The sequence below is a fragment of the Gordonia sp. ABSL11-1 genome (genome assembly GCF_030315685.1).
Taxonomy (GTDB): domain Bacteria; phylum Actinomycetota; class Actinomycetes; order Mycobacteriales; family Mycobacteriaceae; genus Gordonia.
Window position 1 is genome coordinate 1 of the sequence record NZ_JASXSI010000003.1, and the last position, 115,343, is coordinate 115,343.

Genomic DNA, 115,343 nt, shown 5'->3' on the forward strand with positions numbered 1-115,343 from the left:
TCACATCAACTCGAACCTGCTGAAACCAGCCTATCGAACACATGTACGAAGCGCAAGGAAATCTCAGAACTTCTTTCACGAAGGCCGGCCGGCGGTCAGACGCTCCTCACGCGTAGGTCCCGAAATCCGCGGTGACACCGAGGCGCGCCAGGAACTCGGTGCGATCGAAGCCTGTGGCAGCGACGTCAGCAGCCACCACTCTGCCTGCATTGCTGAGGGATTCGTGTGATTCCCAGGTCACGGCGGTCACCACGTTGTAGGCGCTGTCGCCGTCGACGAGGGTGATGACGTCGTTGCGGATGATGCCGGGCTGGCGCCCGAGGACCTCGTGGATGTGACGGATCCGGGAAAGGAACTCGTCCATCGCAGGTGTCGGAACGGAGAACTTGTCGATGCGGTGCAGGGGTGTCGTCATGCACATACTGTCGTACTTCAAGGTCACTTGAGGTCAAGCCGACGCACGCGATGCCGAATCGCGGACCCGGTCGATCGGCCCTTCGCGGCCTGCCTCCGCCGGCGCTCTTCTCGTCCTCAGGGGTCGAGAAACACGGGCCCATGCCATTCCCTGGCTGCATGGCACATGGTCATCATCGCGGCAGTGGTCGTTCTGCTGATCAGCGGGATCATCAGTGTTTGGCGTGACCTGCGCCGACTACGGCCGGGGGTCTATCTCGGTGCCGCAGTCGTCCTTGTCGTACTGCTCGTCATCGTCCTCGTGGTGGGGGTCGATGCGATCGACGTCGTGCTCGAGGACTCGTCCACCGACACCGAGGAGAACCTCACATACTCCGCGCGGCTTCTGGCCGAGCGGGGGATCCGCGGTCCGGTCGCGGTCGTCACCAGCGACTACCAGGCCTTCCGTGCCGCAACACTCATGCGTAACGCGGGAATCGACGGATTCAGCACCGGCGCCCACACAGCGTCCCACTTCTTCCCCAACGCGCAGAATCGCGAGTTCATCGCTATTCTGCGAGAACATCTCTGGCTCGATGTCGGCATCGTGGTCGTCCCCGTGGTGCCGTGGATCGCGGGATTGATCCAAGCCCTCTGAGAGGTCGACGGACGTCGCACGACCGCAGTCGTGGACCGACCCGGACGCGGCAGGGGAGGCATCGCGTCCGGGCCGGGGCCTGGCCGCGGGGATCAGCTGTCGTGGATGATCACACCGCGGATGTTCTTGCCGTCACGCAGATCCTGGTATCCCTCGTTGACCTGGTCGAGGGTGTAGGTCTGGGTGATCAGCTCGTCGAGCTTCAGCTGACCGGCATCGTAGAGACGCAGCAGTTTGACGATGTCGTACTGCGGGTTGGCGGAGCCGAACAGGCTGCCCTTGATGGTCTTCTGGTTCAGCGTCAGATCAGTACCGGACACCTGAACGGTGAGCTTGGTGGGATCGGCGAGGCCGGTGATGACCACGGTGCCGCCCTTGCCGATGACCGCCGTGGCGTTGGCGACGACCTCCGCGTCGACGGTGCCGACGAGGATGAGTGCCTGGTCGGCGCCCTGGCCCCAGGTCAGTTCGTTGACCTTCTCAGCCGCCGCCGCTGCGTCGGAGAACGCATGTGTCGCACCGAACTTGATCGCGGTGTCGCGTTTGAGCGCGACCGGGTCGACCACCACGACGTGCTTGGCGCCCGCGGACACGGCGCCCTGCACGGCGTTGATGCCGAGACCGCCGATGCCGTAGATGACGACGGTGTCGCCGGCCCGCACGCCGCCGGCATAGACGGAGGTGCCCCACCCCGACGGCACGCCGCAGCCCACCAGCACCGCTTTCTCCAGCGGGAGCCACTCGTCGACCTTGACCACCGAGTGCTGGGAGATGGTCGCGCGCTCGGCGAAGGTGCCCAGCATGCACATCGCGCCGAAATCATCGCTGCCGGAATGGAAGCGGAACGATCCGTCGGGCATCGACCCTTCCAGGATGGTCGCTCCCATGTCGCACAGGTTCTGTCGTCCGGTCGAGCAGTAGCGACACGTACCGCAGTTCGGGATGAAGCTGCACACGACGTGGTCGCCGGGCTTGACCTTGGTGACGCCGGGCCCGACCGCCTCGATGACTCCGGAACCCTCGTGTCCGCCGACGATGGGATAGCGCGGCGGCAGGTCGCCATCGGTGAGGTGCAGGTCCGAGTGACACAGGCCGGCAGCCGTGTACTTGATCAGGACCTCCCCGTCGCGGGGCTCGTCGAGGTCGAGTTCGACGAGTTCGAACGGCTTCCCGGGACCGGTGAGGACTGCGGCCTTGGTGGTGAGAGACATGAATTGTGCTCCTGGATCGAGTGAGGGGTGGGGATCAGAGGGAGATGTTGACGGCCTTGGTCTGGGTGTAGAGGTCGATCGCCGACGACCCGAGCTCGCGGCCCCAGCCCGACTGCTTGTAGCCACCGAACGGCATCGCGGTGTCGAAGCCGTTGTACTGGTTGACCCACACGGAACCGGCCTTGATCTGTCGTGCGGTCTTGTGCGCCTTGGACAGGTCCTGGGTCCAGATGCCGGCGGCGAGTCCGTAGATGGAATCGTTGGCGGCCGCGGCGACCCCGGTGTCGGCGTCGAAGGGCAGCGCCGCGACCACCGGCCCGAAGATCTCCTCCTGGACGATGGAGAAGCTCGGGTCGACGTCGACGAACACGGTCGGCTCGATGAAGAAACCCTCATCGCCCCAACGCTTTCCGCCGGTCAGCGCTCGCGCGCCGTCGGCCAGGCCTGCGGCGAGGTAGCCGGACACACGATCGAACTGCTCCTGGCTGACGAGTGGTCCCAGCTCGGTCGTCGGATCGAGACCGGGGCCGATCTTCGCCTGCGACGCAGCCTCGGCGACCGCAGCGGTGAAGTCGTCGAAGATGGGCCGCTCGACGAACAGACGCGTGCCGGCCACACAGCACTGGCCGTGATTGAACATCCACGCCGCCACCGATCCGGCGACCGCCTTCTCGAAGTCGGCGTCGGCGAAGACGATGTTCGGGCTCTTGCCGCCGAGTTCCAGCGACACCTTCTTCAGATTGCCCTTCGCCGCCTCCACGATCTTCTTGCCGACCTCGGTGGAACCCGTGAACGCGATCTTGTCGACGTCGTCATGGGCGGCCAAAGCGGCACCCGCCTCGCCGTATCCGGTGACGATGTTGACCACGCCGGGCGGGAACCCGGCTTCCTGGAAGATCTCGCCGAGCAGCAATGCCGTCAGTGGGGTCTGCTCGGCCGGCTTCAGGATCACCGTGTTCCCGGCCGCGAGGGCGGGGGCGAGCTTGAACGCAGCCATCAGGAGGGGGAAGTTCCACGGGACGATGAGCCCGCACACGCCGACCGGTTCGCGCAGCGTGTAGGCGTGGAACTCGCCGCCGGGCACGAAGGGCATCGACACGTCGACGGTCGAGCCGGTGATCTTCGTGGCCAGTCCGGCGTTGTAGCGGAAGATGTCCGCCGACCAGTTGGTGTCGACCGCGGCGGCGATGGTCGCCGCCTTGCCGTTGTCGAGAGCCTCGAGCTGACCGAACTCCGCCGCACGTTCGGTCAGCAGGTCGCCGACCTTCCACAGCAGACGCTCGCGTTCATTGGGCTTCATCCGCGACCACGGGCCGTCGTCGAAGGCCTGCCTCGCCGCACGGACCGCGCGATCGATGTCGGCGGCCTCTCCGTGGGCGACCGAGGTGATGGGCCGGGCGGTCGCGGGATCGATGGTCTCGAATGTGCGGCCCGACGCGGACCACACCCACTCCCCGCCGATGAGCATCGGGCGGTCGCCGGAAATGAAGTCGCGGACCTTCTCGTGCAGGTCAGTGGCGACGGCGGTCATGAAAACCTCCTGGTCAGGTGAAGATCGGAAGTGATCTGGGTCATAGGTGTGACCTGCTTCATTTCTGCCACCCATCGACCGTGTCGCTCTGTCCAGAAACTGGACAGTGCGCTGTACACCCGCGCCGCACCGCCGTGACCCGGGGAAGTACCGTCTCCTCACCCAGGCCTCTCGCCCGACCGATCGCGCCCCCCGGGTTGCGGGCCGCCAGACATGGCGCCGGTCCGCTGAACGCCTCCGACGCGATCTCGAGCGATCCGGTGACCGTCGGACCGGACGCCACCGTCACGGATCTCTGCCGAGTTGTTCGATCAGCACGGCTTCAGGTCGCCTGCCGGTGGTGACGCGAGACGGGCGCTACCTCGGATCGTGTCGACTGAACCGGATCCGCGGATCTCCGGCCGTCAGACCCCGAGCGCGCGCATCCGCGCGTACAGCGTGGTGCGGCTGATGCCGAGTTCGCGGGCGGCGTGCACCTTGTTGCCCTGGGCCCGGTCGAGGGCCTCGACGATCGCCGTCCGTTCGGCCTGTTCGCGGCCCGACAGATGTGCGGCGCGACTCGTCGTGCGATACGCGGGCGGGAGGTCGGCGGGCTCGATGACACGCGCTGCCCGCATCCGGCAGGCGGCGGTGGCCTGCCGCAGGACGGACCCGAGTTCGGAGAAGTTGCCCGGCCAGTCCTGGCACAGCAACGCGTCGGTGGCCCCACCGGACAGCGTCATCGTCGGGTCGATGTCGGTGAGTGCCCCGGCCGCAAGTGCGCCGAGCTCGGACACGCGGTGGCGCAGGGGCGGAAGGTCCACCCGCCTCGCACATCGGGCCAGCAGCGCGGCGACACCTGCGGCCGCCTGCTCACGTGGGCCGCTCACGACGATCAGCGGCGTGGCCGCCGAGCTGAGGGTCGCGACCCGTCCGAGCAGGGCGATCGATCGGTCGTCGAGCAGGTCGGCGCCGTCGATGACCAGCGGGGCGCGGACCTCGCGGGCCCGGGCGACCGACCCGGGGATGTCGGGTTCCCGCCCGGCGATCAAGTCGTCGGCGACGTCGACGACGACCGGAGCGTCTGCGCCGACGTCGGCGGCAAGTTCGAGTGCCCGGGTGGTGCGTCCCGTGCCGGGCTCGCCGGACACCGCCACACTGACCGCTGACGGCGCACCGACCGCGGTGGGGCGCGGGGGCGGGGCAACGACCGGACGGAAGCGGAACAGCGCCGCGCCACGCACGCCGGCGACAGGCTCGACGGCCACCTCGACCTCGGCCCCGGACACCAGGTTCAGTGGCAGCGCCGTCTCGCGCAGCCGGGGATCGGTCGCGACGATCCGCAGCGCGCCGATGTCGGTGGGGGAGAGCAACTCTGCGGCCAGTGCATTGGTCAGTTGCAGGTCGTCGCCGATCGCGGCGACCGCGAGATCGCGGCGTGGCGCGGCGCGTTGGAAGGCGTCGAGCACCCGCCGCTGATGCGCCCGGGAACGATCGAGGAGTCGGTCGGCGATGTCGGCGACGATGCCGTTCACGAACGGCACCGCCAACGGATTCACGCGATCGGCGATCTCGGACATGCAGATGATGCCGGCCAGCCTGCGGGTCGCGGGATGGATGATCGGCTGCCCGAAACAACTGATCGACTTGAACTGCTCGAGATAGTGCTCGCTGCTGTTCACGACGACACCGCCACGGATCTCCGCGGGCGTCCCGAGAGCGGTGGTGCCCACGACGTCCTCCGCGAATGGGGCACCCGGCGATGCGCCGACCTCGTCGAGGGTCCGCTCGACCGCGGAACCGAACGCCACCCGCGTCACCATGCGGCACTCGTGGTCGACGAGGAGCAGGGACACGTCGGTGTCGGCGAGGCGGACGGCCGCATCGTCGAGGACCGGTCGCGCCGCGTCGAGCAGGGGATCGGCGGAGGCGATGTCGGCGAGCGCGGCGGGGGTCGCGTCGTCGGGACGGACGCCGGACAGCGCGGAGCGCCGCCAGGAGTGCTCGATGACCGAGCGTCTCGGTGTCTGGTCAGAGGTGAAGGCTACGGTGTCTATGCCACCAACGTGACACACATCACCGGCTGAGGGAAGTCTGCTCGCCGATGACGACGGTGCCGCGTGCGGTTTCCGCCGCCGACTACGGTTGACGGCATGCGCGTCGCGACCTGGAACGTGAACTCGGTCAAGCAGCGGATCCCGCGATTGCTGCCGTGGCTCGACGATCGTGCACCCGACGTGGTCTGCCTGCAGGAGACCAAGCTGTCCGACGACGCCTTCCACGATGTGCTCGGCGCGGATCTCGCTGAGCGCGGCTACGAGATCGCCCATGTGGGACAAGGGCAGTGGAACGGGGTCGCCCTGCTCTCGCGGGTCGGACTCGTCGACGTGCATCGCGGGTTCGACGACGCACCCGGCTTTCCCGAACCGGACTCGCCCGCCGAGGCGCGTGCGGTGTCCGCGGTCTGCGGCGGCGTGCGAATCCATTCCCTGTACGTGCCGAACGGGCGGGTGCCGGACTCGGATCACTATGCGTACAAGCTGAATTGGCTGGCCCGATTGCGGGACACCGTCGCGGCCGGGACGGGCGACGACGCTGCGGACAACACGATGCTGTGCGGCGACATGAACATCGCACCCGCCGACGCGGACGTCTTCGACCCCGCCGCCTATGAGGGACACACGCACGTGACGCCGCCGGAACGGGATGCGCTGACGGGACTGCAGTCCCTCGGGCTGCACGACGTCGTGCGGGACCGGTGGCCCGACGATCGCGTGTTCAGCTACTGGGACTATCGCGCCGGCATGTTCCACAGGGACCTCGGGATGCGGATCGACCTGGTGCTCGCGGGAGGCGCGGTCGCCGATCGGGTGACGGCCGCATGGATCGACCGTCAGGCGCGCAAGGGCAGCAAACCGAGCGACCATGCGCCGGTCGTCGTCGACCTCGACGCCGCTCCCGACGGCGACATCGGACCGGTCGTGCCGCCGCCGTCGAACCCGGCCAGGCGCGGGACGTCGAAGGTGAAGCTCCCGCAGTCGACCGAGTGACCGGATAGGGGTCAGAACTCCCCACGGCACTCTCCACGGCACTCCCCACGGCGGCTGCACGAATCCGGGGTCGGCGTCGGCGTGCGGGTTCTTGAATGGACGGTATGGGTCTGATCGGGCGCGTGCACGTCGGGATCATGCGTTTCGCCGAACGCACTGTCGTGGCGCGCCGTCGGGGTGATGTCGGCGACACCTATCGCAACCTCCGAATCGGCATGGTGATCCTGATCCTGATGCTCGCGTTCGCGGTGATCGTCGAATCGGCCCGGTCGAAGGACATCCTGCCGTCGATCCGCGACTATCACGACACCTCGGTGCGGGCGGTCTTCATCGCGACGGTGTGTGCGATGGGCGTCATGCTCATGGCCTACAAGGGTCGCTCCGAGATCGAGGACGTGCTGCTGAACCATGTCGGGCCTTCTCGCGTTCTTCGTGGCGTTCCTGCCCACCGAAACCCCTGAACGCCACGTGTATCCGCCGCGCGACTGGGTCATCCTCAACACGTGGACCGCCCGTGTTCGGCGGCGTGAGTGCCGTTCTCATCTGGTCGCTGATCAGCCGGATCGGCCGGTTCGCGACATCACGACGGATGACCCTCGCCGGCTACGTCGCCCGTGGTCTCGGGCTCTGCGCGGTGATCGTCGTCGTCGCCGAGCAGCTCTGGTGGGAGGACGCATTCGGAATCACGCTGCACGTCGCCGCCGTCTCGACGTTCGGGTTCCTGACGTTGGTCGTCGGCGTCAACGGGTTCGCCGCGGTGGTCCGGGACGCCCCACGCCGATACGCGACGGCGTACTTCCTGATCGCCACCGGCATGTTCGTGACGGTCGTCGTCGCCGGCGTGGCATCCGTCTGTGGCTGGGGTGAGGGCGTGAACCTCGTGTTCTGGGTCGAATGGGTTCTGCTGGCGGCATTCCTCGCGTTCTGGCTCGTCCAGACCGCGCAACTGTGGGATGAGGAGGCCGAACTCAAGTCGGCGGTCGACGGTGGTCCCTGATTCAGATGTCTCGGATGACCGGGAACAATGCGGCCGATCCCGCGGTTGACCTACCCGGGTGATCACTGTGTGTTCACCCTCGCGACGGTTCCGGTAAATGTGGGCGAACCGTTTTTTGACCTGTGCAAACTCGATCGGTAGAGTGGATCGCCGGTGCCCGGCACATGCTGGGCCAGTCCGCATGCCCGGCAACCGGTACCACGTGGACTGACAGGCGAGACCGTCGTCGAGTGTATGACACGCCCGACCTCGGGGTAGCGATAAATGTACTGACCAGCGCAAACGTGCTGGTGGGGCGAGTTGTGGAAGCAACGAGATCGGCGACGGTCCTCGGTGCTTGCCCGGAGCGCAAACCTCAACACGACAACTGCACCACCGCCGCCCGCGCCGCACGGCGCCCGGCGAACCCTGCCGACAAAGGAAGAACCACCTAGTGCCAACGATCAATCAGCTGGTCCGCAAGGGCCGTCACGACAAGGCTGCCAAGACCAAGACCGCGGCCCTCAAGGGGAGCCCGCAGCGTCGTGGCGTGTGCACCCGCGTCTACACCACCACCCCGAAGAAGCCGAACTCCGCGCTGCGCAAGGTCGCCCGTGTGCGCCTGACCAGCTCCGTCGAGGTCACCGCTTACATCCCGGGTGAGGGTCACAACCTGCAGGAGCACTCGATGGTGCTCGTCCGCGGTGGTCGTGTGAAGGACCTCCCCGGTGTGCGTTACAAGGTCATCCGCGGCTCGCTCGACACCCAGGGTGTCAAGGACCGCAAGCAGGCCCGCAGCCGTTACGGCGCGAAGAAGGGGAACTGATAAGTCATGCCACGTAAAGGACCCGCACCCAAGCGCCCCCTGATCAACGACCCGGTCTACGGTTCGCCGCTGGTCACCCAGCTCGTGAACAAGATCCTGCTCGACGGCAAGAAGTCGACCGCCGAGCGCATCGTCTACGGCGCCCTCGAGCAGGCTCGCGACAAGACCGGCACCGATCCGGTCGTCACCCTCAAGCGCGCCCTGGACAACGTGAAGCCGACCCTCGAGGTCAAGAGCCGCCGCGTCGGTGGCGCCACGTACCAGGTCCCGATCGAGGTCAAGCCGGGCCGCGCCAACACCTTGGCGCTGCGCTGGCTCGTCACGTTCAGCCGTCAGCGTCGCGAGAAGACCATGGTCGAGCGTCTGGCCAACGAGCTGCTCGACGCCTCCAACGGTCTCGGTGCTTCGGTCAAGCGTCGTGAGGACACCCACAAGATGGCCGAGGCCAACCGGGCGTTCGCGCACTACCGCTGGTAACCCGAAGCTCGCTTCGGGTTGCGCCGAAGGCGCTACTTCGGAGAGATCAGCCTTTAGTCAGTATCAATTCCCGTAGGGAATGAAGGGAAACCAAGTGGCACAGGAAGTGCTCAGCGACCTGAAAAAGGTTCGCAACATCGGCATCATGGCCCACATCGATGCCGGTAAGACCACCGCTACCGAGCGAATCCTCTTCTACACCGGTGTGAACTACAAGATCGGTGAGACCCACGACGGTGCCTCGACCACCGACTGGATGGAGCAGGAGAAGGAGCGGGGTATCACCATCACCTCCGCCGCCGTCACCTGTTTCTGGAACAAGAACCAGATCAACATCATCGACACCCCGGGCCACGTCGACTTCACCGTCGAGGTGGAGCGCAGCCTGCGCGTGCTCGACGGTGCGGTTGCGGTGTTCGACGGCAAGGAAGGCGTCGAGCCCCAGTCCGAGCAGGTGTGGCGTCAGGCCGAGAAGTACGACGTCCCGCGTATCTGCTTCGTCAACAAGATGGACAAGCTGGGTGCGGACTTCTTCTTCACCGTGAAGACCATCGAGGACCGCCTCGGCGCGAGGCCGTTGGTCCTGCAGCTCCCGATCGGTGCCGAGGACAACTTCGACGGCGTCGTCGACCTGATCGAGCAGAAGGCGATCACGTGGCGCGGCACCGTCGAGATCGGCGCCGAGCCGACGATCGAGGAGATCCCCGCCGATCTGGCCGATCAGGCCGCCGAGTACCGCGAGAAGCTGCTCGAGACGGTGGCCGAGACCGACGAGGCCCTGCTGGAGAAGTACTTCGGTGGCGAGGAACTCACCGTCGACGAGATCAAGGGTGCGGTCCGCAAGCTCACCATCGCTCGCGAGTACTACCCGGTGATCTGTGGTTCGGCCTTCAAGAACAAGGGTGTCCAGCCGATGCTGGACGCGATCATCGACTACCTCCCGTCGCCGCTCGACGTCCCCTCGGTCGAGGGCCACGCCGTCGGCAACGAGGAGGAGGTGCTGTCGCGCAAGCCGTCGGCCGACGAGCCGTTCTCAGCGCTCGCGTTCAAGATCGCCGCTCACCCGTTCTTCGGCAAGCTGACCTTCGTGCGCGTGTACTCGGGTCACATCACTGCGGGTACGCAGGTGCTCAACGCGACCAAGGGCAAGAAGGAGCGCATCGGGAAGCTCTTCCAGATGCACGCCAACAAGGAGATGCCCGTCGAGGACGCGACCGCGGGTCACATCTACGCCATGATCGGTCTGAAGGACACCACCACGGGCGACACCCTGTGTGATTCAAGCTCGCCGATCGTGCTCGAGTCGATGAGCTTCCCGGACCCGGTCATCAACGTCTCGATCGAGCCGAAGACGAAGTCTGACCAGGAGAAGCTGGGGACCGCGATCCAGAAGCTCGCCGAAGAGGATCCGACCTTCTCGGTGCAGCTCGACGACGAGACCGGCCAGACCGTCATCGGCGGTATGGGCGAGCTCCACCTCGACATCCTGGTCGACCGCATGAAGCGGGAGTTCAAGGTCGAGGCCAACGTCGGCAAGCCGCAGGTGGCCTACCGCGAGACGATCCGCAAGACCGTCGACAAGCACGAGTTCACCCACAAGAAGCAGACGGGTGGATCGGGGCAGTTCGCCAAGGTCATCATCAAGCTCGAACCGTTGGTCGACGCCGAGGACGGCGCCACCTACGAGTTCGACAACGCGGTCACCGGTGGTCGTGTCCCGCGCGAGTACATCCCGTCCGTGGATGCCGGCGCGCAGGATGCGATGCAGTACGGTGTCCTCGCCGGTTATCCGCTGGTCAACTTGAAGGTCACTCTGCTCGACGGTCAGTACCATGACGTCGACTCGTCGGAGATGGCGTTCAAGATCGCCGGTTCGCAGGCCCTCAAGGAAGCTGCGAGGATGGCGAGCCCGGTGATCCTGGAACCGATCATGGCCGTCGAGGTCACGACGCCCGAGGATTACATGGGTGACGTGATCGGCGACCTGAACTCCCGCCGTGGCCAGATCCAGGCCATGGAGGAGCGCAGCGGTGCTCGTGTCGTCAAGGCGCAGGTTCCGCTGTCGGAGATGTTCGGCTACATCGGAGACCTTCGGTCGAAGACCCAGGGCCGAGCAAACTACTCCATGGTGTTCGACTCGTACGCCGAGGTTCCGGCGAACGTGTCGAAGGAGATCATCGCCAAGGCCACCGGCGAGTAATACTCGCCCACGGCACTGGCGTGCGCCCCTTTCTCGCAAGGATCGGGACCGCGACAACGTAAGTATTCGACAACCCTGCTGGGATCCACTCGGCAGAGCAACAACAGTCCAGGAGGACAATCAAGTGGCGAAGGCGAAGTTCGAGCGGACCAAGCCGCACGTGAACATCGGCACCATCGGTCACGTCGACCACGGCAAGACCACGCTGACCGCGGCCATCACCAAGGTGCTGCACGACAAGTACCCGGATCTCAACCAGAGCTTTGCGTTCGATCAGATCGACAAGGCCCCGGAAGAGAAGGCTCGTGGCATCACGATCAACATCTCGCACGTGGAGTACGAGACCGACAAGCGCCACTACGCGCACGTCGACGCCCCGGGTCACGCTGACTACATCAAGAACATGATCACCGGTGCTGCTCAGATGGACGGTGCGATCCTCGTGGTCGCCGCCACCGACGGCCCGATGCCGCAGACCCGTGAGCACGTGCTGCTGGCCCGCCAGGTCGGTGTGCCCTACATCCTGGTCGCCCTGAACAAGGCCGACATGGTCGACGACGACGAGATCATCGAGCTCGTCGAGATGGAGGTCCGCGAACTGCTGGCCGCCCAGGAGTTCGACGAGGAGGCCCCGGTCGTCAAGGTCTCGGCGCTCAAGGCTCTCGAGGGCGACCCCGAGTGGACCAAGTCCGTCGAGGAGCTCATGGCTGCTGTCGACGAGTCGATCCCGGACCCGGTCCGTGAGACCGACAAGCCGTTCCTCATGCCCGTCGAGGATGTCTTCACCATCACCGGCCGCGGCACCGTGGTCACCGGTCGTGTGGAGCGCGGCGAGGTCAACGTGAACGAGGAAGTCGAGATCGTCGGCATCCGCGAGAAGAGCAGCAAGACCACCGTCACCGGTATCGAGATGTTCCACAAGCTGCTCGATTCGGCACAGGCGGGCGACAACGCCGGTCTGCTGCTGCGCGGCCTCAAGCGTGAGGACGTCGAGCGCGGTCAGGTCATCGTGAAGCCGGGCACCACGACTCCGCACACGGAGTTCGAGGGCCAGGCCTACATCCTGAGCAAGGACGAGGGTGGACGCCACACCCCGTTCTTCAACAACTACCGTCCGCAGTTCTACTTCCGTACCACGGACGTGACCGGCGTCGTGACCCTCCCCGAGGGCACCGAGATGGTCATGCCGGGCGACAACACCGAGATGAGTGTCAAGCTCATCCAGCCGGTCGCCATGGACGAGGGCCTGCGTTTCGCCATCCGCGAGGGTGGCCGCACCGTCGGTGCGGGTCGAGTCACCAAGATCAACAAGTGACATCCTCACCTGCTTGATCTGACTCACTGAGTCGACAAAGGCACCCGGTCACGAGAGTGGCCGGGTGCGTTTGTCTGTCGGTGCCTTTGTCTGTCGGGTGCTTGTCTGTTGGGAGTCACCCGCGTCGATCACGGCGATGGACTGGCTCGACATGGTCTTCTTGGCAGGCAGCGCCTTCTGGAGGGTCACGAACAGATTCGGCAGCGAGCCCGTGTAATTGACGACGCGGAACTGAGCGTGCGTCTTCGTCTTCTTGGGATCGTTGATGCGCAACCGGATGTTGGTGCTCGTCCAGTTCGTGAAGCTCGTCGCGGGATTTCTTGATCGCCTTCAGGTCGGCCACGGTGTCGGGATTCGCCTGCGCGAGGTGGATGTGGAGCTGGTCCTGGCCGCGCGCAGTCGCGGAGTTCACACCAAGGGCGATCGGCTTGGCAGGGTTCTTGGCAACTCGCTGGGTGGCCTGGAACCATGCGGCAGACCCACAGGTTCAGCTGAGATCCGTTCCACAGGTAGGAGCACTCGATGCCCATTGATGCGGTTGGTGCGCAGCAGGAGATCGTCGTTGACACCTTTGCTGTCACCGCCTTTGCGGACCGCGTAGAACTTGGGATGTGCCGGGCTGGGCTGATACTGCGGACCCGGTTTGATCACGTCGATGTTCGTTCCGACCTTGCCGGGGGCGGTGTCCGTCACCTGGCCCCACAGACAGTGGCAGTCCGGTGACCCCGTTCGAGGACGTGCGGGTGCCGTTGTTCAGTCGGGACAGATGGATGTGGAGTCGGTTCAGCTTGCGGGTCCGCTTCGAGTTGATCACGACGACAATGGTCTCCTCGGGAATCTTCAGGATGCTCGTGGCCGCGGGTCCACGAGTACTTCCACAGGTTCAGCATGTCCGGCTGCCAGATCGTCTGGCACTGCTCGATCCCCGAGATGCGACGGGTGGGCAGCAGGAGCTGATCGAACGGAGATTTCGGCTGATCGCCGCCGTGTCGGATCGCGTAGTACTGATCGAACTGGGACGTCGGCTGGGGTTGTGGCCTGACCACGTCGTCATTGGTGCCCAAGTTCGCCGGCTTGGCATCCTTGACGGCCTGCCAGAGGAAGTCCTGCGAGTTCACACTCCCGCAGCCCGGAGGTGGCGGCGGGGGAGTGCCGCTGCCCAGACCCGACGACCCACCTGCACATCGAGTGTGCCACCGGGCGAGGCGATCGGCGCGCAGAACGCGACGGAGCGGAGGCGGCAGGCCGCCCGGTGCGCACTATCATCTGCAGGACATGACGATGTTCGGTGAGGCCGGTACGGGACCTCGCGTGCCGGGGACGGTCACCTCGTTCCTCAAGATCTTCGGGTTCGTGATGCTGTGCGGCATCGTCGGTCCGATCTTTCTGGTCGCCTACTTCCTCATCGATGAACCGGGCACCGGGTGGATGTTGTGGACCGGGTTGGGCGTCACCCTCCTCGACGTCGTCATCGCCCTGTTCATTGCGCGACTGAGCATCGGCGGGCAACAGAGGACTGCGCGACTGCGCACGACGGGCCGGATGGCGATCGCCGAGATCCGAGGCGTCGAGCAGACGAATGTCCAGATCAACGATCAGCCCCTGATGAAGCTGGATCTCCACATCCACGGCGACGGCATATCGTCCTTCGAAACGCAGAAACGCACCGTCGTCCCGATCTTCCAGCAGCCGATGCTGCATCGCCGAGTTCTTGCCGTGCTGGTCGACCCGGCCACGAACGAGTTCGAGATCGATTGGCAGGCAACGGCTCTGCTGACGGGATCGGTGCCGGCGCGGTTCACGTCGAGCGAGGACGGCCGTACCTATGACATGACGGGTCGAACCGAACCGCTGATCCGGATACTCGAGATCCTGCGACAACACGATGTGAGCACATCCGGTTCGATCGACCTCCGCAGCAACCCTCACGCTCGACAGGCGGTCATGGAGATCGTGCGAGCGTATGCCGGCCGGGACGGTAGGTGGATCGCGGAGTCATCGCCGGCGGGTGGATCGGTGGCCGCGACCGATCTGTTGTCGACGGACTCGCGACGCCCGGTCGGCGAACGGCTCGGAGATCTCGAGGGTCTGCGCAGCACGGGGCAGATCACCCACGCGGAGTATGCCGCCGCGCGACAGCGGATCCTGGATTCGATCTGAGAGTATCGTCGTCGCCCCATGGGCCACACTGGTCACATCAGCCACTTTGGTAACGCAACGATTGCAAAGTGTCGCTGCTGTGGTCACAGCTGTGGCGCCGCGCCCACCAGGCGAAATATGTTGCTGCGGTGCCAGTTCTCACCACCCGCAGGCGGTTCGCCATCATGCGGCGACGTCTCGTTGTCCTGCTGCTCGCGTTGTCGACGGCGCTGGGGGTGGGGGTGGTGACCGCCGGGACCGCGAACGCCGCGTCGTTCGGGCGCTTCTACGTCTCCGGATGCGGCATGCCGACGACGCCGGTGGACATGTGGACGCGCTGGGGGAACTACAAGACGGTCATCGCACTGGACGGACTGCGCGCGACCGATGACATGAGTGGTTGGCGCCATGAGACGCGCATCCAGCGGATCGCGGACTCCGGCGTGAACGTCGTGGAACCCGTCGGCGGGCTCGCCAGCTTCTACACCGACTGGAACGCCGCCAGCCCGGGCAACAAGATCAAGTACCGGTATCGCTGGACGTGCCGGCTGAACACGATCATCAACGAACTCGACGCGCGTGGTCTGGCCGCCGGACCCCGCGAGAAGTACGCGCTGATGGGGATCTCCATGGGCGGCAACGCCGCGATGATCTACGGCGCCTATCACCGCAAGAGGATCTCGCACATCTTCTCGATGTCGGGCTTCCTGAACCCGTCCGCGCCGACGATGCGCGAAGCTGTCCGCCTGGCCCTCATCGACGCGGGCATGGCAGCCGGTGTCGGGCCGTTCAATGCCGACAGCATGTGGGGTCTGCCGTGGGACAGGCGGTGGGTGAACAACGATGCGGTGGTCCAACTCCCGCGGATGCGGGGGATGCACATCCGTGTCGGCGCCGCCTCCGGGGTCTGGGGGCGGTACAACACCGATGCCGTCGGTTCGATCAAGGGCACACCGCTCGAGGTGTTCTCGCTGGCACAGACCCGCACCTTCGAGGTGGCCGCGGCGATCTCCGGAATCCGCATCACGACCGACTATCCGGCCGTCGGTACACACCAGTGGGGCTACTGGCAGGACATGGTCTTCGCCGCGAAGCGCGGCGGCTGGTTCCGCGACTGACCCGCCCCGCTGACAGCACCGTCGGTTGCGCTGACGGCAGCCTCGCCGTCAGCGACGGCACCCGGAACGCCGCCGACCACACCGCTCGTTACCCTCGACGGCATGCGTGTGCTGCACCGACCGACGGCCGACGGGGACCTCGCCCTGGCCGTGCGGGTTTCCGGTGCCGATCGCGGCCGGCCGCCGGTACTCCTGGTCCACGGCATGGCCGGCGACCACAGCACCTGGCGGGCCTTCGCCGCAGCGCTGCGCCGTGACGATCGGACCGTTGTCGCCGTCGACCTCCGCGGCCACGGTCGCAGTGGGCACGCCGCCGACTATCGGCTCGACGACTTCCGCGACGACCTGCGCTTCGTGCTCGAGGACCTCGGCATCGACGTCGCCGATGTCGTCGCGCATTCGCTGGGCGCGCACGCGGTGTTGCGAATGGCGATGGAGGTCCCGGACCGGATCGGTCGCCTCGTGCTGGAGGAGATACCGCCGATGCCCCGTGATCAACGCGATCTCGCCGAGGGCATCGTCGTCGCCGCATCCCTCGGCGAGCGTGTCCGCGGACTCGGTTGGGCCGTGCGCAATCCAGTGCCGCTGATCCGGTTCGACCGACGCGTCCCGGCCGACGTGTCACCTCAGTTCGAGGTCGCCGACCCGCACTGGTGGACGCGCCTGGGCGCGGTTGCCTCGCCGACGCTGGTCATCTCCGGCGGTCGACGGAGTTTCCTTCCGCCGCAGCACCTTCGCTCGCTGAGCGATGCACTGCCCGACGGCCGCTTCATCGAGATCCCGACCGGGCACAGTGTGCACCGCGACCGCGCCGCCGACTTCGGTGCGACGGTGACGGGATTCCTTGACGCGGGCTAGACCGGCCGGTCCTCGGCCTCACGCCGGTTGGCACGGACGACGTGCCCGGGGTCGGCTCACACGAGTCGTCGACAGCCCGCGCAAGCGATGCGCACCTGGGGCGGCGGAGTCGGCCCGCGTCGAGCGAAATGTTCCCGCCCGATGGAACCGGTCCGCCCGGCCCTGCGTCCAATGATCATGACACCCCGAGACATCGCACCACCCACCGTCCTGTCCGAGTGGCTCGCCGCCGGCGACCGCGCTGCCGAACTCCTCGCCGACACGGTCGGCGTCGACCGTCCCTGGTGGTCGGAACGCCTTGCCGACCACCGACTTCCCGGCGTCCTGTGCGGTGAGACCATCTGCAGAACCGACCTCTTCGGGCTGGCGGATGCCGCACTCACATCGCCCGACGACGCGATCAACCTGCTGTGGAACACCGTCGCCTTCTGCCACGGTCGTCGGCCGGGCGAGAACACGCGGCGCATGGTCGCCGTCGCCACCGACCGCACCCGCATCGGCGGTCTCCTCCAGGAGGCGGCGCAGGCGAGTCGGGAGGATCCGGCCACCGCTTTCGAGCTGCTCAAACCCGAGCGCGGCGGCAACACGATCGACCGTCTCGGTCCCACCGGCTTCACCTGGTTCCTGTACTTCGCGGGCGGAGGCGCGCCCGAGCATCCGAGCCAGGTGCTCGACAGCAAGATCGCGCGCACCATCCGGCGGGCCGGGTGGAAGCGATTCCCGGCGAGCGCGTGGACCGCCGACGACTATGCGGGGTTCGCCGAGCTCGTCGCCCGGTGGCGGACGGAGATCGGGGCCGACCGCAACGACGTCGTCGTGCGCGGTCTGTTCTCGGTGTCCCCGCCCGCCGACGCGGACTATCCCTGGCAGACGTGGCATCGCGAGACGTGGACGAACGACGATTGGGTCAACGGGCCGCTGTCGGCCGACGACCTACGGCAGATCTATCACTGGATGGCTCTGATCGCCGACGCCTACCCGATGTCGACCGCGTCGTCCGACTTCGCGCGGATCGGGAGGACGATCAAGAGTGTGCTCGGCGAAGACGTGGGCGCACCCCGACTTCGCGAGCCCGGCGCGGCGGTGCGCGACGACTCCTATGGCGGGTACTACGACCGCCCCGGCGGCCGGTACCGCAACGTGGGATGACGCACGGCCGGATGATGTGCGGTCAGGCCGCGGGCTTGTTGTACAGCGGGCGGGGATCGACACCGATCTCGCGCCACGCCTGGTAGGCCCACGGTACATACAGCCACTTGAGCGGCAGCCTGTTGAACACCGGGTTGAGCGCCCGCATGATCGCGGCGAAACGCTGAAAACGCTTCTCCCGCTTGTCGTCCCATTCGAGTCCGCACACGTCGCGCATTTGCTGCGGTACGGTTCCGACGACGACGGTGCGGGTGAAGGCGTTCAGCGGAGCGGACAACACCTTCCACACCGGGGCGGGAATCTTCTTGGGCCGTGGGAGGCCCTGCCGGATGTAGCCGGTCGCGTACACCACGGTCTTGTGGGGGACGAAGCGGTCGAGCATGTCGTCCCAGTACTCGACGAACTCGTCGTAGGTCTGCGGCTGACTGCGCGCACTCACCCCGTACAGCTCGTACCAGATCTTGCTCTCCTCGAAGATCTGGACCTTCTCGGCGTGACTGAGGCGCCGGATGAAGGTGTCGGTGATGAACAGGACCTGATCGACGAATGTGGCGTGCGCCCAATAGAACAGCTCCGGGTTGAGCGCGTGATAGCGCGAGCCGTCGCCGATCGTGCCCTTGATGTCGCGGTGGAAGTCACGGACCGTGCGCCCCCACCTCTGGGGCTCGGTGCTGTAGACGGTCTTCATCACCGGCGGGCCGGTGCGCCGGGCGCGGCCGAGAAAGTCATCGAAGATGACCGAGTGGTCGAGCACGGCCTGGCCCAGCTGCTCGATGCAGTTCTCGGTCCCGGCGAGCCGCTGGAACCCGAGGATGCCGCGACTGTCCCCGTAGAACTTCCAGATGAGGGAATCGGCGCCGAGGCGGGGCGAGGGCAGCGCGGTGTCGGCGTCGTCGGCCACGATGAGCGGCTCGGCCTCACGGATCGCATGCTCGTAGTCCTGGTTGACTGACATGTGAGGAGAGTAGCCCACGTTGGAACGAAGTGGAAGATTTGTTTCAACGGTGATCGAGGGAGAGGTGGTCGAGGTGGCCGAAGGACTTCCGCCGGTGGCCGAGCTGCTCGAGTCGGCGGCGGTGGTGCGGCTCTCGATGCGCACGCGCTTTCGCGGGCTCGCGGTCCGGGAGACGATGATCTTCCGCGGGCCAGCCGGGTGGGCCGAGTTCGGGCCGTTCGTCGAATACGCGGACGACGAGGCCGCGACCTGGCTGGCAGCCGGCATCGAGGCGGCCTACCTGGGTGCGCCGGCCGCGTTGAGGGGCGAGGTCCCGGTGAACGCGACCGTGCCGGCGGTGGGGGCGGAGGAGGTTGCCGGAATCCTTGCGCGGTACCCGGGCGCGACCACCGCGAAGGTGAAGGTCGCCGAACCCGGACAGACGCTCGACGACGACGTTGCGCGAGTCGCGGCCGCCCGGTCGACGGTGCCGCGCGTCCGGATCGACGCGAACGGCGGGTGGACGGTGGCCGAGGCCATCCGGTCCATCCGTGCGATCGGCGACGTCGAGTACGCCGAACAGCCTTGTGCCACAGTCGAGGAACTCGCCGAGGTGCGTCGCGCCGTCGACGTGCCGATCGCTGCCGACGAGTCGATACGCAAGGCCGATGATCCCCACCGGGTCGTCGCCGCCGAGGCCGCAGACGTCGCGATCATCAAGGTCGCACCACTCGGCGGCATGCGCTCGACGCTCGAACTCGCGGACACGATCGGACTGCCGGTCGTGGTCTCGTCGGCGCTGGACTCCGCCGTCGGGATCGCCGCCGGTGTGGCCGCGGCGGCAGCGCTGCCCGTGCTCGGCCACGCGTGCGGTCTGGGTACCGGGGCGCTGTTCACCGCCGATGTGACCGACGGGTTCGTGCCGGTCGACGGGGTCGTCACCCCTCGATGGTTCGGACCGGCCGACATCGACGCCCGCCGAGTGCCCGTCGCGGAGCCGGACCGGGACCGATGGTGGCGAGAGCGCCTGCATCGATGCCACGCGGTTCTCGCCGCCCGCGGCTCAACGCCGGCGTGGGCCGGGCACCCGGGCTAGAAACATTTTCATGAATCTGTTCCAATAGGGGTGCGACCCGCGTCACAGTGCTGGCGACGGCGTCCATGAGGTTCGAGTCCGGTCGATGGTGTTTCGGTGAGGAGAGTCCCCATGACAACGGTGTTCGCGAAGGCCCCGGCCGAGAGTGGTCTGCTCGAGGTCCCGTGCGCCGAGCGCAACGGCATCCTCGAGATGATGGCGATGCGGCGCGACCCGTTCGCGTTCGGCGACGAGCGGCTCGCCCGGTTCGGCAAGGTGTCCGGTCTCAACGCTCTCGGCGTGCAGATGGTGATCGCGTCGGGACCGCGCGCCGCCGATGAGATCCTGATGAACCGCGACAAGGCATTCGCCAATGGTCCGGCGTGGAGCTACTTCATCGGGCCATTCTTCAACCGCGGCATCATGCTGCTCGACTTCGACGAACACCGGCATCACCGCCACATCCTGCAGCAGGCGTTCACGCCGTCGGCGCTCAAGGGCTACATGCAGGAGATGCAGCCGATGATCGCAGAGCGGGTCGCCGCTCTGCCGACCGGCAACGTGCGGATGTTCGAGGAGTTCAAGGCGTTGACCCTCGACGTCGCCCTCGAGGTCTTCCTGGGCGTGGAACTGCCGAAGACGGAGGCGGACCGGATCAACAAAGCCTTCATCGACACGGTGCGTGCGGGAGTCGCCTACGTGCGCAAGCCCGTTCCGGGTGGTCGTTGGTGGAAGGGGTTGCGGTCACGCAAGGTGCTCGAGGAGTTCTTCCACGAGAACATCCCGGCGAAACGTGCGCGTGAGACCCCGGATCTCTTCTCGGTTCTGTGTCACGCCGAGAGCGACGAAGGTCATTCGTTCACCGACGAGGATGTCGTCAACCACATGATCTTCGTGCTCATGGCGGCCCACGACACGTCGACGATCACCATGACGCAGATGGCCTACCGGATGGCGAGGGCGCCGGAGTGGCAGCAGCGTGCGTATGAGCAGTCGATGGAACTCAGTCCCGAACTCGGGTACGACGACCTCGGGAAGCTGACCGTCATCGACCAGGTGATGAAGGAGTCGTTGCGGATGTGCCCGCCCGTCCCGGCTCAACCGCGCATGGCCGTCAAGGACACCTCGGTGCAGGGCTACTTCGTGCCGAAGGGGAGCTTCGTGTCGGTGCCTCAGCTGACCAATCATCGCGACCCCGAGTTCTACACGAACCCGGACATGTTCGATCCGGAACGGTTCTCGAAGGAGCGCGCCGAGGACAAAGGTCATCGCATGGCGTGGATGCCGTTCGGCGGCGGAGTGCACAAATGCATCGGGCTGTATTTTGGCCAGATGGAGATCAAGACGATCCTGCACCACCTGGTGCGTGACTATGAATGGTCGGTGCCCGACAGCTACGAGATCCCGATGGACTACAGCTCGCTGCCGGTCCCGAAGGACAGACTGCCTGTCCGACTGCACCGCCGATGACCTCCACCCGAGCGCCGCGCAAGACGCGCAACACGTCGAGCCCGGAAGACCAGGAGCAGGCCATCCTCGCCGCCGCCGGTGCGGAGTTCACCGAGGTCGGGGTACGGCGAGCCAACATGGACGAGGTCGCATCCGCGGCCGGCGTGAGCCGGAGCACGCTCTACCGGCGCTTCCCGAACAAGGAGGCGTTGCTGTTGGCGGTCGCCAACGACCTCTACGAACACGGCATGCACCGGCTTGAGCACGCCGTCGTCGGGCTCGGGCCGGCCGAGGCGGTCGTCGAGGCGTTCGCCGAGGGTGCGGTGATGATCTCCGAGGACCCGCTGATGCGCCGACTCGTGCTCACCGACTCCGAGATGCGCGGGATCACCTCGGCGGTGACCGCGCTCTTCATCGACATGGTCACCGACCGGGTGGCCGCCACCTTGCGCGACGCCGGTGCCACCATGCCCGACGAGGATCTCCACCAGGCCGTGGAACTCCATGTGCGACTCGTGATCTCCTATCTCGAGATTCCGACCACGGAGGAACGTCAGCAACCCGACGCGGTCCGAGCGCTGGCGGCCAAGTATCTGGCGCCGATGATCTGGTGACCTGGTGACGGCAGACCGCCGCACTTCTGCCACTGCTCTCGCCGTCGCCCACGAGCCGTCCTGCCCGACCAATGAAGGAATCACATGTCACTAAGCAACCGTCTGCGCCGCACCCCCGACCGTTCCGGCCTCCGAGCGGCGTTGCGCGGCAAGGTCATCGCGATCACCGGCGGTGCCCGAGGGATCGGATTCGAGACGGCGACGCAGCTGTTCGATGCCGGGGCGGTCGTCGTGCTCGGCGACATCGACGACGAGGCGGTGGGCAAGGCCGGCGCGGACCTCGGTATCGAGGGCTTCGGGGTCGACGTGACCGATCGGCAGTCGTTCGACGCGTTCCTCACAAAGGTGGAGGACACCCTCGGGCCGATCGACGTGCTGATCAACAACGCGGGAATCATGCCCGTCGGCGACTTCCTGTCCTACGACGACGCGCTGATCCGGCGCACCTACGACATCGACGTGATCGGCGTGATCACCGGAACGCAGCTCGCGGCACGCCGGATGGTGCGGCGCGGTCACGGGCAGGTCGTCAACATCGCGTCGGTCGCCGGTCGTCTGCCCACACCCGGCCTCACCATCTACAACGGTGCGAAGGCCGCCGTGATCGAGTTCTCCGAGGCGCTCGACGCCGAACTCGAGCCCACCGGTGTACGGGTCAGCACCGTCCTGCCCACGTTCACCCGCACCGGACTCATCTCCGGTCTGCACACCAACAGCATGGTCCGGGCGATCGAACCCGAGGAGGTCGCCGCCCAGGTCGTCTCCATCATCGCGCGTCCGCGCGTCCGCGTGACCGCACCGCGATCCATGGCGTGGACCCACGCGAACGCGCTGTTCCCGCAGCGGATGAAACGCGCATCACGACGGATGGCGAAGCTGGACAGCATGTTCCTCGACTACGACCACGACCAGCGCTCCGCCTACTCGCGGCGGATCGGTGCCGAGTGATCCCGCTGACCGAAACGGTGCCGGCGTCAGATCGGGTGATGGCGGTCGCCTGATTGCCGCGGACTGAATGCCACGGACCGATGGCCATCGGAGTGTGCCCTGCGATACCGTGCACCGGTCGAGAAGGAGGGGACCGATGCCTGACCGTGCGGTGCTCGACGACGAGCGCACAGCGCGTCGAGATCTGCGTCGTGCCGCCGACGATCTCCTGACCGCCGAGGTCGCGGCCGGTGTCCGACGCCGGTCGCGGGCGGTGTCGGTGCTGGTCGTCCTGGCGGTCGCGGCAGTGCTCGCGGCAACGGTGTGTGTCGTCTACTGGTTCCGGGCGACCGGCGCGTACACCGACGACGACTACGAGCGTGCGGCCACGGCCAGGGTGTCGGTTCTGCTGAGCCCTGATCATCGACGGCCCGATCAGGTCCGACGCATTCTCGACGGTGCGACGGGTGAGTTCCACGACCAGTTCGCCCAATCCGCGGACGGCTACACGAAGTTCGTGGACACGCAGGGAACCGTCGGACAGGGCACTGTCGACGGTGTCGGGGTGTCCGCGCGGTCGGGAGACAAGGCGACGGTGCTCGTCGCCGCAACGGTGCTGTTCACATCCGAGAAGCCGGGCGCAGAGGGATCGGGCGCAGAGGGATCGGGCGCAGAGGGATCGGGCGCAGAGGGATCGGGCGCAGAGAGATCGGGCACAGAGAGATCGGGCACAGAGAGATCGGGCACAGAGGGATCGGGCGCAGAGGGGCAGAGCGCCAGGCAGTTTCGGCTCCGGGTCCTGCTGGAACCCGATGACGGACAGCTGAAGATCGGGGCGGTGCAGTACCTGCCATGAGCGCGTCCCGGAAGCAGACCTCGACATCCGGCCAGGATCGTCCCGACTCGGAACCCGCCGACTCTGACTCCACGCTGTCGTATTCTGCGCTGTCGGATCCTGCGCCGTCGGATCCTGCGCCGTCGGATCTCAGGCCGTCGGGCCGGATCATCTCGGTCCGTGCTGCTGCTGCGATCACCGTCGTCGCCACGGTTGTGGTCGTGGTGTCTGTGATCGGGGTCGTGTGTCAGTGGCGCACGGCGACAACCGATGCCGCCGTCGAGCGCACCCGTGACGAACTCCGTCGGGAGGCCGGAGCGATCGTGGCGCAGGTCTTCTCGGTGGACGCCGCGCGGTGGCGGGCCGACCGGGAGCGCGCCCGCGGTCTCGTGGGTGGAGAGCTCGCAGCACGGTATGCCACGGAACTGACCCGACCGCCGGCCGACGGTGCGCGCGCGGTCGTGTGGACGCCCGAGGCTGTCGGGATCGTCGACGCCGCACCGGATCACGGAGACACTCTGATTCGGGCGAGGGTCGTCGTCACCCCCGTGTCGCCGGCGCCGGAATCCCCACCGTCGGCCGACGACACCGAACATCGCACGGTCACCGCACGATTCGCCCGCGTCGACGACCGGTGGGTGCTGACCCGGGTGGAGGTGCTCACGTGAACACGAGAGGTGGCGTGAGCGATGCCGTCACCGACGAGGCGTTGCAGTCGGCACGCCGGCGGCACGACGAGGCGACGAGGCGGGCCCGCTCGGCACGGATCGCCGCCGCGGAACCGTTGCGGGCTCGGGCTCGGCAGCGGAGCCGCCGGTTCCGACTGGCCGGAATCGGGATGATCGCCGTCGTGATCGCACTGATCGGCCTGATGACAGCGCTCGCCGTCCACAATCGATCGGCGGCTCAGCGCTCGGATGCCGCCACGGCAGCACTCGACGCGTCGCGGAGCGCGATCACCACATTGCTGACCGCGGATCCCGTCGACGGTCGCGGCTACGTCGAGCGGGCACTCGCGGTCAGCACGGGTCCGCAGCGCGACAGGCTCACGGCCGCACGGGATGCCCTCGCTGCGGAGGTCGCGGCGCAGGACCGCCCGAGCAGCGGGGAGGTGCTGTCGGCCGGACTCATCACCGATCCGGAGTCCGACGACGTCGGGGCGCAGGCGCGGGTGCTCGTGGTCGCCGAGGCGACCGATCCACAACTGGTCGATGGTGACACCGGGAGGGTGACCGTCGAGGTGACGATGACCCGCGAAACCAACGGATGGCTGATCAGTTCGGCGGGTCCGGCGTGAGCGCGACCCCGCGGTCGCCGGCGCGACTCACCACCCGCGGCCGTCGACGGGTCACGATCGCCGTGGGTGTCATCGTCGTCGCGCTCGTCGTCTCAATGATCGGGATCGTCGCCGTGTTCCGATCCCGATCGGTGCCGGACGACGGGCAGCGCGCCGCCGTCCTGTCGGCGACCACGTCGGCGGTGACGGCACTGATGACCTTCGGCCCTGACCTCGACCGCGCCGGCCGCGACGAGGTGCAGGCCCGCCTCACCGGTCCGTTGCTCGCCGATTACCGCAGCAGGGGACCGGATGTGGTGCTGCCGGGCGCGGTGGCCGCCGGCGCGACGATGTCGGTACGTGTCGTCGGTGCAGCGGTCAATGCGTACGCCGACGACCAGTCCCAGGTCCTGGTGTTCGCCGATCAGGCGATCCGTCTTCCGGGCGCCGTTGCGACCGCGGGAGCGGGCGATCCCGACGGCAACGGTGAACGTGCCCCTACCGCACGGTGGGCCACTATGCGTAATGTCGAGGGGAATTGGCGCCTCGCCGACCTGCAACCGGTCGGCGACGTCACTCGATGAGCAGGCGCACGTCGCACCGCTCGCACCGGTCACCAGGCCGGGAACCGCGCGCAGTGGGAGGTCCGGCGCGACGGACGGATGTCGTCACGGAGGAACACGATGAGTGGATCAGACGCGGGTGTGGTGATCGTGGGAGCAGGACTCGGTGGTATCCGGGTCGCGGAGAGTCTGCGGGCCAACAACTACGACGGCCAGATCACCCTGATCGGCGCGGAATCCCACCCACCATACGACCGTCCGCCGCTGTCGAAGTCGGTGTTGCTGGGTAAGGACGACCGTGTCGACCTCAAGCCCGCGGAGTTCTTCGACGAGTCGTCGATCGGGCTGCGGGTCGGCGAGCGGGTGAGTGCCATCTCGCCGGACGATCACACCGTCACGGTCGAGAAACTCGACGATCCGGCGTCCAGCGAGACCGTCGGCTACGACACACTGATCCTCGCCACGGGACTGAGCCCGCGGACCCTGCCGGGCGCCGACGGTGTGTCGGGAATCCACGTCCTGCGCTCGATCGACGACGCGCTGGCCTTGCGCGGTGAGATCGACGACGCGTCGACCGCGGTCATTGTCGGCGCGGGGTTCATCGGTTGTGAGGTGGCGGCCAGTCTCAATCAGCGCGGGGTCACGGTCACTCTCGTCGAACCCGCGCCCACACCGCTCGCCGCCGCGCTCGGCACCGAGGTCGGCGCCCTTGTGACCCGACTGCATCAGGCCAACGGTGTCGACGTGCGCACCGGCGTCGGCGTGGAGGAGATCCTGACCGACGTGTCGCAGGAACCGGCATCGCCGGCTGATACGGGAACGCAGGCGACGAAGGTACGCGGCGTACGGCTTGCCGACGGATCCGAGGTGACCGCCGACATCGTGGTCGTCGGGATCGGCTCCATCCCGGTGGTCGACTATCTCGACGGCTCCGGAATCGAGCTCGCCCCACGCGAATCCGGCGGCGGTATCGCCTGCGACGAGAACGGCGCGACGTCGGCGCCGGACATCTATGCGCTCGGCGATGTGGCGAACTGGCGGCTCGAATCGGGAAAGACACGGCGCGTCGAGCACTGGACCCACACGGTCGAGCAGGCGACCGTCGTCGCTCATCGCATCGCGAAGACCGACGCGATGATCCCCGCCACGCCCGCCTACTTCTGGAGTGATCAGTACAACCTGAAGATCCAGGTGCTGGGCCGGCCGGAATCCACCGACCAGTTGCACCTCGTCGACGACGACGGCACCAAGTTCCTCGGCTACTACAGCCGGGACGGCATCCTGACCGGCGTCGTCGGTGCCGGGAAGGTGGGCGCGGTGATGAGGACCCGACCCAAGTTGCTGACCCCGACGCCGATCGCGGACGTCCTCGGCTGACCCGCGACGATGTCGCTGGCGGACCAGATCGTCGCGGAGACAGCGCAACTCGCCGATCCAGAGCGCGCGGCCGGCTCGGCGCGGTTCTTCAAGACCGGCCCAGGGCAATACGGCGAGGGCGACTCCTTCATCGGCGTGACGGTGCCGCAGCTGCGGAAGGTCGCCAAGCGCTTCCGTGATGTCGACCCGGCCACCATCGACACCCTCCTGGCGTCACCGATCCACGAACACCGGCTGATCGCTCTGTTTCTGCTGCGTGCCGAGTTCGACCGCGCGTCGGGCGACGCGGCCGCCGGGTGGGTCGACCGCTACCGTGACGCGATCGACCGGGGATGCGTCGACAACTGGGATCTGGTCGATGCATCGGCCGATTCCGTCCTGGGACGTTGGCTGGTCGACCAGGGCGACCATAGACCGCTGGTCGAACTCGCCGCGGACCAACGACTCTGGCATCGCCGGGTCGGGATCGTCGGGACCTTCGCGTTCCTCAAGAAAGGGGACCCGGATGCGACACTGGACGTCGTCCCGGTGGTGATCGCGGATCGCCGTGATCTCATCCAGAAGGCGACGGGATGGATGCTCCGAGAACTCGGCAAACGCGTGGACCGCGACCTGCTGACCGGATTCCTGGCCGTCAACGCGGCCCAGATGGGCCGTACCGCACTGAGTTACGCGATCGAGCACCTCGACGCCGACGAGCGTGCGCACTACCGATCACTGCGCTGAACCCTGTGTGCTGAACCCTGTGCCCTGAACCCCCGAGCCGGGGCGTGCGCCCAGAGCCGGCGTGCCCGACCTCTACTTGGCCGGGGTCCCGCGGAACACCTTGACCGCTGCCCAGATCATGGGAAACTGCAGCGGCAGTCGGCCGATGGCGACGGCACGCAGGGCGGGCGGCTTGTCCTTCCAGAGCCGGACCATGTTGATGTTGGCGGGGTAGACCGCGATGAAGAGCGCGGCGGCCAGCGCTGCGGCGGGCTTGCGCGTCCGTGGGGACAGCAGGCCTGCGCCGATGGCGACCTCGGCGACACCCGATGCGTAGGTGAGGGTACGAGGATCGGCGGGGATCTCCTCGGGAATGATCTCGTCGAACGGCTTGGGTGCCACGAAATGCAGTGTGCCGATGGTCAACAGCATGCCCGCGAGGGAACGTGCCAGTCGGTCGGGGGTCATGGGGTGCCCTTCGTCGTGTGAACCGGCTCGTAATGTGTCAGAACTCGACCCGGAGTGAATCCGATGTGGGATGCGCCTGACAGCCGAGGATGTAGCCGTCGGCGATGTCCTCGGGATCGAGCGCCCCCGTGTTCTCCATCTCGACCGTACCCTCTGTCAGGGTGCAGGCACAGGAACCACATTCGCCTTCTTGGCACGAGTACGGGGCATCGAGACCGGCCGCGAGCATGATGTCGATCAGTGAACGCTTCCGCGGCCATTTGAGGCTGTGGGTCTCGCCGTCGAGATCGACCTCCACCGTCGCGGACTCGGCGTCCTCATCCTCGGTGACCTCGTCGAGTTCGACGTCGGCGAAGGGATCGCCGGACAGCGAGTTGTAGACCTCGGTGTGGACGTTGTGGTGCGGAAAGCCCGCTCCGGCAAGGCCTTTGTGGACGGCATCCATGAACGGCCCGGGTCCGCAGAGGTACGCGGTGTGGTCGGCGACGGCGCGGAACGTGGTCGCGAGCACCTGGTCGTTCGGCAGACCCTGCAGTGATTCCAGCCAGTGGATCACGGTCAGCCGATCAGCATGGGCCTGCTGGAGCTCGCGCAGTTCGTCGGCGAAGATCACGTCGTCGACGCCGCGGTTGGCGTAGAAGAACGTGATCGGCTCGGACCCGGAGTGCAGCGCCGCCTTGAGGATCGACATCACCGGTGTGACGCCGCTGCCCGCGGCGATCAGCAGCAGCTTGGTGTCGAGCTCCTTCGGGGTGAACACGCCCGAGGGGGGCAGCACCTCGATCTGTGTGCCCTTGGTGAGGTTGTCGCAGACCCAGTTGGAGCCGTAGCCGTCGGCGGTGCGTTTGACGGTCACCTTCGGCCGGGAGTCGGTGCGGGGTGAGGACGCCAGCGAGTAGCATCGCGCGACCGAGCCGGTCTGCTCGCTCGGTATCCGCAGCGTCAGGAACTGCCCGGGCTTGTAGTCGGTGAAGGATTCCCGGTGGACTTCGGGGACCTCGAACACGACCGACCGGGCATCCGCGGTCTCGTCGATGACCTCGGCCACCGTCAGGATCACGCTGCGCGAGCCATGCGGGGTCAGCTCGGTCATCTCGCCACCTCTCGATGATCGTCGTCGCACCCGATGCCTTCGCGTTGTGGCTGCTCAGAGCGACAATTAGAACACGTTCTACCTAGTCTACTCACAAGGTGCGCCGATCATGACAGCGCGTCCACTCCCTGCGCAAGAGTACGGCTGCCGGCGACGATCAGGGCCTGGAGGTCGGTGCCCGGATGGGTCAGCCACTGGTCGTAGGCGGCGAGGGCGGTGCCCAGGCACAACCAGGCGACCGTCTGGGGGAGGTGGCCGTTCTCGGTGAGGCCGAGTCGGTGGGCGCAGAACTCGGCGATGACCTGCCGCCACTCGGCATACATGAGCATCGAATGCGCTTGGAGCGCAGGCACGCCCAGGAGGAGTGACATCCGACGGCGATGTCCGGGGAGCTCGCTCTCCGGCACCTCGTTGAAGGAGATCAGCGCCTGCTGAAGGGCGTCGGCCATCGGCAGATCCGCCGGGATGTCGGCCAGCAGGGTGCGCATCTCGGCCAGGTGGGAGTCGAAATCACCCCAGGCGATGGCGTTCTTGGACGGGTAGTAGCGGAACAGGGTCCGGCGGGCGATCCCGACGGCGTCCGCGACGTCGTCGACGCTGGTCTCCTCGAATCCCCGGGAGGTGAACAGATCGATCGCCACTGCGCTGATCTCGGCGCGCGAGGTGACCGGCCGTCGTCCCGGTTGGGCCGAGCGTGGGGGGGCGGGTCTCGCGCCGGGTGTGCTCATCGTCACCTGTCCATTTGATCAGTTTTCCGCCAGGGGTGGTTTTGATGCACCGAGTGCCATTATAGTGTCAGGTGATCCGCATCACTACCGTCAGAAAATGGAGGTTGGATCATGGCAGATCAGTCAGCCACGTCGCAGGACACCGAACTCGTGGGCGAGTCGCTCGTCGAAGAGGTGTCGATCGACGGGATGTGCGGGGTCTACTGATGTCGACCCCGGCATCGACTCCGGTCTCCGGCGGTCGCTCTGCGGCCGCCGGGGCCCGGCCCTCGCCCAGTGACCTCAACCGTTTCTCGCTCGACGATGCCTGGACGCTCAACCCGAAGGTGGCGTTGCGTCCGGAGCCGTTCGGCGCGCTCCTGTATCACTTCGGTACGCGCAAGTTGTCGTTCCTCAAGAACCTGACCGTCGTCGGGATCGTGCGCTCGCTGGCCGATCACGCGACCGCCGAGGACGCGCTGATCGACGCCGGGATCGGCGAGGCCGACCGCCCGCTGTACGTGCAGGCCCTCGGTGCGCTCGCCGACTCGGGCATGATCGTCCGCCGCCGCGCCGCCTGACCGCTTCTCGACGCCCCTTTTCGACTCGACGCCCAGAGGATTCTTCTCGATGACCACACTCGAAATGCCGCCTACCACAACCGCTCTCGTCGGATCGGAACCGCCCGGTGTGCCGCCCGCTGCTGCGCAGACCCCGAAGGTCGGTCGCCTCGTCGATCAGTTCGAGAAGGGACTGGACGCGCCGATCTGCCTGACCTGGGAGCTGACGTATGCCTGCAATCTGGCGTGTGTGCACTGCCTGTCGTCGTCGGGTAAGCGTGATCCCCGCGAGTTGTCGACCGAGCAGTGCAAGGCGATCATCGATGAGCTGCAGCGGATGCAGGTCTTCTACGTCAACATCGGCGGCGGCGAACCGACGGTCCGCTCCGATTTCTGGGAGCTGGTCGACTACGCGACCAGCCATCAGGTGGGGGTGAAATTCTCCACCAACGGGTTGCGTATCGACAAGGAGGTCGCCGCCCGACTGGCCGCCTCGGACTATGTGGACGTGCAGATCTCGCTCGACGGTGCCACCGCCGAGGTCAATGACGCCGTGCGCGGGCCGGGATCCTTCGACATGGCGGTGCGAGCGTTGGAGAACCTGCACGAGGCGGGTTTCGCCGACGCCAAGATCAGTGTCGTGATGACCCGGCAGAACGTGGATCAGCTCGACGAGTTCAAGGCACTGGCCGATCGCTACAACGCGACGCTGCGCATCACGCGGCTGCGTCCGTCGGGTCGTGGCGCCGATGTCTGGGATGACCTGCACCCGCTTCCCGAACAGCAGCGATCGTTGTACGAATGGCTTGTCGCACACGGGGACAACGTGTTGACCGGCGACTCGTTCTTCCATCTGTCGGCGTTCGGCGGCACGGGTGGGTCGGGTGCGCTGCCGGGTCTGAACCTGTGTGGCGCCGGACGTGTCGTCTGTCTGATCGATCCGGTCGGCGACGTCTATGCCTGCCCGTTCGCGATCCATGAGAACTTCCTCGCCGGCAACATCACCACCGACGGAGGTTTCCAGGAGATCTGGCAGCGTTCGGAGCTGTTCACCGAGTTGCGTGAGCCGCAGAACGCCGGCGCCTGCACCAAGTGCGCGCATTTCGATGCCTGCCGCGGTGGCTGCATGGCCGCCAAGTTCTTCACCGGCCTGCCGCTGGCCGGTCCGGACCCGGAGTGTGTGCAGGGTTACGGCGAGCAGCTTCTTGCCGGTGAGCGTTCCAAACCGACGGCGAACAAGGATCATTCGCGTGGCACCCCGTTGACCCTGATGACACGGCGGCCGGATGGGGACCTGTTGCCCGTCGGCGCGCCGCCGTCGAAGAGCTGTGACGAGAACCCGCTCGCCGGGTTCACCCCCTAGCCGCGACGAACCATCGCCGCGACCAACCACCGCCGCGACGAACCACCGCCACGACGAACACCAGAACTGTATCGGCGACACGGACGCCCGGCATGCGGTCGGGCGATGCCGTGCTGCCACCGGAAGAAGAAAACAGGTAGGAAACACAATGGCCAAGAAACCGTGGGTACAGAATCCGTGGGCTCGCAATCCCTGGTTCGAGACCGTCCACGAGGCGCAGCGTCGCGCCAAGAAGCGGCTGCCCAGATCCGTGTACTCGTCGCTGGTCGCCGGCACCCAGGCCGGGGTCACGCTCCGCGACAACACCGAGGCGTTCTCCGAGCTCGGCTTCGCCCCGCACGTGGTCGGCGCACAGCCCGACCGCGAGTTGTCGACGTCGGTGATGGGTCAGGAGATCTCGTTCCCGGTGATGATCTCGCCGACCGGTGTGCAGGCCGTCGACCCCGACGGCGAGGTCGCCGTAGCCCGGGCAGCGGCGGCCCGCGGTACCGCGATGGGCTTGTCCAGCTTCGCCTCTCATCCGATCGAAGAGGTCACGGCGGTCAACGACAAGATCTTCTTCCAGCTCTACTGGCTCGGCACCCGCGACGACATCCTGGCCCGCGTGCAGCGCGCCAAGGAGGCCGGAGCGAAGGGACTCATCGTCACCACCGACTGGGTGTTCAACATCGGTCGCGACTGGGGCAGCCCGGAGATCCCGGAGAAGGTGGATATCCCGGCGCTGCTGAAGCTCGCTCCGGAGATCGCGGTCAAGCCGCGGTATGCGCTCGACTGGATTCGCGACGGCAAGGTCGAGATCCCGGACCTCACCGCACCGAACCTGACCCCCAAGGGCGAACAGGGGCCGACGTTCTTCGGCGCCTACGGGCAGTGGATGAACACACCCCCGCCCACCTGGGAGGACCTGCAGTGGCTGCGTGAGCAGTGGGACGGGCCGTTCATGGTCAAGGGCATCACCCGCCTCGACGACGCCAAACGGGCCGTCGACATCGGAGCCTCGGCGATCTCGGTCTCCAATCACGGCGGTAACAACCTCGACGGCACGCCGGCGACGATCCGTCTGCTCGGGCCGATCGCCGACCAGGTCGGTGGACAGGTGGACGTGCTCCTCGACGGCGGCATCCGCCGCGGCGGCGACGTCGCCAAGGCGCTGGCCCTCGGTGCACGTGCCGTGATGGTCGGCCGCGCCTATCTGTGGGGTCTCGGTGCCAACGGGCAGGCCGGCGTCGAGAATGTTCTCGACCTCCTGCGCATGGGTCTCGACGGGGTCGTGATGGGCTTGGGGCACAAGAGTGTTCACGAATTGTCGCGGGACGATCTGATCATCCCCGACGACTTCGAGCGGTCCTTCGGCCAGGCCTGATCTGCGCGGGGCGCCCAGTCCGCCCGAGCCAAAGTAGAACGTGTTACAGTTTTTCGAAACGGAACACGGAAGATGAGGACTCGGGCGGATGGGGCAGTTCGACGGCAAGGTCGTCTACATCACGGGCATCGCCCGCGGGCAGGGGCGCAATCACGCGGTGCGGTTCGCCCGCGAGGGTGCGGCCGTCATCGGTATGGACATCGCCGGTGAGGTCGCCGACCACACCACCTATCCGGCCGCCACGCCCGACGACCTCCGGGAAACCGTCCGCCTCGTCGAAGAGGCCGGCGGCAAGATCCTTGCCCGGCAAGGCGATACGCGCGATCTGGCGTTCCAAGAGGAGCTCGTGGCCGCCGGCGTCGAGCAGTTCGGACGTCTCGACGTCGTGGTCGCCAATGCGGGTCTGCTCACCTGGGGCAAGGTGTGGGAGCTGACGGAGGAACAGTTCACCGACGTCGTCGACATCAATCTCGTCGGGACCTGGAAGACGCTACGCGCCTCGATCCCGGCAATGTTGGAGGCGGACAACGGCGGATCGATCGTGGTCATCAGCTCGTCCGCCGGACTGAAGGCGATGCCGCTGCAGGCGTCCTACTCCGCGTCGAAGTTCGGGTTGCGCGGCCTGACCCAGTCCGCGGCCAAGGAACTCGGCCACCACCGCATCCGGGTCAACAGCGTGCACCCCTACGCGGTCGACACGCCGATGGGCGTCGCCGACACCGAAGCTCACCGCATCTTCGGGATTCCCTGGGTCGGACCGCATCTCACGTCGATGATGAACCACCACCCGGTCGCCTCCCTCGACGAGATCTCCGACGCCGTGCTCTACCTCGCGTCGGACGGCGCGAAAGCCGTCACCGGCGCGGAATTCTCGATCGACATGGGCGCGACCAAGGTCTGAGGACGGTCCCCGCCAGAATCGCGTCGATCGGCGAGATCCTGGGCACGATCGGCAAGGGCGAACCCGGCCTTCGTCGCATGACGGAACGGATGCGAGGTTGGCGCGGGGTGTCGGGGGAGCCGGAGGCGCCCCCGACACGTCGGTCAGTCCTGCCAGAGGGTGGCCGGGTCGGTGGCCTCGCGGGCGGGTGCGGTGGGCGTCTCCGGCGAGGTGCGGGAAAAGCGCGGGGCGACCTGGGCCTGCGTGACGCCGTCGATCTCGACGAGGTTCGCGCGGGCAGCCATGTGCGGATCGGCCGAGGCCTCACCGAAGTCGAGAACCGGTGACGTGCAGGCGTCCGTGCCGTCGAAGATCTTCGTCCACTCGTCGCGGGTGCGCGACTTGAAGGTGTCGGTGAAGATCTGTTCGAGCTTCGGCCAGTTCGCGAAGTCGTTCTGTGCGGGCAGATCGGCGTCGGCCAGTCCGAGTCCGGTGAGCAACTCGGCATAGAACTGCGGCTCGATCGCGCCCACCGCCATGTACTTGCCGTCGGAGGTCTCGTACACCTCGTAGTACGGCGCGCCGGTGTCGAGCATGTTCACGCCGCGCGCGTCGCTCCACAGCCCGGTGCCCCGGAAGGCCCACATCATCTGACCGAGCACCGACGCCCCGTCGACCATCGCGGCGTCGACGACCTGACCCGTCCCCGACGACTGGCGCTCCAAGAGTGCGGCGAGGACGCCGACGACGAGGAACATCGAACCGCCGCCGAAGTCACCCGCCAGATTGAGCGGGGGGACCGGCCGGTCCTCCTTACGGCCGATCGCATGCAGCATCCCGGTCAGCGAGATGTAGTTGATGTCGTGGCCGGCACGGTCGGCGCGCGGACCCTCCTGACCCCAGCCGGTCATCCGTCCGTAGATCAGACCCGGATTCACCGCCGCGAGATCGTCGGGGCCGAAACCCAGCCGCTCCATGACCCCGGGACGGAAACCCTCGATGACGACATCGGCCTTGGCGACCAGACCGAGGATCGTCTCCCGATCGCCCGGATCCTTCAGATTCGCCTCGACGACCGGCCGACCACGGAGCAGCGCGTCCGCCTTGCGGTCTGCCGCGGGGAGCGATCCGGGGCGCTGAACGCGTACGACATCCGCACCGAGGTCCGCCAGCAGCATCGCCGCATGCGGTCCGGGGCCGATGCCCGCGAACTCGATCACCCGGATTGCGCTGAGGGGCCCGCTCTTTCCGCTGCTGTGCGGCGCAGTTGACGTCATGATGTCCTCCCGGTCCGATACCCGACGCCATGTGTCGGGTCTCACGTTCGTAGGTCCAGCATGGCATAACCGATCGATCGCTCGGACATACGGTCTCTTCTGACGGGACAGGGATACCGGAATCGAATGGAGTAAATGCGTCGACTCGGTTTTCAGGCACCGGTGCCGTCGCTAGAGTTGAACGAATGGAGCGACGGTCGGGCCTCGGGCAGATGTGCTGGCCCGAACTGTCGGACCGCACCGTCACCCTGCTCGTGCCGACCGGTGCAACCGAGCAGCACGGGCCGCACCTCCCGCTCGACACCGACACCCGGATCGCCGGGCTGGTCGCCTCGCGTGCGGCGGCCCGCCTCGCCGGCGACGACCCCACCGACGACAACCGCACCGACGACGACCCCACCGACGACGGCCGGCTGATCGTCACCGCGCCCGCCCTGTCCTACGGCGCGAGCGGCGAGCACGAGGGTTTCCCGGGCACGATCTCCGTCGGACACGAGGCCCTGCACCTGCTGCTCATCGAGTACGGGCGCAGCGCCTGCCGGTGGGCCGACCGGCTGGTCTTCGTCAACGGTCACGGTGGCAACGGTGCCACCCTGGTCGCGGCCGTCGAACGGCTGCGATACGAGGGCCGGGACGTCGCGTGGTTCCCGTGCGCCGTCCCCGGCGGCGATGCGCACGCAGGTGTCACGGAAACATCTGTGCTCCTTCACTTCTCACCCGAGTCCGTGTCCATGTCGGTGGCCGAGACGGGCAACGTCGCGCCCATCGCCACGTTGCTGCCCACCCTGCGCGACGGCGGTGTGGCCGCGGTGAGCCGTAACGGTGTGCTGGGCGACCCGGCCGGTGCGACGCAGGAGCACGGCGCGGACATCACCGAGACGATGATCGCCGGCCTGGTGTCGGCGGTGCGCGACTGGAACGTCGGGGACAGGGGACGCCTACGATGACCGCGGTGGACAAGGAGCCGCAGGCCACCGCCACGGTCGACAACACGTTGCCCGACGGCTTCCAGGTGCAGATCGACATGCGATGCGCGCGGCATCGCGACCTTCGCTACCTCGTGGGCGGTTCGCCGACCCGGATGCTCCGACTGACCGACGCGGCCCTCGGCATGACCTCCGCCGACGGCCGCATCGAGGTGTGCGACCCCGCGACCCGGAGCCTCGCCCGCCGGCTCCTCGACAGCGGAATCGCCAACCCGCGCCCCATGTTCGGGCCTCGGCCCGACGATGTGACCGTCGTCGTACCGGTGCGCGGAAATCAGTCGGGGGTGGATCGGCTCCTTCGTGCGGTCGCCGGTACGAAGGTCATCGTCGTCGACGACGGCTCGCCGCAGCCGATCGTCGCCACCGGTGCCGACGTCACCGTGATCCGGCTCGACGAGAACCGGGGACCGTCAGCCGCGCGGAACGTGGGCGCCGCCGCCGCGACGACCGACTTCGTCGCCTTCCTCGATTCGGATGTCGTCCCTCCCGCGGACTGGTTGACGATGCTCCTCGGGCACTTCTCCGATCCGGCGGTCGCCATCGTGGCGCCCCGGATCGTCGGACTCAGCCGCGCGGACCGTGGCGCGTCGATCGCGGAGCGCTACGAGAACGGCTACTCCTCGCTCGACATGGGACCCGAGGAATGTGCCGTCGTCCCCGGAAGTCGCGTCCCCTACGTCCCGAGCGCAGCGATGGTGGTGCGGCGCGGCATGTTTGACGGATTCGACGAAACGCTTCGGGTGGCCGAGGACGTGGATCTGTGCTGGCGGACGCACAAGGCGGGGTGGCGGGTGCGCTACGACCCGGTGGCCCGGGTCTCCCATGATCACCGCACCGATGTCCGGTCGGTGCTCGATCGGCGGCGCTATTACGGCACCGGCGCGTCCTACCTCGCGGACCGACACGGCGGATTCGCCGCGCCGGTCGTGATGTCGATCCCCATGGCCATCGCCGTCGTCGCCCTGATGACCCGGACCCGGGTCGGCCTCGCGATCGCCGTCATCATTCTCGGGCAGCTCGGGATGCGACTCCGACAGCGACTGGGCGAGCTGCCGGGCGCACCCCTCGTCGCGACCCAGATGACCGGCCGGGCGGTCGGATTCGGTCTGTTGCAGGCAGGTGGTGCGGTCTGCCGACACTACTGGCCGGTCGCGCTGATCCTCGCGGTGATCTCGGCCCGCTTCCGGCGGCTGGCGGTCGAGATCGCCGTCGCCGAGGGGGTCGTATCGTGGGTGCGTCACGCCGTCGCCGAACCCGCGACGGGCCCGGCGATGGGGCCGCTGACCTATACGCTGTTCCGCCGGCTCGACGACCTCGCCTACGGTGCCGGCCTCTGGCAGGGGGCCCTCACGCACCGCGATCTCGGCGCACTCCGACCGGTCCTGACGACATAGCCATGTCGCGTGACGATCTGCCGTCGCGCGTCGACGTGATCGTCGTGGGCGCAGGGAGTGCCGGATGTGTCATCGCAGAACGGCTGTCGCGCAATCCCGATCGCTCGGTCCTGCTGCTCGACCGTGGGCCGCACGAATGGCCGACCACGCAGATCCGTGACCTGGGAGTACTGCCCATCTCCGCCGGCTCGCCCTACGCCCAGGCCTACGACGAGGCATCCGGGCTCGGTGTCATCCGCGGCCGCGGACTCGGCGGGTCGTCGTCGGTCAATGGCGGCTACTTCCTCCGATGGCATCCGGGTGATTTCGACGACTGGCCCACCGGCTGGACGGCCGACGACGTCGCGGCCGCTTACGCAGAGCTCGATGCGCCGGGCGGAACCATGGGCGTGTCGGCCTTCGCCGACGACGAACTCGCCGACGTGGTACCGAGATTCGAGGCGTACTGGGCGCGGTCGATGCCGATCCGCCGCGCCGACGACCCGTGGCCGATCGTCGGAGTGAACCGGGTGCGGTCGAATCGCGAGGGCGACGGGCGTCGCACGGCTGCCGAGGCCTACCTGCGGGCGGCACTCGGCCGGCAGAACCTGGTCGTCGCGACCGTGGCGGAGGTGACCGCGGTGACGTCGGTCGGTCGCACCGTGACAGGCGTCGACGTCGGTGGCATCACCATCGACTGCGGTGAGGTGGTCCTGAGCGCCGGCACCCTGGGCACCGCGGCGATCCTGCTGCGGTCGGGACTCGACATGCTCGGCGACGCCGATGAGTTGCCGGTCCACGAGCATCGCGAGGTGCTCGTGCACTACCGGGCCCGGTGGGGATCCGGGCGGGCGGCGACACGGCCACTCCTGCAGTCGGTGGTGCACACCGCTGATGACATCGAGATCCGTTGCTACAGCGACGATATGGCGAACTACATCAAAGGTCTCCCGCCGGCGGGGCCCGCGATGGGTGTCGCGGTGATGCGGCCGGGGACACCCGGGTCGGTGCGGCTGAACCGGACCGGGTTGACCATCGATCTCGGGACGGTCGACGACGTGGCGGCCACCCGCTTCGAGCACGGTGTGGGTGCCGTCGCCGAGATGCTGCGGTCGGATCTGTTCGCGGGCGACGTGAATCCGGACTCGGTCGCCGCCGACCCGGTGGTGCGCACCTCGCAGCACGCGTGGGGCAGCATGCCGATGGGTGAGCGGACCGACTGGCTCGGCGGGGTGATCGGAGTACACGGACTGCGGGTTGTCGACGGGTCGATCCTGCCCACGGCCGGCCGCAGCGGTCCGCACGCCACGATCATGATGACCGCATGCCGTATCGGGGACCGCCTCCTGGAGCGCTGACGGGGCGCCGGGATGAGCCGTAGGGTGGGGGACATGGCTGCTTCCCTGGACGATCCGGAGATCCGAGACTTCCTCTCGAGCGGGACCAAGACGGGCCACCTCGGCTATCTGGCCAAGGATGGCCGACCGCTAGGTGCGCCCGTCTGGTTCGTTCTCGACGGCGAGCGGATCGCCTTCAACACCGGTGCGATGACCGCGAAAGGTCGTGCCATCAACCGTGATCCGCGCGTGGTGCTGACGGTCGACCTGCCGGAGCCGCCGTATGCGTTCGTCCAGATCCAGGGGCGGGCGGAGGTGACCGACGACCTCGACGAGGTGCGTCGCATCGCAACTCTGGCCGGCGAACGGTACATGGGTGCCGACCGTGCCGAGGAGTTCGGCGCACGGAACGGGGTGGAGGGTGAGCTGGCGGTCTGGATCGAGCCGACGACCGTCATCGGCGCACTCGACGTGTTGGGCTGACAGGCTCCAGCCAACGCCTTGTTGAAAACAGTCATCACTGGCGCGTGACCCTTCCCCGCCATGCGCGCCCTTGCCCGTCACCGTGCTGTCCGGATTTCTCGGCGCGGGCAAGACGACCCTGCTCATCCACATCCTCGCCAACCGTGCCGGCAACCGGGTCGCGGTGATCGTGAACGACATGGGCGAGGTCAACGTCGATGCCTCGCTGATCGGTCTCGGTGGGTTCGAACTCTTGTGCATGAGCGGCTCGTCGAACTCACCAACGGGTGCATCTGTTGCACCCTCCGCGACGATCTCGTCGAGTCCGTCGGTGAACTCGCCCGTGCCGGGAGGTTCGAGTAGCTGGTGGTCGAGTCGACCGGCATTTCCGAGCCGATGCCGGTGGCGGCCAGCATCGACCGGGTCTTCGACGACGGTTCGTCGCCCGGCGATGTCGCGCGATTGGACACGATGATGACAGTGGTGGATTGTGCGACGTTCCCGGAGCTCGTCGCGGGTGACCGCCACGACGAGCGGGCGATGGAAGCCGAAGGGGGCGAACATCGTTCGATCTCCGATCTGCTCATCGACCAGGTCGAGTCCGCCGACGTCGTCGTCCTCGGCAAGGCGGACCTGGTCACCGATCAGGTACGCGGTGCCGTCGAGGCGATGGTGCGGCGGCTGAATCCACGAGCGGACGTCGTCGTCGGCGATCGGGGTGCGGTGCCTCTTGAACGTGTCGTCGGGACAGGGCTCTTCGATCACGAGGCCGCGTCGTCGGTCGCAGGTTGGGACGATGCACTGCTCGGTGGTCACGTGCCCGAGCCCGAGGAGTACGAGATCTCCTCGACCGTGTTCCGCTCCGATCGGCCCTTTCACCCCGCGCGGCTGGCGCAGGTGCTCGCCGACCTGCGAGGAGTGCTGCGCAGCAAGGGATTCTGCTGGATCGCAAGCCGCCCCGAGGTCCTGGCGGTCTGGTCCCAGGCCGGTCCGAATCTGGTCATCGAGCCTGCACAGTACTGGGAAGCCGACGACGGCGCGACCGCTCTCGGCCCGTCGCAAGGGGTGGTGCTGATCGGTGTCCGACTCGACGCCCCCGCAGTACACGGCCTCCTCGGGTCGGCTCTGTTGACCGATGGCGAACTCTCGCAAGGGCCCGACGCCTGGCGCGGATCTCCGGACCCGTTGCCGACATGGGAGATGCCGTCCGTGCACTCGCACTGACGGCCGACCAGGTGCGCCCGGCGGACATGGCCGTCAAACATGGGATGTTAGGGTGTCTTGATGCCCGACCTGATCACGCCACCGCCCCGCACCAGCGAACTCGTCGTCGGCCGTATGCAGGACATGATCCGCAGCGGCCGGTGGCCCGTCGGCGAGCGCATACCAGCCGAGCCGGAACTCGTCGCGCACTTCGGCGTGGGCCGCAACACCATCCGCGAAGCGGTTCGGGCGCTGGAGTACTCCGGGATGCTCGTGCCACGGCGCGGCGACGGCACCTACGTGCGCAGCCGGAACGTCCTCGCTGCGGCCATCGAACGATGCCTGCCCGGACCGGCGCATCTCGATCTGCTCGAGGCCCGGCGAGCTGTCGAGACGGAGGCGGCGGCGTCGGCAGCCGAGCGGGCGACCCCGCCACAGGTCGTCGCTTTGCAGGAGTGCCTCGCAGGAGCCGAGGCGGCGCTGTCGGCGGGTGATATCGAGGCATATGCGCAGGCGGACATCGTCTTTCACACGAGAGTGGTCGACGCGTCGGGAAACGGTCTGCTGATCGAGCTGTATGGCGGGATCGTCGAGGTCATGCAGCGGATGCACGCGGTGATCGTCGACGCGACCGTGACCGACAGACAGCATCCACAGGGGCATCGGGAACTCGTCGAGGCGATCGAGGCGGGTGACGCCGATGCGGCACGTGCAGCGGTGCACTCCTATCTCGAAGAGGCGAGACGGGGGCTGGCGTGATGTCGGGGAAGACGTCGACCCGAGCGACGACCGACGGGACCGCGGACACCGACGGGCCCGACCGGAACGCGCCGCGCGGTGTCGCCGCGGTCATCGCCGCCGTCGGGATCATGCTCGTCGCGGCCAATCTCCGTCCGCCGGTGGTGTCGGTGGCTCCGCTGATCGACGACATCATGGGCGACCTCGTAGTCACGAGTGCGATCGCAGGACTGCTGACGACATTGCCGGTCCTGTTCTTCGGCCTGAGCGCACCTTTCGCTCCACGGATCGCGGCCCGATTCGGTATCGAGCGAACCGTTTTCGTCTCGCTGATCGTCCTGATCCTCGGCATGGCACTGCGCTTCGTGCCTCACCCGATCAGTCTGTTCGCGGGATCCGCGGTCATCGGTGCCGCGATCGGAATCTGCAATGTGGTGCTTCCGGCGTTGATCAAACGGGATTTCGCGCACCGATCAGGTCTGATGACGGGCCTCTACTCGATGACGCTGTCGGGCGGCGCCGCCGTCGCGGCAGCGCTGACGGTCCCGATCGACGAGCGGCTCGACGGCAACTGGCGGCTGACCCTGACGACGTGGGCCGTGCTCGCCGTCGTTGCGATGGTGGTCTGGGTGCCGCAGTTGACGCGTGTTCACCGGATCGCGGTGTCGTCGGGAACGGTTTCCTTGCGGGGCAACAGGATCGCGTGGGCGATCACCGTGTTCATGGGCACCCAGTCGCTGGTGTTCTACACGTTCGGTGCGTGGTTGCCGCAGTATCTTCTCGACCACGGTCGGAGCGACGCGCAGGCGGGCACGATACTCGCCATCGGTCAGGTGGTGGCACTGCTGGCGTCGTTGGTGATCCCCATCGTCGCCGGCCGATTCGCCGACCAGCGGGTCATCACGCTGATCGTCGTCGCGGTCTGTGCGATCGGGTTCATCGGCCTGGTGAGCACCGATCAGGTGGTCACTCTGTGGGTCATGCTCATCATGTTCGGTCCGGGCGCATCGATCAGCCTCGCCTTGCTGTTCATGGTGTTGCGCAGTCCCTCCACACGAGTGACCGGCCAGGTGTCGGGGATGGCGCAGTCGATCGGCTACGTCGTCGCGGCGATCGGGCCGATCGTGATCGGCGCGCTGCACGACGCGACCGGTTCGTGGACGCTGGCCATGGGCGTCCTCGGCCTGGTCCTGATCCCGCAGGCGGGTTCCGCTCTGGTGGCGGCCAGAAACGTCAAGATGCGTGTCTGACCTCTCGATCAGGCAGGCGGCTCGAATCCCGCCGACCGGGTCCAGATTGTCGCTGACCGGGCCCAGCTTCTCGGTGATCGGGCCGACCGACCGACGTGGACGACGCGGCGGGAGCGACCGGAGCGCGCGACGTCATCTGGACACGGTCGGCGAAATCCTGGACACGGTCGGCAAGATCCTGGATACGGTCGGCAAGATCCTGGACACGGTCAGCGAGGGTCTGGGCACGGTCAGGGGACGAAAAGTGCTCAGCCCCGGCCGAAGTCGCGCAACTGGCCCGAGTAGGGCTTCGGGAGTGGGGGAGCGAACTCGCCGGACGCGGTGCCGGTGCGCAGTCCCATCGCCGCCATGGCAGTCAGCATGCCGACGCCGGCGGCGATGCCGTCGATCACGGGCGCCCCGATCGCGTCGCTGATGCGCCGCGGAAGGTCCGCCATCCCTGCGCAACCCAGGATGATCGCGTCCGAACCGTCGGACAACAATGCCTCTCGACACGCCTTCTCGAGGATGTCGGCGGTGGCCGGGTTGGTCTCCAGTTCGAGGACCGGGATGTCGCAGGCGTGAACGCCCAGACACTGTCGGGAGAATCCGTGATGTGCAACGAGATCGGTGGCCCGACCGATGGTCCGGTGCAGCGTCGTGACGACCGAGAATCCACGCCCCAGCGGCGCCGCGAGATGCATTGCGGCCTCGGCGATGCCGAGTACGGGCGCGTCGGCCATCTCACGCGCGGCATCGATCCCGGGGTCTCCGAAACAGGCGATCAGGTAGCCGTCGCAATCGGGGTGCTCCGCGATCGCGCGGAGCACGCCCGGCACCGCCAACGCCTCATCGTAGTGACTCTCGATCGACGCCGGGCCCATCGACGACGTCACCGGGATGATCTCGGCGTCGGGGCGGGCGACCGCGGACGCCGCGACGGCGATGATGTCGGTCATCGCCGTCGCGGTGTTGGGGTTGATGACGCAGATGCGCATCGTGGTCCGCGGACTCAGAGCGCGGACGGCTCGAGTGTGCCGTCCTTCGCCGTGGGGAGGACCTCCGGCTCCACACCGGTGTCATAGATGAAGCTCTTGGGTGCGAACGTCATCCCGATCCAGTAGACGACCGCGCCGGCGGCTGCGCCCATGAACCACGTGAAGCTGGCCTGGTAGGCGGTACCCCAGATCACGAAGCTGATCGGGAGGACCGAGGCGATGATCACCGAGATGATCGCGACCGGATTCCATCCGTTGCGGTAGGAGTAGGACTTGCCCGGGTCCATGCTGAACAGATCGTCGACCTCGATTCGCTGTTTCTTGATGACGTAGAAGTCGACGATGAGGATGCCGAACAGCGGTCCGATCACCGCGCCGAGGGTGTCCATCGTGTAGTGGATCGCGGTGGGGTTGTTGAAGAGGTTCCACGGGGTGATCAGCACCGAGCCGACGGCGGCGATCATCCCGCCGGTCCGCCAGGAGATCTTGGTGGGCGCGACGTTCGAGAAGTCGAAGGCGGGCGACACGAAGTTGGCGACGATGTTGATGCCGATGGTGGCGATCGCGAAGGTGAGCACACCGAGCACGGCCGCGGTGGTGTTGTCGATCTTGTCGACGATGTGCACCGGATCGGTGATGATGTTGCCGTCCTCGTCCCTGCCGATCACGGTGGCACCGGCGGACACCGTGCACACGACCAGGATCGAGAAGAACAGGAAGTTGACCGGCAGGCCCCAGAAGTTGCCCTTCTTCACCTCCGCGAACGTCCGTCCGTAGCGGGAGAAGTCACCGAAGTTCAGCATGGGGCCGGAGAAGTAGGAGACGACCAGGGCGAATGCGCTGATCATCTGCGTGATCGACGACCATCCCGACAATCCGGGCCCAGTGGACAGATCCAAGCTGACATTGCTCCACCCGGCCTTGACGATCAGGTAGGCGGCGAGCGCGACCATGACCACATAGACTGCGGGACCGCAGAAGTCGATGAACTTGCGGATGGTGTCCATGCCGTTCCAGAACACGAACGCCTGCAGCACCCACATGAGGATGAAGCCGGCCCATCCGAGGATGCTGAGGCCGAGGAAACCGTGCTGCTCCACGTCGCCCCACGGCTCGAGACCCGGCCAGAATTTGAGGGCCAGCAGGCCGAAAGCGACTGACGCAAGGTAGGTCTGGATGCCGTACCAGACAACGGCGATCAGGCCGCGGATGATGGCCGGGATGTTCGCACCCTTGACTCCGAACGCGACCCGGGTGGTCACCGGGTAGGGCACGCCGGCGAGCTGCGAGGGCTTGGCGACGAGATTGCAGAGCAGGTTGACGGCGATGATACCGACGAGCAGCGCGACGAGCACCTGCCACGCGGCGATGCCGAGGGCGAACAGGCTGCCGGCGAAAACGTAGCCGCCGACGCTGTGCACATCCGACATCCAGAACGCGAAGATGTTGTACCAGGTCCACTTCTGTTCTTTGAGTGGTGCGAGGTCGGAGTTGGTCAGGTTCTGGTGATAGCCGAGCTTGATGACGCTCTCGCCCGCCGCGCTCTCATGCGTGGTCGTGGCGTCGGCAGATGGTGCTGACATGTGTGTTCTCCCGGTCTTTCAGCGCCGACGGTCGGGGTGCGCTGATGAGAAAAAGGTAAGAACGGTTTGTTACCCACGGATGAACAGACAGATATATTCCGCCGATGTCCGAATTCGCCCGTCTCGGTGATCTCGACGAGGGCCGGGAGCTTGCTTCAGGACCGTCGCTGTCGTGCCGCGGCCGGGCCGTCACCGGGAACCGTGGACGCCATGGACGAGGACCGGACGGTCGACCCGCTGTCATGGACAGCGCCGATCACCGTGACCCCCGCGATCAGGATGGCAGCGATCAGGAGTGCGGCTGCCATGTGGAGGTGCATCACACCGGCGCCGACACCGGCGCCGACGATGATGGCCACCACTGCTGCGATCCGGCGGCCGGTGCCCGTACCGCGCCCGGAGCCGAGGGCCGAGTCGGCCGCCAGCCCGGTGATCGTCGACGTCACCACAACCGTGGTCACATCCTTGACCGCCACCACCCGAGCCGCCGCCGCCTGAAGTCCCATCGCGCTTGCCGCAATCGTCGTGATGGTGACCATCAGGGGTCCGGCCGGATGCTGCCCGGCGAGGAACAAGCTTGTCGCCAGGGCGGCCATGATGGTCGCCACCGTCGCGAAGAGGATGGTCGTGCCCGGGGTCCATCGTCGCCCGCTCCGGCGCAGGACGCGACCGCCGATCGCGGCCCCGGCCATGAAACCGGCGAGAGCCAGAGCTGGGCCGAGCACCGGCAGCTCCGATCCGCCGGCGACTGCCATGCCGAGGACGACGACGTTCCCGGTCATGTTGCCGGTGAAGACCTTGTCCAGCCCGAGATAGCCGACAGCGTCGTTGATGCCGGTGGTGAAGGTCAGGACGAGCATGAGCGTGAGGTGCATTCGTTCTTCGGGAATGGCGCGCAATCGGTTGAGCACGAGCGTCGCTCCTGGGTCGGCTGGTCACGTGGGTCGGTTGCTGTGGTCACCGGTGACGGGTGAGATCTGCGGCACGGCGGATCAGGGCCAGGTCGCTGCCCGGCGGGCCCATGAAACCGCGTCCCTGCGGCGCCGACCCCTCGAGGCCGAACGGTGCCGACACAGCGGGACGCCCCGTGACCGCCGCAATGCAGGTGAGTTGCAGTGTTGCTGTGCGGATCTGATCGATCTGACGGTCGGAGGCCCACCGCATCGGTGCGGATGACGGGGTGCTCGGCAGGGTCAGGACGGCGTCGCCCAGCCGAGCGTCGAACAGTTGCGCCCAGTGGTCGAGTCGTTCTCTCGCGCGTGCGTTGTCGTCCTCGGTGATCGCAGCGGCCGCCGCGAACCGATCGGCGGATGCACCACGAAGTGCCTTCGGATGCATGGTGATCCAGTGGCCGTGCTGACGCCATGCCTGAAAAGCCTGGTGAACACGGAAGGCCTCGGCGATCGCGCGAAGTCCACCACCGCCGGTGTCGATGACCTCGCCGAGGTCGACGGTTGTGGCCCCGAGTGTGCCGGCACCCGCGGCTCCCACCAATGTCCTGGTCGCGGCGAGGAGCAGCTCTGGATCGCGGGTCAACAGGCCGACCGCATCGAATGTCGGTGCCAGCGGCAGCATTCCGTCGACCGGAACTGCTCCGTGTGTGGTGCGAATCCCCCACAGGCCCTGATAGGAGGCCGGCACCCGTACAGAGCCCGCCGTGTCGGTGGCGAGGCCTATCGACGCCGCGCCCAGGGCGACCGCGCTTGCCGGCCCGCTCGAGGAACCGCCCGGCAGTCCGCCGGGCACGGCGGCATTGGGCGGCGTGCCGGAGTGGGGATTGTCACCGGCCATCGAGTAGGCGAACTGATCGGTGCGGGCGATCCCGCGGATACATGCTCCGGCCGCGATCAACCGCTCGACCACACACGCATGCCGGGATTCCGGCTCAGCATCCGTCTCGGCCTCGGGTACCCCTGCACCGATTCGCTGTCCCGCGACGGCGAACACATCCTTGACCGCCACGTCCTCGCCGTCCAGTGGGCCTCGAGCCGTCGCGGGGATCAGGGGGTCACCGACGACTCGCCACACCGAGCGGTCGAACGTGACCGGCGGTCCTCCGAGGTGGACGGCGGTCAGTTGCCAGCCCCGGGGGCCTCGTCGCCATTGCTGGCCCTGCACCGCGCGCCCGCCGCCCTCGCATTGCTCGACGAGGAGAACCGAGGCCGCGGTGGACGTGATCATGTCGATCCGGAGATCGACGGGGCGGCCCGAGCTCCGAAACAGCTCTCCCGAGGCGATGACGGTCTCGACTCCGCTGACAACGCCGCTCGGGACGGCACATTCCACCATCGGGGACAGGAACTGCGCAGTGGCGGTGCGATCGTCGTCGCGGATCGCCGACCAATAGTCCCGGATGACCGCGGCGACCTCAGAAGAGCTCATGCCGTGAAATCCGACCGCCGGATCCGGGCGTGCACGCCCTTCACGACATCCACCACCTGCGAGATGTTGAAGTCGGTTGCCGCACTGAGGTAGGCGAGCGCCTGCGCGCGGTCCATCCCGTATCGAGCGGTGAGCACCGAGACCGCGGCACGCACACAGTTCTGCACGGCCACGTCGAGATCTGTGTCGAGGCCGGTGGGCACCAAGAACTCCCGGGTCTCCGCGATGGGGCCCACGAGGTCGCCGAACCGCGCGGCCACGTCTACGGCGGGAACGATGTCGAATCGGATGGTGGCGCGCAGCGACGCCTCGAGCGCGGTGAGTGCGACCTCGCCGTCGCCCTGGGCGAAATGGGGATCGCCGACATACGCCAGGGCGCCGGGCACCTGGACGGGCAGATAGAGGGTGCTCCCGGCCGTCAGAACGTTGATGTCGATGTTGCCGCCGTGCGGCCCCGGAGGGATGGAATGAGCTCGGACGTCCCCCGCCACCGCGACCCCCATGATGCCCAGGAACGGCGACAGCGGAAAGCGAGCTACCGGGCCGTCGGCGTCCTGCGTCAACGGCAGCACCCCGTGATCCCCGTCAGCCCCCTCCAGAACCGGCACGAATGCGCTGTACGTCACTCCGTCGGAGGGGAACTCGCCGGGAAGCGAACCGCGGCCATGTCGATTGGACACCACGCCGTACGGCACTCGCCGCAGCGTCTCCACGACCGTCATGGACACCAGATCGCCCGGCATCGCGCCTACCACCTCGATCGGACCGGTCGTGACGTGTGGTCCGTCGATGCCCTGTCGGTGAGTGCGATCCGAGGCGGCCAACGCAATACCCTCGCCGAGAACACGGTCGGCGTCGACACCGTGCGCGCCGAAGTATGCTCGGGGATCGCGACCTTGGTCGGCGAGGATCCCCTCGTGGCTCAGGGTGTCGATGGTGAGGGTCGATCCCGGCGCAACGCTGATGACCGGCCGGTCGGTGGCGCAGGGGAGATCGCCCCAGAAGACCTGCTCCGGTCGGCACGGGAGATAGTCCTCGCCGCGGATCGGTCCCTGTCCGCGGGCGAGGATCGTGACGTCATTGATCGACGTGGTCATGGTGTCCGCCTCTCGACAAGGCGTGCCACATCGGCGAGGTGGTCGGTCATCGCGGTGACCGCCGCATCGTGGTCGTTCACACGCACTGCCTGATAGATCTGAGTGTGTCCGTCGAAGGACAGCCGTCGCCCCTCGCGCGTCGCATGTGAGCGCGCCCGTACGTTCTGTACCCACCCGCTACTCAGCTGGCAGAGCGAGATCAGCAGCGGATTCCTTGCGGCGCGGGCGAGTTGGAGATGGAAGGCGACGTCCTGCTGAAGCGATTCCGCTGGATTGAGCCCGGTGTGGGTCGACGCGAGAATCTCCTCGAGTGACACGAGATCGGACTCGATGGCCCGCTCCGCGGCCAGGCCGGCCACCTGCGGTTCGATCAGCATGCGCAGTTCCGCCACGTGACCCTGCTCGGCATCGTCGGCCATGGTCTCGAGGATCGCGGTGGCGTTCGCAGACCGGGGGAGCACGATGGTGCCGCGCCCGGGCGCCCGGGTCAGCAGACGTCGCTGTTCGAGCTCGTTCAGCGCCTCACGGATCGTTGTCCGCGAGACCTCGAGATTCTCGGCGAGTACGCGCTCCGGTGGCAGTTTGTCGCCGGGCTTGAGTTCCCTGGTGATCATGTTCTCCAGATAGGCCGCCGTACTCGCACTGAGTGTGTGTCCCCGTCGTATCATCGCGTCTCCGTTGCGAACCATGGTCTCTTGGTATGACCAAGTGTAACCCATGCGTTACTCCTCGCGCTCACTGAGGAAACACCGGACGGTAAGAGTGGCTGGGGTGAGTGAGCCACGAGGAGAACAGAAATGGACCTGATCCTGCGCGCCGCGCGGCTGGCCGACGACAGTCCACTCGTCGACATCGCGATCTCTGGACAGTGCATCACCGAGGTCTCAGGCCACTGTCGGACCCATGGTCGGGAGGAGATCGACTGCGCCGGGCGTGTGGTCATCCCGGGCCTGATCGAGTCCCACCTGCACCTGGACAAGGCGCTGCTGGACAAGGAGAAACCGAACCGCGACGGCACGTTGGCCGGGGCGATCGACGTCACCGGTGAGTTGAAGCGCAACTTCACTGCCGACAACGTCCGACGACGGGCGAGTCAGGTGATCGAGCAGGCGATCGGCAATGGGACCACGACGATCCGCGCCCACCCCGACGTCGATCCGATCATCGGGCTGCTCGGCGTGGATGTCTTGATCGGTCTGCGCGACGACTACCGGGGCCTGGTCGACCTGCAGATCGTGGCCTTCCCGCAGGAGGGAATCCTGAAAGCACCCGGTACGGCCGATCTCCTCCGCGAGGCGCTGCACCGCGGAGCGGACGTGATCGGCGGCTGCACGTACAACGAGGTCGATCTCGACAGCTGCCATCGGCACGTCGAGATGGTCTTCGACCTTGCCGAAGAGTTCGGCGTCGGAGTCGACATGCACGCCGACTTCGCCGACGACATCGCCGATCCACGCTTCGCACTCGCCGAGTTCATCGCCGACGTCACGACGCACCGGAGCATGTCAGGCCGGGTTGCTCTGGGACACATGACATCTCTCGCGGGGCGCGAGCGTGAGGATCGGTGCGCGGTGCTCGCGCGGCTCGCCGCCGCGGGGGTGGCGGTGGTACCGCTCCCGTCCACCGACATGCATCTCGGAGGTCGGTCGGACAGCGTGAACACCCGACGGGGGGTGGTGCCGGTCAGAGACCTGTGGGACGCCGGCGTCACCTGCGCGTACTCGTCGAACAACGTTCGAAACGCGTTCACCCCGTACGGCAACGCCGACATGCTCGACATCGGGTTGCTCCTCGCGCAGATCGGTCACCTGTCGGGACCGGCCGATCTGGCCAGGGTGCTGGACATGGCGACCCATCAGGCGGCGGATGTGGTCGGCATCGGCGACCACTACGGAATCGCGCCGGGCTGTATCGCCGACCTCGTTGTCCTGTCGTCGCGCAGTGTGGCCGACGTCCTGCTGGACCGTCCCGATCGTTCCTATGTCATCAAGGGTGGTCGCGTCGTGGCGCGGACCACCCGAACCACTCGCATCTCGGAGGTTCTCTGTGCGTGACCGTATCCCTCACGAATTCGTTGCGTCGTTTCTCGCCGCGCTGACTGCCTTCATCGGCGGCACCGCACTCCACCTGCCGCCATGGGCTATCTTCATCAGTTGGGCGGGCATATTCCTGCTGGGCGGACCCTCCTTGACCAATGCTCGACGACTCTGGGTCACGATGCCGGTCGGCTCCGCCTTCGCACTGATCATCGTCCTGATCGATCAACAGATCGGAACCATCGCGGGCAGTGGGCAACTCGCGAAGGACGCGGTGCTCGCGGCCATCATCTTCGTCGTCAACTCGGCGCTGATGTTCACCGGCAGGCTGACCACCTTCTCGCTGATTCCGGGGATGTTCCTCGGTTTCGCGTCGTTCTTCGCCACCTTCTTCGGTGGATTCGGTTTCGCCCCCGGAGATCCCTGGGCCGCATGGGTGTCCGTCGTCGCGATGAATTTCCTCGGCCCGGTGTTCGCCTACCTGTCGCGCCGCCTCGCGTTTCCTCGGCAGGCCCCCGACCAGGCGCCGTTGCGTGTACGCAACGGTCTGGCCCTCGACTCATGACGACACATCCCGACACGGCCCGCGACGACGTGACGACCGCCTTCTTGCGCTACGAGTCCGCGCTGGTGAGCAATGACGTCCCGGTCCTGGACGAACTGTTCTGGGCTGATCGGCGAACGGTACGGTTCGGTGCGGCCGAGGAACTGTTCGGGCATCGAGAGATCGCGCAGTTCCGCTCGACACGCCCGTCAGCGGGACTCGACCGTACGCTGGAGCGGGTCGAGATCACGCCGTTCGGTTCCGATCACGCGGTGGCCAACGCCACCTTCCGGCGCGACGGCATCGCGGCGGTGGGCCGGCAGACCCAGGTGTGGGTACGGATCTCGGGGGAGTGGCGAGTGGTGTCGGCGCACGTGTCGTCCCGCCCGGACTGAACGGCGGATCGCACCACGCCCTCGATGCGATGGGTGGTCAGTCGTCGTGCCGCACGACGAGGTCGGCGGCGGTCTCGATGATGGCGCTCTCGAGGCGCTGATGATGCACCTGCCCGACCTCGAGCACGGCCGCGATGTCGCGGGCGGCGAACGCGTCGAGCAAGGCGGCGTGATCGGCGTTGAGTGCACCCTGTGTCTGCGATCCGACCGATCGCATCACCTGGAACGGCTCGGTGAGATTCCATGTGTTCTCGAACATGTTGAGCAGACGAGGCATCGCACACGGAGTGGTGAGCTCGCGGTGGAACTCACGGGAGATGTCGTGAAAGGCCTTGCTGTCGTTGTACTTCGCGGCGGTGACAAGTTCGTCGTGACGTCCGCGGGCGCGGTCGAGGCCGGCGTCGTCGATCTGGTCGACGGCCCGGGCGAGCGCGGCCTGCTCCAGGACACCACGGACGAAATAGATCTCGCGCAGCTCGTCGACCGACATCTGACTCACCCGGTACCCGGCGTTGCGTTGATGGACGACGAGACCCTCACCGACGAGCGTCTTGAGGGCCTCGCGCACCGGGATCGGACTCACCTGGAAGGCGTCGGCCACCTCTCCGGGCGGGATCTGGGCGCCGGGCGGCGCTCCGCCGGAGAGGATCAGCCGACGCAACTCCTCGAGCACGTTGGCCCGGGTGTTGTCGGAGCGGGTCTCGACGAGTTGAGCGATGAGCCGCTCGGTCATCCGGGGGTTCACGCGGTCCACTCCCGGGGCGGATGGTCCAGGATCCAGCCGGCGACGGCCGCGGTGAGTCGCTGCTGGTTGTCCCGTTTGACGATCTCGTGACCCTCGTCGCCGAACAACAACAGCTCCGCGGTCGCGCCGCGTGCCCGGAGCTCGTCGACCATCTGCTGGGATTCGCTCACCGGCACATTGGTGTCGTGGGCTCCGTGGATCACCAGCAGCGGTGCGCGCAGATCCGAGATCCGGTGGATGGGGGACAGATCGGCCAGCAGTTCGCGGTCGGACTCGGGATGTCCGTACTTGGTGTAAGCGGCGACGGCGATCCACGGTTCGGTGTTGCGGAAGAACGACTCGAGGTCGCTCATACCGCAGATCGCGATCCCCGCGGCGAAGAGGTCGGCGTGAAAGGTCAAGCAGGCCAACGTCAGATAACCGCCGTAGGAGCGGCCCGAGCAGTAGAGTGCACCCGGCTGTGCGATCCCGCGTGCGACGAGGACCTCGGCGCAATCGGCGGCGTCGTCGATCCCGGCGTAGCGGCCGTAGCGGTCGTCGGCGTGTGAGAACAACCGGCCGAAGCCCGACGACCCACGGACATTGGGCGCGAACACGGTGATGCCGGCGTCGACCAGCGGCCCGAACAAGAAGTTGTAGTCCGGCCGGGTCTGGGCCTCCGGGCCGCCGTGGAAGTAGATCAGCGTGGGCCCGCCGACGGTACGCGCACGGAAGAGCCAGCCGGACAACGGCATACCGTCGCGTGCCGAGAACTCGATCAATTCCGGTGCCAGTGCGCTCGACGGTCCCTCGCCGGTGACGACGTCGTCGCGGACCGCCGTGACCTCGCCGGTGCCGGGAGTGACGAGATGGACGAGCGGGGAGTGCTGCGGACTCGACACGGTCACGGTGGCGAGGGCGCCGGCCGCACTGATCGACAGTTCCGATGCGACGTCTCCGGGTAACGGGATCGGGTCGTGCAGAGTCTGATCGGGCAGGGTCATGATCTGTAATTCGCTGCGGCCGGCAACATTCCACAGCATCGCGACCGTCGACTGATCGTTGCTGACCGCGAACTCGTCGACGCCGGCGTCCGGGCGCTGGGCGAGCACCCGGAACCGGACCCCGTAGCGGCTGACCTCGACGCCGAGCAGGCGCGGGAACTTGGCATCGAAGTCGCTGATGACCAGCGCCTGCACGCTGTCGAGGTCGCGTTGGGCATCGTGCGGGCCGCCGACGAAGACGACTGATGAATGGTCGAAACCCTGATCCAGGATGTAGCCGTGGTCGGTCACGGCGCCGGGATCGTTGGGCAGGAGGGGGGTCATGGTGACCTCCTCCGACGGGGAGTCGACACGCCGACGCAGCAGCAGCATGTCGCGATAGCCGCGCGGACCCACGCGGACGAGGGTGGCCCCCTTCCACGAGTCGACCAGGGCGCCTCCGACCCGGACGTCGAGGGTCATGGTGGTCGCCGTGCCGGGGTGCACGCGAAGCCCGTGCGCGGTCCCGTCGGGTTCGGTCGCCGTGATGAGTACCCAGTCGGTGTCCCAGCCGACGAGTGACACGGTGCCGAATGACCGTCCGTCGGGGCGGGTGGCACCGATCCGGTGTGCGGTGTCGTCGTCGGGGTCGGTGGTGACCACCCACACCTGGTGGTGTTCACCGCCGCTGGGCGCGATCTCGACGGCCAGCCATCGGCTGTCGGTGGAGTGGACCACCTTGCGGACGGGCCCGGTCGCGCGCAGCCGCACCCACCGGAGCTCACCGACCCCGTCCACCGACAGAGATCGTTGTGCGGCACGGGGATAACCGGTTCCGTCATCGATGATGTAGGCGAACGCCGAGCCGTCGGGCGACACCGACGCGCCGTAGGTGTGCCACCCGGTCTCGTCGAAACGGACCGCGGGGATCGACGTCGATGCCGGGTTCGGGCCGGCCCCGGCGTCCGGGGTGCTGCGGACGACATTCATCGTGCGGTGATCGCCTCCATGCTCTGCAGCCACATCTCCAGCAGGGCGACCTGCCAGAGTTCGTTGGCCCCGAGGGTGGTGCGGATGCCGTTGGGATCGGCGAACAGTCGGTCGAGCGCCTCCGGCCGATAGAGTCCGCGGTCGACGGCGGATCTCGAACGCAGTGCGTCGGTCACCATGTCGAGCACCCCGCCCTCGAGATGGCGGATGCCGGGCACCGGGAAGTATCCCTTGGTCCGGTCGATGACCGCCGACGGCAACAGCGACCGGCTGGCCTCCTTGAGGACACCCTTGCCGCCGCCGGCGAGTTTGAGATCCGGGGGGCACGTGGCGGCGAGTTCGACGAACTCATGATCGAGGAACGGCACCCGCGCCTCGAGTCCCCAGGCCATCGTCATCGTGTCGACACGTTTGACCGGGTCGTCGACGAGCATGATCGTGGTGTCGAGACGCAGCGCTGCGTCGACGGCGGTCCGGGCGCCCGGCGCCGACTGGTGGGCGTGGACGAACTCCCAACTGGGGTCGTAGTCGCCGTCGACGTGATACCGCTCGTCGAGCAACGCCCCGATCGCGGCGTGATCGCGATCGAAGAACACGGTGGAGTACGCCTTGGTGGTGTCCTCGCGGGGTGTGTGCTGCAGGGGCGGATACCAGTCGTATCCGCCGAGGATCTCGTCGGCGCCCTGCCCGGACTGGACCACCTTGATGGACTTGCTGACCTCCTGCGACAACAGGTAGAAGGCGACGCAGTCGTGACTGACCATGGGCTCGCCCATCGCCGCGATGGCGTCCGGTACGGCGGGCAGCAGGCGGTCGGTGCCGATGTGGATCTTGTGATGGTCGGTCCCGAAGGTGTCCGCGATCAGGTCGGAGTAGGCGTACTCGTCGCCGGATTCCCCACCCGCGGAATCGAATCCGATACTGAAAGTGGCGAGGTCGCGCTGACCCTGCTCGGCCAGCAACGCGACGACCAGCGACGAGTCGACCCCACCGGACAGCAACACCCCCACGGGGACGTCGGCCACCATCCGACGACGGACCGATGTGCGCAGCGAGTCGAGCAGTTCGTGCTGCCACCGACGTTCGTCCCAATCGCCCCGATCCGGGTGGGGGGCGAAGTCCGTGGTCCAATAGCGTCTCTCGGTGCTCCTGCCATCCGGGGTGATGGTCCGCACGGTCGCCGGTGGCAGCTTACGGATGCCGTTGTAGATGGTGTGTGGGGCGGGGACGACCGCGTGGAAGCTGAAGTAGTGATGCAGCGCGACCCGGTCGAGGCTGGTGTCGACGTCGCCCGCACCGAGCAATGCCTGCAGGGACGAGGCGAACCGCAGTCGGCCGGGGGTCTCCGCCAGATAGAGCGGCTTGATGCCGAGGCGGTCTCGGGCCAGGGTCAACGTCCCGGAGTCGGTGTCGGTCACCGCGAACGCGAACATCCCGATGAGGTGGTCGACGCAGTCGGGCCCCCAGGCATGGAACGCCTTGAGGATGACCTCGCTGTCGGCGTGGGAGAAGAAGCGGTATCCCTTGCCCTCGAGTTCGGCCCGCACATCGCGGTGATTGTAGATGCACCCGTTGAACACCAGTGCCAGCCCGAGTTCGGGATCCACCATGGGCTGGGCGCCGCGTTCGGACAGATCGATGATCTTGAGTCGACGATGACCGAGCGCCACCGATCCCTTGGCGAACACCCCCGACCCGTCCGGTCCGCGCCGGGTCATCGACCGGGTCATCGCGTCGACCGCACCGATGTCCGGAGATGTTGCATCGAAACGGATCTCACCACAGATTCCGCACATTCTCCTCGTCCTCTCCCTATCCCGGAGCCGATGATCCCGCGGCTCCGGGCCCCTCCGGGACTCCCTGAATCCAGGTGTCCTTGCCCCCGCCGCCGCGCGACGAGTTGACGATCAGGCTGCCCGCCGGCGCGACCCGCGTGAGTGCCGCGGGTGCGACGTGGGCGGTCACGTGCTCGCCCGAGTCTCTCAGATGGACGAAGGCCCGCAGGTCGACATGGTGGGCATAGAAGCCGTTGCCGTCGAACGTCGGGTGGGTCGACAGTGCGACCACCTCCTGCGCGATGTAGCGCTCCGGATGGGTCAGGAGGTCCACTCGTCGGCGGGCGAGTTCCTCCTCGTCGCACTCGGGGCCGATGGTGATGTCCGAACCGCCCAGTCCGTCGATCGGTTTGACGACGAGGTGTTCGAGATTGGCCAGGACGTGATCGCGCTGATGGCGTTCGGCGCACAGCCAGGTCGGCACCTGGTCGAGCAGCGGCTCCTCGCCGAGGTAGTAGCGGATCATGTTCGGCACGTAGTAGTAGATGGCCTTGTCGTCCCCGACGCCGTTGCCCAGGGCGTTCGCGATCGCGAATCGGCCGCGCGCGAGTCCGTCGAGGATGCCCGGCCGCAGCGGGGCACGGTCGAAACCCTTGGACGACAGCAACATGTCCTCGTCCATCCGTACATACGCCGTGTTGACCGGGACGCGCGCGGTGCCGTGATGGAAGTGGACACGGCCGGCGTCCGGGCCGTCGCCGACGGTGACCGAGATGTTCTCGGGGGTTGCCACGGCCAACCCGGCGCCGCGGGCAAGCAGTGTGTGCTCGAACCAGGCGGAGTCCTGCCATCCGGAGCTGAGCATGATGTCGATGCCGTCGGGGTGGGGATCCGGCGGGCCGGCCGCGGCGATGGTCTCGCCGAGCATGCGGGGAACATCGTTGAGCGGCAGCGTGTCCGATGGCATCGGGATCTCGGGGACGAACTGGGAGAGCAGTTCCCGGTTCGACATCGCGTACGCGATGCCCGACGGCACGCGCAGGTTGTCCTCGAGGACCATGAACCGTCCGGGCGCTGCGGAGACGAGGTCGGTGCCGCAGATGTGGGTGCGGACGCGTTGCCACGCGGGCACGCGTCCGGTCTGCCGGAATCCCGGTGCGCGGTCGAGGGCCTCGGGCGGGATGATGCCGTCGTGTACGGCCTCCTGCTCGCCGTACACGTCGATGATGAAGGCATTGAGCGCGAGCGCACGTTGACGTAGGCCCGCGCCCACCCGCACCCAGTCGTCGGCTCCGATGTAGCGGGGGACGATGTCGAGGGGGAACAGTTGGGCGCGGGACTGACCGGTGACCCGGAACGTCACGCCGTCGATGCTCTGCTCACGCTCGATCTGATACTGGCGTTTGCGGAGCTCTGCAGCACCGAGACCTGCTGCGACGGAGAGGATTTCCGCGTATCCCGGTCGCGCGGTGACGTCGTCGGCGACTGCCTCGTCATAGGAGAGCCGGTCCGGGGCGTCGACGACCGGCACGTCATCGGTGGTCTCGATCCGGTGATAGCCGTGCAGCATCCGGCCCTCGGGGTCGGCCGGCACGGTCACCGTCGGCAGTGTGCCCGCCGTCTCGGCGATCAGGTGGTCGACGACTGCGGTCAGCCGCCCGCGACGTCGAAGGATGCGCCGCTGGCGCGATGACGAACTGCCCGACGACAACGCCTGCCGGGTGAGCTCGGACACGGCCGCCCAGTCCCCGTTCGCCTCGAGTTCGGGGCGGACCATCTCGGTCAGCGCGGTGATGACGCTCGACGCCGGTCGCGGCGTCGCGTGCTCGACGTCGATCAGATCGCCCTCGAGCCCGGCGCGGGCGGCCTGCCAGAGGGCGGCTCGGTAGAGGGGCGGGGATGTCGGCGCGGCCGGCTCGTCGAGTCGGCGCGCCTCGCGGACGACCAGCGCACGGAAGAGTCCCGCGATCACCGTGATCGTGTCGACCGACGGGCAACTGTCGCAGACACGCAGTTCGAGAGTGCGCAATCGGGCCGACGGCCGGACGTCGAAGTAGAGCATGCCGGGATCGGAGATGACGCCGCTGCTGATGAGGCGGTCGATCTCGGCGTCGTAGTCGGCTGCGGAGTGCAGGTCCGGAAACGGGCCGCTGGTCGGCCACCGCTGCCAGATCAGGGTGCGTGAGCTCGCATATCCGGTGTCGGTGCCGTCGGCCCAGAACGGTGAGCTCGCCGACAGCGCGAGCAGGGCGGGTACGTAGGGCGTGAGGCGGGCGGCGACGGCCACCGCCTCGTCGCGATCGGTGACGTCGACGTGGACCTGTGTGCCGCAGATGAGCTGTTCGCGGGCCAGTAGCTGGTAGTCGGCGAGCATGCGTCGATAGCGCGGTGTCTCGGTGACCCGCATCTCGGTCGGCACCGACAGCGGCACCGAACCGGCCGCGACGACACCGATCCCCAGGGAACGTGCGGCTTCGACCAGGACCGAACGCTGGGATCGCAGGTTGTCGCGGAGATCAGAGAGGCGTTGGTGCACACCGCTGTTGGACTCGATGACGCAGCGCTGCAACTCTTCGACGAACGGGCCGTCGGCGGGTAGGAGTTCGAGGAGTTCCGGCGCCCGGGTGGTCAGTCGTGACGTTCGCAGGTCGACGAGGTGGAATTCCTCCTCGACGCCCACCCGCCGATGGGCGCCCTCGGAGAGGGCGCCGTTCGCGGCGCGCTCCTCAACCGGCCTCATCGTCTAAGCCTAGGAGCAATCGACCGTGGCGGCATGACGAGTGACGCGGCTGCCGGCCCGGTGCGCTGTCACGTGACGCGGCGGCCGGCCGTCCCGGGGACGCGGCTGCAGACCCGTGTGTCAGGGCCGTAGGGTCAGGACCGGACTGTCACCCAGGTGGTGATGTCGCAATGCACGACCTCGGTTCCGGCCTTGTCCAGGATGCGCACGCGGACGACGACGTCGGCGCCGTCGGCGATGGCGGCGAAGTCCACCGCCTCGTCGAGTTCCGCCTCCGCGGTCAGGCGTGTGGTCGCCTTGGTCAGGTACTGCGTGGTCATCGCCTTGGGAATCCACCGGTGCGTCGACGGTGTGGTCGCCTCCATCAGCATGCCCATCGCGGCCTCGGCGAGATTGCAGGCGGCGATCGCGTGGAAGGTGCCGAGGTGATTGTGCACCCCGAACCAGTTGGGCCCGGTGACGCGACAGAATCCCGGCCGCATCTCGTCCACCATCGGCAGCACCGTGCCGAAATAGGGGACGCGGGCGACCATGCCCAGGGAGAACAGGGCGTGCCCGAGGACGTTGTCGGGCAACTTGCGACGCAGCGCATAGGTCGGACTCGTCGACGATGTGTCAGTCATGCCCCGGTACCTTACTCCCCGGTAAGTTTCCGTTCCCGGCGACGTGCGGCGTCGCGCGTCGTCGCTGGCGGCGGGTGGTCGCCAGCGGGTGTCGTCGGCGTAGCGGGATCAGCAGACGGTACGGCCGCCAGTTGCCCGCGGCCTCATCCCAGGGCCTGAAGTACAGCCACATCACCGTGAACGCGATGACTCGGAACGGCAGGTCCAGGTACATCTGTCTGGTCCGGGTCTCGTCGCCGCGCCCCCTCATCGTGCGGATGCCGCCGACGATGTACTGACGGTTGCCGACAGGGGAGTGGCGCAGCTGCCGGCAGGATGTGTCCACGGTCATCGTCGGCTGGAAGTACATGCGGTGTCCCGCGTCCAGGAACGCGATGCTCAGGTCGAGGTCTTCCCAGATGCCCTGCCGGGTCTGGACGCTGGCGGCGACCGCATCCCACGCCGACCTGCGGACGGCGAAGTTGGGCCCGAACAGGCTCTTCACCTCGGAACCCTGGGCGAGGCGGCCCATAGACCTCATGGCCATCCGCCGGGTGAAGTCGTACGAGGGGCCGTCGTGGATGAACACCGGTCCGGTCACCGCCGAGTAGTCCCGGCCGTCGTCGCCGTCGAGGAAGTCCTCGATCTCCCGCGCCCATTCCGGGCCCACCCGGCTGTCGGCGTCGGTCCTCGCGACGAGGTCGGAGGTGGCCGACTCGATGCCGCGGCGGAGGGCGACGGCCACGCCCGGGTTCCGCTCGACGACGCGGTGCACTGTCGGATGGTCGATCGCGTACTTGTCGACGATGTCGCCGGTGCGGTCGGTGCTGCCATTGTCGACGACGATGATCTCGTCGAACGGCCTGGACTGCGCGAGCAGGTCGTCGAGGCAGTTCGCGATGGCGAGTTCCTCGTCGTACGCGGGCACGACGACGGACAGTGTGCTCATGATCCCGATCTCCCTGGAATGGTCGAACCCCCCGATGAGGTGCGTGCGCGTGACGAGGGTACAAAAAGGGATCCGGCTCGGTGGCCGAATCCGGGGCGTGATCACCTGATCCGACGAACGTCCGTCGAGTCGGCTCGGGTGTCACCAGCCCGGATTTGAATAGTGACCCCGACCTGGTGCATACTTGTCGGGTTGCCTTGACCGGGGAACGCACGCTCCTGCATGTGTGGGTGCACCGTGACCTCGTTCAGGTGAATGACTCCCAGGCCCCGGATTCCGGGCCAGGGCGTGTAACGCGTGCGCCGAACCAGGGGCACGGACACGACACGCCCGACCGCGGGTGCCGGAGCAACCAGGCTCGTTCGAGAGACGAGCCAACGTACAACGATAGATGAACAGCGTCGATCCCCGAATCTCACACGGGTGGTCATGTGCCCGCCGACGTCGCGTCGGCCCCCGTTCGCGGGGTGCAACGGTCACGCGGTGTTCGTCTGTCGAGAACAACTGACGGAAGAGGACACAGCGTGGCGGGACAGAAGATCCGCATCAGGCTCAAGGCCTATGACCACGAGGCGATCGACGCTTCGGCGCGCAAGATCGTGGAGACCGTGACCCGTACCGGGGCACGCGTGGTCGGCCCGGTGCCGTTGCCCACCGAGAAGAACGTCTACTGCGTCATCCGTTCGCCGCACAAGTACAAGGACAGCCGCGAACACTTCGAGATGCGCACTCACAAACGACTCATCGACATCCTCGACCCGACGCCGAAGACGGTCGATGCGCTCATGCGCATCGACCTGCCGGCCAGCGTCGACGTCAACATCCAGTAGGCGGGGGGCGAGAACAAATGAGCAACGAGAGTTCCACGAAGAATCAAAGTGCCACACGGGGCATCCTGGGCACCAAGCTCGGCATGACCCAGGTGTTCGACGAGAACAACCGTGTCGTCCCGGTGACGGTCATCCAGGCCGGGCCGAACGTCATCACGCAGCTCCGTACCGCGGACCGCGACGGCTACACCGCCGTCCAGGTCGCCTACGGCGCGATCGACCCGCGCAAGGTCACCAAGCCGGTCGCCGGGCAGTACGCCAAGGCCGGGGTCACCCCGCGTCGCCACCTCGCCGAGATCCGCGTCGCGGACGTCTCGGAGCTCGAGGTCGGCCAGGAGCTGACTGCGGAGATCTTCGCGGACGGCACCAAGGTCGACGTCACCGGGACCTCCAAGGGCAAGGGATTCGCCGGCGTGATGAAGCGCCATGGCTTCTCCGGTCTGGGTGCCAGCCACGGCGCGCACCGCGTGCACCGTGCACCCGGCTCGATCGGTGGCTGCGCCACCCCGGGTCGTGTGTTCAAGGGCATGCGGATGGCCGGGCGGATGGGCAATGACACCGTGACCACGCAGAACCTGACCGTGCACAAGGTCGATGCCGAGGCCGGTCTGCTGTTGATCAAGGGCGCGATCCCCGGCCGCAAGGGCGGCATCGTGGTGATCCGCGACGCAGTGAAGGGTGGTGCGACCAAGTGAGCACCGAAACGACAACCAAATTGACGCTGGACGTGAAGACGGCCGACGGCAAGACCGACGGCACCGTCGACCTTCCCGCCGAGCTGTTCGACGCACCGGCCAACATCGCGCTGATGCACCAGGTGGTCGTGGCCCAGCAGGCCGCGGGTCGCCAGGGCACCCACGCGACGAAGACCCGCGGACAGGTCAGCGGTGGCGGCGCCAAGCCGTATCGGCAGAAGGGCACCGGTCGCGCCCGTCAGGGTTCGACCCGCGCACCGCAGTTCGCCGGCGGTGGCACCGTCCACGGCCCGCAGCCCCGCGACTACAGCCAGCGCACCCCCAAGAAGATGAAGGCTGCCGCCCTGCGCGGTGCCCTCTCCGACCGGGCGCGCAACGAGCGGATTCACGTGATCACCGAACTGGTTGCGGGACAGACCCCGTCGACAAAGTCGGCTCGCCTGTTCCTCGAGGCGCTGAGCGACCGCCGCAAGTTCCTGGTGGTCCTCGGCCGTGAGGACGAGACCGCATGGAAGAGCGTCGCGAACCTGCAGAACGTCCTGCCGATCGCGCCGGATCAGCTCAACACCTACGACGTCCTGGATTCGGACGAGGTGGTGTTCAGCGTCGAGACGCTCAACGCGTTCATCGAGCAGAACGCAGCGACCGAGACGAAGTCTCCCGTCGCCAATGACCGAGAGGAGGCCTGAGCATGGCTACGCAGGCTGACCCGCGCGACATCATCCTGGCACCGGTGATCTCCGAGAAGTCCTACGGACTGATCGAGGAGAACGTGTACACCTTCCTGGTGCACCCGGAGTCGAACAAGACCCAGATCAAGATCGCGGTCGAGCAGATCTTCGACGTCACGGTGACGAGCGTCAACACCGCCAATCGGCAGGGCAAGCGCAAGCGGACCCGCTTCGGCTACGGCAAGCGCAAGGACACCAAGCGCGCGATCGTGACGCTGGCCGACGGCAGCAAGCCCATCGAGATCTTCGGAGGACCGGTCGGCTGACCGGGACTCGAGAACTGAGGGACTAGAGACATGGCTATTCGTAAGTACAAGCCGACGACCCCGGGTCGTCGCGGTGCCAGCGGCGCGGATTTCGCCGAGGTCACCCGCGACCATCCGGAGAAGTCGCTGGTTCGCCCGCTGCACGGTCGTGGTGGACGTAACGCACACGGACGCATCACCACCCGGCACAAGGGTGGCGGTCACAAGCGTGCCTACCGCGTCATCGACTTCCGTCGCAACGACAAGGACGGCATCGACGCGAAAGTCGCCCACATCGAGTACGACCCGAACCGCACTGCGCGGATCGCGTTGCTGCACTACGTCGATGGCGAGAAGCGCTACATCATCGCCCCCCGTGGTCTGAACCAGGGTGACGTGGTGGAGAGCGGCTCGGGTGCCGACATCAAGCCGGGCAACAACCTGCCGCTGCGCAACATCCCCACCGGTACCCAGGTGCACGCCGTCGAGCTGCGTCCGGGCGGCGGGGCCAAGATGGCCCGCAGCGCCGGTGCCTCGATCCAGCTGCTGGGCAAGGAGGGCACCTACGCCACCCTGCGTATGCCCTCCGGCGAGATCCGTCGCGTCGACGTGCGCTGTCGCGCCACCGTCGGCGAGGTCGGCAACGCCGAGCAGTCGAACATCAACTGGGGCAAGGCCGGCCGCATGCGCTGGAAGGGCAAGCGCCCGACCGTCCGTGGTGTCGTGATGAACCCGGTCGATCACCCGCACGGTGGTGGCGAGGGCAAGACCTCGGGTGGTCGACACCCGGTCAGCCCGTGGGGTCAGCCGGAAGGCCGCACCCGCAAGAACAAGGCGAGCGACAAGCTCATCGTCCGCCGCCGTCGTACCGGCAAGAACAAGCGATAAGCAGGAGGGAGTAAGAGAATGCCACGCAGCCTCAAGAAGGGCCCGTTCGTCGACGACCACCTCCTTGCGAAGGTGGACACCCAGAACGAGAAGGGCACCAAGCAGGTCATCAAGACCTGGTCGCGCCGTTCGACCATCATCCCGGACTTCATCGGACACACCTTCGCCGTCCACGACGGTCGCAAGCACGTCCCGGTGTTCATCTCGGACAACATGGTCGGGCACAAGCTGGGCGAGTTCGCCCCCACCCGTACCTTCAAGGGTCACATCAAGGATGACCGGAAAGCGAAGCGCCGGTAATGACAACGAAGACTGAGAATCCGACCGCCAAGGCGACGGCTCGCTTCGTGCGTGTCACGCCGATGAAGGCACGTCGTGTGATCGACCTGATCCGCGGCAAGAACGTGGACGAGGCTCTGGACATCCTGCGGTTCGCCCCGCAGTCGGCGTCCGAGCCGGTCTACAAGGTGCTCGCCAGCGCCGTCGCGAATGCGGAGAACAACCTGGATCTGGATCGCCGGACCCTCGTCGTCGCCACCGCGTTCGCCGACGAGGGCCCCACGCTCAAGCGGTTCCAGCCGCGTGCACAGGGTCGTGCGTTCCGCATCCGCAAGCGCACCAGCCACATCACCGTCGTCGTCGAGAGCCTTCCCGAGAAGGCCACCGCCGGCCGCGGCCGGTCGCGTCAGCCGAAGAAGGGAGCCCAGTAGTGGGTCAGAAAATCAACCCGCACGGCTTCCGTCTGGGCATCACCACGGACTGGAGTTCGCGGTGGTACGCCGACAAGCAGTATGCGGAGTACGTGAAAGAGGATGTCGCCATCCGCAAGCTCCTGTCCACGGGACTCGAGCGCGCCGGCATCGCCAAGGTGGAGATCGAGCGCACCCGTGACCGGGTCCGCGTCGACATCCACACCGCCCGTCCGGGCATCGTCATCGGTCGCCGCGGCGCCGAGGCCGACCGGATCCGTGGCGACCTGGAGAAGCTGACCGGCAAGCAGGTGCAGCTGAACATCCTCGAGGTGCAGAACGCGGAATCCGAGGCCCAGCTGGTGGCCCAGGGCGTCGCCGAGCAGCTGAGCAACCGTGTGGCGTTCCGTCGCGCGATGCGCAAGGCGATCCAGTCGGCGATGCGTCAGCCGAACGTGAAGGGCATCCGGGTCCAGTGCTCGGGTCGCCTGGGCGGTGCAGAGATGAGCCGCAGTGAGTTCTACCGCGAAGGTCGCGTGCCGCTGCACACGCTGCGCGCCGACATCGACTACGGACTCTACGAAGCCAAGACCACCTTCGGCCGGATCGGCGTGAAGGTCTGGATCTACAAGGGCGACATCGTCGGCGGCAAGCGTGAGCTCAGTGCAGCTGCGCCGGCCACCGAGGACCGTCGTCCGCGCCGGCCGAGCCGGCCTCGCCGCAGCGGTGCCTCGGGCACCACTGCCACGAGCACCGACGCGGGTCGCGCGGCGGAGGCTCCGGCCGAGGCGACTGCAGCGGCGGGCGCCGAGAAGCAGGAGGGCTAGCCCATGTTGATCCCCCGTCGGGTCAAGCACCGCAAGCAGCATCACCCCAGCCTGAAGGGTCAGGCCAAGGGCGGCACCAAGGTGACGTTCGGTGACTACGGCATCCAGGCTCTGGAAGGCGCGTACATCACCAACCGTCAGATCGAGTCCGCTCGTATCGCCATCAACCGGCACATCAAGCGTGGCGGCAAGGTGTGGATCAACATCTTCCCGGACCGTCCGCTGACCAAGAAGCCCGCCGAGACCCGCATGGGTTCCGGTAAGGGTTCGCCGGAGTGGTGGGTCGCGCCCGTCAAGCCGGGTCGTGTGCTGTTCGAGATGACCTACCCCAATGAGGAGATCGCTCGCGAGGCCCTGCGCCGCGCGCAGCACAAGCTCCCGATCAAGACCCGGATCGTGACCAGAGAGGAGCAGTTCTGATGGGACTCGGAGTTGCTGCCAACGAGCTGCGTGAGCTCAACGACACCGATCTGGTCGATCGCCTCAAAGAGTCGAAGGAAGAGCTGTTCAACCTTCGTTTCCAGATGGCCACCGGCCAGCTCGACAACAATCGCCGTCTGCGGACCGTGCGTCGCGAGATCGCGCGCATCTACACCGTGATGCGTGAGCGTGAGCTGGGTCTGGCGTCGGGACCGGAAGGTGATGACGCATGAGTGAGACCGGAACATCGAAGGACGCGAACGTGACCCAGACCGAAACGCGTAACAACCGCAAGGAGCGGATCGGTTACGTGGTCAGCGACAAGATGCAGAAGACCATCGTGGTCGAGCTGGAAGATCGTAAGAGCCACCCGCTCTACGGCAAGATCATCCGGACCACGAGCAAGGTCAAGGCCCACGACGAGAACGAGACCGCCGGCATCGGCGATCGCGTGCGGCTCATGGAGACGCGCCCGACCTCGGCCACCAAGCGGTGGCGCCTCGTCGAGGTGCTGGAGAAGGCCAAGTAGGCCACTCCACTCGGAGATTCGCGAACGGCCCGTTCCCCGACAGGGGAGCGGGCCGTTCGCCGTTCCTCCGGTCGGGTCCGATCGGGCTGCCGGTCGGGCGGTCATGCGGTAGACAGGCGTCATGGATTCCGCCCCCGACGATGCGGGTCACGTCCGTATCCCGGCGTCGCCGCTCATCTACGAGATCAACACCTGGCCGTGGCTGGCTGCGCTGAGCCGCGTGGCGGGACGGCCGGTCACGCTGGGCGACGTCGACGACGATCAGTGGGATGCGATCGCCGACGGCGGGTTCGACGCGGTGTGGCTGATGGGGGTCTGGCGACGCAGCCCGGCCGGGGTGGCGATCGCCCGCGCCGACGACCCGCTGATGGCGTGGTTCGCCTCGACGATGCCCGACTTCGAGCCCGCAGACGTCGTCGGCTCTCCGTACTCGGTGCGCGACTACGTCGTCGACGATCACCTGGGAGGTCCGGCAGCCCTCGCGGCGGCCCGTCGCGCGCTCGCGGACCGTGGCGTCGGTCTGATCCTCGACGTCGTCCCGAATCATGTTGCCGTCGATCATCCGTGGGTCACCGAGCATCCTGAATGGTTCATCCGTGGCAGTGCCGACGACCTCGATCGCGATCCCGGCTCGTTCGTGTCGGTGGGGGACGAGGTGATCGCCAACGGCCGGGATCCGTACTTTCCGGCGTGGCGGGATGTCGTGCAGGTCAACGCGTTCAGTGAGGGCCTGCGCTCGGCGACGCTCACCACGGTGACCGCGATCGCCGCACAGTGTGACGGTGTGCGCTGCGACATGGCGATGCTGGTGATGAACGACGTGTTCGCCCGGACGTGGGGAGGCCGGGCCGGGCCGATCCCCGACGACGAGTTCTGGCCGGCCGTCATCGATGGTGTGCGGGCGCGGCATCCGGGTTTCGTGTTCATCGCCGAGGCCTACTGGGACACCGAGTCAGCACTGCACGCCGACGGTTTCGACGAGTGCTACGGCAAGCGGTTCTACGACACTCTGCGCGATGCGCCGACGACGCTGCGTGACGTGTTGTCGACGGAGATGCCGGATCATCGACGGCTCCTGCGGTTCATCGAGAACCATGACGAACCACGCGCACCCGTCGCATTCGGCGACCGCGACCGACAGGCGGCGGTGGCGGCTCTCACGCAGGACGGGCCCCGGCTGATCCATCAGGGGCAGCTCGACGGCCGCCGACGTCGACTTCCGGTGCAGCTCGGCCGATTCGCCGATGAACCCGTCGACACCGACCGCGCGCTGTTCTATCGCGCGTTGCTCGGTGTGCTCGACACCCCGGGTCTCCGCGATGGATCCCTCGATCTGTGCGCCGCCGACGACGCCGCGCCGACGGTCATCGCCTGGACGCGGACCGCCGCCGACGACGACGACCGATGGTTGATCGTCGTCAACGTCTCCGAGGAGTGGGCGGCCGGACGCGTACGGATCGGCTGGGTGAATCCGCCCTCGCACATGACGAATCCACTCTCCGGGGAATGTCTCCCGGTCGCCGACGACGGGTCGGTCGACGTGTCGCTCGTCGCATGGGGTTGGCAGATCTACCGTTGACCTGCTGCCGAGCGGTTCGGAGCACAGTACTCTCGATGCATCGCAGACGCGGCGGTGGTGGCCCGCCCACGAACGACGGTGAAACGCATGGTGGTGCTCGACCGACGGATCGACGTCCGGCGCGCGGCCGGCGACTACCTCGAGGGCTTCCGCAGCGGGGTCCGCTCCGACGACTCGGATGTGGGCCGACTCGAGCGTGTCGGCACCCGCTTCGTCGGGCTGGGACTGCTGGTGTTCATCGCGGTGATGATTCCGGTCGCGATCGGCCGTGCCGGCCTCACCGCCACCTGGTGGACGCCGCTGAGCATGGTGCTCGTGGCGGGTCCGCCGATCCTCATGGTGATCGTCACGTTTCGCCCCGTACCCCGGGGGCTGGTGCCCCTCGCCGGTGCCTGTTCGATCGGTTACATCGCCGCGACCCTCCTCTGGTTCGTCGCGTGGAACGGCGCGACGGAGCCGGAACGCTGGGCGGTGTGGCTCGTGCAGTTCCCGCCCGTGGCGAGCATCGCTCTGGTCCTGGTGTCCCGAACGCGCTGGGCGCTGGCCCATCTCGTCGTCGCGACACTGCTCGTGCACGTCGCCAACCAACTCGGGCGTCACGGCGAGGTACACGTGTCGCAGTTGCTCAGTGCCCCGCTGACGATCACCCTCGGCGGGGTGTTCGTCGCGGTCGCCTACGCGACGACCCGCAACGTCTGGTCGCTCGACGCACGGCGGGCCGACATGCTCGCCGCCGCAGCGACCGCCGCGGCCGACATGGCGGCCGAGGCCGAACGTGCGCGATTCGCCGCGCTCATCCACGACAATGTGATCGCCGCGCTGCTCGCGGTTCGGAGCGGGACGCCCGACCCGCGCCTCATCGCGCAGGCAGCCGCAGCGCTCGATGAACTCGACCGCAGTGATGAGGCGGACCACGGACCGGTCGGCGCCGCGGGGTTCTCCTCCCGGCTCCGGGAGATCGCCGACACCGTCAGCGATCAGGTCCACTGCCATCTCGTGGCGCCCGAGGAGGAACCGATGTATCCCTACGCGGTGATGTCGGCGATCAGTGAGTCGACAGGTGAGGCGATCCGCAACTGGCGCCGTCATGCCGGCCCTGGGACACGATGTGAGGTCGCAGCCGAGTTCGGACCCGACACCGTACGGGTGCTCGTCCGGGACAACGGGATCGGATTCGATCCCGCGGCGATCCGGCCCGAACGCTTCGGTGTCGCAGTGGGAATCCGGGGCCGGATGGAGACCCTGCCGGGTGGCTCCGCGGAGATCAACAGTGCACCGGGACGAGGCACGACTGTCGTCCTCGATTGGCGGCGACCATGATCGGCGATGTGCGCAAGCGCCGGCGCGGGACGGACCGCGACGCCGACGGCACGGATCTCGACGACGCCACGGTCGACCTCTTCGGCCTCGGCTCGCCGACGGTGGCGTGGGCCATCGGCGCCTTCGCGGTGGCCTATGTCGTCGTTCTCGGATGGACGTGTGCGGAGATCCATGCGGTGCGGAACTGGCTGGGACTCGGCGTAGGTTTCGCCGTGTTCGTGGTGGCGACGGCGATCGTGGTCCGCACCCGTGGAATCCGCTGTCCGGTGCCGCGGGCGGCCGCCATCGGTTCGCTCGCGGTGTGTGGGCTCGCGATGTCGCTGTGGAACATCCCCGCGCCCAGTTACCAGACTTTGCAGACCGCACCACCGGTGTCGGCGATGACGATCGTGCTGACCCTGCTGGCACTGCAGGGCAGGCCGTTCTTCGCCTGGGCGGCGGCGCTGGGCGGCAGCGTCGTGGCGGCGGTGTGGGGAGCGGTGATCGGCGTGGGTCCGGTCGTCGGCGCCGGCAACACACTGTTCTGTTATCCGGTGATGATGCTCGCGATGCTGTTCGTGGTGATGGGCCGGCCGATGGAGGCCAGGATCCGCATGCTGGCGGAGCGCGCTGTCGACCAGGCCACCACCGAGGCCGCGACTGCCGCTGCGGCCGACGAGCGCAATCGGCAACTGCGGCAGTTGGATCGGCGAGCTCGTCCGATCCTGGAACAGATCGTCGACGGCCACCGCTTCACCGCCGACGAGGTTGCCGCCTCCCGGCTCACCGAAGGTCAGCTCCGCGACGGGATCCGCGCCCCCGGATGGGACTCGGCACAGGTCAGTGAAGCCGTGTGGACCGCACGGCATCGGGGGGTGAGCGTCCTCTTGCTCGACGACGGTGCCCTGGCCCCGGAACGGCGCGACCTCGCGGACCGGCTGCGGGGGTTGCTCGTCGACGAACTGACCCGTGCAGACCGCGGACAGGTGACTGCCCGCATCTTCCCCCCGGAGCGCGGGCTGCTGGCCACCATCGTCGCCAACGCCGGAACGGACTTCCGTCGGGTCGAATGCGGCGCCGACGGTATCGTCACAGTGAGAACCGGGTCGGTCACCGCCTAGCTAGGCGGGCCGGGTCGGACGCGGCCGCGTTGGCGTCGCCGCCGCACACAGACGGAGATGATCGGGTGACCCAGCTATCCACGACCGCAGACGGCCGGTCGGCGTCCGCGGAGTCAGCGGGCGGACGCACCTGGCGCGAGTTGCTGTCGGGGCCGTCCGACCGCTCCGCGCTCGCCCGCGTGCGGCGCCTCGGGGCGCGCGTCATCGGCTTCGGGCTGCTCATCTTCACCGCGGGTCTGTCACCCCTCATCGCCGCACGCGCCGATCTGACAGCGTTCTGGTGGCCGCCGCTGAGCGCCGTGCTGGTGGCGGGTCCGGCGCTCATCCTGATCGCCGCGACCTACCGGCGATCCCTGACCCATCTGACCGCACTCGCGGCGCTGTGCAGTGGCAGCTTCCTCGCAGCGGTCGGGTTGTGGTTCGCCGCCTGGAACGGTGACGTCGCGGCCGACACCTCGTGGTGGAGTGTGTGGCTCGTGCAGTTCCCCGGCGTCGCCGGCCTCGTGTTCGGCGTCGCCGGGCACGCCCGGCCGGCGATTGCGCACATCATCATCTCGGCGACCGCCACCACGGCCGCCAACCAACTCGGTCTGTACGCGGAGCTGCGGCCACAACTGTTCCTCGGCGCGCTGCTCACGATGGCCCTCAATTGTGTGTTCCTCGCGATCGCGGTGATGGCCGTCCGCACCGCAGGCGTCCTCGACGACACACGGTCCTCGGCAATGGAATCCGCAGCCGACTCGGCCGCGTCGACCGCACAGGGCGCCGAGCGCGCACGCTTCGCCGCGCTCATCCACGACAAGGTCATCGCGATCCTGCTGGCCATCGACGTCGGCAGGCCGGCCATGGCGTTGGTCCCCCAGGCGACGTCGGCGCTCGACGAACTCGATCACCGGGACGACGACGCGCCGCGACGTCCGGTCGTGGCCGTCGACGAGTTCGTCCAGCGGGTGCGAACCGCGATCGCCACCACCGACGACACCGTCGAGCGGGAGTTCTCCGTGGACCGATCACCCGACGCCCGCTATCCCACCGATGTGGTCGGCGCCGTGAACGACGCGATGTGCGAGGCGATCCGCAACGTCGGCCGGCACGCCGGTCCGGCGGCGTCGTGCCTCGTCGTCGGCGACTTCCGGCCGGACCGCGTCACCGTGGCCGTCGTCGACGACGGCGCAGGCTTCGATCCCGGTCAGGTGCCACCGGAACGGCTCGGGGTGGCGGTGGCGATCCGACGACGCATGGCGTCGGTACGTGGCGGCGACTCCGAGGTGCGCAGTGCGCCGGGCCGCGGGACGACGGTCGTGCTGAGGTGGGCGCGATGAGCACTGAGCCGAACAGCGACGTGTCGAACAGCGGTGCCGCCCGGGACGACGCGCGGGAGGACACCGAGTCCATCGAGTTGTTCGGTCTTCGCTCACGACCGGTGACCGGGGCCCTGCTCACCTACGGCGTGGTCTACGTCGTCGTCACTGTCGGATCGAGCACGTCCATCCACTCGATCGTTCGCTGGGCCGGGCTCGTCGTCACATTCCTGCTGTTGGCGGGAGTGCTCACCGGGCTGGTCCGGATCGTCGGCGATCCGTTGCCGATGCGTGCCGCCGTCGGGGCCGTCGTCCTCATGATCGCGGGCACAGCCATCGCCTGGTGGTCGATACCGCCCAGTCCCGACGACCGCCTGCAGTGTCTGCCCGCGGCGATCTCCGGGATCGTGGTGGTGGTGCTGGTCGCGGTCCGCGGGCGTCTGGTGTGGGCGTGGGTCGGCACGTTCGCGATGTCGTTGTCGGCCGGGGTATGGGGCGCCTACCGCGGCATCGGATTCGTCACCGGCCTGAGCTACACATCGTGGGTCTATCCGGTGATGCTGTTCGCGACGCTCACCGCGATGATCCTGCGCCCGATGGCCGACAGCATCCGGCTCCTGCGCGCACAGGAACTGCGATACGCCGCGACCGGCGCGGCCGCCGCCGCGTCCGCCGCAGAACGAGACCGGCAGCTCGCCCGGCTCGACAGTCGCGCCCGGCCGTTGCTCGAGCAGGTCGCCGCGACGCACTGGTTCACCGCCGGGGAGGTCTCCGCCGCGAGACTGGTCGAGGCACAACTGCGTGACGGCATCCGTGCATCCGCGTGGCAGTCACCGCGGGTCCGAGACGCCGTCTGGCAGGCCCGGGAACGAGGGGTGAGCGTTCTGCTCCTCGACGACGGCGGCAGCGTCGATGACGGTGTGCAGCGACGCCTCGACGACGTCCTGATCGATGAACTCGCGGCCGTGGCCGACGGACGGGTCACCGCGCGGGTGATGCCGCCGGGGCGACCGACACTCGCGACGATCGTCGTCAACGCCGGCGACGCCACCCGCCGCTACGACTGCACTGCGATCGGTGACGTCGTCGGCGACCGGGTGTCAGTCGAGCGCTGACTGCAGCCAGGTGAGGACCTCGGGCGTGACGGGATGGGTGGCGTCCGCATAGTCGGGGTGCTTCTTGAGGAACGCGGCCACCATCGGGCAGACGCCGACGATGACCCGGCCGCGAGCGCGGGTGTCGTCGAGCGCCTCGGTGATCAGGGAGGTCCCGAGACCGCGGCCCCCGAATTCCTCGCCGACCTCGGTGTGGAAGAACACACGCTCCGCGACGCCCTTCGCGTCACGATCGCGGTACGCGGTGAATCCGGCGGTCGCCGGGGTGCCGCCGGCGTCGGAGACGGTGATCTCGTAGCGCTGTTCGGCGGGATCGTCCGTGACGGAGGCCTGCGCTCCGGTCCTGTCGGTGGCCATGGTTTCGAGCCTACGACGCCGCGATGTCTGCGCAGGTCAGCGGATCGTTGCGAGGATTCATGGCGAGTCAGGGTGATCTCGACAGCAACCCCACAGCTTTCGCCCTTACAGTTGCGGTTGTACCGATGCACCGGAGTTTCCGATTACCGTCCGACGGAAGGTATTCGCTACGGTTCTTCGTCGGACAAGGGCGTGGACGTGTAACGCACGGATCACGCCAGACGACATACCAGTGATCCGGATTTGTTAGTTCGAGATACTAACGATTCGGTTCAGTGGTTCCAACGGGTCGGGGGACCGTTGTCGCCGACAGTCGTGACGGCTGTGCGGCGACGGCGGGTGTGAACGTACGAGACGGTGGAGAGACACCGGTACGTGCAAGGCCCGAGACCTGGGTCCCACGCCGGTAACCCTCTTCACCTCGCCCGAACGAGAGCGAGTGGAATGGACCCGACCGACAGCGCGATCACTCGCGTCGCCGCGGTCCCGGGGAACCAGCCACTGGACCTGACCGCCGCGCAGCGCGGGATGTGGTTCGCCGAGAACCTCTCGACCGACTACTCGGTCATCATCGCTCACTACCTCGACATCCAGGACGACGATCGTCCGCTCGACATCGACCTGTTGAGTCGCGTCGTCCGTGCGGTCGGCTGGGATCTGCAGTCGCCGTTCACCCGGATCGTCGAGATCGACGGGGTGCCGGCCCAGGTCGTCGACGCCGAGACCGGTTTCGGGCTCGACATCGTCGACCTCCGCGACCGCGATGACCCGATGCGGGACGCCCAGGCCTGGATGGCCGCAGACCACCAGCGCACCATCGATGTGCTCTCCGACCGCCTCGCGGTCACCAGCCTCTTGCGCGTCGCCGACGACCGCGCCCTCTGGTACCTGCGGGGCCACCACATCGCCGTCGACGGCTATGCCGCGCTCACCTGTATCCAACAGGTCCTCGAGCGCTACAACGCTGCGCTGGCAGGACGTCAGCATTCCGATCCGCGACGTGCCGACCTGGCCGAGCTCGTCGCCGACGACACCGCGTACGCCGACAGCCGGCGCCGCACCGCCGACCGTGAGCACTGGTCGGCCCGGGTCGCGGATCTGCCCGAGCGGGTCAGCCTTGCCGGGACGTCGACGATCGCCCCGCTGCGACCGGTCAACCTCCTCGCCCGGACCACGCTCGACCCGGTCACCCACAAGAGCCTCGATCACTACGCCGACGACTGCGGGAGCTCCGCGGCGGTCGTGTTGACCGCCGCCTTCTCCGCCTATCTCGCCCGGATGACCGGCGCCGACGATGTCGTCCTCAGCCTCCCGGTGACCGGCCGTGCGACCGCCCGCATCAAACGTGCCGGGGGCATGGTGTCGAACATGCTGCCGATCGTCGGTCGCGACATCACCCATACCTCGATGACCGGCCTCGTCGATCAGCTGCGCGTGGAGATGACGGGTGCGCTGCGCCATCAGCGTTATCGATTCGAGGACATCCGCGTCGACGCCGGGATGGCGAGCTCGACGACCGCCTCGTTCGGCCCCATCGTGAACATGATGTTCTTCGACAAGCCCATCGAGTTGTCGGGTGCGCGGGTCGATTACCAGATCCTGTCCTCGGGGATCCTCGAGGACCTGCGGATCAATCTGTATCAGGCCGGTCCGGGCGAACGCCTCGTCATCGATCTGCACGGCAATCCCGGGCTGTACACCCAGTCCGAACTCGACCTCCACCTTCGTCGTTTCCTCGCCGTCACCGAGCGTCTCCTGGCCGAGCCCGCCGTCCCGATCGCCGACATCGACCTCCTGCTGGACGGTGAGATGGAGGCGTTGCGTGATGCCGGCACCGGTGCGCGGCGCGCACCGCCTGACGACGACGCTCGACTGCTCGACGGATTCATCCGGCAGGTCCGTGATCGTCCGGATGCGGTGGCGGTCGAATTCGACGGCGGCACATGGACCTACGCCGACATCGACGCCCTGCGTCGAGAACTCGCCGCGGCCCTGTCGGCGGACGGCGTGGTCGTCGGGGATCGGGTTGTGGTCTCACTGCCACGAGGCGTCGCCCAGGTCTGCGCGGTCTACGCGATCCTCACCAGCGGTGCCGCATACGTTCCTGTCGATCCCCAGCAGCCGCCGCGTCGCCGTGCCCTCATCGCCGATGCCGTGTCCGCGGAGGTCGTCGTCGACGAGGCCTACCTGACTCGCGCCCGCTTCGATGCCGGCAACCCGACCACACCCGCGTCGCCGGCGCCGGCGCGCGTGGCCGGCGGCGACGAGATCGCCTACGTGATCTTCACGTCGGGATCGACCGGAGTACCCAAGGGTGTCGAGGTCGGTCACCGCGCGATCCTGAACCGCTTGGCGTGGATGCAGGACGAGCATCGCATCGACACCGACGACGTGGTGCTCTACAAGACACCCATCACCTTCGACGTCTCCGTCTGGGAACTGTTCTGGCCGTTGATGACCGGTGCGCGGATCGTGATCGCGCGCCCGGACGGGCATCGCGACCCGGACCATCTCGCCGACCTGATCTCGACCCGGGGCGTGACCACACTGCATTTCGTGCCGTCGATGCTCGACACCTACATCGACGTGATCTCACGCCGCCCGGCGGCCTCGCCGGATGCCTGCGGTGCGGGATCGGTCTTCGGCGCGGCCGTACGGCAGGTCTTCACCTCGGGGGAGGCGCTGCATCGTGGTCTGGCCGACAAGGTCGCCGACGCCGCCGACGTCGAGCTGATCAACCTCTACGGCCCCACCGAGGCGGCGGTCGACGTCACCGGACATCGCGTCGTCGGTGGCGACGGACCGGTGCCGATCGGCCGGCCGATGCCGAACACCGATGTGCGAGTGCTCGACCGGCGTCTGCGTCAGGTGCCGGCCGGAGTCGCGGGGGAACTGTATCTCGCCGGCAGCCAGTTGGCCCGAGGCTACATCGGACGCCCCGACCTCACCGCCGACCGCTTCATGGCTGACCTCGCCGGAGTTCCGGGCGCGCGGATGTACCGTACCGGAGATCTCGTCCGCTGGAACGAGCAGTTGGAGCTGGAATACCTGGGGCGCACCGACTTCCAGGTGAAGATCCGCGGGCAGCGAGTGGAACTCGGTGAGATCGAGGCGGTGCTGATCGGCCTGCATGGGGTCGACGCGGCCGTCGTGGTCGCGCGGACGGACGAGGCGGGCAACGCACCGAAACTCGTCGCCTATCTGCGGACCGGCACAACCGATGTCACCGACCGTGATGTGCGGGCTCATTGCCGACGGCACCTGCCCGCCCACATGATCCCGTCCTCGGTCGTCGTTCTCGACGACTTCCCGGTCACCGCTTCCGGAAAGCTCGACCGTGCGGCACTGCCCGCCCCTGACCCGGGTGCCGGCACGACCTTCGCCGAACCCACGTCGCCGATCGAGATCACCCTCGCCCGGCTCGTCGCCGATCTGATCGGGGCCGATCGGGTCGGTCTGCGCGACAACCTCTTCGCGATCGGCGCCGACTCGCTCACCGCTGCCCGCCTGGTCGCCCGCGCACGCGCCGACCACGGGTTGTCGCTGCGGCTGGCCGATGTCTTCGACAGTGCCGATCTGGCCGAGATGGCCGGGCGCGCAACACCGGTCGCCGATGTTCGGGATGCCCGGCCGACCCCGGTGGCCGATCGCGGCGACGTGATCCCGCTGTCGCATGCACAGACGCGGTTGTGGTTCGTGAACCGGATGGATCCCGAGGCGCCGACCTACAACATGCCAGGCGCCATCCGGCTCGGCCCCGACGTCGATCTGGATTCGCTCCGGCTGGCCGTGCTCGACGTGATCACCCGTCACGAGTCGTTGCGCACCCGCTATCCGTCGGTGGCCGGGGAGCCGGTGCAACAGATCGTCGACGCCGATGAGCTCCGGCATCTGGCGCAGGTGCCGGTGACCCACGTCGGCCCCGCGCCGATCGAGCAGGCCATCGCCGATGAGGCCGCACGCGGATTCGACCTCGTCGACGAGATCGGGTTCCGGTGGTCACTGCTCACCGACGGCGCCGATACCGTGGCACTCCTCGTCCTGCACCACATCGCCGCCGATGGCTTCTCGTTGCAGCCGCTGATCCGAGATCTGTTGCAGTCCTATGAAGCCCGATCGGCAGGTCGGGAACCTGCGTTCGCCCCGCTGCCGATCCAGTACGCCGACTTCGCACTGTGGCAGCATCGGGTGCTCGGCTCGGCCGACGATCCGTCCGAGGTCCAGGTCCGCGAACTCGACCACTGGCGTCGCGCTCTCGACGGGATGCCCGATCTGCTCGCGCTGCCGACCGATCGTCCGCGCCCCGAGGTCGCCTCCGGGCGCGGTGGATTCGTCGACGTCACCGTCGGCGCCGACCTCGCCCGCGCCGTCCGTGATCTCGCGCAGCGCACGTCGGTCACCCCGTTCACCGTCTTCCACGCCGCGCTCGCAGCCGTGCTCGGCCGACTCGCCGACACCGACGACGTCCCGATCGGTGCCGCTGTCGCAGGCCGCGACGACGACATCACCGCCGACCTCGTCGGCATGTTCGTCAACACGGTCGTCCTACGGACACCGGTCGCCGACGACGCGAGCGTGACCGAGGTCCTGACGGCCGCGCACCAGACGCGGGCGCAGGCCATGGACCATGCGAACATCCCGTTCGAGCGGGTGGTGGATGCTGTTGCACCACAGCGCTCGTCGGCCTACGCGCCGCTCTTCCAGGTCGGTCTGACGATGCAGGCCGATCGCACCGACGAACTCAGCCAGCGGCACGAGTCACTCGGCATGCTCGACGCCCGCGTGCCCGCCGCGAAGTACGACCTGTCGTTCACCATCACCGACCGGGCGGTGGGTTCGTCGGACGAGCACTACGACATCGAGATCTCCTACGCCACCGACCTGTTCGACGAATCGACCGCGCAGGCCATCGGCGGTTACCTGCTGACGATGCTCGACGGGATGGTGTCCGACCCGGCGAAGCCGATCGCCCGTATCGATCTGCTGTCCGGCGAGACGATCACCGCGCTGACCGCGCCTCCGGGCCCGGTCGCCGACGCGGCGACGCTGCGCGACCTGTGCATCTCGGGTGCGGATCGGGCGGATCTGGATTCGCCGGCCCTCGTCGCCGACGGAGCGGCGGTCACCTGGGCGATGTTCGAGGCACGCACCAATCAGCTGGCTCGGGAGCTGATCTCGCGAGGAATCGGTGGCGGATCGATCGTCGCGATCAGCATCGGCCGGTCGGTGCAGTCGGTGTGCGCCGCCGTCGCCGTGGCCAAGTCCGGGGCGGCGTTCGTCATGATCGATCCCGGCCAGCCGGCGGCGCGCCGCGCCCGGATGCTCGCCGATGCCGGACCGTCGCTGGGGCTCACCGTCTCCGACGAGGTCGCCCCCGCGCCGTCGGGGATCGACTGGCTGGTGGTCGACGACGAGACCGTCGAGTTGCGGATCGCCGGTCACAGCGGATCCCGGGTCGCCGACGCCGAGCTCACCGTGGCGCCGCGGCTCGACGACCTCGCCTACCTCGTGCACACCTCCGGTTCCACCGGACGGCCCAAGGCCGCCGCGGTCACCCATCGCGGTCTCGCGACGATGGTCGCCAATCAGCAGCAGATGCTCGGGCTGACACCGGGCAGTCGCGTGCTGCACGTGGCCTCGCCCAGCTTCGACGCCTCGATCTTCGAGACGACGATGGCGTTGTGCACCGGTGGGCGACTGGTGATCAGCCCGCCGGATGTCTACGGCGGGGCCGAGCTGGACGATCTCGTCGCCGACGCCGGGGTGACCCACGCGGTGATGACACCGTCGGCCCTGGCCACGCTCGAACCCGCGTCCGTCCCCGAGTTGTCGACGGTGATCAGCGTGGGCGAGCCGTGTCCGCCGGAGTTGTTGCGGCGCTGGACGACCGCCCGACGGAGATTCTTCAACCTCTACGGCCCCACCGAGGCGACCATCTGGGCGACCGCCGCCGGACCGCTGCGCGTCGACGACACGGTGACGATCGGCCGGGCCGTGCCCGGCGTGGGCGCACTCGTCCTCGACCGGGGTCTGCGTCCCGTCCCCGACGGCATGCCCGGCGAGCTCTACCTCACCGGCGTCCAGCTGGGACGCGGCTACCACGGTCGGGCCGACCTGACCGCCACCCGGTTCGTCGCCGACCCGTTCACATCGGGCGGACGGATGTACCGCACCGGCGACCGGGTCGTGCGGGCCGCGGACGGCTCGCTCATCTACAACGGACGCACCGATTTCCAGCTGAAGATCCGCGGACAGCGGATCGAGCCCGGCGAGGTGGACGCCGCACTCATGGAACATCCGGGCGTCGGCGCCGCCGTGAGCGTCGGCACCGATACGCCATCCGGCGACACCGTGCTGGTGTCCTACGTGACGGTCACCGACGATCCCGCGCCGACATCGGACGAACTCGTCGCGCATGTCGCCGCGCGGCTCCCGCGCCACATGGTGCCGCACACCGTGGCGGTCGTCGACTCCTTCGACGTCACCTCTGTCGGCAAGATCGACCGGACGGCGCTGCCCGCGGTCGACCTCACCGCCACCCGCGAGTTCGTCGCACCGCGGACCGAGATGGAGAGCGTGGTCGCCGACGTCTTCACACAGGTCCTCGACGTGGACCGGGTCAGCGTGCACGACGCGTTCTTCGATCTCGGCGGCAACTCGCTGTCCGCGACGAAGGCGGCCTCGCGCCTCGGGGCCGTGCTCGATCGGCGGGTACCTGTGAAGGACCTGTTCGAGCAGCCGACCGTCGCCGCATTCGCCGCGCACATCACGTCGACCATGACGGGCCGCGCGACGCCGCCGCTGACCGCCCGCAGCCGTGCGGAGCTGGTCCGGGTGTCCGGAGTGCAGCGGGGCATGTGGCTGCTCAATCGTGCCGACCCGGACTCGGCCAACTACAACGTCGCGCTGGCACTGCGGATGTCGGGGCACCTCGACGTCGAGGCCCTGCGGTCGGCGATCACCGACATCGTCGATCGCCACGAGGCGCTGCGTACCCGATACCCGATGATCGACGGCGCGCCGACCCAGGTGATCCTCCCCATCGAGGAGGTCGTCGGGCATCTCGACCTCGAGATCGTCGATGTGACCGGAGAACTCGGAGACGCCATCGCGGACGTCACGGGTGTCGGATTCGACGTCGTGGCCTCACCACCGATCCGGTTCGCGTTGCTGCGGGTGGCCGCAGACGATCACGTCCTGGTCTTCGTCGTCCATCATCTCAGTGCCGACGGCGCGTCGATGGCACCGCTCGCGCGAGATCTGATGGCGGCGTTCTCCGCCCGGCGCGGAGGAGCGTCACCATCGTGGGAGCCGCTGCCCGTGCAGTACGCCGATTACGCGCTGTGGCAGCACGACCGGCTCTCCGAACCCGCCGGCGATGCCGGCGGCCATACGGGCACCGAGGAGGACCGGCAGCTGCGTTACTGGGCCGATCGACTGGCCGGTGCGCCCGCACAGGCCGATCTGCCATCCGACCGCCCGCGTCCGCTGACACCCACCTTCGGCGGCGCCGCCGTCGGGTTCGAGCTGCCTGCCGATCTGGTGTCGTCGCTGGAAACGCTGGCCCGTCAACACAATACGACGCTCTTCATGGTCACCCACGCGGCATTCGCGGTGGTGCTGGCCCGGATCACGGGCAAGGACGACCTGGTCATCGGCACGCCCTACGCCGGACGCGTCGACGCCGCACTCGATCACGTCGTCGGGATGTTCGTCAACACTCTCGCTCTGCGTACGCAGGTCCCGGTCGCCGACCGCTTCTCCGACGTCCTGGAACGGGTTCGCACCGAGGACCTGATGGACATGGCGCACGCCGACGTCGCCTTCGACCAGATCGTGGCGCGGGTGCTCCCGGCCGCGCCGACGTCGTACAACCCGCTGTTCCAGGTCATGTTCGCCTTCCAGAACATCGAGTTCCCCACGGTCGAACTCGACGGTCTGCAGATCGCCCCGGAGGACGAGAACCTGGCGGCGGCCAAGGTCGACCTGCAGTTGACGTTGTTCCCCGACGACCCCGCCGGAGACCGGGGCGACGGCCGGATGCGCGGTGAGTTCCTCTACGCCACCGACCTGTTCGACGAGACCACGGTCGACCGAATCGCACAGTGGTACGTGCGGGTCCTGACCGCGGTCGCCGCCGATGCCATGTCGATCGTCGGCGACATCGCGCTCGACGACCCCGAGCAGGCGACGTCGACACCCGCCGATCGTGCTGCGGACGGCATGACCGCGGCGGCCCTGCCGGATCTCGTCGCGCAGGCCGCAGTCGTCGACCCCGCATCGACAGCCGTCGACCGCGACACCTTCGTCCTGGCGTTCGGTGACCTCGACGCCATGCGGGTGGCGATGTCCGGCGCACTTCCCGACGGAGACCCGAACGCCGCCCTCACCATGGCCCTCATGTCCGGCATCCCCGATCTCACCGCAGCCGGAGCCGACGCGCTCGAGGACGTCGTCCGACAGCTGCGAATCCGCGCGATCGAGACGATCGCCGGCGCCGAGGCGATCAGATGCGGAACCGGCGGAAGCGCCGGTCGAGCCGGGCCGGACGAGTCACTGTCGCCGACGGAAGGTGCCGATCGCGCGTGACTGCGTTTGATTCCGGCACACCGCACATCTCGCAGGGGTGGGGGCGTCGGCCCTCCGCCCTGCACCTCGTCGGTGTCGCCGCAGCCCTGGCGCCCGACGCGGAGGCCTTCGTCGGCCGAGACGGTCCGGTCACCCATGCAGACCTGCACGAGCGCGTCTCGACGACATCCGCCGCGCTGGTCGCCGGCGGCCTGGATGCCGACGCCGCAGTCGCAGGTGCCGTCAGTGGCCTGATCTCCACCGCGGGTCTGGCCCCGGTACAGATCGCGGCGGAGGCCCGACGGGTCGTCGAGGAGGTCCGCGCCGCCGCGCTCGCACTGTCGGGGTCCGCGGACTGGGGATCGCTGCCCGGACTGTTCCGGTCCGCGGCCCATCGCTTCGGTGACCGGCCGGCCGTGGGCGATCTCGACGGCGCGCGGCTCACCTATCGAGAACTCGACGAAGTGTCCGATCGTGTGGCGGCGGGTCTCGTCGCGGCCGGCGCGGGTCCCGAGACGGTCATCGGTGTCGCGCTGCCACGCAGCGCCGAACTGATCGTCGCCCTGCTCGGTGTCGTCAAGTCGGGCGCCGCATACCTCCCGCTCGACCGATCACATCCGGTCGAGCGTCTGCAGATCATCGTCGCCGACGCGGAACCCCTGCTGGTGCTGGCCGATTCCGAGACGGTGTCGGCGTGGACGGATCTCGATGTGGCGCGGACAACGGTTGCCGACATCGAACGCGAGGCGGATGCCGGTGTCCTGCCGAAGCACATCGACGGTGCACACCCGGCCTACGTGATGTACACGTCCGGTTCGACCGGCACGCCGAAGGGTGTCGTCGTCACCCATGACGATGTCGTCACCCTGCTGCGGTCGATGGGGGACATGTTCGACTTCACCGAGAACGACGTGTGGACGATGTTCCAGTCGTACGCGTTCGACGTCTCGGTCGGCGAGATCTGGGTGGCACTGGCCTTCGGCGGTCGCCTCGTCGTACTGGATTACTTCACCACCCGGTCGCCGTCGGATTTCGCCGATGTCCTGGAGCGCGAACAGGTCTCGGTGGTGAATCTGACCCCGTCGGCGTTCTATCAGTACGCCGGAGCAGTGCGACCGCCGTCATCCGGGCGGGTGGCGCCGTCGGTGCGTCACATGATCTTCGTCGGTGAGGCACTCGATTTCGCCCAGGTGCGGCGGTGGCACACCGATCGTCTGGCGGTCGACGGCGATCCCGGTCCGGCGCTGCACAACATGTACGGGCCGACCGAGGCGACCGTGTACATGACCCGACGCGAGCTGACCGTCGAGTTCGTCGCCGACACACTCGCCTCGGACATCGGTGGCCCCATCCCGGGTACTCGGACGCATGTCCTCGACCAGCGTCTGGCCCCGGTCCCCGACGGCGTGCCCGGCGAGCTGTACATCGCCGGGGGACAGGTCGCCCGGGGCTATCTCGGCCGATTCGAGCTGAACGCCACCCGTTTCGTGGCCGACCCGTTCGATCCCGACGGCGGCCGGATGTATCGCACCGGTGACCTCTGCATTCCGCGGGGAGAGACGCTGCAGTACCTGGGGCGCGCCGACGCCCAGGTCAAGCTGCGCGGCTTCCGGATCGAACTCGGAGAGGTCGAGGCCGCGATGCTGACCGCGGCCGGGGTGAACGCGGCGGCAGCCGCCATCAAGCAGCGCGAGGGTCGGCCCGAGCAGATGGTCGGTTATGTCGTCGGGACCGCCGCGGACGGTGGGGATCTCGATGTGACCGACATCCGGACCGCCGCCGCCGCCCGCGTTCCCGACTACATGGTCCCCGACGTGATCATGGTCCTCGATCAGTTGCCGCTGAACGTCAACGGCAAACTCGACCGAGCGGCCCTGCCCGTTCCCGAGCCGGCGGCGTCGGCCGTGTACGAGCCGCCCCGCGACGACGCCGAGCGTGCGATCGCCGCCGTCTTCGAGGCGGTGCTCGACCTCGACCGAGTCAGCGTCGAGGAGTCCTTGTTCGCGTTGGGCGGCAACTCGCTTGTCGCCGCGCAGATCTCGACCCGATGCTCGGACGATCTCGATCTCGTCGTGACCGTCCGCGACATCTTCGAGGCGCCGACGGTGCGAGACCTCGCCGCCCGACTCGCCGACCGCATCCACGTGCAGCGCCCCGTACTCGCGGCCGCCGAGCGGATCGCGCCGATCCCGCTGTCGTACGCGCAGCGCCGGATCTGGTTCCTGGCCGAGCTCGACCCGGCGGGGCACGTCTACAACATCCCGCTGGTCCTGCGGTTCCGCGGTGATCTCGACCCCTCTGCGCTCGATTCCGCGATGCGTGATCTCGTCGGCAGGCACGAGATACTCCGGACCCGGTTCCCCGCCACCGACGGGGTGCCCGAACAGATCGTCCTGCCGCGGGACGGTCACCGCCCCGACCTGCAGATCGACCCGCCCCTGGTGATCGAGTCCCCGCAGATCAGTCCGCGGTCGGACGGTCGCGCGAATCCGGGCGACGAGGTCGTCGACTCCGTCCTCACGGATGTGGTCGCGACCGGATTCGACCTGCAGGCGGCGCCACCGCTGCGAGCACGCCTGTACCGGATCGCCGACGACGAGTTCGTGTTCGTCCTCGTCGCCCATCACGTGATCAGCGACGGCGGCTCCCTGACGCCACTGGCGCGGGATCTCATGGACGCGTACGCGTCCCGACTCGACGGCCGCGAAGCGACGTGGCCCGAGCTCGATGTGCAGTACGCGGATTACACCCTGTGGCAACGTGATCTGCTCGGTGACCCCGAGGCCCCGGACACCCTCGCGGCACAGCAACTGCGGTTCTGGGAGGACACCCTCCGCGGCGCTCCCGAGCTGATCGCCCTGCCGACGGACCGGCCGCGGCCGATCGAGCAGAGCCGGCACGCGGGGTCGGTGACCTTCGACCTCGACGCCGAGATCGTCGACGACATGGCGCGATTCGCCCGTGGGCACAACGTGTCCGTGTTCATGGTGCTGCACGCGGCCTGGACCGTCGTGCTGCACCGGCTCACCGGTGACCGCGACATCGTGCTCGGCACACCGTATGCCGGGCGGAGCGAGCAGGCCCTCGATCATCTCGTCGGCATGTTCATGAACACGGTCGTCCTCCGCACGCCGGTCGACCCGGGCGCCGGGTTCTCCGCACTCGTCGGGGAGGTCCGCGACCGCGACCTCACCGCGCTCGGCAACGCCGACGTGCCGTTCGACATGATCGTCGAGCGGGTGCAGCCCACCCGCAGCACGGCACATGCTCCGATCGTGCAAGTACTCCTGCTGTTGCAGGATGCGCAGGGCGTGCGGTTCGACCTCGGGGGTGCATCGGCCGAACTGCTCGAGCAGTATCGCGACCTCACCGAGTACGACCTCGCGATCACATTCGTCGAGGGTGCCGAGGGGATGCGCGGCTCCGGACAGGACGGCTCCGGGCAGGACGGTTCGGGGCAGGACGGTCTTGGGCGCGGACTGGCCGCCGTCCTCGAGTACGCGACGGACCTGTTCGACCACACCACGATCGAGGGTCTGGCCGCCCTGTTCGCGCGGGTGCTAGGACAGGTGCTCACCGATCCCGCCCGGCCCGTCGGCGACATCGACGTGCTCGACGGTGCCGCAGCCGAACGGCACGCGGCACTCTCGCACGGTCCCTCGGTGCGCGTGGCCCGTCAGACCACCACGGACGCGCTTGCGGAGCAGGCCGTGTCCACGCCCGAGGACACCGCACTGATCGCCGGCACCCGGTCGGTCACCTACCGTGAGCTGTCGCTACGCGTGAACTCGCTGGCCCGCACTCTCATCTCCGCCGGGGTGGGACCGGATGTCGCTGTCGGCGTGTGCATCCCGCGTTCGATCGAGATGGTCGTCGCCATCCACGCGATCGGGGCGGCCGGAGGGCAGTACGTGCCCATCGACGTCTCCGCCCCGACCGACCGCGTGCAGTACATGATCGACACCGCCGACGTCGACATCGTCCTGGTCGGGCCTGCGGGTGCACCGGCCGCGCTCCGGCAGATCGACGTGGCGACCCGGACCGTGGACTGCGCGAGTGATGTCGACGGCGACGGGACGGCGGTGACCGACGGTGACCGGCGCAGTCCATTGCGACCCGATCACGCGGTGTACACGATCTTCACCTCGGGGTCGACGGGCCGCCCGAAGGGTGTCACGCTGACCCACGAGGCCGTCGTCAACCGTCTGCGCTGGGGGCTCGACGAGTTGCCGATCGACGCATCGGACACCGTGGTCCTCAAGACGCCGTACACCTTCGACTGTTCGGTGGCCGAGCTGTACGCGCCGCTGATGGTCGGTGCCGCGCTCCTCGTGCTCGATGCCGACGGCCATCTCGATCCGATCCATCTGGCCGACCAGATGGCCGAACACCGTGCCACCATGGTGCATTTCGTGCCGTCCATGCTGTCGGTCTTCCTCGAGGTGGCCGGAGCCGACCGTGTCCGGGCGCTGGAATCGCTGCGCATCGTCTCGACCACCGGTGAGGCGCTGCCGCCGTCGGTGGCCGCCGAGACCCGTGCGCTGCTGCCGGATGTGCTGTTCTACAACCTCTACGGGCCCACCGAGGCCGCCGTCGAGATCACCCATCAACGGATCGACACCGTCGACGACGACGCCGCGTCCGTGCCGATCGGTGTGCCGGTGTGGAACTCCACCGCCCACGTGCTCGACTCGCGCCTGCATCCCGTGCCCGACGGGGTCGCCGGCGAGCTGTACGTGGGTGGCGTCCAGCTCGCGCGCGGGTACGCCGCACGTCCGGATCTGACCGCGGAGCGGTTCGTCGCCGACCCGTTCGGCGAATCCGGTGCGCGCCTGTACCGCACCGGTGACCTCGTGCGGCGGCTCTCCGACGGATCGCTGGACTATCTCGGCCGCACCGACTTCCAGGTGAAGCTGCGTGGCCAGCGCATCGAACTCGGCGAGATCGAGTCGGTGTTGTCGTCGGCGCCCGGCGTCGTCCACGCAGCGACCACGGTCGCGACGGCACCCGGGGGAGGCGAGCATCTCGTCGCCTACCTGGCCGGCCGCCCGGGCGACGCCCCAGATTCTGAACGGGTGAAGAGCGCTGTCGCGCAGTCGCTCCCGCCGTACATGCGACCGACAGTGTGGATGATCCTCGACGACATCCCGCTGAACTCCGCGGGCAAACTGGACCGTCGATCGCTGCCCGCCCCCGAATTCACCGCCGGCGAGCACGTGCCGCCGGCAACCGATGCCGAGGCCACGGTCGCCCGGGTGTTCGCCGACGTCCTCGGCACGGATCGGGTGTCGGTGATCGACAGCTTCTTCGATCTCGGCGGCAACTCGCTGTCGGCGACCCGCGTCGCGGCGCGGGTCGGTGAGGCCCTCGGCGCCGACATCCCGGTCCGGACGATCTTCGACGCGCCGACCGCGCGTGATCTCGTGGCCGTGGCGAGGACCGCCGGTGCCGCGTCTGCGCGTGGGATGGTCGCGCCCGGCCCGCGTCCCCGGCCCGAGCGCCTGCCGTTGTCCTTTGCGCAGCAGCGGATGTGGTTCATCAACCAGTTCGACCCCTCATCGGCCGCCTACAACATCCCGGTCGTGCTGCGACTGCGTGGACCGGTCCACCCCGGCGCCATGGGTCAGGCCTTCGCCGACGTCGTCGCGCGCCACGAGGTGCTGCGTACCCGATACCCCGCCGGTCCCGACGGCGTCCCCTACCAGGAGATCGCGTCCGCGGATTCCCCGGCGTCGCCCCCGGAATGGCGGGTCGCCGACTCCGAGGCCGACGCCCGATCGCTGCTGACCCAGGGCTTCGACACCTCCCGCGACCTGCCCATCCGCGCGCGTCTGGTGAGTACCGCCGACGACGACCATCTGCTGGTCGTGGTGGTCCATCACATCGCCGCCGACGGCGAGTCCGGACCGGTACTGGCCCGTGATCTCGCGACGGCGTACTCGGCGCGACTCGCGGACGCGGAGCCGGACTGGTCACCGCTGCCGATGCAGTACGCCGACCACGCACTGTGGCAGCGCGAGGTGCTCGGTGACGCCGCAGACCCGGAGTCGCCCCTGGGACGTCAACTGCAGTACTGGACACGACAACTCGCGGGAGCACCGGATGTTCTCGCGCTGCCGATCGATCATCCCCGACCGCCGGTCGCATCGACGCGTGCCGGTTCCGTCGAGTACGCGGTCGGTGAATCCGTACGTCGAGACCTCGACGCCCTCGCGCGGGCCCACGGCACCACACTGTTCATGGTCGTCCACGCGGTGCTGGCGACCCTGCTCGCGCGCCTGAGCGCGACCTCCGACATCGCGATCGCGACCCCCGTCGCCGGGCGCGGTGACGCCGCACTCGACGATCTGGTCGGCATGTTCGTGAACACCCTCGTGTTGCGCACCGAGGTGGGCCCCGAGACGGCGTTCGCCGAACTGCTGGACGAGGTCCGGCGCGTGGACCTCGATGCGTTCGCCCACGCCGATGCGCCGTTCGAGCGTGTCGTCGACGCCCTGGACCCCGTCCGGTCGGAATCGTTCGAGCCCCTCGCCCAGGTCCTGCTCGTGTTCGACCAGAGCGGACTCGGTCCCGCCTCCGTCGGCGATCTCCTCATCTCGTGGGAGGAACCCGGTGCCGAGTCGGCGAAGTTCGATCTGACCGTCGGCGTCGCCGACGCCGCGGACGGCGGACTGTCGGGCACATTCGTCTACGCCGCGGATCTCTTCGACGCCCCGACGGTCGAGCGGATCGCGGCGATGTTCACCCGCCTGCTCGGTGTCGTCGCCGAGGCGACGGCTGCCGGAGACGATCCGATCGTGGGCGACCTGCCGATGCTCGACGCCGCCGACGTGGAAAGTGCTGTCGCGGTGTCCACCGGCCCGAGCGTCGACCTGCCCGGCGACGTGCTGCCGACCGTGCTCTCCGCCTTCGGTGCCGCGCATCCGGAGGCACCCGCGGTGATCGCCGACGACGGGACCGTGCTCACCCACGCCGGGTTCCGCGCACAGGTCGATCATCTGGCCCGCCGACTGATCGCCACCGGCGTGGGGCCCGACACCGCGGTCGCGGTGTGCATCCCGCGATCGGTGGACATGGTCGTCGCGATCCACGCGATCGTCACCGCCGGCGGCCAGTACGTGCCGATCGACACCGACGCCCCGGCCGACCGCGCGGCCTACATGATCGAGACATCCGGCGCGACAGTGCTTCTCCTCGACGACGACGACGACCGACCCGACGCGGTGTCCGGTGTCGATGTCCCCGTCGTCGTCGTGGACCGGGCCACGGCGCCGGCCGGCATGGAGGTCGCGCCGGTCACCGATGCCGATCGCCTCGCACCGCTGCGGCCGGATCATGCCGCGTACACGATCTTCACCTCCGGCTCGACCGGTCGCCCCAAGGGCGTCACCGTCAGTCACCGATCGGTCCTCAACCGGTTGGCGTGGGGGCTCACGACCTTCCCGCTCAGCACCGACGACACGGTGATCCTGAAGACCCCGTACACGTTCGACGTGTCGGTGCCCGAACTCTTCGCACCGGTGATCGCCGGGGCGCGGATACTCATCGCGCGACACGGCGGCCACACCGATCCCGAGTACCTGGCCCGAGTCCTGCACGAGCACGACGTGACATCGGTGCACTTCGTGCCGTCGATGCTGTCGGTGTTCCTCGACGTGGTCGGAGCCCGGGAGCTGTCGCGACTGACCCGGCTGCGGTACGTCTTCTGCTCCGGTGAGGCGCTGGCGCCATCGGTGGCGGCAGCCGCGCGTGACGTTCTCGGTGGGGCCGGGCTGCACGACCTGTTCGGACCGACCGAGGCGGCGGTGGAGGTGGCCCACCACGAACTCGATGTCGTCGGGGACGTCGTCCCGATCGGGCGGCCGGTGTGGAACACCCGGACGCGTGTGCTCGACTCGCGTCTCCGTGTCGTGCCGACCGGGGTGCCGGGCGAGCTCTACCTCGGTGGCGTCCAGCTCGCCCGCGGGTACGCCGACCGCCCGGATCTCACCGCCGATCGGTTCGTCGCCGATCCCTATGGGCCGCCCGGATCGCGCCTCTACCGCACCGGCGATCTCGTCCGCGTCAACGCGCGGGGAGACCTGGAGTATCTGGGACGCAGCGACTTCCAGGTGAAGCTGCGTGGCCAGCGCATCGAGCTCGGCGAGATCGAGTCCGTACTGGCGGGCGTTCCCGGGGTCGTGCACGCGGCCGCCACGGTCGCGATCGCTCCCGGTGGTGCCCAGCACCTCGTCGCCTACCTCGCCCCGGCGGAGACCGTCGACGTCCCCGCCGCCGAGAGTGCCGTCGCCGACGCGTTGCCGCAGTACATGCGTCCGACCGTGTGGACCGTCCTCGACGCGCTGCCGCTCGGCAGTGCGGGCAAACTCGATCGCCGCGGACTCCCGCAGCCGGACTTCTCACCGACGACGCCGGACGAGGTGATCGCCCCTGACTCGGGCGCCGAGCGTCGCATCGCCGAGATCGTCGCCGGCGTCCTGGGTGTCGACCGGGTCGGCGTCACCGAGTCGTTCTTCGCGCTCGGCGGTGACTCGATCATGTCGATCCAGCTGTCGGCTCTCCTGCGTGCGGCCGGATATGCGGTGAGTCCCCGGGACATCTTCGAGCACAAATCGGTTCGCGCGCTGGCCCGGGCCGCCGGGGAGTCGAACTCCTCGGTGCTGCAGGAACTCCCGGGCGGCGCGATCGGCGAGGTGTCGATCACGCCGACGGTCCGCTGGATGCTCGACCACGCCGACTCACCGTCCGACATCGCCGACTACTCGCAGGCGATCGTGCTGTCCCTGCCCGCCGACGTCGACGAGCCCACCCTCGTCGCGGTCGTCGAGGCCGTGGTGGCGCATCACCCGATGCTGTCGGCACGCCTGGCGCCCGTCGGCGACGACTGGTCGTTGCGCGCGGGTGAGCCGTTCACCGCCACCGACGCGGTGTCGATCCGCACCGCTGCCGACGCGGCGGCCGATGCCGGCACCACCGATGCGGAAGCGCTTGTCCGCGCGGCACATTCCGATGCCCTGCGCCGTCTGGACCCGATGGCCGCACGAATGATCGCCTGCACCGGCGTGCGTGGAGACGGTACCGCCCCCGGCCGTCTGGTCGTCGCCGTGCACCATCTCGCCGTCGACGCCGTCTCCTGGCGCACCATCGTCACCGATCTCGCCGTCGCATGGGCACAACTGTCGGCGGGCGAACCGATCGCCCTGACCCCGAACGGCACATCGCTGCGACGCTGGGCGGCGGTGCTCGACGACCTCGCCGGTTCCCGCGACGACGAGATCCCCCTCTGGGAGCGCCACCTGCCGAAGCACCCGGCGATGCTCGGCGCGCCACTCGACCGGGACCGCGACCGGCAGTCGACGGTGGCACCGCACACCATCCGGATATCGGAGACGATCACCGACGCGGTCCTGGGCCGGGTGCCCGCCGCCTTCCGCACCGGCACCGACGACATCCTGCTCGCGGCACTGAACCGGGCCCTCGTCCGGGCACACGCGACCCGCCGGGCCGGATCGACGCCGATCACCGTCCTGCTCGAAGGGCACGGCCGCGAGGAGCAGGTCGCGGGTGCGGATTCCTCCGCCGACCTGTCGCGCAGCGTCGGCTGGTTCACCAGCGTCTCCCCGGTGACCGTCGACGTCGACCCGGACGCGGACATCGTCGGCGTCGTCAAGGCCACCAAGGAGGCGGTCGCCGAACGGCCCGATCACGGCATCGCGTTCGGACCGCTGCGCTGGCTCAGTCCGGAGTCCCCGCTCGCGGAGCGTCCGTTGCCGCCGGTCACGTTCAACTATCTCGGCCGTGGTGCGACCGGCCGCCGGAATCCGGATGAGCCGGCGCGTGACACCACCGACACGACTGACACCGACACGACTGACACCGACACGACTGACACCGACACGACTGACACCGACACGACTGCCACCGTTGCGTTCGCGCCGGTCGCCGACGCGCCGCGACTGCCCGGCACGGTGTCCGGGGCGATGGCGGTCACCGCGGAACTCGCCGTCAACATCAACACCGTCGCAACGGCACACGGCCGTGTGCTGGACGTCGAGTTCGCTGCAGCCGCTGCCGTTCTCGACGCCGACACGGTCATCGGACTGGCCGACGGGTTCGCCGCGGCGCTCGACGAGATCGTCGCCGGTGTCGACGAGCGGGGCGACCCCGGACTCAGCCCATCGGATGTCGCGGCCATCGGCCTCACCCAGGGGGAGATCGACGACCTCGCCGACCGTCGGCCCGGTGCCGAACTGTGGCCGCTGACCCCACTCCAGCGCGGACTGTTCTACCAGGCGGAAGCGGCCCATGGCGACGATGCGCCCGGCGATCTGGACGTGTACGTGACGCAGGGCGTGATCGACGTCCGCGGAACCGTCGACGACACCCGACTCCGTGAGGCCGCGCGGCACCTGTTGCGCCGTCACCGGGTGCTGCGCTCCGGGTATCTGCGCACACCACTCGGGACGCCCGTGGCGGTCGTGCCCACCGACGTCGACCCCGTCCTCGAGACCACCGACCTGACGGGGACGACCGACACCGAACGGGGGCGACAGGCGGACGAGATCGCGCGTGCGGACCGCGTCGCACCGTTCGATCTGTCGGCGCCCCCGTTGATGCGGTTCCGCCGGATCCGAATGGGGGACGACCTCACCCGGATCGTCATCACCAACCATCATCTCCTGCTCGACGGCTGGTCGACCCCGCTCGTGCTGGCCGACCTGTTCGCCCGTTACGGCGGCCTCGAGCCGCCCACCGGTGCCGGACACACCGACACCGACTGGGGCGATTTCCTGGAGTGGCTGGATGGTCGCGACGACACGGCCGGTCTGGCCGCATGGCGTGACGCGCTCGCCGACGTCGACGGGCCGACACTCGTGCGTCCCGGCCGATCGAGCGGCGCGAGTGAGGAGCCCCGCGACCATCGGGTCACCGTCGGTGGCGAACTCGCCACTGCGCTCGCCGACCTCGCGCGCTCCGCCGACACCACCGTTGCCACGGTCCTGCAGTATGCGTGGGGCGTCCTGCTCGGCCGCCTGACCGGTCGGACGACGGTCACCTTCGGCGAGACCGTGTCCGGCCGCCCTCCGGAGATCCCCGGCGTGGAGTCGATGATCGGTCTCTTCATCAACACCCAGCCGGTCGTCGTCGACGTCGACGCCGCGCAGACGGCGCGTGCGGGTATCGAGGTTCTGCAGGCCACCAAGGCCCGATTGCTCGATCACCACCACCTCGGACTCGCCGACATCGCCTCCGCCGCAGGACATGCCGTGCTGTTCGACACGTTGACCGTGTACGAGTCCTATCCCGTCGACGCAGAGGCGGTGAGCACCGGCAGCCTCGCGGCGGGCCTCGAGATCGATCACATCTCGTTCACCGACGCCACCCACTACCCACTGAACCTGGCCGCGGCGCCCGTGTCGGTCGACGGCGACGACGACATCGCCCTGACCCTCAAGTATCTGCCGGATGCCTTCGGCGACAACGAGATCGACCGCATCGCACACATGTACCGGGCGCTGCTGCGTGGGTTCGTCGATGCGGCCGACATCGCCGTCGGCGACATCGTCCTCACCAACGCCGACGAACGAGCACAGCTGGCGCCCAAGGTCGCCGTGCCGGTCACGCGACCCCGGACGATCACCGATCTCCTCGACGGCCGGACGATCGTCGGCGACCGGCCGGCGCTCGTCCTCGGCGATCGCACCGTGACCCACGACGAGTTCGCGGACCGTACACAACGTCTCGGCCGGCTGCTCATCGCCGAGGGCATCGGCCCGGGTGACGTCGTCGCGGTGGCGATGGCGCGGTCGATCGACTCCGTCGTCGGTGTATGGGCCGTGCTCGCCACCGGCGCCGCGTATCTGCCGGTCGATCCGACGCTGCCAGCCGATCGGATCGGCCACATGCTCGCCGATTCGGGTGTGTCGCTGGGTCTCTCGCTCCGGGATGCCCTGCCGGACCCCGACACGTCGATCGCCTGGATCATGCTCGACGACCCGGCGACCGAGAACCGCCTGGAGGCATTCTCGGGCGTTCGGATCACCGACGACGAACGCACCCGGCGTCCCCGTCCGGACGACATCGCCTACCTGATCTACACGTCCGGCTCCACCGGACGACCCAAGGCCGTCGCCGTCTCCCACCGCGGTGTCGCCGGACTGCTCGCCGCCCAGGAGACGATCTCGGGCACCCACGACGACACGGCCGTCCTGCACGTGGCGTCACCGAGTTTCGACGCCGCGTTCTTCGAGATGCTGTGGGCCATCGGGCTCGGTGCCACGCTGGTCATCTCACCATCGGAGATCTATGCCGGTCCCGCGCTTGTCGACGTCATCGTCAGTGGTGGTGTCACTGATGCCGTCATCACGCCGCAGGTGCTGGCCACGATGGACCCGTCACCGGTCACCTCTCTGCGGCATCTCACGACGGCAGGCGAGGCCTGTCCGCCGGAGGTCGTCGCCGCGTGGGCGCCGGGCCGCGAGATGTACAACTTGTACGGACCGTCCGAGGCCACCGTGTGGGCGACGTCGGCCCGGGTCCGACCGGGAGAACCGGTCACCATCGGCGGTCCCGTCGCCGGACTCGCGGTCACCGTCCTCGACGAGCGACTGCATCCGGTCCCGGTCGGTGCGATCGGCGAACTCCATCTGGCCGGCGACGCACTCGCCCTCGGATATCTGCATCGCGCCGGGCTGACGGCCACCACCTTCGTCGCCGATCCGTACGGACCGCCGGGGCATCGCATGTACCGCACCGGGGACCTGGTGCGCTGGAACGACGACCACGAGTTGGAGTACGTGGGGCGCAGCGACTTCCAGATCAAGATCAACGGCCAGCGTGTCGAACTCGGTGAGATCGACGCCGTCCTCGCCGCCCAGCCCGGTGTCGTCGCTGCCGTGACCCTCGGTGTGGACGGACCCGGCCGGACGGTCCGTCTCGTCGGCTACGTCGTCGAGGATTCGACGGCGCAACTCCCGGACGACCGGGACCCGGACAGGTCGTCGGTGACCCCTCGACCCGCCGGACCGGACCCCGATGACCTGATCGCGGCGGTCCGCGGACGCCTGGCCCAGTACATGGTCCCGTCGGCGATCGTCGTGCTCGACGCCCTGCCGCTCACCGCCAGCGGCAAACTCGACCGCCGCGCTCTGCCCACGCCGCAGTGGGAGACCGCTGCCGATGTCGCACCGGCCACACCCGAGGAGATCCTCGTCGCCGGCATCGTCGGGGAACTCCTGGAGCGCGATCAGGTCGGTGCGCAGGAATCGTTCTTCGATCTGGGCGGCAACTCGCTGTCGGCGACCCGGCTGTCCGCGCGCATCTCCTCGGCGACCGGCGTCGCCCTGAGCGTGCGCGACGTCTTCGACCATCCCACCGTCGCCGATCTCGCCCGGTTGGTCGGCGACACCACGACGCGGAGGGCGACGGTCACGCCGGGTTCGATCGCCCGTCCCGATCACCTGCCGTTGAGCTATTCGCAGCAGCGGATCTGGTTCCTCAACCGATTCGACCCGGCGTCGCACGCCTACAACATCCCCCTGGTGCTCGACCTGCACGGCGACATCGACAGCGTCGCAATGCATGCGGCGTTCCTCGACGTCATCGGCCGGCACGAGGTACTGCGCAGCACCTTCGAGGAGATCGACGACCGCGCCGCGAATCGTGCGGCCGGCGCGGTGGCCACCCAGCGGGTGCACCCGGTCGACGAACTCGACGCGATGGTCGCGTGGCGGGAGATCGCCGGTGACGCCGAGCAGATCGCCGCCGCGGTCAGCGACACGGTGACCACCGGATTCGACACGACACGTGTCCTGCCTATCCGTGGTCTGCTCGCCACCGACTCCGCCGATCCCGACCACGCCCTACTCGCGCTCGTACTCCATCACATCGCGGCGGACGGCGAGTCGATGACGCCGCTGCTCGCCGACATCCTCACCGCCTACCGCGCCCGCACCGCCGGCACCGCACCCGGGTGGGAGCCGCTACCGGTGCAGTTCGCCGATGTCGCGCTGTGGCAGCGACAGGTGCTCGGCGATCCAGCCGACCCGGACTCCCCGCTGGCAGACCAGACCCGTTACTGGACAGAACAACTCGCGCTGCTGCCGGAGGTCCTCGATCTCCCGGCGGACCGGCCCCGACCGGCGGTCGCATCGCTGCGCGGCGACACCGTCGACCTCACCGTCCCCGCCGACGTCGCGGCCGCCGTCGATGACGTCGCGGCCGAGGCAGGCGTGACGCCGTTCATGGTCCTGCACTCCGCGCTGGCCGTCGTGCTCGCGCGGTTGTCCGGGACCGGCGACATCGCCGTCAGCACACCGATCTCCGGCCGCGGAGATCCCGCCTTCGACGCGCTCATCGGCATGTTCGTCAACACGCTGGTCCTCCGGACCGAGATCGACACGTCGGAGACCTTCGCCGACCTGCTCGACCGTGTCCGGCAGATCGACCTGGACGCCTACGCCCACGCCGATGTGCCGTTCGAGCACATCGTCGAGACGCTGAACCCGACGCGCTCGGAAGCCTTTGCGCCGCTGTCGCAGGTGCTGCTCTCGGTCGACTCGACGCCGCCGGCGCACATCGATCTCCCCGGTCTCACCGTCACCCCGGCCCCCGCCGGAGCGCCGTCGGCAAAGGTCGACCTGACCATCGACATCGCCACCTTCAGCCGTCCGATCTCCGGTGCTCCCCAGGGGCCGGGGGAGGCGTGGCGCGGCTCGATCGTTTACGCCACGGACCTGTTCGACGTCGAGACGGTCGAGCGGTTCGCCGCCGCGTTCGTCGGCGTGCTCCGCGAGCTGACCGCCGACACCGCCACACCCGTCGGTGACGTCGCGCTGACGTCGGCCGCCGAATCCGCTCGCCTACACGAGTTCTCGACTGGCCGCGTCGTCGAGGTCCCCGCGACGACCCTGGACACGGCGATCACCGAGCAGATTCGGCGCGACCCCACAGCGCCCGCCCTCCTGTTCGAGGACCGGGTGGTCGATCTCGCCGAATTCGGTGCCCGCGTCGCGACCCTCGCGCGCGAGCTCATCGGCCGCGGCGTCGGACCGGACGTCGCCGTCGGCGTCTGCCTGGCCCGCTCGGTCGACATGGTGGTCGCGGTGCACGCGATCGTCGCGGCCGGCGGTCAGTACGTGCCGATCGACACCGACGCCCCCGCCGACCGGGTCCGGTACATGCTCGACACCGCACGTGCCGACCTCGTGCTCATCGGCCCCGCGGACGTCCCGGCCGCGATCGCCGACAACGACGTCGCGACCCTCGTCGTCGACACCACCGGACCCGTCGCCGACGACGTCGCCCCGATCACCGACGCCGACCGGATCGCCCCGCTGCGGCCCGATCACGCGGCCTACACGATCTTCACGTCCGGCTCGACCGGCCGTCCGAAGGGCGTGACGGTGTCGCACCGCGCCGTTCTCAACCGCATCCTCTGGGGTCTGGAGACGTTCCCGATCGACGCGTCCGACACCGTGATCCTCAAGACGCCGTACACCTTCGACGTGTCGGTGCCCGAACTCTTCGCACCCCTTCACGCGGGTGCGCGCATGCTGATCGCCCGCCCCGGTGGACACACCGACCCGGCCTACCTGGCCGACGTCATCGAGACCGCCGCGGTGACCTCCGTGCACTTCGTGCCGTCGATGCTGTCGGTCTTCCTCGACGTCGTCGACGACGCGACCCTCGCGCGCCTCACGTCGATCCGGTACGTGTTCGCCTCCGGTGAGGCGTTGCCGCCCGCGGTGGCCCGAGCGACGCGCGACGCCCTCCCGTGGGCGGGGCTGCACGACCTGTTCGGTCCCACCGAGGCGGCGGTCGAGGTCGCCCACCAGGACCTCGACGTCGTCGGCGACACCGTCCCCATCGGCCGGCCCACCCACAACACGACGACCTGGGTGCTCGACGACCGCCTCTCCCCGGTGCCGCCCGGTGTGCCCGGCGAGCTCTATCTCGGCGGCGTGCAGCTGGCCCGCGGGTATGCGGACCGACCGGATCTCACCGCCGACCGATTCGTCGCCGACCCGTACGGCACTCCCGGCGGCCGTCTGTACCGCACGGGCGATCTCGTCCGCTGGAGCCCGGGCGCAGCGGGAGGGGGCGACCTCGGGCACGACGAGGCCGCGCGCGGTGTCCTGGAGTACCTCGGCCGCACCGACTTCCAGGTCAAGCTCCGCGGTCAGCGCATCGAGCTCGGTGAGATCGAGAGCGTCCTCACCGCACTCGACGATGTCGTCCACGCGGCGGTCACCGTCGCCCGGTCGTCCTCCGGTGCCGAGCACCTGGTCGCCTACCTGGCCGGCCCCGCGTCCGTCGACAGTGCCAGAGACGCGGTCGCACAGTCGCTTCCCGAATACATGCGGCCCACCGTGTGGACGCTGCTCGACGACGTCCCGCTCGGCAGCTCGGGCAAGCTGGACCGCCGAGCCCTGCCCGAACCGGACTTCGGTACCGCCGACGCCGACCATGTCGCACCGGCCGACGACGACGAACGTGTCATCGCCGACGTCATCGCGGGCGCGCTCGGCATGCCGCGCGTGTCGGTGACCGAGTCGTTCTTCGCCCTCGGCGGCGACTCGATCATGTCCATCCAGGTCGCCTCGGCACTGCGCGCCGCCGGACTTGCGGTGAGTCCGCGCGACATCTTCGAGAAGCGCACGGTTCGTGCCCTCGCCGCCGCGGCGCGGACGGCGGCCGGGCGCGAACTTCCCGAATTCGACGGTGGCGGTACAGGTCAGGTGACGCTGACCCCCGCGATCCACTGGATGCTCGAGCATGCCGACGGGCCTGCCGACATCGCCGACTTCTCCCAGACCAGTGTGCTGAGCCTTCCGCCGGAGATCGACGTGCAGTCGCTGCGTACCGTGCTGTCCGCGGTCGTCGATCACCACCCGATCCTCACCGCCCGCCTGACCCACGCCAATGGTGCCTGGGAGATGTTCGCGGGCAACATCTTTGACGCTGTCTCCGCCGTCGGGATCCGCGACGTGGGCCATCGCGTCGGCACGGCGGAGTTCGTCGAGTCGATCCGGACCGCCCACGCCGACGCACTCGGGCGGCTCGATCCCTCGACCGGAGCCGTCGTCGCGGCGATCGGACTGCGCGGTCCGGACGGTGCCGGCCGGCTCGTCCTCGCCATCCATCACATCGCGGTCGACGCGGTGTCGTGGTCGACGATCATCACCGATCTCGTGACCGCCTGGACACACCACAGTGCCGGAGAACCGATCGCATTGCGGCCGGCGGGCACCTCGATGCGTCGCTGGTCGGCCGTGCTCGCCGACCTCGCCGACCGCACCGACGAACTCGACCTGTGGTCGCGGCAGCTCGACGGTGATCGCGCACCGGCCGGCGGCGAGACGGCGACCCAGATCGGAATCGGGCGGCCCCTCGACCGCGCCCGCGACCGGCAGTCGACCGTCCGGACGATCTCCTGGACCCTGCCCGCAGCACTGTCGGAGGCGTTGGTCACCACCGTTCCCGACGCGTACCGTACCGGCACCGACAATCCGCTGATCGCCGCACTCGCCATCGCCGTGGCGGAGGTGGACCCCGCAGATCGGGTGTCGATCCTGCTCGAGGGCCACGGTCGCGAAGAACAGATCACCCCGGCCGGCACCCGCGCCGACCTGTCGCGCAGCGTCGGTTGGTTCACCAGCATCGCACCGCTGGCGGTCGACGTCAGCGACACCGGTGACCCGTCGGCAATCGTGAAGGCGGTGAAGGATTCCCGTGCCGGGATGCCCGATCACGGGATCGGATTCGGACCGCTCCGCTACCTGCGCGCCGGTTCACCGATCGCACGGGCACCGTTGCCGCCGGTCAGCTTCAACTACTTCGGCAACGTGGCCGCGGGCGTCACCGGCGTCACCGGCGCCGGCAGGGCATCCACGGACGTCGCCGGGCCCACTCATGGCTTCCTTCCCGTGCGTGATGCGCCCGTGCTGCCGCCGTCGATCCGTGGCGGCATGGTGGCGCTCGCGGCGCTGACCGTCAACGTGTCGGTGGTCGCCACCGAGTCCGGACGCGTCCTGCGTGCCGATCTCGGCGTCCCGGAGGCCGTCCTCGACGCCGCCGGCCTCATCGCGATCGCGCAGCGGTGGCAGGATGCCCTCGCCGACATCGCCGCACACGTGATGAGTGTCGGTGATCCCGGTCTGTCCGAATCGGACGTCGCCGGAACCGGATTGACGCAACGCGAGATCGACGAACTCGCCGTCGGGCATCCGGGCGCCGAGTTGTGGCCCCTGTCGCCGCTGCAGCAGGGTCTGCTGTTCCAGTCCGAGGTGGCGGTCCGCCCCGGAGAACTCGATCCCTACCTGATGCAGGTGGTGATCGAGATCGCCGACGGCATCGACGAGGCGCGGATGCGTCGCGCCGCCGCCGAACTGTTCCGGGTCCATCCGGTCCTGCGGTCGGCGTTCGTCCGAACATCCGCCGGCACCCCGGTCACCGTGGTGCCACCCGCCGTCGAACCCGAGTGGCGGACCGTCGATCTCACTGACATCGACGACGAGTCGGCACGCGAGCGGGTGGACGAACTGGCGGCGGCCGGACGCAGGGAGCGTTTCGACCTGTCCCGGCCCGGGCCGATCCGCTTCGTCGCGGTCGCCATGCCGACCGGCGGACATCGTCTGATCGTCACCAACCATCACATCCTGCTCGACGGCTGGTCCGGACCGCTGGTCATCGCCGACCTGTTCGCCGCCTACGTCCGTGACGGCGAACGCACCGCCGACGCCGCACGCCCTGCCACCGAGAACGCTGCCACCGAACACGCTGCCACCGAGCACACCGGTACGACCGACCGGACCGGGTACCGCGACTTCCTGGCCTGGCTGAGCCGTCGCGACCGGGCGACGGCACGGCGGGCCTGGGCCGCCGAACTCGCACCACTCGAGGGGCCGACGCTGCTCGCACCCGGCCACACGTCCACGGTGGGGGAGACGCCGGACGCCTACGAGATCGATCTCGATGACGATCTCGTGGCCGGGTTGCACCGCTTCTCCCGTGATCGCGGGGTCACCCCGTCGACCGCGATCCAGGTGGCATGGGGACTGACCCTGTCGCGCCTCACCGCGAATCGGGTCGTCGCGTTCGGCGAGACGGTGTCCGGACGACCGGCCGACCTCGAAGGTGCCGAGACCGCGATCGGCCTGTTCATCAACACACTGCCGGTCATCGTCGACTGCGATCCCGGCCGGACACTCGCCGACATCGCCGCCGGTCTGCAGGAGGCGAAGACCCGACTCCTCGATCATCAGCACCTCGGACTGGCCGAGATCGGCGCCGTCGCCGACGAGACGGTTCTCTTCGACACGCTGACGGTGTACGAGTCCTACCCGGTCGACGCCGACGCGCTCGCCTCGGGCAGCCGCGCCGCCGGACTGGACATCACCTCGGTGGACTTCGCCGACTCGACCCACTACCCGCTCAACCTGATCGTCGCCCCGCGGGCGGTCGACGGGACGGACTCCCCGGACGGGATGCGGTTCCGGTTCTCCTATCTGCCGAGCGCCCTGGATGCCCATGAGGTGACCCGCATCGCCGGTCACGTGCTCGCCGGACTACGCGCCCTGGTGGAGGCCCCCGGCCGGATGCTGCGCGACGTCGACACGATCAGCGACGCCGACCGGGATCTCGTCGAGTCGTGGTCGGCGGGAGACGTCGTCGACGTCGGACCAGGCACACTCGCCGACCGCGTCACCGCGCAGATCCTCGCGACACCGAACGCCCCCGCACTGCGATACGACGACCGGACGGTCACCTACGCCGAGTTCGGCTCGCGGGTGTGGGGACTCGCCCGCGACCTGATCGCGCGCGGCGTCGGCCCCGATGTCGCCGTCGGCGTGTGCATCCCACGGTCGATCGACCTGCTCGTCGCGCTGCATGCGGTCGTCGCAGCCGGTGGCCAGTTCCTGCCGATCGACCCGGACGCCCCCACCGACCGCGTCGCGGCGATGCTCGACTCCGCCGACGCCGCGCTCGTGCTGGTGGGTCGCGACATCACCGAATCCGTGGTGACACAGCGGGTCACGACCCTCACCGTCGACACCGACACGGCATATGCCGGCAGCACGGACGACGCCGACGACGTCCCGCTCACGGATGCCGACCGCATCGCGCCACTCGCCGGCGACCACGCCGCCTACACGCTGTTCACCTCGGGCTCGACCGGACACCCGAAGGGCGTGACGGTCACGCACGCCGCGATCGTGAACCGCCTCGCGTGGATGCAGGCGACCCACCCGCTCGACGCCACGGACGTCGTGCTGCAGAAGACCCCGGCGACGTTCGACGTGTCGGTGTGGGAGTTCTTCTGGCCGTTGATGGTCGGCGCCGAACTCGTCGTCGCACGACCCGACGGCCACCGCGATCCCGGTTATCTCAGTGCGGTGATCCGGGACACCGGGGTGACCACGACACACTTCGTGCCATCGATGTTGTCGACGTTCCTCGACGTCGTCGGTCCGCGCGGACTGGCCGAGCTCACCTCGGTCCGACAGGTCTTCACCTCGGGCGAGGCGCTCGCGCCGCCGGTGGCGTCGTCGGCCCTCGAACTGCTACCGGATGCCGCGCTGCACAACCTGTACGGCCCGACGGAGGCGGCGGTCGACGTCACGGCCCACGAGGTCCGGACGGACGAGTCGACGGTCCCGATCGGGCGCCCGGTGTGGAACACCGGGGTACGGGTACTCGACGATCGTCTGCGCCCGGTGCCGCCGCGTGTCGCCGGGGAGCTGTATCTCGCCGGTGTCCAGCTCGCCCGCGGATATGCGGGACGACCCGATCTCACCGCCGACCGGTTCGTCGCCGATCCGGCCGGACCGGCGGGCACCCGCATCTACCGCACCGGTGATCTGGTCCGCTTCACGGCCGACGGCGAACTGGAATACCTGGGCCGCACCGACTTCCAGGTCAAACTGCGCGGCCAACGTATCGAACTCGGCGAGATCGAGGCGGTCCTCGCGTCCGCGCCCGGTGTGGTCCACGCGGCGGCGGCCGTCGTCACCGGACCCGGCGGTGACGATCACCTCGTCGCCTACGTCGCCGGCGGAGGCGGCGGGATCGACGCCACCGACATCGACACCGACGCCGACACCGACGCGGTCGTCGACATCGATGCGGTGAGAGATGCTGCTGCGCAGTCACTTCCCGAGTACATGCGTCCGACGATCGTGTCGGTGCTCGACCGGATGCCGCTGAACAGCGCAGGCAAGATCGACCGCCGCGCGTTGCCGGCACCAGAGTTCGGCGCGGGGGAGTTCGTCGAACCTGCGACCGACACCGAGCGTGCCATCGCCTCGGTCCTGGCCGACGTCCTCGGCGTCGACGAGGTCTCGGTCACCGCCGGCTTCTTCGACCTCGGCGGGAACTCGCTGTCGGCGACGCGCGTGGCGGCACGGATCTCGACCCTCCTCGACACGCGGATCGGTGTCCGCGAGATCTTCGACGCCCCGACTCCCCGCGCGCTGGCGCAGCTGGTCGCGGGCCACACGGGCGAGGCTCTGGAACCGGTCACCGCATCGCAGCGCCCAGAACGGATCCCGCTGTCGCCGGCGCAGCAGCGGATGTGGTTCATCAACCGGTTCGATCCGACATCGCCCGCCTACAACATCCCGTTCGCCCTCACCCTGAGCGGCCGTCTCGACGAGAACGCGCTGCGCACCGCGATCGCCGACATCGCGGCCCGGCACGAGAGCCTGCGCACGCTCTTCCCGTCCGACGACGACGGCCGGGCACATCAGCAGATCCTCGACCCGGACGCGCTGATCCACGACACCTCGTGGTGGATCACACCCTCCGATGCCGCCGCCGCAGCGGACGTCGCGGCACGGCCCTTCGACGTCACCCGTGATCTGCCGATCCGGGCCGCGCTGGTCGCCACCGGTGCCGACGAACATCTCCTCGTGGTGATCCTGCACCACATCGCCGCGGACGGGGAGTCGCTGGCGCCACTCCTGCGCGACATCGTGACCGCCTACCGTGCGCGCGTCGCGGGCCGCGCGCCGGAATGGGCGCCGTTGAGCGTCCAGTACGCGGATGTCGCACTATGGCAGCACCGTGTCCTCGGTGCCGCCGACGACCCGGACTCCGTCGTCGGGCGGCAGGTGGACCACTGGGTCCGGCAGTTGGCGAACCTGCCCGACGTCATCGAACTCCCCACCGACCGGCCCCGGCCCGACGTCGCCTCCCACCGCGGAGGGCTCGCCGAGTTCGAGATCCCCGACGATCTCGTGACGGCCGTGGACGAGCTCGCCCGCGACCACGGGGTGACCCCGTTCATGGTCCTGCATGCCGTCCTCACCGCGGTGCTGGCGAGGATCACGGCGTCCGACGACGTCGCGGTCGCGACGCCGGTGGCGGGGCGCGGACAAGCCGAACTCGACGACGTCATCGGCATGTTCGTCAACACCCTGGTGCTGCGCAGCGCCGTGCGTCCCGGGATGACCTTCGCCGAACTGCTGACCGCCACGCGCAGAACCGATCTCGACGCGTTCGATCACGCGGACGTCCCGTTCGAGTATCTCGTGGAGCGTCTGTCGCCGGTCCGGTCGGAGGCGTTCGCACCGCTGGCACAGGTGATGTTCACCCTCGAACAGCATGCCGACCCGCGGGTCGAACTACCCGGCCTGACGATCGCCGCAGCCGATCCAGGTGATCCCGCCGCGCGGTTCGATCTCACGGTCGGGCTGTCCGCGAGCCGTGACGACGACGGCGGGCTCGCCGCTCTCGAGGGCTCGATCGTGTACGCACGCGACCTCTTCGACCACGACACCGCGATGACGATCGCCGACTGGTATCTCGCCGTCCTGCGTGCCGTCACCGACGACCCGACCACCGTGATCGGAGATGTGCCGCTCGTCGACGCGGCCACCCGTGGCCGGCTGCGCGCCTGGTCGCAGGGACTCGACGTGGAGATCGATCCGGCGCTGCTGCCCGACTCCGTCGCGCGGTCGGTCCGCGCACACCGCCGCGCGACCGCCGTCGTCGACGGCGACCGGACCCTCACCTACAGCGAGTTCGGCGATCAGGTGAACCGTCTGGCGCACAGGCTGATCGGGCTCGGCGCCGGCCCCGATGTCGCGGTGGCGGTCGGTGTGCCGCGATCGGCCGAGATGCTCGTCGCCGTCCACGCCGTCGTCGCCGCGGGCGGGCACTACGTCCCACTCGATCCCGACGCACCCACCGACCGCACCCGTCACATGCTGCAGACCGCGGGCGCGTCGATCGTCATCGTCGGGCCGGATGGACCCGCCGAGTTGCTCGCCGACGCGGTCGTCGACCCCGCGATCGCTGTGGTCGAAGCAGATCTGTCACAGGCCGGTGCGGACGGGTCACCGGACCCGGTGGCGGTCACCGACGAGCAGCAGCGTCGTCCGCTCACCGCCGACCATGCCGCCTACACCCTGTTCACCTCGGGATCGACCGGCCGGCCCAAGGGCGTCGTCGTCAGCCACGCTGCGATCGCCAACCGTCTGGCCTGGATGCAGGACGCCCACCGGCTGCGGCCGTCCGACGTCGTCGTGCAGAAGACCGCCGCCACCTTCGACGTGTCGGTGTGGGAGCTGTTCTGGCCGTTGACCGTCGGCGCCACGCTCGTCCTCGCCCGTCCGGACGGACATCGGGACCCGGCCTATCTCGCCGCACTCATCCGCGACACCGGGGTGACCACCGCCCACTTCGTCCCGTCGATGCTGTCGGCATTCGTCGAGACGCTCGGCAGCGACGGCCTCGCCGGGCTGACCTCGGTGCGCCAGATATTCGCCTCCGGTGAGGCATTGGCCCCTTCGGTCGCCGACGCCCTGCTGCGTGGCATGCCGAATGCCCGGTTGCACAATCTGTACGGTCCGACCGAGGCCGCCGTCGACGTCACCGCACATGAGGTGCGGCCGGGCGACGACGCGGTGCCCATCGGACGTCCCGTCTGGAACACCACCACCCGTGTGTTGGACGCCCGCCTGCACCCGGTGCCGATCGGCGTCCCGGGTGAGCTCTACCTCGCGGGAATCCAGCTCGCCCGCGGCTACGCCGCCCGCCCGGATCTCACCGCCGACCGGTTCGTCGCCGACCCGCACGGCCCGGCCGGGGCCCGGATGTACCGCACCGGCGACCTCGTCCGCCACACCCCGGCCGGCGACCTGGATTATCTGGGGCGCACCGACTTCCAGGTCAAGCTCCGCGGCCAGCGCATCGAGCTCGGCGAGATCGAGGCCGTGCTCCTCACGGCGCCGGGCGTCGTGCACGCCGCGGTGACCGTCGCGGTCACCGGCGGGGACGAACACCTCGTCGCCTACATCGCCGGTGCTCCCGGGACACCGTCCGTCGACCTCGGCGATGTGCGGTCGGTCGCCGCCCGCATGCTTCCCGGGCACATGCGGCCGACGGTGTGGATGCCGCTGCAGTCGGTCGAACTCACGTCGGCCGGCAAGCTCGACCGTCGGGCGCTGCCGCCACCGCATCCCGCGCACCGCGACGACGCCGACGAGTTCGTGACCCCTGCGCCCGGCACGGAGCAGACCGTCGCCGACATCGTCGCCGAGGTACTCGGCACCGATCGTGTGTCGGCCGTCGACAGCTTCTTCGACCTCGGCGGCACCTCGCTGTCGGCGACCCGCGTGGTCGCCCGCATCGGCCGCGCCCTCGACACCGAGGTGTCGGTGCGTGACCTGTTCGAGGCGCCCACCGTGCGGGCGCTCGCCGAGCGGGTCCGCCCCGGCACGGGCGCGAGTGCCGCGATCACCACCGGCCCACGCCCGGCGGTGATCCCGCTCTCGTTCGCCCAGCAGCGGATGTGGTTCATCAACCAGTTCGACACCTCGTCGGCCGCCTACAACATCCCGTTCGGTCTGCGCCTGCGCCCGGCCGAGGACGACGCCGATCCCATCGACGTCGAAGCACTGCATTCGGCGATCCTCGATGTCGTCGCCCGGCACGAGATCCTGCGCACCGTGTATCCCACGGTCGACGGCCGGCCCACGCAGCGAGTCCTCGACCCCGCCGATGCCGCAGCGGTCCTCGATGTCGCGCCCGCCGCGGATGCCGACGACCTCGTGGCGGTGACCGGACGCGGATTCGACGTCACCGCAGAGCTTCCCCTCCGGGGTCGTGTCCGGGTCGACACGGACTCCGACACCACCGACGTCGTGCTGGTGATCCACCACATCGCCTTCGACGGCGAGTCCGCACAGGTGCTCGCCACCGACCTCGTCGGCGCCTACCTCACCCGGACCTGCGGCGCCACGGCGCGCCCGGCACCGTCCGTCCAGTACGCCGACTACGCGCTCTGGCAGCACGAGACGCTCGGGCGCACCGACGACGCGCGAACACCCGTCGGACAGCAGTTCGCCCACTGGATGTCGGTCCTCGACGACATCCCGGCGGTCACCGACCTGCCCGCCGACCGCCCACGCCCCGGGGTCCTCGATCCCGAGGGCGCGCGTCTGTCCGTCGAGATGCCGCGCGAGCTCGCCGACGCGGTCGCACGCACCGCCCGGGAGACCGGCCTGACCCCGTTCATGGTGTGCCACGCCGCATTCGCCGTGATGGTCTCGCGTCTGGCCGCCACCCGTGACGTCGTGATCGGCACACCGGTCGCCGGCCGGGGACAGGCCGTCCTCGACGACGTCATCGGCATGTTCGTCAACACCCTGGTGTTGCGGACGGCCGTCGATCCCGCGGTCACCGTCGGCGACTTCCTCACCGCCGTCCGCGACGTCGATCTCGACGCATTCGCCCACACCGACGTCGCGTTCGAACGACTCGTCGACGCCCTGGCGCCCGAACGATCGCCGGCGCACGCACCGCTCGCCCAGATCGCGTTCACCTACGCCGCCGACGACCCGTCGAGCAGGCAGGCGCTGCGCGCAGCGGGTGTCGTCGCCGAACCGATCGACATCGCCGACCAGGACGCCAAGTTCGACCTCACCCTGGGTGTGCTCGAACGGACGGCCGGTGGGGAGTCGTCCGACCTGACCGCGGAATTCCTCTATGCCCGCGCGCTGTTCGACGAGTCGACGATCCGTGGGTTCGCCGACACCTGGATGCGTGTGCTGAGTGCGCTCACCGCCGATCGCGACGTGGCGGTCGGGGACATCGATCTCCTCAGCGACGACCAGCTCCGTGAGATGGACGCCGTCCGTGCCGAACTCGCCGCCGCTCGTCGCGCCGCAGACACCTTCGGTGGCGGGCGGACGCTGCCCGAGGTCCTCGTCGACCGCACTCTCGACCCGGACCACGCGGCGCTGATCGCCGACGACGACACCACCGTCACCTACGGCGAGTTCGAGGCCCGCACCAACCGGCTCGCCCGAGTCCTGATCGCCGACGGTGTCGGACCCGATGTCGTGGTCGCCGTCGGCATCGCCCGCTCGATCGAGTCGGTCGTGGCCACGTGGGCCGTCATCAAGGCCGGCGGTGTGTACCTCCCGGTCGATCCGACCTACCCGGCCGATCGCATCGACCACATGCTGTCGGATTCCGGTGCAGCCCTCGGCATCACCACCAGTGCGGACCAGGCGGTCCTCGGCGAACGGGACCAGCTCCGATGGCTGGTGCTCGACGACGACGACCTCGCCGCCACCGTCGATCGGGAGTCGCCGGCACCGCTCATCGACGACGATCGACGCCGCGAGGTGCGGCTCGACAATCTCGCCTATCTCATCTACACCTCCGGCTCCACCGGCCGTCCCAAGGCCGTCGCGGTCGCGCACCGCGGGATCTCCGACCTCGTCCAGGCGCATCGCGAGATCTCCTACGGTTCGGCGACCCGCGTGCTGCACGTCGCCTCGCCCAGCTTCGACGCGTCGTTCTTCGAGATGATCTGGGCCATCGCCTCGGGGCACACCCTCGTCGTCTCGCCGCCCCACGTCTACGGCGGACCCGCACTGGCCGAACTGATCTCACGCCACCGTGTGAGCGATGCCGTCATCACGCCGACCGTCCTCGCCACGATGGATCCGGCCGGGCTGTCGGGACTCAAACACCTGGCCACCGCCGGCGAGGCGTGCCCACCCGAGCTCGTCGAACGGTGGGCGCCGGGCCGCACCATGCTCAACTTCTACGGCCCGTCCGAGACCACCGTCTGGGCCACCGCCGGACGGTCGGAGCCCGGCCGGCCGGTCACGATCGGACGCCCCATCCGGGGCTTCACCGCCTATGTCCTCGACGAGCGACTCAACCCGGTCCTGCACGGGGTGATCGGTGAGCTCTACCTCTCCGCGCCAGGTGTGGCACGCGGCTACCTCGCGCGCGCCGGACTGACCGCCACCCGATTCGTCGCCGACCCCCACGGGCTTCCCGGATCGCGGCTGTACGCCACCGGTGACCTGGTGCGCCGCGCGGCATCCGGTGATCTCGAGTTCGCGGGGCGCGCCGACCATCAGGTGAAGATCAACGGCCAGCGCGTGGAGCTGGGCGAGATCGACGCCGTCCTCACCGCCGCCCCCGACGTCGATCAGGCCGTCACCCTCGGCGTCCGCGATGACGCCGGCCGCATCCGACTGGTGGCCTATCTCGTCGGCGATCGCATCCGGGAATCCGCCGTCGCGGAGGTCGCGGCCACCCGGCTGGCCGCCCATATGGTGCCCGCGCAACTGATCGTCGTCGATGCGCTCCCGCTGACGCCCGCCGGCAAGCTCGACCGGGCGGCGCTGCCGGCGCCCGACTTCGCCGTCGACACCGAGTTCGTCGCACCCGCAACGGATGCGGAACGTGTGCTGGCCGACATCGTCTCCGGACTGCTCGGCATCGACCGGATCGGCGTCGCCGACTCGTTCTTCGCCCTCGGCGGCGACAGCATCATGTCGATCCAGTTGTCATCGGCGGCGACATCGGCGGGCCTGCACCTCACACCGCGGGACATCTTCGAGCACAAGACCATCCGCGCGATGGCCGCGGCCGCCGGACAGATCGGGACACCGGTCGCGCCGCTGCCCGAACCGGCCGGCGGACCGACGGGTGACATGCCCCTGACACCCATCGTCGACTGGCTCGTCGAGCACGCCGACGAGCCGGCAGACCTCGCCGACTTCTCGCAGTCGACCCTGGTGCACCTGCCCGCCGCGACCACCCCGTCCGACCTCACGGCGATGATCGGCGCGCTCGTGCACGCCCACCCGATGCTGTCGGCGCGGCTGCGTCTCGAATCGAACGGATGGGCGCTCGACGCCGGCCACCACCTCGACGCGGACGTGACGATTCGTGTCGAAACGGTCCGAGATGACCCGCACACCAAGGCGTTCGCGGACGCCGTGGCAGACGTGCACGCCGCGACGCTGGCCGAACTCGACCCGGCGATCGGCCGGGTCCTGGGGTGCGCGGTCATCACCACCCACGACCACAGCGGGGACCCCGACAGCGCGTACGGTGACGGGGCACGCCTGCTGATCGTCGCCCATCACCTCGCCGTCGACGCCGTGTCGTGGTCCACGATCATTGTCGACCTCGCCACCATGTGGTCACAGGTCGGAGCGGGCCTCGAACCGTGCCCCGAACCCGAGGGCACCTCCGTCCGAGCCTGGGCGCACCACCTCGACGACCTCGCCGACGACCGCACCACCGAACTGGACCACTGGCTCGAGCGCCTCCCGGCCGAGCGGGACCGGGCGAGTGACGCCGCGCGCATGCGCGATGCGTGGACACACGCGACGACGATCGACCCAACGACCACCGCGGCCCTGCTCACCGCCGTCCCGGAGGCCTTCGGCGCCGGCACCCAGGACGCCCTCCTCGCCGCGCTCGCACGGGCCGTCGCCGGCACCCCGCTCGCCGACGACTCGTCGGTGGTCATCCTCCTCGAGGGCCACGGACGCGAAACCGACGTCGGCGCAGCAGGTTCCGCCCACCACTCGATCGATCTGTCCCACACCGTCGGCTGGTTCACCACGATCTCACCGATCCGAATTCCGGTCGGTGACGGCCGCGGCGTCGTCCGGACGGTGCAGGACACCAAGGAAGAGCTGCTCGGCCGACCTGACAACGGCATCGGGTTCGGCGTCCTACGGTCGGCCGCGCGGAGGTCCGATCGCATCGGCGCCGACCTGGCCGAACTGGGCCGACGACCGCTGCCGGCCATCGGATTCAACTACTTCGGCAATGTCGGTGCCGCGACCGGCCCCGACGACGCCGCAGAAACCGCGTTCCTGCCGACCGGCGACAGCGTGGCACTGCCGTCGACACGCAGCGGAGCCCTACGCGCACCGACTGTGCTGTCGGTGGATGTGAACACCGTCGTCGTCGACGGCCGACGCACACTGCGGACGACCTTCACCTACCAGCACGACGTGCTGACAGCGGACGACGTCACCACCATCGCCGACCGCTGGGCCACGGAACTGGGAGCCGTCGTCGCGGCCCTCGCCGACGAGACGCCCGGCCCCTCGCCGTCGGACCTCATCGCCCTGCCGCTGAGCCAGGACGAGATCGACGAGCTCCGCGCCCGTCACCCCGGCGCCGACATCTGGCCGCTCACACCACTTCAGGAGGGCCTGTACTTCCAGGCCGAGCTCGGTTCGACCGGCACCCGCGACACCCGGGGCGCGGACGGTCACGGCGGTGCCGGTGATCCCGCGGGCGAGATCGACGTCTACATGACGCAGGCCGTGATCGAGCTGGCCGGAGACCTCGACGTGTGGCGACTGCGCGACGCGGCGCGCGCCCTCCTGGCTCACCATGCGGTGCTGCGCTCCGGCTATACCCGCAGCAACCGGGGTACGCCGGTCGCCGTGGTCGCTCCCGACGCCGAACCCGAGTGGGCGACCATCGATCTGCGTGACGCCGGCCCCGACGGCGCAGCACGACTGGACGATATCGCCGCCGAGCAACTCCGGGTGCCGTTCGTCCTCGACGAGCCGGCCCTCATCCGATTCGCGCTCGTCGTCCTGCCGACCGACGACACCGGGCTGACCCGTTCGGCATTGATCGTCACGAACCATCACCTGCTCGTCGACGGATGGTCGGGCCCGCTCGTCCTCGGCGACCTGTTCGCCACCTACTTCGCCGGCCGGCCGATCACCACCGGTACCCCGGACTTCTCCGAGTTCCTCCGCTGGCTGGCCCGCCGCGACGACGGCGCCGGTCGCGACGCGTGGGCCGATGCCCTCGCCGAACTGGACGGGCCCACCCTCGTCGCACCGGGGCGGATCGCCACCGAGAGTTCACGGCCCCACGACCACGCGATCGACGTCGATCCCGAGATGACGGATGCGATCGGTCGCGCTGCGCGCAGGCTCGGGGTGACGACATCGACGCTCCTGCAGTTCGGATGGGCGGTGCTGCTGTCGCGGCTGACCGGGCAGCGGTCGGTCGTGTTCGGTGAGACGGTCGCCGGACGCCCGGCCGACATCGAGGGTGTCGAGCAGATGGTCGGCCTGTTCATCAACACGGTCCCGGTCGCGGTCACCGTCGATCCCGATCAGTCGATCGATGCCGCGGTGCGGCAACTGCAGGAGGCCAAGACCCGGCTTCTCGACCATCAGCACCTGGGCCTGGCCGACATCGCGGCGGCGGCGGGACACCACATCCTGTTCGACACCCTCACCGTGTACGAGTCCTACCCGGTGGACACCGGTGCCCTCGCCGAGGGCACCGGTGGGACGGACGAGGGATCATCGGCGCTGTCGATCGCCGAGGTCCGCACCGGTGATGCCACGCATTACCCGCTCAATCTCGTGTCGGCGCCGGCACGAGGGGACGACGCGACCGGCCCCGTGCTCACCCTGCAACTGAAGTATCTGCCGGATGCGTTCTCCGACAGCCAGATCGAGCATCTGTCCCGGATTCTCCAGCAGATCCTCGCGCACCTGAGCGCCCCGGCCGGCGGGTACCTCCGCGACATCGACCTGTTGTCGTCGGCCGACCGCGACATCGTGCTGGACTGGTCACGCGGTGCGGTCGTCGACGTTCCCGACGAGTTCGTCGGCGACGCACTCGCCGTGACCGCAGCCCGGACACCGGACGCGATCGCGGTCGTCGACGGTGATCGGACGATGACGTACGCAGAACTGTCGTCGCACGTCAATCGTCTGGCGCGCGCACTGATCGCCGAGGGTGTCGGACCCGACGTCGCGGTGGCGGTCTGCCTCCCGCGATCGGTCGAGATGATCGTCGCGGTGCATGCCGTCGTCGTCGCCGGTGGTCAGTACGTCCCCATCGACACCGAGGCGCCCGCCGACCGTGTCCGCGACATGCTCGAGACCGCCTCGGTCGCACGGATTCTGGTCGGTCGCGGCGATCTCCCCGACGGTGTGCGATCCGCACTCGACCACCCGCCCACCGTGCCCAGTTCTTCGCCGACCGGGTCCAGTTTCGCGCCGAGCGTGCCCAGTTCCTCGTCGATCGTGCCCAGTTTCGCGCCGACTGTGCCCAGTTCTGCGCAGACTGTGCCCGATGGGCGCGACGCTGGACACGATGAGCGAGATTCTGGGCACGATCGGCGAGATTCTGGGCACAGTCGGCGAGATTCTGGGCACGATCGGCGAACAGACGTGCGCATCGGGATCCGCGTCGTCGACCTCACCGACCACACACCCGCCGACCACACCCTCGCCGACCACACCCTCGCCGACCACACCCCCGCCGACCACACCCCCGCCGACGACACGCCGCTACGTCCGGACGAGCACGGAATCCGACGACCGGATCACGCCGTGTACACAATGTTCACGTCCGGCTCGACCGGCCGACCGAAGGGTGTCACCGTCGCGCACCGGGCGGTCGTCAACCGACTGCGCTGGGGCATCGGCGAGTTCCGGCACGTCGATGCCGACGTGACCACGATCCTCAAGACGCCGTACACCTTCGATGTCTCGGTCCCGGAGCTGTTCGCCCCCTTCATGATCGGCGCGAAGGTCGTCGTCGCCCGGCCGGGTGGCCACGCCGACCCGACCTATCTCGCCGGCCTCATCGCCCGACACGGCATCACCGCCATCGACTTCGTCCCGTCGATGCTGGCGGCGTTCCTCGACGTCGTCGACGACGACCGCCTCGCCGCGATGACCGGTCTGCGCCACCTGTATCTGGCGGGGGAGGGACTGCCGCCGTCACTCGTCGCAGCGGTGCGCCGACGACTGCCACGCGTCGAGATGTACAACCTCTACGGCCCGACCGAGGCCGCGATCGAGGTCACCGCGCAGGATCTCGACCTGGTCGACGAGCACGCGCCGGTGGTGCCGATCGGATCGCCCGTCTGGAACACCGATGTCTGGGTGCTCGACGACCGGCTGCGGCCCGTGCCGCCCGACATCGCCGGCGAACTGTACCTCGGCGGCGCACAGATCGCGCGTGGCTACGCCGCACGCGGTGCACTGACGGCCGAGCGATTCGTCGCCGACCCGTTCGGTGCCCCGGGCGCGCGACTGTATCGCACCGGTGATCTCGTGCGCTGGAACGTGCATGGGGGAGTGGACTACCTGGGGCGCACCGACTTCCAGGTGAAGCTGCGTGGCCAGCGAGTCGAGCTCGGCGAGATCGAGGCCGTGATGTCCTCGGCGCCGGGCGTGGTGCATGCCGCCGCGACGGTCGCCTCCTCGGCGGGTGGGGCCGAACATCTCGTCGCCTACCTGTCGGCGGGTCCCGACGCCGTCCTCGACCTCGATGAGGTCCGTGACGTGGTGTCGGCACGACTACCCGGTTACATGCGCCCGACGGTGTGGATGATCCTCGACGACGTACCGCTCAACAGCGCGGGCAAACTCGACCGACGGGCACTGCCGGAACCGGAGTTCGCCGGGGGCGACATCGTTGCGCCGTCGGGTGGGGTCGAGGAGACCATTGCGCAGATCGTCGCCGACGTCCTGGGTCTCGACGACGTATCGGTCACCGACAGCTTCTTCGACCTCGGTGGCAATTCCCTCTCGGCGACCCGGGTGACCGCCCGCATCGGTGCCGCGCTCGACGCCGACGTCGCCGTCCGGGATCTGTTCGAGGCGCCGACCGTGCGCGGCCTCGCCCGCCGCATCGAGGTCGGTGGCGCCGACCTCGAACCCCTCGTCGCCGTCGGCCGTCCCGCCGAGATCCCACTGTCCTTCGCGCAGCAGCGGATGTGGTTCATCAACCAGTTCGACCCGGACTCCACCGCCTACAACATCCGCCTCGCGGTGCGGCTGACCGGAGATCTCGACACCGCCGCTCTCCGTGAGGCCTTCGCCGACGTCGTCGAGCGACAGGAGGTCCTGCGCACGGTCTACCCGGCAACCGACGGGGTCCCGCGTCAGGAGATCCTCGACATCGATTCCGCGCGCGCCGGATTCGACTGGCGGGTCGTCGACGACGCGGACGATCTCGCCCGGGCCGTCGACACCGGGTTCGATGTCACGACCGCCCCGCCGCTGCGCGTGCGCCTGTACGCAGAGTCCGCCGGCAGTCACCTCCTGGTCGTCGTCCTGCACCACATCTCCGGCGACGGCGAGTCCCTCGCGCCCCTCATCGGCGATCTCGCCATCGCCTACGCGGCACGGCGCGAGGGCACCGCACCGCGGTACCTGCCGCTGCCCGTGCAGTTCGCCGACGTGTCGCTGTGGCAACAGCGGGTGCTCGGTTCGGTCGACGACGACGAGTCGGTGCTGGGCACCCAGACCGCCTACTGGGAACGGCAACTCGCCGATCTCCCGGACGTGCTGGAACTCCCGTCGGATCGGCCGCGGCCGGCGGTGGCGTCGGCGCGTGGCGCCCGCCGT

At 68.4% G+C, this 115,343-nt stretch carries 78 protein-coding genes and 2 pseudogenes (1 of these 80 running past the window's edge); 55 read left to right on the forward strand and 25 right to left on the reverse strand.

Features of this window, described 5'->3' with window-relative positions; translation table 11 throughout:
* Positions 1–106 precede the first annotated feature (106 nt).
* Positions 107–415: an antibiotic biosynthesis monooxygenase family protein gene (locus tag QSJ19_RS04325; RefSeq protein WP_286318552.1), complete on the reverse strand. Its 309-nt coding sequence runs from the start codon at positions 413–415 to the stop codon at positions 107–109.
* Positions 416–598: 183 nt separating this feature from the next.
* Here QSJ19_RS04325 and QSJ19_RS04330 point away from each other — a divergent pair, with 183 nt between their 5' ends.
* Positions 599–1,051 (forward strand): YdcF family protein, encoded by a 453-nt coding sequence (locus QSJ19_RS04330; protein ID WP_286318558.1) that lies wholly within the window; start codon positions 599–601, stop codon positions 1,049–1,051.
* 92 nt (positions 1,052–1,143) lie between these two features.
* Here QSJ19_RS04330 and QSJ19_RS04335 read toward each other — a convergent pair whose 3' ends face one another.
* From QSJ19_RS04335 to QSJ19_RS04345, 3 genes are all read right to left on the reverse strand, one after another.
* Positions 1,144–2,262, reverse strand: a complete 1,119-nt coding sequence (locus tag QSJ19_RS04335) for an NDMA-dependent alcohol dehydrogenase (RefSeq protein ID WP_286318560.1) — start codon at positions 2,260–2,262, stop codon at positions 1,144–1,146.
* Positions 2,263–2,296: 34 nt separating this feature from the next.
* Positions 2,297–3,793, reverse strand: a complete 1,497-nt coding sequence (locus QSJ19_RS04340) for an aldehyde dehydrogenase family protein (RefSeq protein WP_286318561.1) — start codon at positions 3,791–3,793, stop codon at positions 2,297–2,299.
* Positions 3,794–4,197: 404 nt separating this feature from the next.
* Entirely contained in the window at positions 4,198–5,847 is a 1,650-nt protein-coding gene (locus QSJ19_RS04345) for a sigma-54-dependent Fis family transcriptional regulator (protein WP_286318563.1), read from the reverse strand.
* Between the two features lie 78 nt (positions 5,848–5,925).
* Here QSJ19_RS04345 and QSJ19_RS04350 point away from each other — a divergent pair, with 78 nt between their 5' ends.
* The 7 genes from QSJ19_RS04350 to tuf all read left to right on the forward strand — a co-directional run bounded on the left by QSJ19_RS04350 (position 5,926) and on the right by tuf (position 12,616).
* Complete coding sequence (locus QSJ19_RS04350; RefSeq protein WP_286318565.1) at positions 5,926–6,822, forward strand: exodeoxyribonuclease III; 897 nt, start codon at positions 5,926–5,928, stop codon at positions 6,820–6,822.
* A gap of 104 nt (positions 6,823–6,926) precedes the next feature.
* Positions 6,927–7,283, forward strand: a complete 357-nt coding sequence (locus tag QSJ19_RS04355; protein WP_286318567.1) for a hypothetical protein — start codon at positions 6,927–6,929, stop codon at positions 7,281–7,283.
* 65 nt (positions 7,284–7,348) lie between these two features.
* Positions 7,349–7,819: a hypothetical protein gene (locus QSJ19_RS04360; protein ID WP_286318568.1), complete on the forward strand. Its 471-nt coding sequence runs from the start codon at positions 7,349–7,351 to the stop codon at positions 7,817–7,819.
* 433 nt (positions 7,820–8,252) lie between these two features.
* Entirely contained in the window at positions 8,253–8,624 is a 372-nt protein-coding gene (rpsL, locus tag QSJ19_RS04365) for a 30S ribosomal protein S12 (protein WP_007619326.1), read from the forward strand.
* A 6-nt stretch (positions 8,625–8,630) separates the two neighbouring features.
* Entirely contained in the window at positions 8,631–9,101 is a 471-nt protein-coding gene (rpsG, locus tag QSJ19_RS04370) for a 30S ribosomal protein S7 (RefSeq protein WP_187588567.1), read from the forward strand.
* Between the two features lie 94 nt (positions 9,102–9,195).
* Positions 9,196–11,301 carry an elongation factor G gene (gene fusA / locus QSJ19_RS04375; protein ID WP_286318569.1) on the forward strand — a complete coding sequence of 702 codons (2,106 nt, stop codon included), beginning with the start codon at positions 9,196–9,198 and terminating at the stop codon, positions 11,299–11,301.
* Positions 11,302–11,425: 124 nt separating this feature from the next.
* A complete protein-coding gene (tuf, locus tag QSJ19_RS04380) occupies positions 11,426–12,616 on the forward strand; it encodes an elongation factor Tu (protein WP_286318570.1) in 1,191 nt (396 codons plus the stop codon).
* Positions 12,617–12,664: 48 nt separating this feature from the next.
* On the opposite strand, the gene QSJ19_RS04385 is transcribed toward tuf, so the two are convergent.
* The 3 genes and pseudogenes from QSJ19_RS04385 to QSJ19_RS04390 form a co-directional block, all read right to left on the reverse strand.
* On the reverse strand, positions 12,665–12,889 hold the full coding sequence (locus QSJ19_RS04385; protein WP_286318572.1) for a hypothetical protein: 225 nt from the start codon (positions 12,887–12,889) through the stop codon (positions 12,665–12,667).
* 94 nt (positions 12,890–12,983) lie between these two features.
* A pseudogene (locus QSJ19_RS26745) lies at positions 12,984–13,028 on the reverse strand (hypothetical protein); the annotation flags it as partial.
* Positions 13,025–13,309, reverse strand: a complete 285-nt coding sequence (locus tag QSJ19_RS04390) for a hypothetical protein (RefSeq protein ID WP_286318574.1) — start codon at positions 13,307–13,309, stop codon at positions 13,025–13,027. The pseudogene QSJ19_RS26745 and the gene QSJ19_RS04390, both read right to left, overlap by 4 nt.
* A 582-nt stretch (positions 13,310–13,891) precedes the next feature.
* Here QSJ19_RS04390 and QSJ19_RS04395 point away from each other — a divergent pair.
* From QSJ19_RS04395 to QSJ19_RS04410, 4 genes are all read left to right on the forward strand, one after another.
* A complete protein-coding gene (locus QSJ19_RS04395; RefSeq protein WP_286318575.1) occupies positions 13,892–14,776 on the forward strand; it encodes an SHOCT domain-containing protein in 885 nt (294 codons plus the stop codon).
* Between the two features lie 164 nt (positions 14,777–14,940).
* A complete protein-coding gene (locus tag QSJ19_RS04400; protein ID WP_286318854.1) occupies positions 14,941–15,873 on the forward strand; it encodes an alpha/beta hydrolase in 933 nt (310 codons plus the stop codon).
* A 102-nt stretch (positions 15,874–15,975) separates the two neighbouring features.
* Positions 15,976–16,731: an alpha/beta fold hydrolase gene (locus tag QSJ19_RS04405; protein ID WP_286318576.1), complete on the forward strand. Its 756-nt coding sequence runs from the start codon at positions 15,976–15,978 to the stop codon at positions 16,729–16,731.
* Positions 16,732–16,908: 177 nt separating this feature from the next.
* Positions 16,909–17,880 carry an 8-oxoguanine DNA glycosylase OGG fold protein gene (locus QSJ19_RS04410; RefSeq protein WP_286318578.1) on the forward strand — a complete coding sequence of 324 codons (972 nt, stop codon included), beginning with the start codon at positions 16,909–16,911 and terminating at the stop codon, positions 17,878–17,880.
* Between the two features lie 22 nt (positions 17,881–17,902).
* Here the strand turns inward: QSJ19_RS04410 and QSJ19_RS04415 are convergent, their stop codons facing one another.
* Positions 17,903–18,835, reverse strand: a complete 933-nt coding sequence (locus QSJ19_RS04415; RefSeq protein ID WP_286318580.1) for an oxygenase MpaB family protein — start codon at positions 18,833–18,835, stop codon at positions 17,903–17,905.
* A 136-nt stretch (positions 18,836–18,971) separates the two neighbouring features.
* Between QSJ19_RS04415 and QSJ19_RS04420 the strand changes: the two genes are divergently transcribed.
* The 10 genes from QSJ19_RS04420 (at position 18,972) to QSJ19_RS04465 (ending at position 27,656) form a co-directional block, all read left to right on the forward strand.
* Positions 18,972–19,910, forward strand: coding sequence for an o-succinylbenzoate synthase (locus QSJ19_RS04420; protein WP_502876097.1), 939 nt, complete (start codon positions 18,972–18,974; stop codon positions 19,908–19,910).
* Between the two features lie 111 nt (positions 19,911–20,021).
* Positions 20,022–21,359 (forward strand): cytochrome P450, encoded by a 1,338-nt coding sequence (locus QSJ19_RS04425; RefSeq protein WP_286318583.1) that lies wholly within the window; start codon positions 20,022–20,024, stop codon positions 21,357–21,359.
* Positions 21,356–21,952, forward strand: a complete 597-nt coding sequence (locus tag QSJ19_RS04430; RefSeq protein ID WP_286318586.1) for a TetR/AcrR family transcriptional regulator — start codon at positions 21,356–21,358, stop codon at positions 21,950–21,952. Before QSJ19_RS04425 ends, QSJ19_RS04430 begins: the two co-directional genes overlap by 4 nt.
* Before the next feature lie 84 nt (positions 21,953–22,036).
* Positions 22,037–22,900 (forward strand): SDR family oxidoreductase, encoded by an 864-nt coding sequence (locus QSJ19_RS04435; protein WP_286318588.1) that lies wholly within the window; start codon positions 22,037–22,039, stop codon positions 22,898–22,900.
* Between the two features lie 136 nt (positions 22,901–23,036).
* On the forward strand, positions 23,037–23,735 hold the full coding sequence (locus QSJ19_RS04440) for an Rv1363c family protein (protein WP_286318590.1): 699 nt from the start codon (positions 23,037–23,039) through the stop codon (positions 23,733–23,735).
* Complete coding sequence (locus tag QSJ19_RS04445; protein ID WP_286318592.1) at positions 23,732–24,382, forward strand: hypothetical protein; 651 nt, start codon at positions 23,732–23,734, stop codon at positions 24,380–24,382. The genes QSJ19_RS04440 and QSJ19_RS04445 overlap by 4 nt, the downstream gene beginning before the upstream one ends.
* Before the next feature lie 14 nt (positions 24,383–24,396).
* A complete protein-coding gene (locus tag QSJ19_RS04450; protein WP_286318593.1) occupies positions 24,397–25,011 on the forward strand; it encodes a hypothetical protein in 615 nt (204 codons plus the stop codon).
* Complete coding sequence (locus tag QSJ19_RS04455; protein ID WP_286318594.1) at positions 24,981–25,574, forward strand: hypothetical protein; 594 nt, start codon at positions 24,981–24,983, stop codon at positions 25,572–25,574. Before QSJ19_RS04450 ends, QSJ19_RS04455 begins: the two co-directional genes overlap by 31 nt.
* Before the next feature lie 99 nt (positions 25,575–25,673).
* Positions 25,674–26,930: an NAD(P)/FAD-dependent oxidoreductase gene (locus QSJ19_RS04460; protein ID WP_286318595.1), complete on the forward strand. Its 1,257-nt coding sequence runs from the start codon at positions 25,674–25,676 to the stop codon at positions 26,928–26,930.
* 9 nt (positions 26,931–26,939) lie between these two features.
* Positions 26,940–27,656, forward strand: a complete 717-nt coding sequence (locus QSJ19_RS04465) for a DNA alkylation repair protein (protein ID WP_286318596.1) — start codon at positions 26,940–26,942, stop codon at positions 27,654–27,656.
* Positions 27,657–27,728: 72 nt separating this feature from the next.
* On the opposite strand, the gene QSJ19_RS04470 is transcribed toward QSJ19_RS04465, so the two are convergent.
* The 3 genes from QSJ19_RS04470 to mftR form a co-directional block, all read right to left on the reverse strand.
* Positions 27,729–28,103 carry a DoxX family protein gene (locus QSJ19_RS04470; protein WP_286318597.1) on the reverse strand — a complete coding sequence of 125 codons (375 nt, stop codon included), beginning with the start codon at positions 28,101–28,103 and terminating at the stop codon, positions 27,729–27,731.
* Between the two features lie 37 nt (positions 28,104–28,140).
* Positions 28,141–29,196 carry a ferredoxin--NADP reductase gene (locus tag QSJ19_RS04475; RefSeq protein WP_286318599.1) on the reverse strand — a complete coding sequence of 352 codons (1,056 nt, stop codon included), beginning with the start codon at positions 29,194–29,196 and terminating at the stop codon, positions 28,141–28,143.
* A gap of 107 nt (positions 29,197–29,303) precedes the next feature.
* The gene (mftR, locus tag QSJ19_RS04480; RefSeq protein ID WP_286318601.1) at positions 29,304–29,924 is read right to left on the reverse strand and encodes a mycofactocin system transcriptional regulator MftR; all 621 of its coding nucleotides are present in this window, start codon (positions 29,922–29,924) and stop codon (positions 29,304–29,306) included.
* Positions 29,925–30,035: 111 nt separating this feature from the next.
* Between mftR and mftA the strand changes: the two genes are divergently transcribed.
* The 5 genes from mftA (at position 30,036) to QSJ19_RS04505 (ending at position 34,090) form a co-directional block, all read left to right on the forward strand.
* Positions 30,036–30,131, forward strand: a complete 96-nt coding sequence (gene mftA, locus QSJ19_RS04485) for a mycofactocin precursor MftA (RefSeq protein WP_187588528.1) — start codon at positions 30,036–30,038, stop codon at positions 30,129–30,131.
* Complete coding sequence (gene mftB, locus QSJ19_RS04490; RefSeq protein WP_286318602.1) at positions 30,131–30,484, forward strand: mycofactocin biosynthesis chaperone MftB; 354 nt, start codon at positions 30,131–30,133, stop codon at positions 30,482–30,484. The genes mftA and mftB overlap by 1 nt, the downstream gene beginning before the upstream one ends.
* Positions 30,485–30,533: 49 nt before the next feature.
* The gene (gene mftC / locus QSJ19_RS04495) at positions 30,534–31,826 is read left to right on the forward strand and encodes a mycofactocin radical SAM maturase (protein ID WP_286318603.1); all 1,293 of its coding nucleotides are present in this window, start codon (positions 30,534–30,536) and stop codon (positions 31,824–31,826) included.
* A gap of 148 nt (positions 31,827–31,974) precedes the next feature.
* Positions 31,975–33,189 carry a pre-mycofactocin synthase MftD gene (gene mftD, locus QSJ19_RS04500; protein ID WP_286318604.1) on the forward strand — a complete coding sequence of 405 codons (1,215 nt, stop codon included), beginning with the start codon at positions 31,975–31,977 and terminating at the stop codon, positions 33,187–33,189.
* Positions 33,190–33,277: 88 nt separating this feature from the next.
* The gene (locus QSJ19_RS04505; protein ID WP_286318605.1) at positions 33,278–34,090 is read left to right on the forward strand and encodes a mycofactocin-coupled SDR family oxidoreductase; all 813 of its coding nucleotides are present in this window, start codon (positions 33,278–33,280) and stop codon (positions 34,088–34,090) included.
* Positions 34,091–34,233: 143 nt separating this feature from the next.
* Here QSJ19_RS04505 and QSJ19_RS04510 read toward each other — a convergent pair whose 3' ends face one another.
* Positions 34,234–35,346, reverse strand: a complete 1,113-nt coding sequence (locus QSJ19_RS04510) for a CaiB/BaiF CoA transferase family protein (protein ID WP_286318606.1) — start codon at positions 35,344–35,346, stop codon at positions 34,234–34,236.
* 185 nt (positions 35,347–35,531) lie between these two features.
* Between QSJ19_RS04510 and mftE the strand changes: the two genes are divergently transcribed.
* From mftE to QSJ19_RS04545, 7 genes and pseudogenes are all read left to right on the forward strand, one after another.
* Positions 35,532–36,293, forward strand: a complete 762-nt coding sequence (gene mftE, locus QSJ19_RS04515) for a mycofactocin biosynthesis peptidyl-dipeptidase MftE (RefSeq protein ID WP_286318607.1) — start codon at positions 35,532–35,534, stop codon at positions 36,291–36,293.
* Entirely contained in the window at positions 36,290–37,726 is a 1,437-nt protein-coding gene (gene mftF / locus QSJ19_RS04520) for a mycofactocin biosynthesis glycosyltransferase MftF (protein ID WP_286318608.1), read from the forward strand. The genes mftE and mftF overlap by 4 nt, the downstream gene beginning before the upstream one ends.
* A gap of 2 nt (positions 37,727–37,728) precedes the next feature.
* Positions 37,729–39,063 (forward strand): mycofactocin system GMC family oxidoreductase MftG, encoded by a 1,335-nt coding sequence (gene mftG, locus QSJ19_RS04525; protein ID WP_286318610.1) that lies wholly within the window; start codon positions 37,729–37,731, stop codon positions 39,061–39,063.
* 33 nt (positions 39,064–39,096) lie between these two features.
* Entirely contained in the window at positions 39,097–39,525 is a 429-nt protein-coding gene (locus QSJ19_RS04530) for a PPOX class F420-dependent oxidoreductase (RefSeq protein WP_286318611.1), read from the forward strand.
* A 37-nt stretch (positions 39,526–39,562) separates the two neighbouring features.
* Positions 39,563–40,728: pseudogene (locus QSJ19_RS04535) on the forward strand (GTP-binding protein).
* Positions 40,729–40,788: 60 nt separating this feature from the next.
* The gene (locus tag QSJ19_RS04540; protein ID WP_286318612.1) at positions 40,789–41,466 is read left to right on the forward strand and encodes a FadR/GntR family transcriptional regulator; all 678 of its coding nucleotides are present in this window, start codon (positions 40,789–40,791) and stop codon (positions 41,464–41,466) included.
* A gap of 110 nt (positions 41,467–41,576) precedes the next feature.
* A complete protein-coding gene (locus QSJ19_RS04545) occupies positions 41,577–42,695 on the forward strand; it encodes a CynX/NimT family MFS transporter (RefSeq protein ID WP_286318856.1) in 1,119 nt (372 codons plus the stop codon).
* Between the two features lie 248 nt (positions 42,696–42,943).
* On the opposite strand, the gene QSJ19_RS04550 is transcribed toward QSJ19_RS04545, so the two are convergent.
* From QSJ19_RS04550 to QSJ19_RS04575, 6 genes are all read right to left on the reverse strand, one after another.
* Positions 42,944–43,672 (reverse strand): aspartate/glutamate racemase family protein, encoded by a 729-nt coding sequence (locus QSJ19_RS04550; protein WP_286318614.1) that lies wholly within the window; start codon positions 43,670–43,672, stop codon positions 42,944–42,946.
* Between the two features lie 14 nt (positions 43,673–43,686).
* On the reverse strand, positions 43,687–45,255 hold the full coding sequence (locus QSJ19_RS04555; RefSeq protein WP_286318616.1) for an NCS1 family nucleobase:cation symporter-1: 1,569 nt from the start codon (positions 45,253–45,255) through the stop codon (positions 43,687–43,689).
* 155 nt (positions 45,256–45,410) lie between these two features.
* Positions 45,411–46,166 (reverse strand): YoaK family protein, encoded by a 756-nt coding sequence (locus QSJ19_RS04560; RefSeq protein ID WP_286318618.1) that lies wholly within the window; start codon positions 46,164–46,166, stop codon positions 45,411–45,413.
* 46 nt (positions 46,167–46,212) lie between these two features.
* Positions 46,213–47,637 carry an amidase family protein gene (locus tag QSJ19_RS04565; protein WP_286318619.1) on the reverse strand — a complete coding sequence of 475 codons (1,425 nt, stop codon included), beginning with the start codon at positions 47,635–47,637 and terminating at the stop codon, positions 46,213–46,215.
* A complete protein-coding gene (locus tag QSJ19_RS04570) occupies positions 47,634–48,734 on the reverse strand; it encodes an acetamidase/formamidase family protein (protein ID WP_286318620.1) in 1,101 nt (366 codons plus the stop codon). Before QSJ19_RS04570 ends, QSJ19_RS04565 begins: the two co-directional genes overlap by 4 nt.
* Positions 48,731–49,423, reverse strand: coding sequence for a FadR/GntR family transcriptional regulator (locus QSJ19_RS04575; protein WP_286318623.1), 693 nt, complete (start codon positions 49,421–49,423; stop codon positions 48,731–48,733). The genes QSJ19_RS04570 and QSJ19_RS04575 overlap by 4 nt, the downstream gene beginning before the upstream one ends.
* Before the next feature lie 108 nt (positions 49,424–49,531).
* Here QSJ19_RS04575 and QSJ19_RS04580 point away from each other — a divergent pair, with 108 nt between their 5' ends.
* From QSJ19_RS04580 to hpxZ, 3 genes are read left to right on the forward strand one after another with little or no spacing between them, the layout of a single operon-like run.
* On the forward strand, positions 49,532–50,788 hold the full coding sequence (locus QSJ19_RS04580) for an amidohydrolase family protein (protein ID WP_286318624.1): 1,257 nt from the start codon (positions 49,532–49,534) through the stop codon (positions 50,786–50,788).
* Positions 50,781–51,335 (forward strand): DUF1097 domain-containing protein, encoded by a 555-nt coding sequence (locus tag QSJ19_RS04585; protein WP_286318626.1) that lies wholly within the window; start codon positions 50,781–50,783, stop codon positions 51,333–51,335. The genes QSJ19_RS04580 and QSJ19_RS04585 overlap by 8 nt, the downstream gene beginning before the upstream one ends.
* Entirely contained in the window at positions 51,332–51,709 is a 378-nt protein-coding gene (gene hpxZ, locus QSJ19_RS04590) for an oxalurate catabolism protein HpxZ (protein ID WP_286318627.1), read from the forward strand. Before QSJ19_RS04585 ends, hpxZ begins: the two co-directional genes overlap by 4 nt.
* 37 nt (positions 51,710–51,746) lie before the next feature.
* Here hpxZ and QSJ19_RS04595 read toward each other — a convergent pair whose 3' ends face one another.
* The 6 genes from QSJ19_RS04595 to QSJ19_RS04620 form a co-directional block, all read right to left on the reverse strand.
* The gene (locus tag QSJ19_RS04595) at positions 51,747–52,442 is read right to left on the reverse strand and encodes a GntR family transcriptional regulator (protein WP_286318858.1); all 696 of its coding nucleotides are present in this window, start codon (positions 52,440–52,442) and stop codon (positions 51,747–51,749) included.
* Positions 52,443–52,450: 8 nt separating this feature from the next.
* Positions 52,451–54,406, reverse strand: coding sequence for a S9 family peptidase (locus tag QSJ19_RS04600; RefSeq protein ID WP_286318629.1), 1,956 nt, complete (start codon positions 54,404–54,406; stop codon positions 52,451–52,453).
* On the reverse strand, positions 54,403–56,202 hold the full coding sequence (locus tag QSJ19_RS04605) for an N-acetylglutaminylglutamine amidotransferase (protein ID WP_286318631.1): 1,800 nt from the start codon (positions 56,200–56,202) through the stop codon (positions 54,403–54,405). Before QSJ19_RS04605 ends, QSJ19_RS04600 begins: the two co-directional genes overlap by 4 nt.
* A gap of 16 nt (positions 56,203–56,218) precedes the next feature.
* Positions 56,219–58,921, reverse strand: a complete 2,703-nt coding sequence (locus tag QSJ19_RS04610) for a carboxylate--amine ligase/circularly permuted type 2 ATP-grasp protein (RefSeq protein WP_286318632.1) — start codon at positions 58,919–58,921, stop codon at positions 56,219–56,221.
* Between the two features lie 134 nt (positions 58,922–59,055).
* A complete protein-coding gene (locus QSJ19_RS04615) occupies positions 59,056–59,544 on the reverse strand; it encodes a hotdog fold domain-containing protein (RefSeq protein ID WP_286318634.1) in 489 nt (162 codons plus the stop codon).
* Positions 59,537–60,472 carry a glycosyltransferase family 2 protein gene (locus QSJ19_RS04620; RefSeq protein WP_286318635.1) on the reverse strand — a complete coding sequence of 312 codons (936 nt, stop codon included), beginning with the start codon at positions 60,470–60,472 and terminating at the stop codon, positions 59,537–59,539. The genes QSJ19_RS04615 and QSJ19_RS04620 overlap by 8 nt, the downstream gene beginning before the upstream one ends.
* A gap of 524 nt (positions 60,473–60,996) precedes the next feature.
* On the opposite strand from QSJ19_RS04620, the gene rpsJ reads away from it, so the two are divergent.
* The 16 genes from rpsJ (at position 60,997) to QSJ19_RS04700 (ending at position 72,741) form a co-directional block, all read left to right on the forward strand.
* Entirely contained in the window at positions 60,997–61,302 is a 306-nt protein-coding gene (rpsJ, locus tag QSJ19_RS04625) for a 30S ribosomal protein S10 (RefSeq protein WP_003938093.1), read from the forward strand.
* A 17-nt stretch (positions 61,303–61,319) separates the two neighbouring features.
* Positions 61,320–61,997, forward strand: coding sequence for a 50S ribosomal protein L3 (gene rplC / locus QSJ19_RS04630; protein WP_286318636.1), 678 nt, complete (start codon positions 61,320–61,322; stop codon positions 61,995–61,997).
* A complete protein-coding gene (gene rplD / locus QSJ19_RS04635) occupies positions 61,994–62,686 on the forward strand; it encodes a 50S ribosomal protein L4 (protein ID WP_187588481.1) in 693 nt (230 codons plus the stop codon). Before rplC ends, rplD begins: the two co-directional genes overlap by 4 nt.
* A 2-nt stretch (positions 62,687–62,688) precedes the next feature.
* Positions 62,689–62,994, forward strand: coding sequence for a 50S ribosomal protein L23 (gene rplW / locus QSJ19_RS04640; RefSeq protein WP_286318637.1), 306 nt, complete (start codon positions 62,689–62,691; stop codon positions 62,992–62,994).
* A gap of 30 nt (positions 62,995–63,024) precedes the next feature.
* Complete coding sequence (gene rplB, locus QSJ19_RS04645) at positions 63,025–63,861, forward strand: 50S ribosomal protein L2 (protein WP_286318638.1); 837 nt, start codon at positions 63,025–63,027, stop codon at positions 63,859–63,861.
* An 18-nt stretch (positions 63,862–63,879) separates the two neighbouring features.
* A complete protein-coding gene (gene rpsS / locus QSJ19_RS04650; protein ID WP_007318897.1) occupies positions 63,880–64,161 on the forward strand; it encodes a 30S ribosomal protein S19 in 282 nt (93 codons plus the stop codon).
* Positions 64,161–64,571: a 50S ribosomal protein L22 gene (rplV, locus tag QSJ19_RS04655; protein ID WP_286318639.1), complete on the forward strand. Its 411-nt coding sequence runs from the start codon at positions 64,161–64,163 to the stop codon at positions 64,569–64,571. The genes rpsS and rplV overlap by 1 nt, the downstream gene beginning before the upstream one ends.
* Positions 64,571–65,377: a 30S ribosomal protein S3 gene (gene rpsC, locus QSJ19_RS04660; RefSeq protein ID WP_286318640.1), complete on the forward strand. Its 807-nt coding sequence runs from the start codon at positions 64,571–64,573 to the stop codon at positions 65,375–65,377. Before rplV ends, rpsC begins: the two co-directional genes overlap by 1 nt.
* Positions 65,378–65,380: 3 nt before the next feature.
* Positions 65,381–65,797, forward strand: coding sequence for a 50S ribosomal protein L16 (rplP, locus tag QSJ19_RS04665; protein ID WP_004020548.1), 417 nt, complete (start codon positions 65,381–65,383; stop codon positions 65,795–65,797).
* Positions 65,797–66,030: a 50S ribosomal protein L29 gene (rpmC, locus tag QSJ19_RS04670; RefSeq protein ID WP_286318641.1), complete on the forward strand. Its 234-nt coding sequence runs from the start codon at positions 65,797–65,799 to the stop codon at positions 66,028–66,030. The genes rplP and rpmC overlap by 1 nt, the downstream gene beginning before the upstream one ends.
* Positions 66,027–66,326 carry a 30S ribosomal protein S17 gene (gene rpsQ, locus QSJ19_RS04675; protein ID WP_286318642.1) on the forward strand — a complete coding sequence of 100 codons (300 nt, stop codon included), beginning with the start codon at positions 66,027–66,029 and terminating at the stop codon, positions 66,324–66,326. The genes rpmC and rpsQ overlap by 4 nt, the downstream gene beginning before the upstream one ends.
* A 121-nt stretch (positions 66,327–66,447) precedes the next feature.
* Positions 66,448–67,905, forward strand: a complete 1,458-nt coding sequence (locus QSJ19_RS04680; RefSeq protein ID WP_286318643.1) for an alpha-amylase family protein — start codon at positions 66,448–66,450, stop codon at positions 67,903–67,905.
* A gap of 87 nt (positions 67,906–67,992) precedes the next feature.
* Positions 67,993–69,225: a sensor histidine kinase gene (locus tag QSJ19_RS04685; protein WP_286318644.1), complete on the forward strand. Its 1,233-nt coding sequence runs from the start codon at positions 67,993–67,995 to the stop codon at positions 69,223–69,225.
* 8 nt (positions 69,226–69,233) lie between these two features.
* Positions 69,234–70,325, forward strand: a complete 1,092-nt coding sequence (locus tag QSJ19_RS04690; RefSeq protein ID WP_286318645.1) for a DUF8320 family protein — start codon at positions 69,234–69,236, stop codon at positions 70,323–70,325.
* 65 nt (positions 70,326–70,390) lie between these two features.
* Positions 70,391–71,647, forward strand: coding sequence for a sensor histidine kinase (locus QSJ19_RS04695; RefSeq protein ID WP_286318647.1), 1,257 nt, complete (start codon positions 70,391–70,393; stop codon positions 71,645–71,647).
* Positions 71,644–72,741 (forward strand): DUF8320 family protein, encoded by a 1,098-nt coding sequence (locus QSJ19_RS04700; protein ID WP_286318649.1) that lies wholly within the window; start codon positions 71,644–71,646, stop codon positions 72,739–72,741. Before QSJ19_RS04695 ends, QSJ19_RS04700 begins: the two co-directional genes overlap by 4 nt.
* On the opposite strand, the gene QSJ19_RS04705 is transcribed toward QSJ19_RS04700, so the two are convergent.
* Positions 72,727–73,098: a GNAT family N-acetyltransferase gene (locus tag QSJ19_RS04705; RefSeq protein ID WP_286318651.1), complete on the reverse strand. Its 372-nt coding sequence runs from the start codon at positions 73,096–73,098 to the stop codon at positions 72,727–72,729. The genes QSJ19_RS04700 and QSJ19_RS04705 overlap by 15 nt on opposite strands.
* Before the next feature lie 444 nt (positions 73,099–73,542).
* On the opposite strand from QSJ19_RS04705, the gene QSJ19_RS04710 reads away from it, so the two are divergent.
* Both QSJ19_RS04710 and QSJ19_RS04715 read left to right on the forward strand, forming a co-directional pair.
* Positions 73,543–81,687: a non-ribosomal peptide synthetase gene (locus tag QSJ19_RS04710; RefSeq protein WP_286318653.1), complete on the forward strand. Its 8,145-nt coding sequence runs from the start codon at positions 73,543–73,545 to the stop codon at positions 81,685–81,687.
* A protein-coding gene (locus QSJ19_RS04715) for a non-ribosomal peptide synthase/polyketide synthase (protein WP_286318654.1) crosses the window boundary here: on the forward strand, positions 81,684–115,343 show its 5' portion. 21,027 nt of this gene lie beyond the right edge of the window; the window shows 33,660 of its 54,687 coding nt (coding positions 1–33,660); the start codon lies at positions 81,684–81,686; the stop codon falls past the right edge of the window. The genes QSJ19_RS04710 and QSJ19_RS04715 overlap by 4 nt, the downstream gene beginning before the upstream one ends.

Coding starts and splice junctions, on each gene's coding strand:
- QSJ19_RS04325 (WP_286318552.1), bottom strand. CDS start 415: ATGACGACACCCCTGCACCGCATCGACAAGTTCTCCGTTCCGACACCT.
- QSJ19_RS04335 (WP_286318560.1), bottom strand. CDS start 2,262: ATGTCTCTCACCACCAAGGCCGCAGTCCTCACCGGTCCCGGGAAGCCG.
- QSJ19_RS04340 (WP_286318561.1), bottom strand. CDS start 3,793: ATGACCGCCGTCGCCACTGACCTGCACGAGAAGGTCCGCGACTTCATT.
- QSJ19_RS04350 (WP_286318565.1), top strand. CDS start 5,926: ATGCGCGTCGCGACCTGGAACGTGAACTCGGTCAAGCAGCGGATCCCG.
- QSJ19_RS04355 (WP_286318567.1), top strand. CDS start 6,927: ATGGGTCTGATCGGGCGCGTGCACGTCGGGATCATGCGTTTCGCCGAA.
- rpsG (WP_187588567.1), top strand. CDS start 8,631: ATGCCACGTAAAGGACCCGCACCCAAGCGCCCCCTGATCAACGACCCG.
- QSJ19_RS04395 (WP_286318575.1), top strand. CDS start 13,892: ATGACGATGTTCGGTGAGGCCGGTACGGGACCTCGCGTGCCGGGGACG.
- QSJ19_RS04400 (WP_286318854.1), top strand. CDS start 14,941: ATGCGGCGACGTCTCGTTGTCCTGCTGCTCGCGTTGTCGACGGCGCTG.
- QSJ19_RS04405 (WP_286318576.1), top strand. CDS start 15,976: ATGCGTGTGCTGCACCGACCGACGGCCGACGGGGACCTCGCCCTGGCC.
- QSJ19_RS04410 (WP_286318578.1), top strand. CDS start 16,909: ATGACACCCCGAGACATCGCACCACCCACCGTCCTGTCCGAGTGGCTC.
- QSJ19_RS04415 (WP_286318580.1), bottom strand. CDS start 18,835: ATGTCAGTCAACCAGGACTACGAGCATGCGATCCGTGAGGCCGAGCCG.
- QSJ19_RS04420 (WP_502876097.1), top strand. CDS start 18,972: ATGCGCACGCGCTTTCGCGGGCTCGCGGTCCGGGAGACGATGATCTTC.
- QSJ19_RS04425 (WP_286318583.1), top strand. CDS start 20,022: ATGACAACGGTGTTCGCGAAGGCCCCGGCCGAGAGTGGTCTGCTCGAG.
- QSJ19_RS04430 (WP_286318586.1), top strand. CDS start 21,356: ATGACCTCCACCCGAGCGCCGCGCAAGACGCGCAACACGTCGAGCCCG.
- QSJ19_RS04435 (WP_286318588.1), top strand. CDS start 22,037: ATGTCACTAAGCAACCGTCTGCGCCGCACCCCCGACCGTTCCGGCCTC.
- QSJ19_RS04440 (WP_286318590.1), top strand. CDS start 23,037: ATGCCTGACCGTGCGGTGCTCGACGACGAGCGCACAGCGCGTCGAGAT.
- QSJ19_RS04445 (WP_286318592.1), top strand. CDS start 23,732: ATGAGCGCGTCCCGGAAGCAGACCTCGACATCCGGCCAGGATCGTCCC.
- QSJ19_RS04455 (WP_286318594.1), top strand. CDS start 24,981: ATGGCTGATCAGTTCGGCGGGTCCGGCGTGAGCGCGACCCCGCGGTCG.
- QSJ19_RS04460 (WP_286318595.1), top strand. CDS start 25,674: ATGAGTGGATCAGACGCGGGTGTGGTGATCGTGGGAGCAGGACTCGGT.
- QSJ19_RS04465 (WP_286318596.1), top strand. CDS start 26,940: ATGTCGCTGGCGGACCAGATCGTCGCGGAGACAGCGCAACTCGCCGAT.
- QSJ19_RS04470 (WP_286318597.1), bottom strand. CDS start 28,103: ATGACCCCCGACCGACTGGCACGTTCCCTCGCGGGCATGCTGTTGACC.
- QSJ19_RS04475 (WP_286318599.1), bottom strand. CDS start 29,196: ATGACCGAGCTGACCCCGCATGGCTCGCGCAGCGTGATCCTGACGGTG.
- mftR (WP_286318601.1), bottom strand. CDS start 29,924: ATGAGCACACCCGGCGCGAGACCCGCCCCCCCACGCTCGGCCCAACCG.
- mftA (WP_187588528.1), top strand. CDS start 30,036: ATGGCAGATCAGTCAGCCACGTCGCAGGACACCGAACTCGTGGGCGAG.
- mftB (WP_286318602.1), top strand. CDS start 30,131: ATGTCGACCCCGGCATCGACTCCGGTCTCCGGCGGTCGCTCTGCGGCC.
- mftC (WP_286318603.1), top strand. CDS start 30,534: ATGACCACACTCGAAATGCCGCCTACCACAACCGCTCTCGTCGGATCG.
- mftD (WP_286318604.1), top strand. CDS start 31,975: ATGGCCAAGAAACCGTGGGTACAGAATCCGTGGGCTCGCAATCCCTGG.
- QSJ19_RS04505 (WP_286318605.1), top strand. CDS start 33,278: ATGGGGCAGTTCGACGGCAAGGTCGTCTACATCACGGGCATCGCCCGC.
- QSJ19_RS04510 (WP_286318606.1), bottom strand. CDS start 35,346: ATGACGTCAACTGCGCCGCACAGCAGCGGAAAGAGCGGGCCCCTCAGC.
- mftE (WP_286318607.1), top strand. CDS start 35,532: ATGGAGCGACGGTCGGGCCTCGGGCAGATGTGCTGGCCCGAACTGTCG.
- mftF (WP_286318608.1), top strand. CDS start 36,290: ATGACCGCGGTGGACAAGGAGCCGCAGGCCACCGCCACGGTCGACAAC.
- mftG (WP_286318610.1), top strand. CDS start 37,729: ATGTCGCGTGACGATCTGCCGTCGCGCGTCGACGTGATCGTCGTGGGC.
- QSJ19_RS04530 (WP_286318611.1), top strand. CDS start 39,097: ATGGCTGCTTCCCTGGACGATCCGGAGATCCGAGACTTCCTCTCGAGC.
- QSJ19_RS04540 (WP_286318612.1), top strand. CDS start 40,789: ATGCCCGACCTGATCACGCCACCGCCCCGCACCAGCGAACTCGTCGTC.
- QSJ19_RS04545 (WP_286318856.1), top strand. CDS start 41,577: ATGCTCGTCGCGGCCAATCTCCGTCCGCCGGTGGTGTCGGTGGCTCCG.
- QSJ19_RS04550 (WP_286318614.1), bottom strand. CDS start 43,672: ATGCGCATCTGCGTCATCAACCCCAACACCGCGACGGCGATGACCGAC.
- QSJ19_RS04555 (WP_286318616.1), bottom strand. CDS start 45,255: ATGTCAGCACCATCTGCCGACGCCACGACCACGCATGAGAGCGCGGCG.
- QSJ19_RS04565 (WP_286318619.1), bottom strand. CDS start 47,637: ATGAGCTCTTCTGAGGTCGCCGCGGTCATCCGGGACTATTGGTCGGCG.
- QSJ19_RS04570 (WP_286318620.1), bottom strand. CDS start 48,734: ATGACCACGTCGATCAATGACGTCACGATCCTCGCCCGCGGACAGGGA.
- QSJ19_RS04575 (WP_286318623.1), bottom strand. CDS start 49,423: ATGGTTCGCAACGGAGACGCGATGATACGACGGGGACACACACTCAGT.
- QSJ19_RS04580 (WP_286318624.1), top strand. CDS start 49,532: ATGGACCTGATCCTGCGCGCCGCGCGGCTGGCCGACGACAGTCCACTC.
- hpxZ (WP_286318627.1), top strand. CDS start 51,332: ATGACGACACATCCCGACACGGCCCGCGACGACGTGACGACCGCCTTC.
- QSJ19_RS04595 (WP_286318858.1), bottom strand. CDS start 52,442: ATGACCGAGCGGCTCATCGCTCAACTCGTCGAGACCCGCTCCGACAAC.
- QSJ19_RS04600 (WP_286318629.1), bottom strand. CDS start 54,406: ATGAATGTCGTCCGCAGCACCCCGGACGCCGGGGCCGGCCCGAACCCG.
- QSJ19_RS04605 (WP_286318631.1), bottom strand. CDS start 56,202: ATGTGCGGAATCTGTGGTGAGATCCGTTTCGATGCAACATCTCCGGAC.
- QSJ19_RS04610 (WP_286318632.1), bottom strand. CDS start 58,921: ATGAGGCCGGTTGAGGAGCGCGCCGCGAACGGCGCCCTCTCCGAGGGC.
- QSJ19_RS04615 (WP_286318634.1), bottom strand. CDS start 59,544: ATGACTGACACATCGTCGACGAGTCCGACCTATGCGCTGCGTCGCAAG.
- QSJ19_RS04620 (WP_286318635.1), bottom strand. CDS start 60,472: ATGAGCACACTGTCCGTCGTCGTGCCCGCGTACGACGAGGAACTCGCC.
- rplC (WP_286318636.1), top strand. CDS start 61,320: ATGAGCAACGAGAGTTCCACGAAGAATCAAAGTGCCACACGGGGCATC.
- rplW (WP_286318637.1), top strand. CDS start 62,689: ATGGCTACGCAGGCTGACCCGCGCGACATCATCCTGGCACCGGTGATC.
- rplB (WP_286318638.1), top strand. CDS start 63,025: ATGGCTATTCGTAAGTACAAGCCGACGACCCCGGGTCGTCGCGGTGCC.
- rpsS (WP_007318897.1), top strand. CDS start 63,880: ATGCCACGCAGCCTCAAGAAGGGCCCGTTCGTCGACGACCACCTCCTT.
- rplV (WP_286318639.1), top strand. CDS start 64,161: ATGACAACGAAGACTGAGAATCCGACCGCCAAGGCGACGGCTCGCTTC.
- rplP (WP_004020548.1), top strand. CDS start 65,381: ATGTTGATCCCCCGTCGGGTCAAGCACCGCAAGCAGCATCACCCCAGC.
- rpmC (WP_286318641.1), top strand. CDS start 65,797: ATGGGACTCGGAGTTGCTGCCAACGAGCTGCGTGAGCTCAACGACACC.
- rpsQ (WP_286318642.1), top strand. CDS start 66,027: ATGAGTGAGACCGGAACATCGAAGGACGCGAACGTGACCCAGACCGAA.
- QSJ19_RS04680 (WP_286318643.1), top strand. CDS start 66,448: ATGGATTCCGCCCCCGACGATGCGGGTCACGTCCGTATCCCGGCGTCG.
- QSJ19_RS04685 (WP_286318644.1), top strand. CDS start 67,993: ATGGTGGTGCTCGACCGACGGATCGACGTCCGGCGCGCGGCCGGCGAC.
- QSJ19_RS04700 (WP_286318649.1), top strand. CDS start 71,644: ATGAGCACTGAGCCGAACAGCGACGTGTCGAACAGCGGTGCCGCCCGG.
- QSJ19_RS04705 (WP_286318651.1), bottom strand. CDS start 73,098: ATGGCCACCGACAGGACCGGAGCGCAGGCCTCCGTCACGGACGATCCC.
- QSJ19_RS04710 (WP_286318653.1), top strand. CDS start 73,543: ATGGACCCGACCGACAGCGCGATCACTCGCGTCGCCGCGGTCCCGGGG.